This window comes from Trinickia soli, from assembly GCF_002879855.1.
GTDB lineage: Bacteria > Pseudomonadota > Gammaproteobacteria > Burkholderiales > Burkholderiaceae > Trinickia > Trinickia soli.
This window is the reverse complement of sequence record NZ_PNYB01000004.1, coordinates 1-112625: the sequence shown is the minus strand read 5'-3', so window position 1 is coordinate 112625 and position 112625 is coordinate 1. Positions and strand designations below refer to the sequence as shown.

Genomic DNA, 112625 nt, shown 5'->3' with positions numbered 1-112625 from the left:
CGCGGCCATCGAAGGCCCGAACGCGCTATCGATCCGGCCCAAACGTCACACGAAGCCTCAAACGAAGCGTCAAACGAACCGAAAGAGCCGCGCAGGCGTGTCGACGAGCACGGCGCGTCGTTCGCGCTCGGTCGGCAGCTGCTTGAGCATCAGCGCATAGACGGCGTCGTAGCTTTCGACATGTTCAAACTGCGTGTGCGGCCAATCGCTGCCCCAGACCAGCCGATCGAGGCCGAAGGCGTCTTGCAAGAGCGGCATCGCAGCCAGCGCCGTCGCGCTGCCGTCCGCTCCCGTCTTGCGCGCGGCATTGCGGTAAGCGCCTGACACCTTGACCCACACGCGCCGCGTCGTGCCGAGCGTCAGCAGATAACGGAAGCCCGGATCGTCGACGCCAAGCGCCGGCTTCGGCCGGCCGAAATGATCCACGACGACGTTGATTCCGCCGCCTTTTCGCTCGACGAGCGGGCCGACCACTTGCGGCAGCCGCTGCGCCTCGCAATGGACTTCGACCTGCCAGCCGAGCGAGGCGATCTGATCGAGCGTCGCCTGCCAGGCGGCGCTCGAATAGTCCGGGTCGGGCAGGCTGAACAGATTGAGCCGGATGCCGACGACGCCCGCGCGCGCGAGCGCATCGAGCTGGCCCGGATCGGCTGCGACTGCGGCTGGGTCGATGACGGCAATGCCGCGCAGACGCGCAGGCGCCCGCGCGATCGATTGCACGAGATAGCGATTGTCGGTGCCGAGAAAGCTCGGCTGGATCAGCACGCCGTGCGATACGCCATGTGCGTCGAGCTGCGCGAGGTAGCGCGAAAGCGGCGCGTCGTAGGACGGCGCATAGCGTCGCCGCTGCGCGAGCGGCAGGTCGTGAGAAAACACATGCGCATGCGTGTCGATCGCGGTGATCTTGCCGGCGCTCTCGGGCTTGGGCGTAGCCGCGCAGGCGCCCAGCGCGGTCGTCGTCAACATGGCCAATAGTCCTTGGTTGAAAGTTCGGCGGGTGAGCTTACCGTTCGCCATTCGGTTGTCTCCGATCGTCAATCGTTATGAAGCGGGGCGCGAGAAGGCCCCACGCCCGGCGCGTGTTGCCCGTCAAGTCATCGGCGCGCGTGCGCGACCTGGGCCGGGCTGGGGTGTTCGTCGTCGGCCGGCAAGGTGTCGGCGAGCGCGCGTCCCCGTGTTTCAGGCAGCATCAGGACGGCCAACGCGACGATGGCGTAGGCGATGGCCGCATCGGTGCCGATCGCGAAGCCGAGCGTCGTCGTCTTGGCGAGATGGCCGACCATCACGGGGAAGGCCGCGGAGACGACGCGCCCGAAGTTGTAGCAAAAGCCGACGCCCGTGCCGCGCATGCCACGCGGGTACAGCTCGTTGAACAGCGCGCCCATGCTGGCCGGAATGCCGGCAGCAAAAAAACCGAGCGGAAAGCCGACGACGAGCATCGCGCCGTTCGTCAGCGGCGCGAACAGGTAGACCAGGACCGTGGCGACGCACGCAATCGAGAACAACAGGATCGTTCCGCGTCGGCCGATGCGATCAAGCAATTGGGCGCTGGCGACGCATCCGCAGAAGAACGCGAAGATGATGACGGCCAGGTAGCCGCCGGTCCCGAGGACCGACAGGTGTCGTTCGGTCTTCAGATACGTGGGCAACCACGTCATCAGCGCGTAATACCCGCCATGTGCGCCGACGCCGAGCAAGGCGCCGGTCAGCGTCATGCGCAGCACGCGCGGCGAGAAAATCGCGAAGAACGGAATGGCGGCGGCGTCACCGGAGCGGACGTTCGTTTTGCCGGAACTGCGCGTCGTCGAGTTGTCGGCCGGTACGATCGGCTCGGGCACGCCGCGTCGCACGTAGATGACGAGCAGCGCGGGCAGCAGCCCCAACGCGAACATGGCGCGCCATGCCATCGGACCCGGCAGCAGGGAGAACATGGCCGTGTACAGCAAGACGGCGGCGGCCCAGCCCACGGCCCAGGCGCTTTGCACCGTACCCATGGCCTTGCCGCGATGCTGCGCGCGAATCGACTCGGCCATCAGCACGGCCCCGGCGGCCCATTCGCCGCCGAAACCGAAGCCTTGGAGCGTCTTCAGCACGAGGAACTGGCTGAAGTTTTGCGAGAACGCGCAGGCAAAGGTGAAGACCGAGAAGAACGCGACGGTGAGTTGCAGCGTCCGCACGCGGCCGAAGCGGTCGGCGAGTGCGCCCGCAATCCAGCCGCCCAACGCGGATGCAACCAGCGTCGCGCCGCTGACCAAGCCCGCTTCGGTCTTGCTGATCGCCCATTCCGCGATCATCGCGGGAATGACGAGGCTGAACATCTGCACGTCGAGCGCGTCGAGCGCCCAGCCGCCGAAGCACGCCCAGAAGGTGCGGCGTTCGGTGGGGGAAATTTCCTTGAACCAGCTGAACATCTTTGTCTCCGATCGACGGCCCACGTCCGGCTCTACGGCGCGGGCCTATGTTGTAGGGTCGCCCGGCTCGATTACCGGATCTCGACCTGATAAAGAAACTCGCTCGCCGGCCCGCGCGAGCGTCGCCATTCGAGCGGGCGGCGGTCGTACCCGTAAGCGAGCCGTTCGATGACGACGACGGGCGTGCCGGGTTCGATCCGCAGCAACCGCCCATACATGACGTCCACCGTTTCGACGGTCAGCGTCTCGGTGGCCGATGCGACCACCTGATTGCATTGGGATTCATAGACGGGATAAAGCAGGTCGCCGATTTCATCGGCCGCCAGCGTGGCGAACGAGGCGAAGCGCTCGTAGGGCAGCCAGATTTCTTCAGCCAGAATCGGGTGCTCGTCGATCAGACGCAGCCGCGACATATGAATGACGCGCGCATCGGCGTCGATCTGCAGCGCAGCGCTGACGGCCGAAGGGGCCGCAACGACCTCGCGCATGAGAATCCGGCTGGTCGGGATGCGCCGTTCGCCGCGGCGATTCTGGAAGCGGAAGAAGCGGAACAGCGAGCCGTCGAAGCTGGCTCGGCGCACGAACGTCCCGCGTCCCTGAAACCGTTCGAGCATGCCTTCGGCAACGAGCTGATCGATGGCTTTGCGCACGGTGCCGACGGCGACCCCATGCGAGCGGGACAACTCTTGCTCAGTGGGGATGGCTTCACCGGGGCGCCATCGGTGTTGACCGATCTGCGCGGCGAGCTCGTCGCGCAGGCGTTGATAGCGGGGAAGGCGTTGGTCGGCCTGCATAGGTCATTTCCTCGGTGTGCGTAGGGTCAGCACATGTGGTCAACTAGTCATATATATGTTTGTATGAGTCGGCATCCGGCGCAATCGGGGTAGACCCTCGGACGGTTGCCGGGCTTAACAACGAAAGAGCGGGTGAATCCCGCGGGAGCGGCTAACCCGCGCGGCGCGGGGTCAGACCGAAGCGGGCGCGGCCGCAGCGGGGCTTGTGACGAAGCCGAAGCGCGTCGGCACTTGGGCGTGCTCTACAGGTTCGATCGGCAACGTTTCGCCGGCCCGCCAGTTAAACGTGCCCGCCGATCCATCGGCGTCGAGCGCGGCCAGCCGCGTGAAAAGTTCGAGGTCGTGATCGTGCAACAGTGCGACGCGGGCCGGCTGCGACGCGTCGACGAACAGCACGCCGCCTTCATCGTCGAGGAGCGCGCCGGCCGGATCGAACGGCGCGCCCGTCTGGTCCGTCAACGCGGGATCCCCGGCTACGGGCAGCGCGAGCCTGACGACCCACGGCGTGTAAGCCAACTCGACGAACACGCGCTGCGGCCCATTCTGAAAAAACCAGCGCCCTTGGTCATCGCACTCGTAGTTGCGTTCGATGAAGCCAATCAGCGCGGCATGGCGAATCGGCGTACCTGGCTCGCCGCGCGCCTGCGCGCCTTCATCGCGCATGCGCCACTGGCCGCGCCGGTCCAGCAATAGCCAGCCCTTGCAGTCGGGCACGTTGGGCCATTTGGCGAGTGCGGCCTTGACGATGTCATCCATTGCGCGCGTGCGGTTCGAGGAAGTTGAAGACGCGCCGCGGCAGCCAATCGATCCGGCCCGGAAAAGGGCCCGTCATAAAGCCTACGTGCCCGCCCGCCGCTGGTTGATCGAGTTCGATCGCGGGCGAGACCTCGGCCCGTGTCGGCAGTGCGGCGCTCGGTAGAAACGGGTCGTTGCGTGCGTTCAGCACGAGCGTGGGGACGACGACTTCGGGCAGCAGCGGGAGCGTGGTCGCACGTGTCCAATATTCTTCGGCATCGCTAAAGCCGTGCAGCGGCGCGGTGACGACGTTGTCGTACTCGTACATCGTGCGACAGGCCAGCATCGCATCGCGGTCGAACAGTCCCGGGTACTGATCGAGCTTCTGCAGCCCCTTGCGCTTGAGCGTCTTCAAAAAGCTCATGGTGTAGACGAGCGCGAACCCTTGCGAGAGCGCACGGCCCCCGGCATGGACGTCGAGCGGCGTCGAGATGGCCGCTGCCGCCGCGACGAACGACGCGTCACGGCCGCGCTCGCCGAGCCAGCGCAGCAGCACGTTCCCGCCGAGCGAGACGCCGGCGACGACGATCGGTCCGCGATGCGACGCATGTAGCCGCCGCAGCACCCAGTCGACTTCGGCGCTGTCGGCGAGGTGATAAAACCTCGGCGCGAGATTGATGGGTCCGCTGCAACTGCGAAAGTGCGGCACGACGCCGTGCCAACCGAGCGAGCGCGCCGACGCCATCAGCACGCGTGCGTAGTGCGAATCCGAACTGCCCTCGAGCCCATGGAACAACACGAACAGCGGCGCGTCGGGCGCAGGGGCCGCGGTGGCGGGATAGGCGAGCCAGTCGAGATCGATGAAGTCTTGGTCGGGCGTGTCCCAGCGCTCGCGCAGATAGTCGACGTCGGGACGGCGGGCGAACAGGGCGGGAACGATCGTCTGGGCGTGGCTGGTGGGCAACCATCGGGGTGGGTTGTAGAGCAACTCGACGAGCCTGTCGGAGGCCAACGCGGCCGCGGCCGGCGACGAAGCCGGTTTGTCATGTGTCGTGCCCATGACTATCCCCAAAGACAGGCCCGCCGCCGACGCACGAGCGCCGATACCGCGGGCCTTAATGCAATGCCCCTTGTCCGTGTCGAATCTTGGCGGCGAACTCGCTGGCCGTTTGTACCGGCATCGGGCTCGCGTGAATATGCGCGATTCGCCATTCGCCGCGCTCATGAACCATCACGTACGTTGCATAGACCATCCGCGGCGGCGCAAGCGGCTCCTCGAACCGATGTGCTTCCGCGACCGTGTAGACCACCGTGCCGAGACTGTCGTAGACGCGCACGTCGAGCGGCTCGATCGCCGTCGGCAGTGCGTGTGCATCGGACAGCGCAACGAGTCCCGCGCGGATCTGATCCACGCCGTGCCAGTGCGCCCCGCTGCCGTTGACGTAGCTCGCAAACTCTTCGTCGATCCAAAGGGCCATCAACGCATCCAGGCTGCCGTCGGCGACGGTTTGATAGAACGCGTTGAGTGTGTCGGCTGCAGCTTCGAATAAGCGGGCGAAACGTGGCATGGCTCTCTGGGCTCTGAGTTACGCGCGGAAAATCGCGCCGGGCTCGGTGCGGTCGGTCGGGCTCGGTCAGCGGCGTCCACGCTCAATGAACGCATAAAGGCGCGCGGCCTTCCGTGCGTCAGCGCTCGCCAACCAGCATGGCGCGCAAATCGGCGAACACCTGCTCCGGCGAGAGCTCGCGCAGGCAGCGCAAATGGCCGAGCGGACACTCGCGCGCAAAGCAGGGACTGCACTCGAGATGCAGCCATTGTACCTTCGCAAAGTCCGATAACGGCGGGGTGTGGCGCGGATCGCTCGATCCGTAGATGGCGACGAGCGGCCGGCGCAACGCCGCGGCGACATGCATGAGGCCCGAATCGTTGCTGACGACGGCCCCCGCGCGGGCAATCAGCGCGCAGGCTTCGCCCAGCGCCGTTTGCCCACACAGGTTGCGCACGTTCGGCGCTTGTTCGGCGATTGCCTGAGCAAGCGGCGCGTCCTTGTTGGACCCGAGCGCGACGATCTGCGTATAAGGGAACGATTGACCGACGATGCGTGCGAGCGCGGCGAAATGTTCGACGGGCCAGCGCTTGGCGCTGCCGTATTCGGCACCGGGGCAAAACACGAGCAGCGGAACGCGCGTGTCGAGGTGAAAGCGCGCCGAGACCCTCACCGATTCGTTTGGATCGGCTTCGAGGCGCGGCATCGGCAAACGCGCGGCGAGATCGTCCATGTCCGCACCGGGCGCATAGGCCAGGGCGGCGTAGTGCTGCGCCATCGGCCCGCGCTCGTCCTTTCCCGGGTTCGCGTGCCGCACGTTGAGCAGGCCGATGCGCCCTTCGCCCGTGTAGCCGATGCGCAGGCGGATGCCGGCGAGCCAGGGAATCAAGGCGGACTTCAGCGAATTGGGCAGCACGTAGGCGGCGTCGTAGCCGTTTTCGCGCAGGTCGCTGGCGAGTTGCCAACGCCTGAGTAGCTGCAGCTTGCCGTGAGCGAGATCGGTCGCGTGTACCGACCCGATTTCTGGCATACGTTCGAGCACGGGCGCGACCCAGGTCGGCGCGACGGCGTCGATGACGAGGCGGGGGTGAAGTTGCTTGAGCAGCGCAAACAGCGGCTGCGCCATCAATGCGTCACCGATCCAATTCGGTGCGATAACCAACGCGCGACGCATCAGTGTGTATGTCCGAGAGAAGGGCTGGCGCAGCGCGCGTGGCGCGCCGCATTCGGCGATAAGGTCGATCGGGCGTCGCCCCGTGGCATGGCGGCCGTCGGCTGACGTCGCTCATCACGCACCGACGCCGCACGGGCGAATCGCCACGGCGGGCGCGGCGTTCGCACCGGGCGGCGCGTCGGGGCGAGGCGAATCAGTGGTGCTTGACGATTTCGCCGTCGCGCAGCTTGTAGCGCGTGCCGCAATAGGGGCAGCGCGCTTCGCCATGCGTGACGTCGATGAATACGCGCGGATGCGCGCTCCAGCGCGGCATCGACGGATTCGGGCAGTAGGCGGGTAGATCCTTGGCCGACAGCTCGACCAGCGGCATTTCCTTCGTTTCACTCATGAGACGATTCTCGTTATAGGCGGTGTGGCGTGTGCGTTCGATTGGGTTCGGATCGTTCAGATCTTCGTGAGCCAGTGCGTGTACTTCGGATTCTTGCCCGCGATGACGTCGAAGAACGCCGACTGCAGCTTTTCGGTGATGGGCCCGCGCGAGCCCGTGCCGATCGTTCGGTTGTCGAGTTCGCGGATGGGCGTGACTTCGGCGGCCGTGCCCGTGAAGAAGGCTTCGTCGGCCGTGTAGACCTCATCGCGCGTGATGCGCTTTTCGATCACTTCGATGCCGGCGTCGTGCGCCAGCGTGATCACCGTGTCGCGCGTGATGCCGTCCAGGCACGAAGCCAGATCGGGCGTATAGAGCTTGCCGTTGTTGACGAGGAAGAAGTTCTCTCCCGAACCTTCGGAGACATAGCCGTCGACGTCGAGCAGCAGCGCTTCGTCATAGCCGTCCGCCGTGGCTTCCTGGTTCGCCAGGATCGAGTTCACGTACCAGCCCGACGCCTTGGCGCGTACCATCGATACGTTCACGTGATGGCGCGTGAACGACGACGTCTTCACGCGAATGCCCTTCGTGATGCCTTCCTCGCCAAGATAGGCGCCCCACGGCCAGGCGGCGATCGCCACGTGGATCGTGTTGCCGCGCGCCGAGACGCCGAGCTTTTCCGAGCCGACCCAGATGATGGGCCGCAGGTAGGCCGTGTCGAGCTTGTTCTCGCGCACGACTTCGCACTGCGCCGCGGCGAGCGTCTCGTGATCGAACGGCACGTTCATCTGGAAGATCTTCGCCGAGTTCAAGAGGCGCTTCGTGTGCTCTTTGAGGCGGAAAATTGCAGTGGCGCCGTCGACCGTCTTGTAAGCACGCACGCCTTCGAAGACGCCCATGCCGTAGTGCAGCGTATGCGTGAGAACGTGGATCTTGGCATCGCGCCAGTCGATCAGCTTGCCGTCCATCCAGATCTTGCCGTCACGATCGGCCATTGACATACGAATCTCCTAGGGTTGCGGCGGGCTTGCCCGTTGAGTTCGGCATTTTAGCGTCTTTTGCCACAGTGCCGATCACGGTTCTGGCTGCTTTGGGTCAATCGGCCTCTATAATCGGACACCTTCCTACTCAAACGATGAGCGACGGGCGCATGGATGGCGCGCCGGCGCCACGCGCCGCCCATGTTTGCTCGCCTCAGCCCCGCCGACCGCGCCGCCTTCAAGAGCGGTATGCGCGACTATTCGCCGACGCTGATGGCGATGTTCTCCTGGGGCCTCGTCACGGGCGTCGCGATGAGCAAGTCGGTCCTGACCGTGCCTCAGGCGCTCGGTATGTCGCTGCTCGTCTATGCGGGCTCGGCGCAGCTCGCGATCCTGCCGCTGCTCGCAGCCAAGCTACCGATCTGGACCGTCCTGCTGACGGCCGCCATGGTCAACACGCGGTTTGTCATCTTCAGCGCGGGGCTCGCGCCGCATTTCTCCTATCTGCCGTTTTGGCGACGCGCCATGCTCGGTTACTTCAACGGCGACGTGATTTACCTGCTGTTTCAGAAGAAGGCGTTCGCGAAAGGCTACGTGCCGGGCAAAGAGGCGTATTTCTGGGGGATGTCGGTCGTGAGCTGGGTGTTCTGGCAGGTGTCGTCGATCGCCGGCATCCTGCTCGCCAGCGCCATTCCCGACAATTGGGGGCTGGCGCTGGCCGGGACCCTCGCCCTCGTGCCGCTGATCGTCACCGCCGTCATGAACCGCTCGACGCTCGCGGCAGCCGCCGCAGCCGGCGTGGTCGCGCTGATCGCGATCGATCTGCCGTACCGGCTTGCGCTGCCGCTCGCCGTATTCGCCGCGATCGGGGCGGGCAGCATCGCCGATGTGGTGGCCGAGCGCGCCGACTTGCGCCGGATTCGCGCGGCGCGCCCCGTCGGCCGGCGCACCGACCTTGGCAAGGAGCCCTGAACGATGTCGGCCACGCACATCTGGCTCGCGATCGTCGGCATGATGCTCGTGACGGCCGCCACGCGCGCCTTCTTCCTGCTCGGCGGCGAGCGCGCCGTGCTGCCCGAGCGCGTGCAACGGGCGCTGCGCTATGCACCAGCCGCGGCGCTCGTCGCCGTGGTCCTGCCCGACGTGTTGCAAACGCCGCAAGGGCTGTCGTTCGCGCTCTCGAACCACGCGTTTTACGGCACCGTGGCCGGATTGGCCTGGTTTCTGTGGCGGCGCGGCATGCTCGGCACGATCGTCGTCGGCATGCTGGCCTATACGGCGTTGCGCTTTTGGGCGTAACAAGGACGCGTGCCGCGCACGGCAACGAGCGCCGCGCGATTCACGCAAATACGACATACGTTCCCCGAATACGCGACATTCGTCCGCGCATCGGCTTGGACCAGGGGCCGATCGGCTAAAATGGACGACTGCCGCCGTGCCGTGAGCCGGTTCGACCCCTGTTCGGCCCTCGTTCGACCCCGGTCCACCCGCTCTCCGCACGCGCCACCGTCCGCCAATCAACCTGCGTACATTCCCATGAGCCAAGTATTGCGTCTCTCCGATCTGATCGCAAAGGGCTTGCTATCCGGCAAGCGCGTCTTCATCCGCGCCGATCTCAACGTGCCGCAGGACGACCAGGGCAACATCACCGAGGACACGCGCGTGCGCGCCTCGGTGCCCGCCATCGAAGCGGCGCTGGCCGCCGGTGCGGCGGTCATGGTGACGTCCCACCTCGGGCGTCCGACCGAGGGCGAGTTCAAGCCTGAGGATTCGCTCGCGCCCGTGGCCAAGCGGCTCGCCGAGCTGCTGGGCCGGGACGTGCCGCTCGTCGCCAATTGGGTCGAGAACGGGGTCAACGTTGCGCCCGGGCAAGTCGTCCTGCTCGAAAACTGCCGCGTCAACAAGGGCGAGAAGAAGAACAGCGACGAGCTGGCGCAGAAGATGGCGCAGCTGTGCGACATCTACGTCAACGACGCTTTCGGCACGGCTCATCGCGCCGAAGCCACGACGCACGGGATTGCCAAATACGCGAAAGTCGCCTGCGCGGGCCCGCTGCTCGCAGCCGAACTCGACGCGCTCGGCAAGGCGCTCGGCAATCCGAAGCGCCCGCTCGTGGCGATCGTCGCCGGCTCGAAGGTTTCGACGAAGCTGACGATCCTGAAATCGCTTGCCGAAAAGGTCGATCAACTGATCGTCGGCGGCGGCATCGCCAATACGTTCATGCTGGCGGCCGGTCTGAACATCGGCAAATCGCTGGCCGAGCACGATCTCGTCAACGAAGCGAAGGCCATTATCGAAGGCGCCCGCGCACGCGGCGCTTCGGTGCCGATCCCGTCCGACGTCGTGGTCGCGAAGGAGTTCTCCGCCACGGCGGCCGCCGTCGTCAAGCCCGTCGCCGAGATCGAAGCCGACGACATGATCCTCGACATCGGCCCGCAAACGGCGAAAGCGCTTGCCTCGCAGCTATCGAGCGCCGGCACGATCGTCTGGAACGGCCCGGTCGGCGTGTTCGAATTCGATCAGTTCGGCAACGGCACGAAGACCCTCGCGCGAGCGATCGCCCAGTCGTCGGCATTCTCGATCGCCGGCGGCGGCGACACGTTGGCGGCCATCGCCAAATACGGCATCCACGACAAGGTGAGCTACATTTCGACCGGTGGCGGCGCGTTCCTCGAATTCCTGGAGGGCAAGAAGCTGCCCGCGGTCGAAGTGCTCGAATCGCGAGCCTCATCGTGAGCGCCCGCGCTCCGAAACCGACCAGGCAATCGGCGGGCCGCTCAGCCCAGGCGACCCGCCGTGTAACGAAGGCTGGCGCCGTCGACGCGCCGGCCGGCAACCCGACGCCGGCGCAGGCCGGCGCCGCGGCATTGCCGGTCGAGCCCGTCGCCGTGCCGCTGGCCGGCACAGCGGCACAGGTTCCGGTCGTTGCAGCTTCAGCCCCTGCAGCGTCCGAAGCCGTTTCAGATTCGACTTTAAAGAAAGCGACGCCGGCACGAACCGGCGCGCCACCCAGCACGAGCGCTTCGCCCCAGGCGCCCGACGCATCGTCTCGCAACGCGTTTACCAGTGACATCACTCAGACGAGGAGATACATGCATCGCGCCACCAAGATTGTCGCCACGATCGGACCGGCATCGAGTTCGCCCGAGATCCTTTTGCAGATGATGCAAGCGGGCCTCGACGTGGTACGCCTGAATTTTTCGCACGGCACGGCCGACGATCACCGCCAGCGCGCCGAGCACGTGCGCGAGGCGGCGCGTCAGACGGGGCGTGAGGTCGCCATCATGGCCGACTTGCAGGGCCCGAAGATCCGCGTCGGCCGGTTCGAGCAGGGCAAGACGATGCTGGAGCCCGGCCAGCCGTTCATCCTCGATGCGAACTGCGCGCTCGGCAACGACGAGCGCGTCGGGCTCGACTACCGCGACTTGCCGCGCGATCTGAGGCCCGGCGACGTGCTGCTGCTCAACGACGGCCTCATCGTGTTGACGGTGTCGCGCGTCATCGGTGAAGAAATTCATACGATCGTCAAAGTGGGCGGCGAGCTCTCGAACAACAAAGGCATCAACCGCCAGGGCGGCGGCCTGACGGCGCCTGCGCTGACGGCCAAGGACATGGAAGACATCCGCACGGCGATGTCGATCGGCGTCGATTACATTGCCGTGTCCTTTCCGAAAAACGCGACCGATATGGAAATGGCGCGCCAGCTCGCGAACATTGCCGGCGTGCCGTACGGCAACAAGCCGAAAATGATCGCGAAGATCGAGCGCGCGGAAGCGATCCCCGCGCTGCAGGGCATCCTGGACGCATCGGACGGCATCATGGTCGCCCGCGGCGATCTGGCCGTCGAAGTGGGCAACGCCGCCGTGCCCGCGCTGCAAAAGCGCATGATCCGCATGGCGCGCGAGTCGAACAAGCTCGTCATCACGGCCACGCAGATGATGGAGTCGATGATCCACGCGCCCGTGCCGACGCGCGCCGAAGTGTCGGACGTGGCCAATGCCGTGCTCGACGGCACCGACGCCGTGATGCTGTCGGCCGAAACGGCAGCGGGCAAGTATCCCGTGCAGACGATCGAGGCAATGGCCGCGATCTGTATCGAAGCGGAGAAATCGGAGCACGTCGAGCTCGACAAGGATTTCCTCGATCGAACCTTTACGCGCATCGACCAGTCGATCGCGATGGGTGCGTTGTTTACGGCCTACCACCTCGGTGCGAAGGCGATCGTGGCGCTGACCGAATCGGGCGCCACGGCGCTCTGGCTCTCGCGTCATTGGTCGCACGTGCCGATCTTCGCGTTGACTTCGCGCGTGGCGAGCGAGCGCGGCATGGCGCTGTACCGCAACGTCACGCCGCTGGCGGTCGAGCCCAACAGCGATCGCGATCAGGCGTTGAAGCAGGCCGTCGAAGTCGTCGTGAAGAAGGGCTTCGCTTCGCGCGGCGACATGATCGTGCTGACGGTCGGCGAGCCGATGGGCCAGGCGGGCGGCACCAACACGCTGAAGATCGTGCGCGTGGGGGATCCGTACTGATCGGGTCCGCTGCCCATGGAGCGGGGCGCAGCGGCGCATGGCCGGCGCCCCGCGCCCCCGAATGACGGAGGGGTTCGCGCTTCGCGATAAAATCGCGAATTCGCACCAGAAAGTGCCGACCGAGCACCACAGATTTCAATCCAAGGAGTACAGCATGCCTCTCGTATCAATGCGTCAACTGCTGGACCACGCCGCCGAGCACGGCTATGGCCTGCCGGCGTTCAACGTAAATAACCTCGAGCAAGTGCAAGCGATCATGGCCGCGGCGGATCAGGTCGGCGCCCCCGTTATCATGCAAGCGTCGGCAGGCGCCCGCAAATACGCGGGCGAGGCATTCCTGCGCCACTTGATCGAAGCGGCGGTCGAGTCGTACCCGCATATTCCGGTCGTCATGCATCAGGACCACGGGCAATCGCCGGCCGTCTGCATGGCTGCAATTCGCAGCGGCTTCACGAGCGTCATGATGGACGGCTCGCTCGAGGCCGACGGCAAGTCGGTTGCATCGTACGAATACAATGTCGACGTCTCGCGCAAGGTCGTCGAGATGGCGCACTCGATCGGTGTCACGGTCGAGGCGGAGCTTGGCGTGCTCGGCTCGCTCGAGACGATGAAGGGCGATAAGGAAGACGGCCACGGCGCGGAAGGGACGATGACGCGCGAGCAGTTGCTGACCGATGTCGAGCAGGCCGCCGATTTCGTGAAGAAGACGCAATGCGACGCGCTGGCCATTGCCATCGGCACCTCGCACGGCGCCTACAAGTTCACGAAGAAGCCGACGGGCGACATCCTCGCCATCGACCGCATCAAGGAAATCCACGCCCGCATCCCGAACACGCACCTCGTCATGCACGGTTCGTCGTCGGTGCCGCAGGATCTGCTGGCCGAGATTCGCGAGTTCGGCGGCGACATGAAGGAAACGTACGGCGTGCCGGTCGAGGAAATTCAGGAAGGGATCAAGCATGGCGTGCGCAAGGTGAACATCGACACCGATTTGCGTCTGGCGATCACCGGTGCGATCCGCCGCTATCTGTTCGAGAACCCGGCCAAGTTCGATCCGCGCGATTACCTGAAGCCGGCGCGCGAAGCCGCCAGGAAGATCTGCGTCGATCGCTATGTTGCGTTTGGCTGCGAAGGGCAGGCGGGCAAGATCAAGCCGATCTCGCTCGACAAGATGGCGGAGAAGTACAAGGCGGGCGAACTGGCGCAAGTGGTGCGCTGATCCGCCTGTCGCGATGCGCCGCGCGTGATGTGCGGCGAGCGTGAATCGATCGCCGTTCCGATCAATCGATGGGAACGGCGTTTGCCTTTTGTTGTTTTGCAGCGTTTGGTGTTGTGTGGTTTCCGGTGTGGGTGGGTTGCCCGTTCGGCCGCCCACCGCATGGCGTTCCGTTCGAACGCCTTTCGTTTCATTCGTTCATCACTTTGACTGACGGCTCACGACGATGTCTACCCTCTACGAATCTTCGCTCCGCTCGCTGCCGCTGCTCGGCCGCGGCAAGGTCCGCGACAACTACGCGGTCGGCAACGACAAGTTGCTGATCGTCACGACCGATCGTTTGTCGGCGTTCGACGTCATCATGGGTGAGCCGATTCCGCGCAAAGGCGAAGTGCTGAACCAGATGGCCAATTTTTGGTTCGAGCGCCTGCAGCACATCGTGCCGAACCACATGACCGGAATTGCGCCGGAAACGGTCGTCGCCGCCGACGAAGTCGAGCAGGTGAAGGGGCGCGCCGTCGTCGTCAAGCGCCTCGAGCCGATCCTCGTCGAGGCCGTCGTGCGCGGCTACCTTGCCGGCAGCGGCTGGAAAGATTACCAGGCGACGGGCGCCGTCTGCGGCGTCGCGCTGCCGCCGGGGCTCGCGAATGCGCAGAAGTTGCCCGAGCCGATTTTCACGCCGGCGGCGAAGGCCGAGATGGGCCATCACGACGAGAACATCACGTTCGAAGAGTGCGAGCGCCGCATCGGCACCGAACTGTCCGCGACGATCCGCGACATTTCGATCAGGCTTTACAAGGAAGCATCGGAGTATGCGGCCACGCGCGGCATCATCATCGCCGATACGAAGTTCGAATTCGGCCTCGACAGCCACGGTCAGCCGTTCCTCATGGACGAGGCGCTGACGGCCGATTCGTCGCGGTTCTGGCCGGCCGACCAGTACCAGGTCGGCACGAACCCGCCGTCGTTCGACAAGCAGTTCGTGCGCGATTGGCTCGAAGCCCAGGACTGGGGCAAGACGGCGCCCGCGCCGACGCTGCCTGCGGACGTCATTGCCAAGACGAGCGAGAAGTATCAGGAAGCGCTCGAACGATTGACGGGACAGAAGCTCGCGTAAGCGCGCCGGCTTGGAAAGGAAATCTGCACGATGAGCGAAGTAGTCCAATCCGCCCACACGCATAGCGCGCCGCTCGTCGGCGTGCTGATGGGCTCGAGTTCCGATTGGGACGTCATGAAGCACGCGGTGGCGATTCTGCAGGACTTCGGCGTACCGTACGAAGCCCGGGTCGTATCGGCGCACCGCATGCCCGACGAGATGTTCGATTACGCCGAGCACGCGCGCGAGCGCGGCCTGCGCGCGATCATCGCAGGCGCGGGCGGGGCGGCGCATCTGCCCGGCATGCTGGCAGCGAAGACCACCGTGCCGGTGCTGGGCGTGCCGGTGGCCAGCAAGTATCTGAAGGGCGTCGATTCGTTGCATTCGATCGTGCAGATGCCCAAGGGCGTGCCGGTGGCGACATTCGCAATCGGCGAGGCGGGTGCGGCGAATGCGGCGTTGTTCGCCGTGTCGCTGCTCGCCGGTACGTCGAGCGAGTATGCCGAGCGTCTTGCGGCGTTCCGCGTCAGGCAAAATCAGGCCGCCCACGCGATGGTGCTGCCGGCGCTGTGAGCGCGAGGGCCGCACGCGATGCGCGGCCCGTTTCAAGGTTCTGCGAGGTTTCTTTTTCGTGACCGCTGCTTTCCGTCCCGCTGCCGATCGTTGACCGCACGGGCGTGACCGACCACTACGATGATGCAAGAGAACACCCCCGTTTCACCGATCATGCCCGGCGCCTGGCTCGGGATGGTTGGCGGCGGCCAGCTCGGCCGCATGTTCTGTTTCGCGGCGCAGGCGATGGGCTACCGCGTAGCCGTGCTCGATCCCGACGAAGCCAGCCCCGCGGGCAGCGTCGCCGATCGGCATCTGCGCGCGTCCTACACCGACGAGGCTGCGCTGACCGAGCTCGCACGGTTGTGCGCGGCCGTATCGACGGAATTCGAGAACGTCCCCGCAGCGAGCCTCGACTTTTTGGCGCGCTCGACGTTCGTGAGCCCCGCTGGACGCTGTGTCGCGATCGCGCAGGACCGCATCGCCGAAAAGCGCTTTATCGCCGAGGCCGGTGCGCCCGTGGCGCCCCATGTCGTGATCGAGTCGTCCGACGCGTTGGCGGCCATCGACGATGCGGCGCTCGGGGCCGTGCTGCCCGGCATCTTGAAGACCGCGCGGCTCGGCTACGACGGCAAAGGGCAGGTGCGCGTCGCGAGCCCCGATGAGGTGCGCGACGCCTACAGCGCGCTCGGTGGCGTGCCGTGCGTGCTCGAAAAGCGGCTCGCACTGAAGTACGAGGTGTCCGCGCTGATCGCGCGCGGCACCAGCGGCGCGACGGCCGTTTATCCGCTAGCGCAGAACCTTCACCGCGGCGGCGTGCTGGCGCTCACGGTCGTGCCCGCGCCCGACGCATCGCCGGCCATCGTCGACCAGGCCCAACGGGCGGCGGTCAGCATCGCCGAGAAGCTCGACTATGTCGGCGTGCTCTGCGTCGAGTTTTTCGTACTCGAAGATGGTTCGCTCGTCGCCAACGAAATGGCGCCGCGGCCGCACAATTCGGGGCATTACACGGTCGATGCCTGCGCGGCGAGCCAGTTCGAACAGCAGGTGCGCGCGATGACGGGCATGCCGCTTGGCGACACGCGCCAACACTCGCCAGCCGTCATGCTCAATATCCTCGGCGATGTCTGGTTCCCCGTCAGCCCGAACGGCGCGCTCGCCACGACGCCCGTCACGCCGCCCTGGCACGAGGTGGCTGCGATGCCGGCCGCGCGCCTGCACCTGTACGGCAAGGAAGATGCGCGCGCCGGGCGTAAGATGGGCCACGTGAATTTCACCGCTGCCACGCTCGACGAAGCGCGGACGGCCGCGCGCGATTGCGCGCGCCTGCTGCACATTGCGCTCGCCTGAGCGGCCGGCGTTACCTGGCCAAGGTTCTGCGACGATGTCCGACCGTTCGACTTTCCCCGCCGCGCCCGCGGTTTCCGATGCGCAAATCGGCGCAGCCGCGGCGCTGCTCGACGCGGGCGAGATCGTCGCGTTTCCGACCGAAACCGTCTATGGGCTCGGCGGCGACGCCGAGAACCCGGCCGCGGTCGCTCGCATTTACGCGGCGAAGGGGCGGCCGGCCAATCACCCTGTCATCGTCCATCTGGCTCCGCACGGCGATCCGCAGTATTGGGTCGCGCATTTGCCCATCGAAGCGCAAAAGCTCATCGATGCGTTTTGGCCGGGGCCGCTCACGCTGATTCTCGAGCGCGCGGCACGCATTCCCGACGCCGTCAGCGGCGGCCAGACCTCCGTGGGTTTGCGCTGCCCGTCGCATCCGGTTGCACAACGGTTGCTCGAAGCATTCAGTCGCTGTCGTGGCGGGCACGGCGGTGTCGCGGCGCCTTCTGCGAATCGGTTCGGGCACGTCAGCCCGACCACGGCGCAGCATGTACGGGACGAATTCGGCGAGGCGATTCACGTGCTGGACGGCGGTGCCTGCGAGGTCGGGATCGAATCGACGATCCTCGATCTTTCTCGCGGTTTTCCGGCGCTGTTACGCCCGGGGCGGGTGACGCCGGTTGAGATCGCGGATGTGCTCGGTGTTGCGCCGCGTCTGCCGGACGGCAGCGATGCCACCGCACCGCGTGCATCGGGCACGCTCAAGGCGCACTACGCGCCGCGTACGCCGCTGGCGCTGTTGCCGTTCGCGGCGCTCGAGCCGATGCTGGCCGAGGCGGCTTCGGCGGGTGCGCGCGTCGCGTTGGTTGCGCGCGTGTCGCGCGCCGGCGCTTGGGCCGACGCATCCAACGTGCATTTCACTGCCGCGCCCGAAGATCCGCATCTCTACGCGCGAGAGCTCTACGGTCTCCTGCGCGCGCTCGATCGGGCCGACGTGGCTCGCATCTTCGTCGAAAAATTGCCCGACACGGCCGAATGGAGCGCGGTCAACGACCGGCTGGGCCGGGCGGCAGCTGCGTTCGAGGCCAGCGCTTAGCGCCCGACACCTGAGGGTGCATCGCAGCGTTGCATGACGGCGCTTGCGGCGCGCCACGCAACGCGCGTGCGGGAGATTACTTCCCGATGCCGGCTGCAGCGATCTGCTTCTCGACCTGCTGCGCGAACAGGGCGTGCAGTTTCGTGGTCGGGTGAACGCCATCGGCGAACATGTAGGTCTGATCGGCGCCTGCCGTCGTGTACATCTGCGGCGAGCAGAACAACGACGACGCCAGCGATTGGCCGAACTGCGCGGGCGTCGCCCCGTTCAAGATCGACGGATTGGCTTGGCCGTACGCGGTGGCGGACGCTTGCATCTGCTGCAGGTTACAAGCCGTCGCCGTATTCGTGACGGCGAAGCCTGCCGTCGCGGCGTTGGTGCCGACGAGCAGGTTGTCGATGAACGAGTAAGCGTCGACGAGGATCACCTTGTTCGTGAGCCCTGCCTGCTGCAGCGCGCCCGTCAGCGTCAGGTTGAACGCCTGGCTCAGTTGTGTCAGCAGTGCGCCGCCATCGGCCGACGCCAGACCCTGCGGCGTCTTGCCGATATCGGGCACGTTCACCAGCACGATCTTGGTCGCACCGTTCTGCAACAGCGTGCCGACGGCGCCGACGAGCGTGATTGCCGCGTTCTGGATGGCGGCCACCTGTTGGCCGACGACCGTCGCATTGCCGCCCGATGCCGCGATCGTGGCGGCTGCGATGAAGATATCGTTCGGACCGCCTTGGATCAGCACGAGGTTATTCGAGTTGAAGCTCTTGTATTCGGCGAGATAATTCGCGATCTGCGTCGTGATCGGCGTTGCGCTCAGCGTCGGAGCGCCCACGCCGGGAGTCAACGCCACGCGCGCGCCGCCTTCCGCAAAGCCGAGGCCGCCGGCGTCGGTTTCAGCCGTCAGGCTGAAGCCGCCGTTGCGCGCGGGCGTCAACGTGTCGCCGTAATAGGCTGCGACGTCCTGCGTCCAGACGGCGCTGCCATTGCCGTTGGTCGTGAACTGGCCGCCGCCGAAGTTCGCGCGGGCGTACCACGCGTAGGTGCCGGCGTCCGACAGACTGTCGCCGAACGAGACCGTCTTCAGCGACACGCCGCCCGTCGGGGTCGAGCTGCTCGGCGTCGAACTGCCGCCCCCGCCGCCGCACGCTGCGAGCAGCGCAAGCGCCGCGCATGCGATCGACCCGCGCGCCACGCGCAACCAGGCTGGGTTCGCTGTTTTCTTATCGTGTTCCATCGACTTCATCTCCTCGTGTATGCGGCATGGCCGTGATGTGATGTGTATTGCGCTGCGCGTGCCGCGTGATACGCCGTCGCCCATTCGGGCGGTCCGAAAATCGCGCGCAGTTTAGCGACAACTCCCGGGGCGTGCATCGCGTCGGCGAGCATCGAACGCCATTCGTGAAAAGTTGCCGTCACAGGGTTGTAGGTATGAAGCGGCTCGACGATGCCGTACTGCGGTGCATCGTTCGCGTCCTCGGCCACATAAGTGCCGAACATGCGATCCCAGATCACGAGCACGCCCGCGAAGTTGCAATCGATATAGCGGGGGTTGCGCGCGTGATGGCAGCGGTGAATCGACGGCGTGTTGAAGACGTATTCGAGCCAGCCGAGACGCCCGATCGCCTGCGTGTGGACGAAAAACTGAAACGCCAGATTGATGAGGACGATCGCGATGATCTGCGTGGGCGGGAAGCCGAGCAGCGCGAGCGGCGTCCAGAACGCCCACATGCCGGCGATCGGGTACATCAGGCTTTGACGGAACGCCGTCGACAGGTTGAGCCGCTCGGAAGAATGGTGCACGACGTGGGCCGCCCAGAACCAGCGGATGCGGTGGCTGCAGCGGTGAAACACGTAGTAGAGCAGGTCTTGCGCCAGAAACAAGACGACGAACGACAACCATCCGGCATGCCAGGTCACGAGCCGAAAATGCGCGTAGACGTAGGCGTACACGGGCACGACCGCGAGCCAGGCGAGCTTGTCGGCGCCTTGATGCATCAGCGCGAGCGCCGCGTTGCACAGGGTGTCGGGCCAGCTATAGAGACGATCGGCCTTGCGCGTGCGTGCGAAGTGCCATGCCTCCCAACCGATGCATGCGAGAAAGAGCGGCGCCATGGCGAGCAGAAGCAATTCGGCGTCGAATTGCATGACGTCTTCCTCCTTCGTGTCTCGTAGTTATGGGTGCTCGGGATCCTCGCGGCAGGCCCGGTGACCGCGCCGCGCGCGGCGAACGGGGGCGGGCGGTGAACGGGGCGGGGGAAAGTGGGACCAAGCGCCTCCATCCGTTCACGTGCCGGTCGTTGCCCGACAGCGTACACGCTCGCGCCACGGCCGGCGTCATTTGATCGTAGAAGAAATCTTCGGTGGCGGGCCGCCCCGTAAGGCAGGCGCCCGATGCGCGGCCGCTAGCGCAATCCCCGATAGACCCACTCGAGCAATGCGTCGTGTGCGGCGCGCGCGGCCGCGGCGTGCCGGTCGTTGATGAAGCTGACGACGACGTAGCTCTGGCCGTTGTCCGCGGCGACGTACCCCGCGATCGCGCGGACATCGTTCAGCGTCCCGGTCTTGATATGCGCGTTGCCGAACACGGGTTCGGACCTCAGCCGATTGCGCATCGTACCGTCCACGCCGGCGACGGGCAGCGAGGCGACGAACGCCTGGGCGACGGGGCTCGCGTTCGCGTGTTGCAGCAGATCGGCCAGCGATTTCGCGCTGATGTGCTCTTCGCGCGACAGGCCCGAGCCGTTCTCGAGCGCGAGTTCGGGCATATCGAGCGCCTGCGTGTGCAGGAAGCGTTCGATGACGGCGCGTGACTTGGCCGGTGTGGCCGGCGGCTTGTTGACGACGGCTCCGATCGTCAGGAACAGATTGCGCGCCATCACGTTGTTGCTGAACTTGTTGATGTCGCGAACGATGTCGGTCAGCACGGGGCCGCGATGGACGGCGAGAAGGCGTGCGCCGACCGGCACGGGGCCTTCGTGGGTGGTGCCGTTGAAGGTGCCCCCCGCCGAGCGCCACAATGCGAGAAAGCCGCCCGCGAAGAATGCCGTGTGATCGAGCACGGCGAGGTTGATCGTGCGCGGCCCGCAGCGTAGCGGGTAATCTCCTGAAAACAGTGCGTCCACGGTGCCGTTCCGATGGGGCGTGACGCTCGGCGTCAGTGCCGCATCGACGCCCACGCAGGGTCCGGCGCTGGCACGCAGGGAATTGTCGATCTGCAGTTGCGCGAGGGCCGGGATGACGTCGATCGCGACATTGCCGTCCGGCGAGGGCGTGAGCGTGAACGACAGCGATTTGAACGCGTAGAGCAGCGGATCGGGGCCGACGTTGTACGGCGCTTCGGCGTCGTCGTCGAACGGCGGCAAATCGCGCGTCGACGGATCGAAAAAGCGCTTGTCGAGCACGAGTTCCCCATCGATCGCCGTGATGCCCGCGCGCCGGATTTTATCGACGAGATCGATGAGTTCCTCGGGCACGAGCTTCGGATCGCCGGTTCCCTGGATGTAGAGGTTCCCGTGCAGCGTACCGTCCGGATCCAGGTTGCCGTCGGCATAGGCGCTCGTGCGCCAACGGTAGTCGGGCCCGAGCACGGACAGGCCGGCGTAGGTCGTGACGAGCTTCATCGTGGACGCCGGCAGCATTGGCGTTTGCGCGTTGAGCGCGACGAGCGGCGTAGGATCGCCGATGCGCTCGACCACGACGCTGATCGACGACAGCGGCACGTCGGCGCGCTTGAGCGCCCTCGTGACCGAAGCAGGCAACTGCAGTGCGACGGGCGTGTGCGCATGGCGGCGCAGCTTGCGGGCGTCGGCGGGCGCGGCGAAGGCCAGCGCGGCCGCCGCGACGAGCACGCATGCCGCCTGCCACCGGGCGCGGCCGCCGCGCGCAGGCGGACGGCGCCAGCCCGATCGGGCAGACGCAGTGGACGGGTTGGACGAGGCGGACGGGCCGGACCGGTCCGAGCCGGAGCGATGACCGAACAAGCGAAACGAGGAAAGAGCAAATACGGTGCGGCGGCGAGGGGACGTGGAAGGCGATACGATCGTCATGAAGAATTGCGCAGAAAGCCGATGGCGGAAGGCGGTGCGTGCGGAGCGCGACGCGACGAGCGCACATTGTAGGACGAGCGTGGCGGGAACTGCGCGCGAACATTCGCGATCGGACCCGCTAGAATGCGCGTGTGACCGAAAACGAAGCCGTGCTGGAAATGAGCGTGAGGCGATGCGAATACTGCTAGTCGAAGATGATCGGATGATCGCGGAAGGCGTGCGCAAAGCGTTGCGCGGCGAAGGTTTCGCGGTCGATTGGGTGCAGGACGGCGAGGCCGCGCTGACGGCGCTCGGCGCCGAGACCTACGATCTGATGCTGCTCGATCTCGGGTTGCCCAGGCGCGACGGACTCGACGTGTTGCGGACATTGCGGGCGCGCGGCAATGCGCTGCCGGTGCTGATCGTGACGGCGCGCGACGCCGTGGCGGATCGGGTCAAGGGGCTCGACGCCGGCGCCGACGACTACCTCGTCAAGCCGTTCGACCTCGACGAGCTCGGCGCGCGTATGCGCGCGTTGATTCGGCGCCAGGCCGGCCGCTGCGAGTCGGTGATACGGCATGGCCCGCTCACGCTCGATCCGGCCGCGCATCAGGTGACGCTCGAAGGCGCACCCGTTGCGCTCTCGGCCCGCGAATTCGCGCTGCTCGAAGCGCTGCTCGCGCGCCCGGGCGCCGTGTTGTCGAAGAGCCAGCTCGAGGAGAAGATGTACGGCTGGGGCGAGGAGATCGGCAGCAACACGGTCGAAGTCTATATCCACGCGCTGCGTAAGAAGCTCGGCGCCGATCTGATTCGCAATGTGCGCGGCCTCGGCTACATGATCGCGAAGGAATAACGCGCATATCGCTGCACGAACAGCTCCAGAAGGAAAGGGATCGAAGCATCGATGCAATCCATTCGTCGTCAATTGCTGTTCTGGCTGCTCGGAATCGTTGTCGCGGGCGTGGGCCTCGCGGGGTGGCTGATATACCGGCAGGCGCTCGCCGAAGCCAACGAGCTGTTCGACTACCAACTGCAGGAAATCGCCGCGGCGCTGCCGTCCGAGCCGTTCTCGCAGATACTCGGCGCGCACAACGATGCGGACGAGGGCATCGTCATTCAGATATGGAGCCGCACGGGCTCGTTGATGTACTACTCGCATCCGCGGGCGCCGCTCGCGCCGCGTGCCGAGCTCGGCTTTTCAACCGAGCGGACCGATCGCGGCGATTGGCGCGTGTACGGGGCCATCGTCGGCGACAACGTCGTGCAGCTCGCCCAGCCGTTGTCCGTGCGCAACCGGCTGGCCGCGAATGTCGCACTGCGAACCTTGTGGCCGCTTATCGTGTTGCTGCCGTTTCTGGGCGTGGCCGTGTGGGGCATCGTCGGACGCGGGCTCGCGCCGCTGGCCCGCGTGACGCGCGCGCTCGATGCGCGCCGCCCCGATGCGCTCGATCCGCTGCCCGATGCGCGGCTGCCGCTGGAAGTGCGGCCGCTGGTGCGGGCGCTCAACGGGTTGCTCGCGCGCTTGTCGGCGGCGCTCGACACGCAGCGTGCGTTTGTCGCCGACGCCGCTCACGAGCTGCGCACGCCGCTCGCGGCCGTGCAGATTCAGTCGCAGCTCGTTGCCCGGGCGCAGGACGCCGATGCGCGCCGCGAGGCGCTGGCGGACCTGCAGGCAGGGATCACGCGCGCGACGCGGCTCGCCGAGCAACTGCTCGCGTTGGCGCGGGCCGAGCCCGATGCGAACGCCGCCAAAGAGGAGGTCGACCTGCGTGCGCTGCTGGCCGATTGCGTCGCCGCCCATGCGCCGCTCGCCGAGCGCGGCGGCATCGATCTCGGTTTCGAGCACGCGCAGCCGGCCACCGTGACGGCCGACGCCGACTCGCTGCGCGTCATGTTCGGCAATCTGCTCGACAACGCCATCAAGTACACGCCGGCCGGAGGCCGTGTCGATGTAACGCTCTCGGCCGGGCCCGACGGGCGCGGGGCATGCGTGCAGATCGCCGACAGCGGCCCCGGCATTCCGGCCGAGGAACGTGCCCGCGTGTTCGACCGCTTCTACCGCGACGCTCAGGCGCGCGTGCGCACCGACGTCTCCGGTAGCGGCCTCGGGCTGGCCATCGTCAAGCGCGTTGCGGCGCAGCATGGGGCGGAGGTCGAACTCGGCGACGCGCCGCTCGGCGGCCTGCTCGTCACCGTGAGACTTTGAGGGCTGACGCCTGCTTCGGACCGTTTCACCGTTAAGTCTCCTTTAAGTCAGCCCTTTTACTCTGCCTCACACCATGCAAGGAGGCCTTTTCCTATGAACGCAAGAACGCTGTCTCGTGGCGCCGTGGCGGTTGCCGTCGCCGCTGCGCTTTCGGCTGGCTACGTCGCCGGTACGCGTCACGCCGATCCTCAGATCATTACGGCCGCCCAGGCCGCCGCGCTGATGCCGGCGGAGGCGGCGGCGAAGACGGGGATCCCCGACTTCTCCGGGCTCGTGGAAACCTACGGGCCGGCCGTGGTCAATATCAGCGCGAAGCATGTCGTGAAGCAGACGACGCACCGGTCGATGCAGCAATTGCCCGTCGATCCGAACGATCCGTTCTATCAGTTCTTCAAACGCTTTTACGGCCAATTCCCCGGCTTCAACGGCGGAGGCGGCGACGAGGGCGGCGGGCAGGACGACACGCCCAGCGCGAGTCTCGGCTCCGGCTTCATCATCAGCAACGACGGCTATATTCTGACCAATGCGCACGTCGTCGACGGCGCCAACGTGGTAACGGTCAAGCTCACCGACAAGCGCGAATTCCGCGCGAAGGTGGTCGGCGCCGACAAGCAGTCGGACGTGGCGGTGCTCAAGATCAGCGCGTCGAACCTGCCGACCGTCAAGATCGGGGACCCGAGCCAGAGCAAGGTCGGCCAATGGGTCGTTGCGATCGGTTCGCCGTACGGGTTCGACAACACCGTCACCTCGGGCATCATCAGCGCGAAGGCGCGTTCGCTGCCGAACGAGAACTACACGCCGTTCATCCAGACTGACGTGCCGGTCAACCCCGGCAATTCGGGCGGCCCGCTGTTCAACCTGCAGGGGCAGGTGATCGGCATCAACTCGATGATCTATTCGCAGACGGGCGGCTTCCAGGGGCTTTCGTTCGCGATCCCGATCGACGAAGCGATGCGCGTGAAGGATGAACTCGTGAAGACGGGCCATGTGAGCCGCGGCCGGCTGGGCGTTGCGGTGCAAGGCGTGAATCAGACATTGGCCGATTCGTTCGGTCTGCAAAAGCCCGTCGGCGCGCTGGTCAGCTCCGTCGATCCGGGCGGCCCGGCCGCGAAGGCGGGCTTGCAGGCGGGCGACGTCATTCTGGCCGTCAACGGCACGGCTGTGAACGACTCGACCGATCTGCCGTCGCAAATCGCCAGCATGAAGCCGGGCACGAAGGCGACGCTCGACGTCTGGCGCGACAAGAGCAAGAAGCAGATCACCGTGACGCTCGCTTCGCTCGGCGATACGAAGGTGGCCGATAGTGGCGCCAAAGCGACCGAACAAGGGCGCCTGGGCGTGGCGGTCCGGCCGCTCACGCCGCAAGAGCGCAACGGCACGTCGCTCACGCACGGGCTGCTCGTGCAGCAATCGAGCGGCCCGGCCGCCAGCGCGGGCATCCAGCCCGGCGACGTCATTCTTGCCGTCAACGGCCGGCCCGTGACGTCCGTCGACCAACTGCGGCAAGTGATTTCGAAGGCCGGCAACAGCGTCGCGCTGTTGATCCAACGCGACAACGCGCAAATCTTCGTCCCTGTCGATCTCGGCTGACGATTTGTGGGTTGTGACGCCGGCGTGCGTCGGCTTGGCGCCCGCCCGCCCCGTTCGGGCGGGCGCCAAGCGGGAACGGCAATTGCTTGTCTGTTCCCTGTGAGCGCCGCGGTTGTCGAACCGTATGCATGGGTCAGGCAACGGGCGCGCAACTTGAAGGAGCGAAGCTATGAACACGCGAACCAGCAAGAAAACCGTGCTCGCCGCAGCGTTGGCGGCGATGTCGCTCGGCTTGACGGCCGGTGCATTCGCGCAGGCCTCGGACACCGTCGGCGGGACGACGACCGATATGACGAGTGCGGGAAACCAGAACGGCGGCGGCATGCCGCAAATTCAACACCAAGGCGACATTGCCTATGTGTCGGGTGGCGTCGGCAGCGACGAATCGACCGCGCTCAAACAGGCCGAACATCAATGGCCGCTCGCCATGCGCTTTACGGGCCCCGGCGCGGACTACCTCGCGGACGTCCACGTGCGCATCGTCGGCCCGCATGACGCGGACGTCCTCAAGGCCGATGCGCTCGGTCCGTACATGCTCGTCAAGCTGCCACCGGGCCGGTACACCGTCCATGCGCAGTACAAGGACCAGGCGCAGACGCGCCAGGTGCAGGTCACGAAATCGCCGGGCGCGCGCGCGGATTTTCACTGGAACACGGAGTAACGAGACGGGGCCGCGCACACGGCCCCGGTTTCGTTGATAATGCAGCCACGGGCGCCCGCTCGTGGCTTTTTTTGTGCGTTGCACACGGGCACCCGGCATGCGCCTTGCGAAAGGAACTGCCATGACCAATGCCGATGTGGCACATCGAATCGAGATCGAGCCGAACCGTCATCGCCTGCGGGTTATCCACTGCGGCATCACGATTGCCGATACGAGCCGTGGCCTGACGTTGCGGGAATCGGGTTTGCCCGACGTCTTTTACTTCCCGCGCGAAGACGTCAATATGTCGCGCCTGCAGCGGTCGGAAAGCGCCTCGCACTGTCCGTATAAGGGCGATGCGTGCTACTTCCACTTGCTGACCGAAGAGGATGGTCCCGTGGTAGACGCCGCCTGGAGCTACGAAGCTCCGTTGCCGGGCGCGGAAGCGATCAAGGGTTGCCTCGCGTTTTATTCGTCGCGCGTCGATCGGATCGACCAGACGTCTTAGTCGACGTGAGGGGCACGGAGGAGCCGCCATGGAATTGACCGATGCGCTGCGTATCCCGCTCGCCCCGTCAGCGGTCCGGGAGGCTTTGCAAGACATCGCGCTGTTGCGCGCGAGCCTCGAAAACTGCGAGGCGTTCACGCGGCTGCCGAGCGGCGAGTATGCGCTGACGCTGACGGTGCCGCTCGGGCCGCTTCGCGCCCACTACGAAGTGCGCGCACATCTGGCGAGCGTCGATACGCACCCGGCCCCGGCCGCCGTCGCGGGGCAGGAGGGTGCCGAATCGTTGCATCGCACGTTGAACTTCAAGGCGTGCGCAACGGGCGTCGGTTCGCTGCGCGGCCAGATCGATATCGTCCTGCGCGAGGACGGCACAGCGGGCGAAGAGCGCAGCGAAGCGAGCGGCACGCGCATCGATTATTCCGTGTGGGCGACGCTGACCGGCCCGCTTGCCGGCTTGCCGCCACGCCAGATCGAAAACGCACTGCACGATCTCGCCGACGATTTCTTTGCCGAGTTTTGTGCGGTCGTGGAGGCCAAGCACGGCAAGCGCGCGAATCGGACGGCGAGCGGCGCGCGTCGCCAACACGTGTTTCTGCGGCCGATCAATGTCGCCGGCCTTGGGCGCAAGTCGTGGGACCATCACGCGACGACTTCGATCGGCGGTCGAGCGGCCGGCACGCTGGCATCGCCGCGCCACGCGCATGGACTCGAGCGTGCATCGGCTCCGCAGGTTATGCCCGCTTGGGCCTGGGTCGCCGCTATCGTGCTCGTCGCCGCGCTGCTCTATGCGTCGCATTGGCTTGCCTGAGCCGGACGCAGCATCGTGAAGGCGCGCCTAAAGTGTGCGCAAACTGATCGCGGCGGTGGGGCGGCATGGCTCGCCGATGCGCCACCATCGGGATCGTCATCTTCGGCATCTCGTCACGCCGCCCGAAATTCCCTTCGATAACTCGACGGCGACGTCTTGAATGCGTCGGCGAAATGCTGACGCAGCGAGACGGCCGAGCCGAAACCCGCCGCTGCCGCGATGCTGTCGACGCTTTCGCCGGTCGTTTCGAGCAACTGCTGCGCGTGCGATAGACGCGCCCCGAGGAGCCAAGCCCCGACTGTCGTGCCCGTCGCCTGCTTGAAGCGTCGCGTGAACGTGCGCCGGCTCATCAAAACGCGCTGCGCGAGCGAATCGAGCGAATGCGGTTCGCGCAGGTTCAGTTGCACCCATTCCAGCAAGGCCGATAGACGCTCGTCACGTGCGTTGACACTCACGGGTTGCTCGACGAATTGCGCTTGATTGCCCTGCCGATGCGGAGGCACGACGAGGCGCCGCGCGACATAGTTGGCCGCGCGCGCCCCGCAGCGACGGCGCAGCAGATGCAGGCAGCAATCGAGGCTGGCAGCCGTGCCGGCCGACGTGAGCACGTCGCCGTCGTCGACATAAAGCACCGCGGCGTCGACCCGAATGGCAGGGAAGCGGCGAGCGAAAGTCTGCGCCCAGGCCCAATGGGTCGTCGCCGGGCGACCATCGAGGATCCCCGCGGCAGCCAGCACGAATGCACCGAGGCACAGCCCGACCATCTGTGCGCCGCGCGCGTGAGCCGCGCGCAGCGCGCCCACGAGCGCGTCGCCGGGGGGCTGGAACGGGTCTCGCCAACTGGGCACGATCACGATATCGGCTGCTTCGATCGCTTCCAGTCCGTGCTGCGCCTCGATCGTGAATCCGGCCGTCGTACGCAATGTGCAGGGCTCCGCGGCGCACACGCGCAGGTCGAAACGCGGCACGCCGCCGACGCCGTAATCCTCGCCGAAGACGATGCAAGGGACGGACAAATGAAACGGGCTGATGCCGTCGAACGCGACGGCGGCGACGACAGGCGGGCGATCGGGTGAGCTTGCCACGGGCGTCAAGGCGACCTCCGAACTCAATCAGGACGAGAAGGGCTAAATGATGGGCGAAAGATGGGCGAAATGGCCAGGTTCGCGCATTGGCCCGATTGTATCGATATCTGGCTTCAGGGCCACTGTCGTGGCCCCCGCGATCCGGGAACAATGGCACTCATCCCGACGCCACGCGGATAAGCCGACAAGCGGCAGCGAGGCGGCGGCACCTCAACCTTGAAGCGAAGATCAAAAAGGAATCGAGCCATGACCACGTCCCCGCGCCGCGCACTGATCGTCATCGACGTGCAAAACGAATACGTCACCGGCGATCTGCCGATCGAATACCCGCCTGTGCAAGACTCGCTCGCCGCCGTCGGTCGCGCGATCGATGCGGCACGGGCGAATTCGGTGCCCGTGATCGTCGTTCAGCATGTGTCGCCGGCCACGTCGCCGCTGTTTGCGCGCGGGTCCGATGGCGCTGCACTGCATCCGGTCGTGGCAAGCCGTCCCTACGACCATCTCATCGAGAAGACTTTGCCGAGCGCGTTCGCCGGCACGGACCTCGCCGATTGGCTCGCCGCGCACCAGATCGATACGTTGTCCGTTACCGGGTACATGACGCAGAACTGCAACATCTCCACGGTGCTGCATGCGTCGCATGCCGGGCTGAAGGTCGAGTATCTGAACGACGCGACGGGCGCCGTGCCCTATGAAAACGACGCGGGTTATGCCAGTGCCGAAGAGATCTATCGCGCCTTTACGGTGGTGATGCAAGCGCGCTTTGCGGCGGTCGTCAGCACGGACGATTGGATCGCGGCGGTCAAGGCCGGCGAGCCGCTGGCGGGCGGATCGATTGCGGCGTCGAACAAGAAGGCGCGCTCGCGCCCGGCTGTTGCCGCCTGAGGTCGCATTCGAGGCCCGGATGTTCGCTGGCGGACGATAAAGCGACGGAGCGGTCAAGCGGCAGCTTCGATCTTTGACCGCGCCTTCCTATACTCCGAGACACCGAACCCGCATTTCGCGATGTCCGGTTACAGGGGGGGCCAAATGAGAAAGCGTCATCGCCTTGATTCCCGCGTTGTGCTTACAACCGTTATCGCCGGGCTGTCCGCCATGGCGAACTTCAACGTCGCGCGCGCCGACGACAGCGCGAGCGCCTTGCCGGTATCGTTCAAACCGGCGCAACGAACGATCAATGCGTACGCGGTATATGGCGACGGAAGCGCGAGCCGGGGCGGCGACATGCGTTGGCGTGCCTATGAGCTCGGGTTCGGCGACGTTCTGACGGACTATTTCTCTGCGTACGTGGTCTATCTGAACGAGGGGCACCCGACGGACCACCACCGCGATGGTTTCGCGGCGCTCGGCTCCTTTCGTTGGCCGCTTGGCGATCGCGTCGCGTTCGAGTTGTCCGCGGGACCCTACTTCGGCATGGACACGACGCATGTCGACGGCGCTCCCCGCAATGAAAAGCGATGGGGCCTGCGCGCCTCCGCGGCCGTGCGCTACTACCTCGTGCCGAACGGCTTCTTCGTGAAGCTGCAGTACAACCACGTCCAGATGATCCGCGGCTTCAATTCCGACGCCGTGCTGTTCGGCATCGGCTCGGACTTCGGCGGCGATCCGAGCCCGGCGGTGTCGGACGGCCGGACGCAGGTCAGCATCTGGGCCGGGACCTCGCAGACGAACCATCCCCAAGTGCCGATGGAAAAAGGCTACATGGTCGAAGTGAAGCGGCCGATCGACAACGCGTGGGCGTATTCGGCCAGCTTCGTCTACGAGGGTAACAACGGCGTGGCGGGAAGACGCGGCGGCGCCGCTCAACTCTGGTATGTCGCGCCGATCAAGGGCGGCTGGACATTATCGGCAGGCGCCGGCCCCTATGTCTCGTACGACCGGGACGAAGTGTCGGGCAAGACGCGGGTCAATGCATTGCTGAGCGCTCAGCTGACCTATCAGGTCACGAAGGATTGGGCCGCCGCGGTGCGCTTCAATCGGGTCGCGACGGGCAACGACAAAGACCAGGACATGTTCATGGTCGGCCTCGCCCGCAATTTCTAGCGCGGCCGCGGTTCGCTGCTCACGCCTGCGGGCGCTTTGCGCAACGCCGGGCTTGCACGAAGGGCATCGATGCAGGCGTCGATGATTGCGTCGGTGTGCGAAGCGAATCCGACCGGTGCCGGCAGCAGCAAGGTATCGCGCAGACACCCGCCGACGACGGCGTGCAAATAAAGCGCGCTGCGATGCGTATCGAGATCGGCCGGCAACTGCGCCTTCTCGACCGCGAGCATCAGATCCTGCTCGATCTTGCCGACCCCTTCGCGCATGCTCGTCTGATGCCGCTCTTTCACAGGCCCCATCTCTTCGACGAACTCGCATTTGAGAAACAGGATGTCGAATACGCGTCGCCGTCGCGCGTCGTTCGATGCGGCATGCAAGCACCATTTCAACACTGCGGTGAGGCGCGCGAGCGGATCGTCGTCGTTGACGTCGGCTGGCCGGGCGCCTAGCTCGTCCAGCGGCAGCAGCACGCGATCGAACATCGCCGTGAACACATCCCCCTTGTTCGCGAAGTGCCAATAGATTGCGCCACGCGTCACCCCCGCCTGCGCGGCGATGTCCGCCAGCGACGTGCGCGATACGCCCTTGTCGTAAAAAGCCTGCTCGGCCGCATCGAGAATGCGGTCGCGCGTCTGCAGGGCTTCTTCCTTCGTTCGTCTGACCATTTGGCGAGGCCCGCGGGCGGGCGTTGAAGCGGGTCTCCGGCCGCTACCGGTGCCGCCGCCGCGGCTTTGCCTGAAACACAGCAAGGGCGGAGCGGGCCTGGAATCTTGTGTAACAGACGCTATTTTACATACAGTCAAGTATGTATATACAATACGCGGCAGCGTTTGAAGCGCCGCAAATCAAATCGCGGGTAATATCGTCAGTCGTTTGCGTGCGAGCGGGCCGTTCATGCCGTTGCGCCCACAACCAGCGGGCGCTTGCGCGGCGCCCGCCACGCGGCTGCCCGAGTCGGCGCCCATCGGCCTACATCAAGCGTCAAGTGTTTCGCGACGAACGTCGCGCCGCGCGCCTCGCGGGGGAAGAGGCGCGGCAGGATCATTTCGTTCCCAGTCAAATAGACCAGAGGTTGCTCCATGCGTGTCCAACCGGTTCCATTTCGCTTAATCTGCGTCGCGACGGCGGCTGTGGCGCTTGCAGCGTGCGGACAGAAGCCTTCGGCACCGCCGCAACAAACGCCTGAAGTGGGCGTCGTGACCGTGCAGCCGAGTGCCGTGCCGGTCGTCACCGAACTGCCGGGCCGTACCAGCGCGTTCCTCGTCGCCCAGGTGCGCGCACGCGTGGACGGCATCGTGCAGCGCCGCGAGTTCACCGAAGGCAGTGAAGTGAAGGCGGGCCAGCGGCTCTACAAGATCGATCCCGCGCCTTACCAGGCGGCGCTGAACAGCGCAAAGGCGACACTGGCGAAGGCGCAGGCCAATCTCGCCACGACCACCGCGCAGGCCAACCGCTATAAGGTGCTCGTGGCCGCCAATGCCGTCAGCAAGCAGGATTACGACAACGCCGTGGCCGCGCAAGGGCAGGCCGAAGCCGATGTCGCCGCGGGCAAGGCCGCCGTGGAAACGGCACAGATCAATCTCGGCTACACCGATGTCGTCGCGCCGATCTCGGGGCGCACGGGCCTGTCCCAGGTGACGCCGGGCGCCTATGTGCAGGCCAGCCAGGCGACGCTGATGGACACGATCCAGCAGCTCGACCCGGTCTACGTCGATTTGACGCAATCGAGCCTCGATGGACTGAAGCTGCGTCGTGACATGCAGGAAGGCCGGTTGAAGACGACGGGCCCGGGCGCCGCGACGGTCACGTTGATCCTCGAAGACGGCCGCCCCTACCCGCTGCCGGGCAAGCTGCAGTTTTCCGATGTGACCGTTGACCAGTCGACGGGCTCGGTCACGATCCGTGCGTTGTTCCCGAACCCGAACCGCGTGCTGCTGCCTGGCATGTTCGTGCGCGCGCGTATCGAGGAAGGCGTGAACGAACGCGCGATGCTGGTGCCGCAAATTGGCGTGACGCACGATCAGAAGGGCGCCGCGATCGCGCTCGTCGTCGGCGCCGGCGACAAGGTCGAGTCGCGCACGCTCGTCACCTCGGGCATGAAAGGCCCCGATTGGATTGTCGATAGCGGCTTGCAAAGCGGCGATCGCGTGATCGTGCAAGGCACGGAAAAAGTCCATCCCGGCATGCAGGTCAAGCCCGTACCGGCGCAACTGCCGCCGGTGGCGCTCGGTGCCTCGGCCGCCTCGGCCGCTCCGGCGGTTTCGGCCTCGGCCCCGGCTTCGCGCGGCAGCGCAGCGGCGCCGGCCACGAGCTCCGCTGCGCCGGCGTCAGGCGCCGCGGCAGGTTGATCACGGAGAGCCCGCTACATGGCCAAATTCTTTATCGATCGGCCGATCTTCGCCTGGGTGATTGCCATCATCCTGATGCTGGCGGGGATCGCGTCGATCTTCAATCTCCCGATCGCGCAGTACCCCACGATCGCGCCGCCGTCGATCCAGATTTCGGCGAACTACCCCGGCGCATCTGCGAAGACGGTCGAAAATACGGTCACGCAGGTCATCGAGCAGCAGATGAGTGGCCTGGACCACCTGCTGTATTTGTCGTCGACGAGCGATGACTCGGGTACGGCCACGATCACGTTGACGTTCGCGGCCGGCACGAATCCCGATATCGCGCAGGTGCAGGTGCAGAACAAGCTGTCGCTCGCGACGCCGCTGCTGCCGACGGTCGTGCAGCAACTCGGCACGAAGGTGACGAAGTCGAGCAGCAGCTTCCTGCTCGTGCTTGCGTTCGTCTCCGAAGACGGCAGTATGAGCAAGTACGACCTCGCGAACTACGTCGCGTCGCACATCCAGGATCCGATCAGCCGCCAGGACGGCGTCGGCACCGTGACGCTGTTCGGCACGCAGTACGCCATGCGGATCTGGCTCGATCCGCACAAGCTGACCAATTACAGCCTGACGCCGGGTGACGTCGTCACGGCGTTGCAGCAGCAGAACGTGCAGATCGCCGGCGGCCAGCTCGGCGGCACGCCGGCCGTTCCAGGCCAGATGCTGCAGGCGACGATCACCGAGCAGACGCTGCTGCGTACGCCGGAGGATTTCGGCAACATCCAGCTGAAGGTGAACGCGGACGGCTCGCAGGTGCGGCTGAAGGACGTCGCGCGCGTCGAGCTCGGCGGCGAAACGTACAACTTCGATACGAAGTACAACGGCCAGCCGACGGCCGGCATGGGCATTCAGCTCGCGACGGGCGCCAATGCGCTGCAAACGGCCAAGGAAGTGCGCGCGAAGATCGCCGAACTGTCGAAGTACTTCCCGCACGGGCTCGTCGTGAAGTACCCGTACGACACGACGCCGTTCGTGCGCCTGTCCATCGAGGAAGTGATCAAGACGCTGCTCGAAGGCATCGTCCTCGTGTTCCTCGTGATGTACCTGTTCCTGCAGAACCTGCGCGCGACGTTGATTCCGACGATCGCCGTGCCCGTCGTGCTGCTCGGTACGTTCGCGATCATGAACGTGGTGGGTTTCTCGATCAACGTGCTGTCGATGTTCGGACTGGTGCTCGCAATCGGCCTGCTCGTGGACGACGCGATCGTCGTGGTCGAGAACGTCGAGCGCGTCATGAGCGAGGAGGGCTTGTCGCCACGTGAGGCGACGCGCAAAGCGATGGGGCAGATCACGGGCGCACTGGTTGGGGTGGCGCTCGTGCTGTCGGCCGTGTTCGTGCCCGTGGCGCTCTCGGGTGGTTCGGTCGGCGCCATTTACCGCCAGTTCTCGCTGACGATCGTCTCGGCGATGGTGCTGTCGGTGCTCGTGGCGCTGATTCTGACGCCGGCGCTGTGCGCGACGATTCTCAAACCGATCCCCGCCGGGCAGCATGCGGCGACGACGGGCTTCTTCGGCTGGTTCAACCGCACCTTCGACAAGAGTCGTGAGAAATATCACCGCGGCGTGCATCACATCATCCGCCGCTCGGGCCGGTGGCTCGTGATCTACCTCGCCGTGATCGTCGCTGTCGGGCTGTTGTTCGTCCGACTGCCCAAGTCGTTCCTGCCCGACGAAGACCAGGGGCTCATGTTCGTCATCGTGCAGACGCCGACGGGCTCGACGCAGGAAACGACGGCGCGCACGCTTGCGAATATCTCCGACTACCTGCTGACGAAGGAGAAGTCGCTCGTCGAATCGGTCTTTACGGTGAACGGCTTCAGTTTCGCGGGCCGCGGGCAGAACTCGGGTCTCGTGTTCGTGCGACTGAAGGATTACGGCTTGCGGCAGGGCTCCGATCAGAAAGTGCAGGCGATCATCCAGCGGATGTTCATGCACTACTCGCGTTACAAGGACGCGATGGTCATCCCGTTCAATCCGCCGTCAATTCCCGAACTGGGCACCGCATCGGGCTTCGACTTCGAGCTGACCGATAACGCGGGCCTCGGCCACGACGCGTTGATGGCCGCGCGCAACCAGTTGCTCGGCATGGCCGCCAAGGATCCGACGCTCGCGCTCGTGCGACCGAACGGGCTCAACGATACGCCGCAGTTCAAGGTCGACATCGATCGCGAAAAGGCGCAGGCGCTCGGCGTGTCGCCGCAAGCGATCGACCAGACGTTCTCCGTGGCGTGGGCATCGCAATACGTGAACAACTTCCTCGATACCGACAACCGGATCAAGAAGGTTTACGTCATGGCCGATGCGCCGTTTCGCATGACGCCCGACGACATGGGGCATTGGTACGTGCGCAACACGTCGGGCACGATGGTGCCGTTCACCTCGTTCGCGACCGGGCATTGGACGTTCGGCTCACCCAAGCTCGAACGTTACAACGGCATTTCGTCGATGGAAATCCAAGGTGCGGCAGCACCCGGTAAGAGTACGGGCCAGGCCATGCAGGCGATGCAGAAGATCGCGGCGAAGTTGCCGGCCGGTATCGGTTATTCGTGGACGGGCTTGTCGTTCCAGGAAATTCAGTCGGGCTCGCAGGCGCCGATTCTGTACGGCCTGTCGATTCTCGTTGTGTTCCTTTGCCTCGCCGCGCTGTACGAGAGCTGGTCGATTCCGTTCTCGGTCATCATGGTCGTGCCGCTCGGCGTCATCGGCGCATTGTTGGCCGCGACGCTGCGCGGGCTCGAGAACGACGTGTTCTTCCAGGTCGGCCTGCTGACGACGGTGGGCTTGTCCGCGAAGAACGCGATTCTGATCGTCGAGTTTGCGCGCGAGCTTCAGCGTAACGAAGGCATGGGGCCTGTCGAGGCGGCGATGGAAGCGGCCCGGTTGCGGTTGCGCCCGATTCTGATGACGTCGCTCGCGTTCATTCTCGGTGTGCTGCCACTCGCGATCAGCAACGGTGCGGGCTCCGCGAGCCAGCATGCGATCGGCACAGGCGTGATCGGCGGCATGTTGACGGCCACGTTCCTCGCGATCTTCTTCATCCCGATGTTCTTCGTCGTGATCCGCGCGAAGTTCGCGGGCGAGGCCGAGGACGCGGACGAAGCGGAACGCCGCGCGCAGGCGCATCATTCGGCGTCGCATCTGCCCGGCGAAGGCGAGAACAAGAACGGCGACGAGGGACACTGAGATGCATATCCGACACCCTTCCTTGATTGCGATCGCGCTCGCATGCGTCGCAACCGGCTGCACGTTCGAGCCGAAATACGAGCGCCCTGCCGCGCCGGTGGCCGCGACGTTTCCGGCTTCCGGCGTCTATGCGACGCAGCCGGCCACGAACGCGGGTGACACCGCAAGCGGGCGCGCGGCCGTCGACATCGGCTGGCGCGAGTTCTTCTCCGATCCGCGCTTGAAGCGGCTCATCGACATCGCACTCGCGAACAACCGCGATTTGCGCGTTGCCGTGTTGAATATCGATGCCGCACGCGCGCAGTACCGCATCACGCGGGCGCAACTGTTCCCGGCCATCAACGCGCAAGCGGCCAAGTCGGTGCAGCGCACGCCGCTGGATTTGTCGCCGAGCGGACAAACGATCTCGGGGGACTACACCGCGGGGCTCAACGCCTCGTGGGAGATCGATTTCTGGGGGCGCGTGCGCAGCCTGAAGGAGCAGGCGCTCGAGCAATACCTTTCGACGGCCCAGGCGCGCAAGGCGGCCGAGATCTCGCTCGTCGCGCAAGTGGCCAATCAGTACCTGCAGATGCTCGCCGTCGACGATCTGCTCAGGATTACCGACGACACGCTCAAGACGGCCGAGTCCTCGTACTCGCTGACCAAGCTGCAGTTCGACAACGGCACGGGGTCGGAACTGGACCTGCGTCAGGCGGAAACGATCGTCGAGCAGGCACGCGCCAATCGTGAAGCGCAGGCACGCGCGCGCGCACAAGCCGAGAATGCGCTCGTCTTGTTGATCGGTGAGCCGCTGCCGCCGGATTTGCCGCCGGGCCATGGGTTGGACGATCAGAAGTTGTTGACCGACATCCCGGCCGGCTTGCCGTCGGAACTGCTGACGCGCAGGCCCGACATCATGCAGGCCGAAGCAACGCTGCGTGCCGCGAATGCGAATATCGGCGCGGCGCGGGCGGCGTTCTTCCCGTCGATCTCGTTGACGAGTTCGTTCGGCACGGCCAGTCCGACGCTTGGCGGACTGTTCAAGCCAGGCTCGGCCGCGTGGGCGTTTGCGCCGCAAATCAAGCTGCCGATCTTCGCGGGCGGGCAAAACCTCGCGAACCTCGATCTGGCCAATGTGCAGAAGCGGATCGAGGTGGCGCGGTACGAGAAGACGATTCAATCGGCGTTTCGCGAGGTGGCCGACGAGCTCGCCGCCCGCAGTACCTATGACGGGCAGATCGGCGCGCTCGAACGCACGACGTTTGCGCAATCGCGCACGCTCGAGTTGTCGCAACTGCGGTACAAGAACGGCGTCGATAGCTACCTGCAGGTGCTGACCGCGCAGACGAATCTTTATACGGTCCAGCAATCGCTCGTCAACGCGCGCGCGGCCCGGCTCGAGAATCTCGTCAATCTGTATGTGGCGCTGGGCGGCGGTTGGATCGCGAATACCGGCGACGCGCCGCGGGCGGCCGACGCGCCTGCGACGGTAGGGGCGGCTTCGGCGCCTGTGGCGGCTTCGGCGAAATCAACGGATTGACGAAGGCGGCACGCGACCCAGGCAGGAACGGACGGCGAGCGCAGGGGCTCGCCGTTTTTTATGGCAGGGCTCCGCTCAAAGCGCCAACCGCGGCGCCACATAGGCGCCATACTGAGGCCCCACGCCCCATGACTGCACGGGAATCCGGTAGCCGCTGACGAAATGCCCTTCGATGTATTTCTGACTGCCGCCGTACGAACCATCGACATGAAACGCCGCGAACGCGACGATCGGCACATAGCTGTGCGTATCGATCTGCGCCGCGACCGGCACGACGATCGTCACGCCGACCGGCACATCGCTGTAGATTGTCGTCTTCACGCCCGGCTCGATCCAGATGCTGTCGCCGATCGATACCGGTGAAGGATTGCCCGATGCGATGAGGCCGCGCACGGTCGGCACATCGTTCGCGTTGGTCAGAAACGTCGTCCACTGCCCGGCCTCGCACGTACCGCCGTAAAGCTGGCCGTTGCCCACCTGGAACTCGTACGGTTGTCCCGTCGTCGGGTCAATCATCGGCTCATTCGTTGTCGCATCCCAATACTGACTCAAGACGCACTGATCGACGACCATCGGAAACAACCCTCCCGCGCCGACCGTAGACGGCGCGGCGGCGACGGCAACGGCCGTGGCGCTCGTCGGCGTGCTCAGCAGATCGAGAAACCCGCCGAGCAGCAACGATACGGCGCCCCCGTTCTCGCTCGCGCTGCGCGTCACGGTGACCTGCACGGCGGGCACATCGTAGGGGCCGGGCGGAATTGTCTGCGCCTCGAGTGTCGACGGCGCACCCGTCAAATTCCAGAATCCCGTTTGCACGCTCGCGGCGCTGAGCTTTGCGCCGTCCGATGTGTTCAGCGAAACGGCCGCATTCGTCGCACTGGCCGCGTCAGGCCAGTCGGGGCCGTTGCTGCCCGAGAGCAGCTTCGATGCGCCGGCGAGCGCCGCGGCATCGGCCGCATTTTGCAACTCGTTGCGCACCGTCGCGACACGCGGCAGGTCGATGGCGAACGCGCCGAACGTCAACAAGACCGGCACCGTCAACACGAACCAAAGCTGGACCGAGCCGCGCTGTCGACGCAGCGACGCATCGCCACGATCGCGGCCGCGCGACGGACGGCGCCACGCTCGCTTATTCATAGTTCATGACCGTCGTCGCGCTGACGGTAACCGGCCCCGTCAAGGAACTGAGCGCCGAGCCCAGCACGAGTCCTTCGTAGGTATAGCTGACCGTCACGCTGAGCGGGCTGCCCGGCGAGGTGCCGGCCGATTGATCCACGTTGACGGTAGGCGTCGTCGCCGTGCCGCCCGTGACGAGATTGCTTTGCGCGTACGAGAGCGCGACGCCGGCCACATCGCTGGCGCCCATCTGCGGCACGCGCACCACGACGCCTGCACGCGCGGCTTCGCGGCTCGCATTCGTGATCACCGCCTTGTCGCACAGGAGCAAGCTGGTATCGACGATGCCGAACAGCACCGTCATCAGGAACGGAAACACGAGCACGAACTCGAGCGCCGCGACTCCGCGCTCGTTCGCGGCGAAGCGCGCCAGTCGATTCACTCGATAGTCTCCGTCGTCACGGCTTGCGTAGCGGGAACCGCCTTAACCCGCGCGGCCTCGCCTGTGCCTGCCTGCACGGACCAGCGCTCGCGAAGCGTGCGGTAGAACTGCAGGTTGTCCTCGGCCGACGCTGCAGGCATGTCGGCCGTGAGGATGCGTTTGGCTGCTTCCGCGTTGCCTAACACGCCGTATGCGAGCGCGAGGTTCTCACGCGCTTGCGCGGGCGCATCGGGCAGCGCCGCGATATCGAGCAGCACGTTCGCACCTTCTCGTGCGCGCCGAGCGAGAATCAGCGAAAGCCCCAGGTTGGCCCGCAACCCTTGCGCTTCAGGATGTCGTGCCAACGCCGCGCGGTAGATCGCCTGCGCTTGGCCGTGATGGCCTTGCAGGTCGAGCGCGGCGCCCAATCCTTCGGACGCGACAGCGTTGTCGGGGTACTTCGCGACGAGCGCACGATAGCGCGCGACGGCTTCGTCCAGGCGCCGTTCGCGCAGCGCGACGCGTGCCAGGCCGAGTTGGGCGCGCGGATCGTCAGGCGCGTTGGCGGCTGCCTGCCGATAGAGCACGCCCGCCCGCGCGAGGTCGCCCGTTTGATAAATCGCGTCGGCAAGGCCGAGCTGCGCCGGCAGCGAGCGCGGGTCGGCCTTGAGCGTGCGCTCGAACAGCGACAGCGCGAGCTGCACGTCGCCGCTTTCAAGCGCGCTCTCGGCGATGCGCAGGTCGGTGCTCTTGTCTGCGCCGCGCTCGGCCACGACGGGCCGTGTTTCTACGCGCGGACCGCTCGCGCAGCCGGTCAGCAGGCCAAGCGAAAGCGAAGCAAGCGCCAACGCGGTGGCCAGCTGGCGCCGCGTTGGCAGTGGGATCGAACGCATGAAACCTCCCATGGTCATGTCCGTGGATTGACCACGACTTCAATGATGAAACACCGCGATGAGGCGGATAACGGCGGGGCCGGCCGCGATCAACGCGACGGTCGGCATGATGAAAAGCATCATCGGCAGCGTCATCTTCGGCGCGAGCTTCGCGGCTTTTTCTTCGAGCGCGATGATCTGCATCGAGCGCTCCGTGCGCGAGAGCATGCGCAGCGAATGCGTGATCGGGGTGCCGTATTGTTGCGATTGAACGAGTGTCGTCACGAGCGCGCGCATCGAGGTCAGGCCGATGCGCGCGGCCATCGCGTTCAAGGCACCGGCACTGTCGCCGCCGATTTGCAGTTCGTCGGCCGTGACGGAAAACTCGTCGGCGAGCGCGGGGCAGATCGTGCGCAACTCGGCCGCCACACGCTTGATGGCGACGACGAGGCTGTTGCCGGCGTTCGTGCAGATGACGAGCAGGTCGAGCGCATCGGGCAACGCTAGCGAGATTGCGCGTTGACGCCGTTTGATGGCGAAACCGAGCGCAATTTCCGGCAGCATCATGCCGACGACGAACGCGCCGGCCATGGCAAGCGCACGCATGACGAAGTAGCCGCCGATGCGCGGAATATGCGGCACCACGACGATTGCGCTGAGCGCGAAGCAGGCACCGCAGACGATTTTGAGGCCCGCGAGGATGGACACGGCGCGCTTCTCGCGAAAGCCGGCATTCGCGAGCCGCGAGGCGAGTTTGCCGCGTTCGGCCGCGTCGATGATCGGCATGCGCTCGCCGATCGTCGCCACTTTATGCGCGAGTTGCTTGGGCACGTTATGCCCTTGATTCGGCGCGCTTGTTTGCGCGATCGCGTGCCGGACCCGCTGCGCAATGCGCGAGCGCGCGCTGGCGCCGCGCAGGATCAGCCAGAGCGTCACCGCCGCGAGCAGTGCGACGAGAACGAGATTGAACCAAACGTCGGACATATTCATCGCGAGGTATCCAGATTGGCGATCTTGCGGATCAACGAAAGCCCGATCACGAGCAACACGGCCGCGAGCACGAGCATCTTGTGGCCGGCGCGCGTGTTGAACAGCAGCGACACATACGGGCGATTGACGACATAGAGAAAGCCCATGATAAAAAACGGCACACCCGAAATGATCTTGCTGGCGATGCGCCCCTCGGCCGTGAGCGCCTTCGTTTTCGCGCGAATGTCGCGCCGCGTGCGCACGATCGCGGCCAGATTCTCGAGCGTTTCCGCGAGATTGCCGCCTGTCTCGCGTTGCAGGACGAGGCAGACGGCGAAGAACGAGAAGTCGGCGAGCTGCAGGCGCTCGGCGGCTTGTTCGAGCACGTCCTTCACTTCGGCGCCGACGAGCAGCGCATCGCCCATCGTGCGAAACGTCGAACGCACGGGCTCCTCGCTTTCGACGCCGGCCGTGCAGATCGCCTGGACTGCGGGAATACCGGCCCGCACTGCGCGGATGATCAGATCGAGCGTGTCGGGAAACACGGCGAGAAAGCGCTGCTTGAAGCGGGCGATGATGAACAGATAGGCAGCGCGCATGGCGATCAGCGCGTCGACGACGGCGCCGAGCGCGCGCGTCCAAAACGGCAGCCCGGCCAGCGTCGCGGCGACAAACGAAGCGAGGCCGACGACGACGGCCGCCGCGACGATCTTGCGCACGCCGGCCCGCCCCGCAATCGCTTCGATGCGTTGCTGCTTCGCATGCAGCCACGCCTGCCAGGCCGGCTCATCGTCGTGGCGGCGATCGAGGCTCACGAGCTGATGGGCCGGCTTGTCGCCGCGCGTCTGCCGGTTCGATGCCAACGGATCGCGCAGGGCGGCGACACGCGACGCGATGCGTTGCGTGGGTTGCCGCCGCGCCATCTCGCGCAACGAGCGCACCATCAGCCCCGCGACGACGATCGCAAAGAACGCGGCGGCTGCGACGACGTCGGCGGGCGTCATGATTGCATCGCTCCAATCAGTTGCTCTTCGAGCCCGTAGTAGGCCGCGCGCTGTGCGAAGGCCGGGCGCAGCGACGACGACTCGAATACGCCGCGAACCTGGTCTTCGTGGCTGCTGGCGTTGAATCGAAACGCGAACAGGTCCTGCGTGATGACGACATCGCCCTCCATACCGGAGATTTCCGTGACGCGCGTGACGCGGCGCATGCCGTCGCGCATGCGCTCGACCTGCAAGATCATGTGAACGGCGCTGGCGATCTGGCGGCGAATCGACACAAGCGGGAGATTGCCGTTGGCCATCATCACCATGCTTTCCAGCCGGGTAATCGCATCGCGCGGCGTGTTCGCGTGGACGGTCGTCATCGAGCCGTCATGGCCCGTGTTCATCGCTTGCAGCACATCGAACGCTTCGGTTCCCCGCGTTTCGCCGAGGATGATGCGATCGGGCCGCATCCGCAGCGCATTGCGCACGAGATCGCGTTGCGAAATGCCGCCGAGCCCCTCGCTGTTCTCGGGCCGCGTCTCGAGACTGACGACGTGCGGCTGCTGCAGCTGCAGCTCGGCCGCATCTTCGATCGTGACAATGCGCTCGGTCGGATCGATGAAGTTGGACATCGCGTTGAGCAGCGTCGTCTTGCCCGAGCCGGTGCCGCCCGAGATGACGATGTTCAGGCGGCAGGCGCTCGCGATGCGCAGCACCTCGACCATCGCCGGCGAGATGTTGCCTTGTTGCGCCATGCGCGCGAGCGTGATGTTGCGCTTGGAGAATTTGCGAATCGAGATCGACGCGCCGCGCAACGCGATCGGCGGCAGCACGACGTTGACGCGGCTGCCGTCGGCCAGCCGTGCATCGACGAGCGGGCTGCTTTCGTCGACACGACGGCCGACCGCGGCGGCGATTCGCTGCGCGACGTTGATCACATGCGCGTTGTCGCGGAACTTCAACGGCGTCAGTTCGAGGCGGCCGGCACGCTCGACATAGACCTGGTCCGGCCCGTTCACGAGAATGTCGGTGACTTTCTCGTCGGCGAGCAGCGGCTCGATCGGACCGACGCCGAACATGTCGTTGAGCATCTCGTCGACGATCAGCGCCTGCTCCGCGAGCGTGATCGTCAAGCGCTCGCGCGTGATCGCCTCGGCGGCGATTTGCTCGATGCCTTCACGTACCTGCGCACGCGACATCATCAATGCCGCCGACATGTTCATCGACGAAAACACGGCCGAGCGGATCGTTTTGAATGTATCGGAGCGGATCAGCGCTTCATGTCGATCGACGGGTACCGTCGAGGACGATGCATGAGCGCGCGGCTCGGGCTCATGTGTCGGGGCAACGTCCGCGGCTGGTGGCGAGCCGGCTCCGGCTCCGGCCCGGGCCGAGGCTGCGGCTGCCTCACCCGCGACGGCGTGCGGGCTGTCCGCCGCGGCATCGCCGCGGGGCTGCGTGCGCGCACGCCTGTCGACGTGCTCGGCCTCGGTCACCGCGCTCACCTGCGGCGCGAAGGACGGTGCGTTGCTGCGGCGCCCGAACATCATGCGGTGCTCCGTTTCGGCAGCAGACGCGCGTACCAACGTGAACGGGCGGCGGCAACAGGCGGTGCATCCGATCCGGTGATCGCGTCGGCGAGCCCGACGACGGCGCGTGCGAATGCCGAGTGTTTGCTCTCGGCGATCGCCTCGCCCAGATTCTCGGCGACAGCCAGCGTTTGCGGTTCGTATGGGAATTCGAGCACCGACGCGCGCCCGAGCGCATTCACGAAGTCGGCTTGCGCCACGCGTCCACGCACGGGGTGATGCGCATTGTTGAGCAGCACCGAGACGGCGGCATCGGCGGGGCGGCCCTCGGCGAAACGACACAGCCGCGCGGTCTCGCGCGCCCCATGCACCGATCGATCCGAGACGACGTGAATGGTTTCGCACGCATCGAGCGTTTCGTCGACGAAACTTCCTGCCCGCTGCGGCAAGTCGAGCACGACATAGTGGAAGTGCCGCTTGAGCGCCGCCACCAGTTCGCCGACGGTGCCGGGGCGCAACGCGAGCGGTTGATCGTAGGGCAGTTCGGCGGTGAGCACGAACAACCGGTCGCTTTGTGCGACGGCGGTTTGATGGATGAGTTGATGATCGAGGCGCTGGGTGTTTTGCAGCAACTCCGCAAGGCCGTTGTTCGAGACGACGCCGAGCATCGACGAGGCCGCACCGCCGTGCCAATCGAGATCGACATAGGCGATGCGCCGGCGCGTCTTGTCGGCGAGATGTCGTGCGAGCGCCGTGGCGATCGTCGTCACGCCCACGCCGCCGCGCGCGCCGATGAAGCCGATCGCCTTGCCGGCGCGCACCGAAGCGCTTGGATCGCTGGCCGTCAGTGCGCGCTGGACGAGTTCGACCGTGAGCGGCTTGACGAGGTAGTCCTGCACGCCCATGCGCAGCAACGAGCGAAACAAGCCCACGTCGTTGCGATCGCCGACCACGACGACGCTGACCGACGGATCGACGACTTCCGCGAGGCGCATCAGATCGGAGACGGGCATCGATGAAGACGAGACATCGACAAGCAAATGCCGCGGCGAATGCCCGAGACCGCGCATCAGCTCGATCGCGTCGTCGATCTGGCCGCGCGTTACGTAGCCGTTCGAGATGCCTTGATCGAGCATCAGGTTCTTGACGACTTCCTCGCTGCTCGCGTCCATGACGACGGCGATGATGCGGTCGGTCGCGAGCGGCTGCGCGCGGCGGTTGGAGGAACGCAACTCGAATGCACCCATGGTGTCGGTCCTCAATGCTCAGTGCGAAACCGACGTCGTAGTCGACGTCGATCGAAGCGGTTGCGTGCGTCCTTCTTCATAGGCACGCACGGCGCTCGCGCCGAGCGCCGCGTCGGCGCCGGCATAGGGGAGCGGCGCGACGAGGTCGGCGGGACGCACGAGCATGGCCGCGAGGTTCGAGTAGGTGGCGCAGCCGAATGCGACGCCCGGGCGGCCCCGGCCTGCATCGACCATATGCGACGGTTGGTTCAGTTGATCGCACGATGGCGGCACGGCGCGACCGCCGTTTTCGGAACTGAAGCCGATCACGGAGTCGCCCGGCATGCCGAGCGGCGGGTGCTCGGACATGCAACCGGTCAGCGCCGACGCCATGGCGAGCATCGCGAACCAGGAGATAGTCAGGACTACGAATCGATTGCGCATGGCGCTTCCTTTCTCTGGCTCAATAGACGAAACCGGCCGCGCCGACCAGCCGCGGCCCGCTCCCGGCGAGCGGATCGAGACCGAGCGCACGCTGCAGCGCATATTCGACGTCGCTGCTCGGGCGCGTGACGCTGTCGAGCGCATCATGCGTTTGCCCGGGGCCGACCGGTTGCACGATATAGGGCGTTACGATCACGACGACTTCCGATTTGTCGTTCAGGTAGTTCTTCGATGAAAACAGCTTGCCTAGCACGGGCAGGCGGCCGAGGCCCGGCAATTGCGAGAGCACGTCGCTGCTTTTGCTTTGCAAGAGGCCGCCGATCGCAAAGCTTTGTCCGCTCGCGAGTTCGACCGTCGTTTCCACGCGCCGAACCGTCAATGCCGGCACTTTGATCGAGCCCGTCGTGACGCTGTTGGTCGGATCGATTTCGCTGACCTCCGGCCGCACTTTGAGGCTGATGCGATTGTTCGCGAGCACAGTCGGTGTGAAGTCGAGCGAGACGCCGTACGGTTTGAATTCGATCGTGATCGCGCCGGTCGTATCTTGCGCAACGGGGATCGGAAACTCGCCGCCCGCAAGGAAGCTCGCCGTCTGGCCGGACATGGCCGTCAGATTCGGCTCGGCGAGCATCGTGATCAAGCCTTCCTGGTCGAGTGCGTCGAGCACGCCGTCGATCGAATAGCGCGACGTATGAAAGCCGCCCAGCACCGAAAACGCGCCTGTCGGCGAGAGGTTGAACAGGTTGGCCGTCGTATCGACGATCGCGCGGCCGTTGAACAAGCCGCCGACGAAGTTGCCGTTCGCACCGAGTGCGCTCCAGTTGATCCCCAGCTGTTGCGTGATGTTGCGATCGACCTCGGTGATGCGCACGCGCAGGTGGACCTGGATCGGCTGCGCCAACGTCAGTCGATTGACGAGCGCCTCCTGGTCATGCAGATAGGGTTTCAACGTTTGCGCGACCGCGTCGGCGTCCGCTGCGCTTGGCACATGTCCGCTCACCATGAGCGAGCCTGGGGCGCTCGTGACCGTCAACCGCCATTGCGGGAAGCGCGCATCGAGCAACCGTTGGATCGATGCGGTATCCATCGCGACGTTGATCGTCTTGCGCAGGATGGGGCGATTGTTGGCGCCCAGTGCGAACAGCGTGGTCGTACCGGCCTTCTTGCCGAGCACGAACACCGTTTGCGGTGTCGGGACGTGAACGTCGGCGACATCGGGATCGGCGACGAACACGGCGACGGCCGCTTGCGGCAATTGCACCATTTCACCGCCGCCGGCAGGCACCGACAACACGGAGTCGCTATCGGCGGCGTGAGCCGGCTGCGCGATCAGGTAGAAGCAGGCGGCGACATAGATCAGGCCCGCGAAGATCGCGAACAAGCGCGAGCGAGGGTGGGGGTGCGCGCGTCGCGGAAAGGTACGAATCGAGCGAAGCATCATTTAGGAATCCTAAGCAGCAGGATGAGCGCCGGCCGCGGCGGTCGGCGACGCGCCGGGCGTCGATCCAGGCGCCGTGGGCGGCGTGGCGGGCGGCGTGCCGGAGGGCAGCGGCGGGAGCAGGCCGGCGCTCGCGTTCGGCAGCCCTGAAGCATTGGCGCCGAGAGAATCGGTCTGCTTCGAACCGCGATAAATGACGACGGGCCGTGCGGCGGCTGCCAATCGCGGCGCAGCGGCATGCGTGGCGCTCTGCGGGGCAGGCGTCATCGCACGCAAGCCGCGCGACACATCGCGCGCCCACATGGGCGGCGTTTGGGGTTCGATCACGTCCTCGGCTTGCGAGGCTTGCCGATCGCGCGTTGCAAAGCTGCGCAACGCGAGGGAAAGCGAGCCCAGATGAGCGGCCACCGTCACGACTTCGGCACTGCGCGGCGTCACTTCGAACGTGACTGTGCGGGCGCGGGCGTTGGCGGTGCTCGGCTTGGTGTCGTCGTCCTTGGGCCGCTTGAATGCGGTGCCGACCGCCAGCACGCGCACGCGCTCGGCGATCGTTTCGGTCTCGACCGTTCGATCCGCGGTACCGGACGCATTGGGCGTCGTCGCAATCTGCTGGGTGAGCAAGACGTCGACATAGTCGCCCGGTTCGATGAGGCCGGCATTGCCCGAGACATCGTCGATGGCGACCGAGATCGCGCGCATGCCGGGCTTGAGCGCGGCGGCGAGAAATCCGGGCGCACTCGGCGAAATGACGTCGGATGCGCCGAGCGGGGCGCCGGCATGGACGGCATGACGAAGCAGGTCGCCCTTGAGGTCGGTCGTATCCGGCGCGCCTTCGACGAGCGCGCCGGTCGGTGCGTCGCCGCGCGGCATGCTCTTCCACATCAGATCGCTGTCGCGCAGCAGCAGGCCATCGGGCAGATCGGCCGCGGCGGCCCGAATGCGCACCATGGGCGGCGGTTTGACGGGGCCGGGACGAGAGGCAGCGACATAGAGCGCGCGCAGGACGAAGGCGCCGATAGCGGCGACGACGATCAAGCCCGCGAGTTTGAGAAAGTTTTGCATGGCAACGCCGGTCCGTTATGTAAGCCGTGCGTGAGACAGGAGCGGCCAGGCTGCGTGCTGCAGCCGCAGGGCATGGGGGGCGACGCGCGGCAGCCAGACGGCGGCGATGCCGCCTGCCGCGAGCGCGACGCCGTACGGCACGCCGCGCGCGGGCGAGAGCCAACCTTGGTCGGATACCGCGGCCCGTGCGCGCTCCACGAGTCGCCACGCGAACTGCGCGACGGCCAGCATCAGGCCGATGAACGAAACGATGAAAAAGACCGTTGTCGCGTGCGGGAGATCGGTCCACAGGAACACGGCGGCAAACAGCTTGGCGTCGCCGCCGGCCAGCCATCCGAAGCGAAACATCAGGGCCGCGAGCACGAGTGCCGCCGCGCCCGTCGCCAGATGCGTCTCGATCTCCACACGGCTGGCGCCGCCCGACCACGCATGCGCGAAGTAAAGGGCCGCAAAGCCGGCCACCATCGCATTTGGCAGGCGCCGCTGGCGCAGATCCGAGAGCGCCAGCATCGCAAGCAGTGCGCTGGCCAACGCGTTGATCAGAAACATGGTGTGCCTATCGATCGACGTGAGCCGGCGCCGGTAACCGCGAGCCGTTCGGCGTGATGGCCGAACGGGCTCATTGTCATCAATGCCCGTTGGTTTGGACGCTCGTGACGTGCGTGATCATGTTTTGGAACAGAGCGGGTAGACCGTCGGTGCCACCGAAGATCGCACCGGCCGCGGCAACGGCCACGACGACGATGCCGGCCAAAACCGAGTATTCAAGTGCGCTGACGCCGCGCTCGTCGCGCGAAAGGAACCGTAGGAAACGCAGCATATTTAGGACTCCTTAGTAATGGACGAAACGGGCCTGGGGACCACATTCGCAACAGGGGACGGAAGACGTTGGCTTCCAACTTTGTTTACGGCAATCGTTTGCGCGACTTTAGGAAGGTTCGTAGTTTTGCCGTACCTCGACGCGATCTGATATTTGTATGAATAAATGTCGCGGGACGGTCGACGGCCCGTAGAGGCCCGTGGGGCGCGGATCAGAGCAGAGTCGAGCCGGTCACGCGCCTATTCATATGACTTTAGCGCGTTGGTGTAAACGATAGGTCAGTTGTCCTAACTATCGTCGCTTTGTGGATCGATGGGGCGAAGCGGAGGATGCAGAAGCGGAGGCGGTCGAAGCGCGGACTATGGCTGAAGAACCAGAGGGCGGCGTGCGCCGAGCTTGCAACAACCGGCGCACATATCTTTCAATAGCCTTGCCAATTCTTTCAATGCATATCGACGGCGCGCCGTGTCAACGGCGCCGGTTCCGTGACGTCGGCCTCGGTCGTTTCGGCGGTGCGCGACACGCCGTTGAAGATGACATTGAGGACGACGGCGGACGCCGACGCCAGCAGGATGCCGCTGTGAAGCAGCGGCGAAAGCGCGTGCGGCAGTTGGGCGAAGAACTTCGGCGAGACGACGGGCACAAGGCCGAGCCCCACGCTGACCGCGACGATGAACAGATTGTGCGGATTCGTCGTGAAGTCCACGCGCGACAGCGATTTGATGCCGCTCGCCGCGACCATGCCGAACATCACAATGCCGGCGCCGCCGAGCACGAACGGCGGGACCGAAGCGACGACCTGCGCCATCTTCGGAAACAGCCCGAGCGTGACGAGGATCAGGCCGCCCGTCGCGCAGACGAAGCGACTCTTGACGCCGGTCACGCCGATCAGCCCGACGTTCTGCGAAAACGACGTATGTGGAAACGAGTTGAAGATGCCGCCGATCAGCGTGCCGAGCCCATCGACGCGCAAGCCGCGCACGAGCGTGGCTCGATCGACGGGGCGGCCGACCATGTCGCCAACGGCGAGGAACATCCCCGTCGATTCGATGAAAGTGACGAACATGACGGTGACCATCGTTGCGATGGCGAGCGGGTCGAAGTGGGGCAGGCCGAAACGAAACGGCGCGACGATGCCGACCCACGGCGCGTGACGTACGCCGTCGAACGACACATGCCCCGTGACGGCGGCGATGACGAACCCGACGACGATCCCCACCAGCACCGAAATATTGGCGAGAAAGCCGCGGCAAAACCTGTTGATGAGCAGGATCAGTGCAAGCACGAACATCGACAAGCCGAGGTAGAGCGGCGCGCCGTAGTCGGGATTGCCGACGCCGCCCGCAGCCCAATTGATGCCGACTTCCATCAGCGACAGCCCGATGACCGAAATAACGGTGCCGACCACGACAGGCGGGAAGAAGCGCAACAACCGGCCGATCGCGGGCGCGAGGACGATGCCGATCGCGCCTGCCGCAATCGTCGAGCCGAAGATGTCGAGCAGACCCAATTGGGGGTTCGTCCCGATTGCAACCATGGGCCCGACGGCTGCGAACGTGCAGCCCATGATGACGGGCAGCCGGATGCCGAAGATCCACAATCCGAGCGTTTGAATCAGCGTCGCGATGCCGCACGAGAAGAGGTCGGCGCTGATGAGGAAGGCGACCTGGTCTTTGGGCAGCCCGAGTGCGCCGCCGACGATGAGCGGCACGGCCACCGCGCCGGCGTACATGACCAGGACGTGCTGTATGCCGAGCGTAAGCAGCCGACCAAGCGGCAGCTGCTCGTCGCACGGGTGAACCGTGTTCGAACGCATGTGTCTCGCTCCATTCTGTCTTTTATATAGGGGTGGCTCCACGGTAGGCGCCAGCTTGATGGCGCACAAGACGCTGTGGCCTATTCCGTCCTTTACGACTCCGATATGGACGCGCGCGCGAAGGCGGCGTGGCTGCACCGACCGCACCGCCGGTGGGTGTGTGGCAGACATCTCCCGGGTGGAAGCGGGAGCGCGTTCGGTTAGCCGTTATGATGCGTATCTCGCCGGGCGTATGTGGCCCGGGTTGCCCGCGTTGCCCGTGATGCCCGCGAACTTCGCCGCGCCGATCCCGGCTACTGACGCGCATGGACAACGCAACGGCCGACCGAGACGGGTCGGCCGCACCGAATTCGGCGAAGATCGACGGCTCGCCGCCGACACAACAGGTCAAGCGCCACCAGCACTCGTTCTCTATTGAACCGCAGCGAGGACCCGGAGAAACAAATGCTCGAACTCATCGAAAGTCACCTGTCTCATGGCGGAAAGCAGGCGCTCTATCGGCACGACGCGAAAACGATCGGCCTGCCGATGCGGTTCTCCGTCTATCTGCCGCCGCAGGCTGAACACGGGCGCGTGCCGGCGCTCTTTTTTCTGGCCGGGCTGACTGCGAACGAAGAAACGTTCCCGATCAAAGCCGGCGCCCAGCGTTTCGCTGCCGAACAGGGCATCGCGCTCGTCGCGCCCGATACAAGCCCGCGTGGCGCCGGCATTGAAGGGGAAACCGACGCATGGGATTTTGGCGTCGCGGCCGGTTTTTACGTCGACGCTACGCGCGAGCCGTGGTCGCGCCATTACCGCATGTATTCCTACGTGCGCGACGAACTGCGCGAGACGGTGTGTGCCGAACTGCCGATCGACGGTGCGCGGCTGGGCATTTTCGGTCATTCGATGGGCGGCCACGGCGCGTTGGTGCTCGCGTTGCGCAACCCCGACATCTACCGCTCGGTCTCGGCGTTCGCGCCGATCGCGGCGCCGATGCATTGCCCGTGGGGCAGGAAGGCGTTCTCCGGCTACCTCGGCGATGATGTCGAAGCGTGGCGGCAATACGATGCGAGCGAGCTGGTCGCGCGCCCGGATGCGGGCCGCTTCGAGGCAGGCATCCTCATCGATCAGGGGCTGGCCGACAAATTCCGCATCGAGCAACTGCATCCCGATCTGTTCGAACAAGCGTGCCTGAAAGCGGGGCAGCCTTTGACGCTGCGCCGCCACGAGGGCTACGACCATGGCTATTACTTCATCGAAACCTTTATCGAAGATCACATCGCGCATCATGCACGCGCTTTGACCTGACTTAAAGCGGCAGCGGGCGGCCGTGCTACGCTCTGGTGCATGTGCGCGAGCGGCCGTCCAGCCTTGGAATGCGATGGCCGGGCCTGTCATGGTCACCCCAAGCGCCTGTAGCCAGCGAGTCAGCATGCCCATTCATTACCTTCGCGCCTTCACCACGCCTGAGCGTACCGACGAAGCCAATCGTCGTCTCGGCCGTTCGCTTGCCTTCGTCGCCGGTGCGACCAACGCGGGCGGGTTGCTGGCGGTCGGACAATATACGTCGCACATGACGGGCATCGTTTCGTCGACCGCCGACGATCTGGCGCTCGGCAACCTTGGCCTCGCCGGAGCGGGCTTCGCCTCGCTGCTCTCGTTCCTGTTCGGGGCGGCCGTGTCTGCGGTCCTGATCAACTGGGGACGGCGGCGCGAATTGCGCAGCCTCTATGCGATGCCGCTGATGTTGGAGGCGGTGCTGCTGCTCGTCTTCGGTTTCCTGGGCGCGAATCTCGAAGCGCATCGGCTGCTGTTCGTGCCGGCCACGGTGGCGCTGCTCTGCTTCGTGATGGGCCTGCAAAACGCGATGATCACGAAGATCTCCAAAGCCGAGATTCGTACGACCCACGTGACGGGGCTCGTCACTGACATCGGCATCGAACTGGGCAAGTTTTTCTATTGGAACGGCCCGCTTGCGGGCCCGATGCGGCGGGATACTCCGGTGATGGCGGACCGCCGGCGACTCGCGCTGCTTGTGTCGCTGCTGGCTGCTTTCTTTTGCGGTGGCCTGGCGGGCGCGCTCGGGTTCAAGCATATGGGCTTCGTGTCCACCGTACCGCTGGCGACCGTGCTTGTCGTGCTTGCCGCCGTGCCTTTGATGGACGACATGCTCGGCCAGCGCGTCTGAGCCTCTGACACACCCCATCCCGACGTACGGCGCTGCAACACAGCGCGCTCCCGCGTCGCTCCGGCTGGGCTGCGGCCCACAACAGCAAACGCATACCGAGCAATAACTTCATGTATCCGGCCGCAATCGGCCGGAGGACCTGACACGCTCTTGCGCACTGCATCATCGAAAATCCCGCCCTCGCCTTGACAGGCTCCCCTCTCTATCCGATCATTCGATCACTCGTCGAGCAATTGCTCTCTCAATGAGCGATCGCTCGGCGGCCCCGACGCGTCAGGCAAAAAAGCACGAGCACCAACACCAGTGGATGCCTATCCACCCGGGCTGAGTACGAACCGCGCTCTTCCGTGAGAGCGCAACTGCAGTTCCATCACAACGTACAAGACTTAAGGAGACAAGCGATGCAACGCAATTCCGCCTCTGCCGTTCGACTCACGCGGCGCGCGATCGCCGCCGGCGCCCTTGCGGCGATGGCGATGGCCGCGCTGCCGGCGTCGGCTGCGACGATCACGATCGCCGTGGTGAACAATCCCGACATGATCGAGATGAAGAAGCTCGCCGCCGATTTCGAGAAGAGCAATCCGAACATCAAGCTGAACTGGGTCGTGCTCGAGGAGAACGTCTTGCGTCAGCGCGCGACGACCGACATCACGACGGGCAGCGGCCAGTTCGACGTCATGATGATCGGCGCGTACGAGGCGCCGCAGTGGGGCAAGCGCGGCTGGCTTTCGCCGATGACGAACCTGCCGGCCGACTATGACGTCAACGACGTCATGAAGCCGGTGCGCGACAGCCTGTCGTACAACGGCACGCTCTACGCGCTGCCGTTCTACGCGGAAAGCTCGATGACGTTCTATCGCAAGGACCTGTTCGCGGCCAAAGGGCTCACGATGCCGGCCAAGCCCACGTACGACCAGATCTCGGCGTTTGCCGACAAGCTGACCGACAAGGCGGCCGGCGTCTACGGCATCTGTTTGCGCGGCAAAGCCGGCTGGGGTGAGAACATGGCGTATCTGACGACGCGTGTGAACACCTACGGCGGCCGTTGGTTCGACGAGAAATGGAACGCGCAGTTGACCTCGCCCGAATGGAAGAAGGCGGTCACGAGCTATGTCGACCTGATGAAGAAGGACGGCCCTCCGGGAGCGAGCTCGAACGGCTTCAACGAGAACCTGACGCTGATGTCCTCAGGCAAATGCGCGATGTGGATCGACGCGACGGTGGCGGCCGGCATGCTCTACAACAAGAGCCAATCGCAGGTGGCCGACAAGATCGGCTTTGCGGCTGCGCCTACGGAAGTCACGCCCAACGGTTCGCATTGGCTGTGGGCATGGGCGCTCGCCGTGCCGAAGACATCGAAGAAGCAGGACGACGCCAGGAAGTTCATCGAATGGGCGACGGGCAAGCCCTACATCGAACTCGTGGCGAAGGACGAAGGCTGGGCGTCGGTGCCGCCGGGTACGCGCGAGTCGACTTATAACCGCCCCGAGTACAAGCAGGCCGCGCCGTTCTCCGAATTCGTCGAGAACGCGATCAAGACGGCGGACCCGAATCACCCGACGGCCAAGCCGGTGCCTTACACGGGCGTGCAATTCGTCGGTATCCCGGAGTTCCAATCGTTCGGGACGGTGGTCGGACAGAGCATCTCGGGTGCGCTCGCAGGTCAGATGAGCGTCGATCAGGCGCTCGAGGCCGGTAACGCCGCGGCCAATCGCGCCGTACGTCAGGCCGGCTACCAGAAGTAGGGTCAGCCGGCGGGCGATGCGCTGCCGTGCGTGCGCATCGCCCCCGCGCGGGACGACGCCGGCCCTTCAGGCCGCGCTCGTCCCGCTCACGCAGTCATCCGGCGCGATCACTGCGATTGTTCAGGAGTCCGAAACGATGGGACATCTTCATATGCCGCTCTCGCCCGCCGCAGAGCAAGATACATTGCCGACCCCGGAGCGGCGCGCCGGGTCGACGCGTTGGCTCGCCGCGCCGTCGGTTGCCGTGCTCGTCCTCTGGATGACGATACCGCTCGCCATGACGATCTGGTATTCGTTCACGCGTTACAACCTGTTGAACCCCGACGAAAAAGGTTTTGCGGGCTTCGACAACTATCGCTACCTGATCACCGACCCTTCGTTCGTGCCGTCGATCGTCCACACGCTCGAGTTGATCGGCGCGGTGCTCGTCATCACGGTCGTAGGCGGGATCCTGATGGCGATCCTGTTCGACCGGAAGTTCGTCGGCCAGGGTGTCGCGCGCTTACTTGCAATCGCCCCGTTCTTCGTCATGCCGACGGTCAGCGCGCTGATCTGGAAGAACATGATGCTGCATCCGGTCTACGGCGTCGCCGCCGCTGCGATGCGCGCGGTCGGCATGCAACCGGTCGACTGGTTCGCGACGTACCCGCTATCGGCCATCATCGTGATCGTTGCGTGGCAATGGCTGCCGTTCGCGTTCCTGATCCTGTTCACGGCGATCCAATCGCTCGACGAAGAGCAAAAGGAAGCGGCGCGGATCGACGGCGCCGGCCCGATCGCCATGTTCTTCTACATTACGTTGCCGCACTTGCGGCGCGCGATCGCCGTTGTCGTGATGATGGAGACGATCTTCCTGCTGTCGATCTTCGCTGAAATCTATACGACGACCTCGGGCGGTCCCGGCAACGCCACGACGATCCTTTCGTATTTGATCTATGCGCTCGGGTTGCAGCAGTTCGATGTGGGTCTCGCCTCGGCGGGCGGCATTCTCGCCGTCGTGCTGGCGAACGTCGTCGCCTTCTTCCTCGTGCGCATGCTCGCGAAGAACCTCAAAGGGGAGTACGAAACATGAGCCAGCCGACCCTACCGGCCGCGAGCCCGCTGCCATCGCAAGCGAACGCCTTCGATGCGATCAAACGCGCCCTGCCTGGCCTCTTGGCCTGGATCATTGCGCTCGCATTGTTCTTCCCGATCTTCTGGATGACGATCACGGCGTTCAAAACCGAACGCGACGCGTATTCGATGTCGCTGATTTTCTCGCCGACGCTCGATAGCTTCAGGGAAGTGTTCGCGCGCAGCGACTACTTCCTGTTCGCCCGCAATTCGATCCTGATTTCGGCGGGCGTGACGGTGCTGTGCCTGTTGCTCGCCGTGCCCGCCGCATACACGATGGCGTTCTTCCCGACGCGCCGCACGCAGCAGCTGCTGCTGTGGATGCTGTCGACGAAGATGATGCCGTCGGTCGGCGTGCTTGTGCCGATCTATCTGCTGTGGAAGAACATGGGGCTGCTCGACACCGTGTCGGGGCTCGTCATCGTCTATGCGCTGATGAACCTGCCGATTGCCGTCTGGATGGCCTATACCTACTTCAACGAGATACCGCGCGACATTCTCGAGGCGGGCCGCATCGACGGCGCAGCGACATGGCAGGAGATCGTCTACCTGTTGATGCCGATGGCGCTGCCGGGGCTTGCATCCACTGCGCTGCTGCTCGTGATCCTGTCGTGGAACGAGGCGTTCTGGAGCATCAATCTCTCGAGCTCGGGCGCCGCGCCGCTCACGGTGTTCATCGCTTCGTATTCGAGCCCTGAAGGGCTGTTCTGGGCGAAGCTGTCCGCGGCTTCGCTGCTCGCGGTCGCCCCGATTCTGCTGGTGGGCTGGGTCTCGCAGAAGCAGCTTGTGCGCGGGCTCACGTTCGGAGCCGTCAAATGACGACATCGACGACATCGACGACATCGACGACATCGACGACGGCGACGAGGGCGATGACAGCGGCTGGCCCGGACGGATTGCGACGCGACCGCGTGCTGATTTGCGACTGCGATGGCGTGCTGATCGACAGCGAAGCCGTCGCTGCGAAGATGCTCGTGCGAGAGTTGCAGACGCGTTGGCCGGAGCGCGACATCGAACCCGTGGTGCTGCCGCTGCTGGGCCTGCGCATCGAGCGCGTGCTCGAAGAGAGTGCGGCGGCGTTCGGCGAAACGCTCGCGCCATTCGAAATGGATGCGATACGGCGCAGCGTGGAGGCCGCGGCGCAGCAGGCGCCCATCGTTGCGGGCGTGGAGGCGGCGCTTGCGCAGATCGCGCTGCTCAAGGCCTGCGCGAGCAACAGCTACACGGCATATGTCGACGCTGTGCTCGCCCGCACGGGACTCGCGCGTTTCTTCGGCTCGCGCGTGTTCTGTGCGGACCGAGTGCCGCGACCGAAGCCGGCGCCCGACATCTACGTGGCGGCGGCCGACGCGCTCGGCGTATCGAGCGCGGCTTGCCTCGTCGTCGAAGACAGTGTCGCGGGCGTGGCGGCGGCGAGCGGGGCCGGGATGATCGTGCTCGGGTTCGCGGGCGGCACGCATGCCGGACACGGCGGTCGCGCTCACGTCGATGCACTCATGCAAGCGGGCGCGCAACAGGTATTCGACGATATGTGCGCATTGCCTGCGCTCGTCGAGCAATGGATGGCCGGCACCGTCGACAAGGCGGGCACGGCGGCGAATGAGAAAGGAGACGCATCATGGCAAGCTTGACGTTGCGAGGCATCGCCAAACGTTATGAGGAACACGAGGTCCTGCGCAACGTAAACCTCGATATCGCCGACGGCGAGTTCGTCGTCTTCGTCGGGCCGAGCGGATGCGGGAAGTCGACGCTGCTGCGCATGATTGCCGGCCTGGAAGCAATCAGCGGCGGCGAGCTGATGATCGATGCGGCGCGCGTGAACGATGTGCCGCCGGCCAAGCGCGGGATCGCGATGGTGTTCCAGTCGTACGCGCTTTATCCGCATATGTCGCTGTACGACAATATGGCGTTCGGCCTCAAGCTCGCGGGCGCAAAGAAGGCGGAGATCGACGAGGCCGTGCGCAACGCGGCAAAGATTCTGCATATCGACCATCTGCTCGACCGCAAGCCCAAGCAGCTCTCGGGCGGCCAGCGCCAGCGGGTTGCGATCGGGCGGGCGATCACGCGCAAGCCGAAAGTGTTCCTGTTCGACGAGCCGCTCTCCAATCTCGACGCCGCGTTGCGTGTGAAGATGCGGTTGGAGTTCGCGCGGCTGCATGACGAACTGAAGACGACGATGATCTACGTCACGCACGACCAGGTCGAGGCGATGACGCTGGCCGACAAGATCGTCGTGATGTCCGCTGGGAACGTCGAACAGGTCGGCAGTCCTAATCGTCTCTATCATGCGCCGGCGAATCGGTTCGTCGCGGGGTTCATCGGATCGCCGAAGATGAATTTCCTCGAGGGCGTCGTCGAGCAGGTTGCCGGCGACGGGGTACTCGTGCGTTACGCGACGGGGGAGAGCCAGCGCGTGGCCGTCGAAACACGCGGCACATCATCGTCGAGTGCGCGGGCGCTGCAATTGGGCGCGCGCGTGACGGTAGGCATCCGGCCTGAGCATTTGCATCCGCGGCAGGCCGAGCCGGCGAGCGGGACGGCGGTCGATGGTGTCGCCGCGGGTACGACGACGGTCGAATCGCTCGGCGACGCGGCGTATCTGTACGCGGAGAGTTCGGTCGCGCCGGATGGGCTGATCGCGCGCATCCCGCCGCTCGAGCGGCACGTGCGCGGCGAGAAGATCGTGCTCGGCGCCGACCCCGATCATTGTCATTTGTTCGACGAAGACGGGCAGGCTTACGAGCGCAAGATCATCGAAGTGTTGTCGGCGGCTTGATGCGGTGGTGACGAGCGGGCGCGCTGGTGCGTCCGCCGCCCGGACGCGTCATGCAGCATAGGACGTCGCGCCGCGTAAGCGCGGAATCGTTTGACCCGAAGGCTCCGTCGATCGATTGCGCTGCGGGCTGCGCCGAAGGGACGGGACCCTCAGGCGTGGCGGCGCTGATGGGCCAGCATATAGGCGCGCAGCAACTTGTTGATGCGTGTTTGATAGCCCTGCCCTTGCGCTTTGAACCAGTTCAGCACGTCGGCATCGAGCCGCATCGTCACCGCCTGTTTGGGGGGCACATGAAGCTCCGCACGGGCGAAGAACTCATCGCCCAGTTCCGGTATATCGCTGAAGTCGATCTGATCGTCCTTCAGCTTCTCCAGCCGTTTCCAGTCAGTTTTTGACGTTTTGCTCATAACGTTTCGCCTCTTGCTTCGTTGCTTTGCGGGCGGAGACGATCCGTATGGTTGGCCCGCAGCGTTCGACATAAATCACCACTGCCATCGTCCCCTTCATCCATCCGAGGGCGATCCAGCGCTCCTCTCCGTAATCTTCTCGCCCATCCAGCGCGGTTAGGACGGGATGGTTGAACACGTCGATCGCATCGACGAAATCAATCCCGTGCTTGAGAACATTGATTCGGTTCTTCGCGTCGTCCCATTCGAACTGCACTACATTCACCCCGTCATTGTATTGACATTTGTATTGACGCGCTACAACCACGCGCGCTCCCGTCGATCACAACCCAAGGGAGTTTTGTGTCCGACCTTGGAAACGGGTGGGAATATGCGGTGTGAGAGTGGGGGATTGCGCAGTTCGGCAATTTAACCGGACGCAATGAAAGGGTTCGATCAGGGTGGGGACAACCTTGTGGCTGCGTTGTCGATTTCGCGCCCCATCAGGCCGCTCAGGGGAGCCAAACCTGAGCCCGGTACGTGCCGTGACCAGAGGCCTCATCGGCCGCTCACGCCGACGGCGCCCCCGCCGATATCACGCGCTTGCTTGTGCGGCGCGCCCTTTCGTGCGCTTTGGCGCCGGCTCGGCGTCATCGAGCGCGGCGCGTGCGCACGCTTCGTCGGTGACGAGTCCGGATAGCCAGCCGCCTTTGAGCACGGCATGGACGGCGCCGTGCTTGCGCGCGCCGCCGGCGAAGCCGATCGTCGGGCGCTTCGGGGGAGAGTCGAGCGGCACGCTCGTCACGCGGCGCCCTGTCGTCGATTCGACGTGCCTGCCGTTCGCATCGATTGGTAGTCCTAACATTTCAGCGACAGCGCCTCGCTGGACCAGCTCGGCCACTTCGGTTTCGGTGATGAACCCGTCCACATGCAGCGGGCACTCGGGTCCGATATCGCCGATGCCGACGAACGACACGTCGGCCTGCGCCGTCAGCGATTCGACGATGCGGTAGAGCCGGTGATTGACCCACTGCGCGCGCTCGGCTTCGCTGTCGGCGATGAGCGGCGCGGGCAACAAAAAGTGCTTGCCGCCGGTCTTTTCGGAGATGTGCAACGCGACATCGTAGCGGTTCGACGAACCGTCTTGCGCGATGGCGCCGACCATCGAGACGAGCCGATGCTGCGGCCGGTCGATCTGCCCGAGCTGATCGACGGCTGCCTTTAGCGTGCGTCCGCTGCTCACCGAAATGACCATCGGCTTCTCTTCGCTCAGATAGCGCTCCATCACCTGCGCGCCGGCCACGGCGAGCTTGCGATCGATGGCTTCGGGCGTGTCGTCGTCGACGGGCACGACCTCGCACATCGACAGGCCGTAGCGCGCCTTCAACTGCTCGGCAAGCGTGAGGCAATCGGCGAGCCGATGTTCGATGCGCACGCGCACCAGGTTCTTTTCAACGGCAAATGCAACGAGGCGCTGGGCGACAGGGCGCGACACCTGCAACTTTTCTGCGATCTCGTTTTGCGTATTCCCCGCGACGTAGTACAGCCAGGCCGCGCGTGTGGCCAGGTCGAGTTTTTCGTTGGATTTGGACACGGTCGTAGACTCAATGCTGATGATGCGGCGGGACAAGGATATCAGGCGAGTCGCGTGCGCGAGGGTTCGAATAGCGGCCGCACGTGGCGGTAGAGTTCGCGGTAGGCGCTCAGCCGGGCCCGCAATTGTGCATGGCGTTCGGGGTTCGGCGTGAATTGCGCGACGATCGGAGGCTTCGCGAGCACCTGCTGCGGGTCGCCGCCGGCCGCGAGCCAGCCCAGACGCGCCGCACCCAGTGCAGCGCCCGTCTCGCCGCCGCCGTGCTGGCGCGTGGTCGTCGACAGTGCGTCGGCCAGCAACTGCGCCCAAAAAGCGCTGCGCGCGCCGCCGCCCAGCAACGAGAACGCGCTTGGGGCGGTGCCGGCCGCGGCCAGCGCATCGAGCCCGTCAGTCAGCGCGAGCGTGACGCCTTCGAGCACGGCATAACCCAGCAGCGCGCGATCCGTTGCGTGCGTCATGCCGAAGAAGACGCCCTGTGCATAAGGGTCGTTGTGCGGCGTGCGCTCGCCCGATAGATACGGTAAAAAGAGCGGCGCCGATTGGAGCGCGTCGGGTGGGAGCGCGGCGGCTTCGCCGACGAGCGTCGGCTCGTCGGTGCCGGTCAGCTTGCAGACCCAGCGCAGGCAACTCGCGGCCGAGAGCACGACGCTCATCTGATGCCAGCGATCGGGAATGGCATGGCAGAAGGCGTGGACGGCCGAGGACGGATTCGGCGAAAAACGATCGCCGACGACGCACAGCACGCCCGACGTGCCGAGCGAGACGAACCCGTCGCCCGGTTCGGTTGCGCCGATGCCGATCGCGCTGGTGGCGTTGTCGCCGCCGCCGGCCGCGACGACGACGTCGCCGGGCAGCCCCCATTCGCGCGCAATTTCAGGGCGCAGGACGCCCGACGGCGCGCTGCCTTCAGCGAGCGCGGGCATCTGCGCGCGGCTCATGTTGCACGCGTCGAGCAGCGCGTCGGACCAATCGCGCCGCGCGACGTCGAGCCAGAGCGTGCCGGCCGCGTCCGAAGGATCGGACACTTTGTCCCCCGTCATCCGCAGCCGCAGATAGTCTTTGGGCAGCAGCACGTATGCCGTGCGCCGGAAGGTGTCGGGCTCGTGCCGTGCGACCCATAGCAGCTTCGGCGCGGTGAACCCGGGCATCGCCAGATTGCCGGCCACGGCGTGCAGTTGGGGCGCGCGCTGCGTGAGTTCGTTGCATTCTTCGACGCTGCGCATGTCGTTCCAGAGGATGGCCGGACGCAAAATGCGATCGGCAGCATCGAGCAGCACGGCGCCGTGCATCTGGCCGGACAGGCCGATGCCTCGCACCTGCGCGAACGCGTCCGGGCAGACGGCGCGCAGCTTCGCAATGGCCTCGCAGGTGCCGCGCCACCAGTCGGCCGGATCCTGCTCGGCCCAGCGCGGGTGCGGGCGCGAGACGTGGAACGGCGAGCCGGCTGTGGCGAGTACGCGTGCGTCGGCCGAGAGCAACAAGACTTTGACTTCGGACGTGCCTAGGTCGATGCCGAGATACATGGCGGGCGGCCCTTTGGTCGATGCGATCCGTGATGAAGACGAATACGGGTTCGAGTACGAAAGCGGCAATGCAGTACTTTAGCCGCGCTGTGCAATGCACGCCAATGCACTGGCGCGCGCGAGTCTAGCGCGACGCGAGCCACGCGTCGACGCGTTCGAGCGCGGCTTCGATGACGCGCAAAAGCCGGGTGTCCTCTGCCATGCCGCCCCAAAGCGCGCGCGAAGCGCAGAACTGCGCGAGCGGGTTCGAAGCCGCGAACCACGCGCGTACGGCCGCTTCGTCGAGCAACCCGTCCTGGTAAGCGTACGGCAACGCCCCTTGCCGCCAGCGATCGAGGAAGCGGAAGAACAGTGCGGGCAGGATCGCCGTGGCGTTGGGCTGCGCGTTGCGTGCGAAGCATTCGGCGAGTGTCGGCGCGATAAACCCGGGGATTTTCGAGAAACCGTCGGCGGCGACGCGCTGATTCGTATCCTGAATGTACGGGTTGCCGAAGCGATCGAGCACGACGTCGCGGTACCGGGCCAGATCGAGCGGGCTTGGCGTCAGGCACGGGATGACGTCCTGCGTCACGTATTCGAAGGCGAAGCGGCGTACGTCGGGGGCCAGCGTGCCTTCGTGGATATAACTGTGGCCGACGAGCGTGCCGGCCCATGCGATGCAGCTATGGCTCGCATTGAGGATGCGGATCTTGGCTTCTTCGTAGGGCAGGACCGATTCGACGAGCTCCGCGCCGACGCGCTCCCAGGCGGGGCGGCCGGCCTTGAAGCGATCTTCGATGACCCATTGAATGAAGGCCTCGCCCATGACGGGACAGTCGTCGACCACGCCGGTGGCTTCGAGGACGCGTGCACGCACATCGTCGGTCGGACGCGGCGTGATGCGGTCGACCATTGAATTCGGGCACGTGGTGTGGTGTTCGAACCACTCGCCAAGCTCGGTTTCGCCGCGTGCGGCGAGAAAGGCGCGCATGCCGGCCTCGAAGCGCTCGCCGTTGCTGCGCAGGTTATCGCAGCTTTGCAGTGTCACGGGGCCGGAGCCTTGCGTGCGCCGCGCGTCGAGAATGGCGGCCAGTGCGCCGTAGATCGTCGTGCGCCCGCCGGCCAGATCGGCGGCGAGGTCGGGGTTCGCCGTGTCGAGTCGATCATGTTCGTCCAGGTAATAGCCGCCCTCGGTCACCGTGAACGAAATGATTTTGCAGGCCGGATCGGCGCCCGCTTCGACTAATGGGGCGAGCGTTGGCGACCAGGGCAGCACGCGCTCGATCGAACGAATCGTTTCATAAGCGCGTTCGCCCTGCGGCGTCACCGTTTCGAGCGTATAGACGCCCTTTTGCCTGGCGAGCGCATCGAGCGTGGCGTTCATGTCGCCGCGAATATTGCCCACTGTCAGCGACCAGTGCGGTTCGCCCGGCGTTGCCGCCGCTGTCAGGCGGTGCAGATACCACGCCTGATGGGCGCGGTGAAAGGAGCCGGCGCCCAAATGCAAAATGAAGTTCGAACCGGTGCTGCGCGTGCTCGCCATCGCTTGTCTCCTGCTCCAAAACAGAGCTTTTGTTCTGCAGATGAGCGAATGATCGTGTCGAGGCGGGCGAAAGTCAAGGTGCGTTGCAGCGAAGCGGCGGTGCGCAAGGTTTGGTCGGGACGGCGTGCGGTGCGAATATCGGGTCTTATCTGCCCTCAGCGGCGTCGCAGCAGGCTGACGCCGTAGACAAGCGCCGACAAGGCAGTAATCCAAAAGCTCGTCGGCCAGTCGGTGTAGAACGCTAGCGTGACGCCAAGCCAGGCTTGCGCAAGTGCGAACACGGCGGCGAGGCCGATGCCCGTCGCCAGTCGCGTCGACATATTCTGCGCGGCGGCGGCCGGCCCCACCATCAGCGTGAAAACGAGGAGCACACCGACGATCTGCGTGCAGGCGGCCACGGCGAGCGCGGCGATCGCAAGGAACAGCACGGAGACGAGGCGCAGTGAAACGCCCTTGGCTTCGGCCAGTTCGGGCTGCAGCGTGGCGAACAGCAATGGCCGCATGATCGCGCTCAGGGCGATGAGGCTCGCGGCGCCGATGCCTGCAAGCACGAACAGCGTCGAGGTCGTCACGCCAAGCACATTGCCGAACAGCAGTGCGGTGACCTGCGTGGCGTAAGCGGTGAAGAAATGCAGAAACAGCAGGCCGCAGCCGAGCGCGAGCGAGAGCACGACGCCGATCGCGACGTCGCGGCCGGCCAGGCGCTCGCCCAGCGCGCCCATCGACACGCCGGCTGCGAGCGTGAAGCCGATCATGCCCCAGAGCGGCGAGATGCCGAGGAGCACCGCGCCCGTCGCCCCCGTGAAGCCGACGTGCGAGAGCGCGTGTCCGGCGAACGTCTGTTGGCGCAATACGAGAAAGTAGCCGACGATCCCTGCGAGCACGGCGACAATTCCCGACGCCGCGAACGCGTTCACCATAAAGTCGTATTCAAACATCGTGCGTGTGTCCGTGTCCGTGTGAGTGCCCGTGGCCCTGGCCGTCCGTCTCGCCATGACGGTGATCGGCATGCCTGTGCCCATGTGGGCGAGCGGGGCTGAGCGCGCCGTCATCGTGCTCATGCTCGTGATCATGCTTTTCCACTTCGACGTCGCCCGACATGACGAAGATGCGCCCATTCACGCGCATGACGTCGATCGGCGCGCCGTACAGCCGTGATAGCACGGGGCGGGTGATGACCTCATCGACGGTACCGAGCGCCGCGGCGCCGTTGCCGAGGTAAAGCACACGATCGATCGCATTGAGCAGCGGATTGAGCTCGTGCGCCGAGAACAGCACGGTGATGCCGAGCTCGCGCTGCACGCGCCGCACGAGTTCGACGACGATGCGTTGGCGGTGCGGATCGAGGCTGATCAGCGGCTCGTCGAGCAGCAAGAGACGCGGCTTGCCGAGCAAACATTGCGCAAGCAGCAAACGCTGGCGCTCGCCGCCGGAAAGCTCTGAGAGCGGCCGCGCGGCCAGTGTTTGCGCGCCCACGAGATCGAGCACGCGCTCCAAGTCCGCGCGCGTGGCAGCATCGGCGATCGGCAGGCCCCAGCGGTGCCCGTCGGCGGCCATCGCGACGAAATCCCGCCCGAGCACGCGCCGGCTCGCGAGTGCGCTACGCGTTTGCGGCATATAGCCGATTGCAGGATTGCCGCGCGCGATGTCGTCGCCGCCGATCCGAATCGCGCCGTGAGCCACGGGTACGAGGCCGAGCAGCGCGCGCATCAAGGTCGTCTTGCCGGCTCCGTTAGGGCCGAGCACGCCGATGAATTCGCCTTCGCCGATCGTCAGGCTCGCATCGTTCAAGATCTTGCGCCCGCCCAATTCCAACGAAACGTGGTCGAGCTCGAGCGCGGGGCGGCGCGCAGGAAGCGCGGCGGCCGACGAAGGCATGCGTTGCCCGCTTTCCTCATTCATGGTCCACGATCCCCCAATGCCCGTGCAAGCGCATCGATTTGCCCGCTCATCCATTGCTGATAGGTTTTGCCGACCGGTTGCGTCTCCGTCACGCTGACCGTCGGCACCTTCGCTTGCTGGGCCAGCGCGAGCATCCGCGCCGTGAGCTTGCTAACGGCTTGCGCGTTGTAGATCAATACGCGTACGCGCCTGCCGCGCAGGTCCTGCTCAAAGCCGACCATGTCCGACGGCGCGGGCTCGGTTTCGTTCATCACCGAAAGCTGAAAGCGCGCGTTGCGCATGACGAGCCCGAGCGCATCGCAGAGATAACCGGCGACGGGCTCCGTCGCCGTCACGGGTGTGCCGGCATATGACTTGTGCAACTGCCCGATGCGCGCTTCCATCGGGGCCAAGGATTGGATGAAGCGCGCGAGGTTCGCTTCATATTGCGGCTTGTGCGCCGGATCGGCCGCGCTGAGCGCGCTGCTCACGGCGCGTGCGACAGCCGGCATCGTCTGCGGCTTGTACCACAGGTGCGGATTGTCGCCGGATTTTGCGCCGACGAGGCTCGCGGCCGCGATGACGGTGCGCTTCGCATTGGGCGAGGCCGCGAGGAGCTTGTCCATCCACGGATCGTAATCGGCGCCGTTATAAACGACGAGCGCGGCGTGTTGGAGTGCGCGCGCCGTTTTCGGGCTGGCCTCGAACAGATGCGGGTCTTGATCAGGATTGCTGAGGATGCTCGTGACTTCGACGTAGTCGCCGCCCACCTGTTTGGCGACGTCCCCGTAAAAATTCTCGGCCGCGACGACGTTGAGTCGCGCTTCCTGCGCAAAAGCGGTGCCGCAGGTGGCCAATGCGACGAAGGCCGGCAAGCCGACCGCTAACGTGAGCCGTGCGGCGGCGCGAGCGATTCCGTGAACCAATTTCATTCGTTCTCCTAAACGTACGTATGACCGGACTCAGCCACGCGGAGCCGGCGGGCATTTGCCTTTGCATTCGCTGCACAGCCCGCTTAGCTCGACCACTTGCTTATGCACTTCGAAGCCATGTGCGGGCGGCGAGGACGAGAGTCGTTCGGCCAGTTCTTCACCGGGAATTTCGAGCGTATCGCCGCAGCGTTCGCAGATGAGGAACTGGCTTTGATGCGGTTTGCCGATTTCGCAGCAGGCGACGAAGGCATTGCGCGACTCGATGCGATGCACGAACCCGTGCTCCACGAGAAAATCGAGCGCGCGGTAGACGGTCGTAGGCGGCACGCGACCGCGCTCGGGCTCGAGCGCGGAGAGCAGGTCGTAAGCGCCGATCGGTGTCCTTGCGGCCGCCACGAGCGCGTAGACCTGGCGCCGCAACTGTGTGAGGGCCAACCGGTGTTCGGCGGCGTAGGCGTCAGCGCAGGCAAGGCGCTCTCTCAGAGAGTGAGGATCGGCAGGCATGGAATCGTCCGCGGCGAAAGGGGTTCGTACGTAATGATATAACGTATCGGGTTGGTTTGTCGCCACGTCCTCTCGCGGCGGGGGTTTTTGTCGTGGTTCGTTTAAACCGTGGAATACGCAAACGGACCGGCAATGTGTCGCGCTGTCCAATATTTGAATGCGGCGCCAGGTTCGCACGACCCCTGCAACGACGCGCCTCACATTCATCTCCGAAGGCTTCTACCATGCTTTTTCAGCGGCGGGCCAGCGAGGCCCTTCTGGCCTCGACTGCATCCTGATCGAACGTGCAGGGCCGCACTTCTCGTTGCGCGCCGGGTGTTTGGCCGAACTGCTTATAGAGATGGCGATATGAAGAACCCATATGCACACGCCGTAATCAACCATAAGAATAGCAAGCGCGCCAGCGCGCCCGTTGTTGGCAATGCGAACCCGGAACAGCTTAATTTTCAACGGATGACTATTGATAAAAACAACGCATGGAATCAGGCGCATGAGAGGGAGGAAAAGCGCAGAAAACCGCTAATCATGCCGAAAATAACAACGTTTCAACAACTTTTCGCCTTTGCTGCCGCATGTGCGATTCTTGGCGAATATGTGGTCGATGCTCAAGAGAGAATCGGTGCCCAAAGCAATTCAGGGCTTCCGCCACCCAACGGCACGTTTCAGTCCGATCCAGAACCTGACGGCAACACGCAGACAGAGGACCAAGGCTCCGCGAATCAGAATTCAGACGATGCGTCGACTTTCAATTCGGAGGGCGCCAGCCGCTCGCTATACACCGGAACGGCCGACGATTTGCTCGCAATACTGGGCGTACACACTGGGCAAAGCGAATTACAGGCCGAAAACATCGCGGCAAATCTGGCCATCGAGCGCGCAAAACGTAGCAACCAACATAGCCGCCGCAAACAGAAGCACGCGAAATATGTCGTTGGACGGGCCACTTCGACCATCACCCCATCTCTCGAATCGACGTGTATGTCCATCGCCCAGAATATATTCGAGAGGCTCATCACGAGAGTCGACCTTGGCAAATTTTGGATGCAAATGGCCGGCCAGGACCCCATGAAGATTCACACAATCCGATCCATAGGAGGGATCAGCGATCAAGGCTCGGAAAACCTCACCGGAATTGAGGTGTACATAATGCTGCAAAAGACGGCCTGGGGCCTCACCCACAACGCGTCAGCGGAGATTCGAGCATTACCCGATCTGGACGAAACCTTTCACGATATGACCGATTCAATAGAAGAGCAGGCGTACGTCACCATGCGTGAAAAAATCAACAGTACATTAATGGAAAAATACGGTTGGCATTCGGTTTTGGGAGTGGGCGACCACTCGGTGCGTGACATCACCCTCAATGAACCCACCTCTTTCCTCGGAATACCTACGGGGTGGTCCAGCGTCGCAACGTCACCCGTTGGATATGTGCTCGAATACGAAGGATTCTTAAGAAAAAAGTTTGCCTTCGTTATAGCCCCGGGCCATTGCGATCTACTCATCCCCATTCCGTTGGATCGGCCCGGTCAGATCGAGTTTATTCGGAAGAATTCGCATCTATTCTTCAGCCCGGATCTCAAACTCAATGGAGAGGACTACGGCACCAAGTACACCATCAGCATAGACGAAGACAGGAGATATACCTACATAGAGGGCGCCATCGAGGCAATGACCAAGACCTTGGCCAATCGCATGGTGAAAGCCATCAAGGACGACGCGTTCGGCGAAACCAGGCGGGAAAAATTGATCAACCTGTTGCAGTGGCATTTTCCTTTCTACAGTGCATGGATTGCATATAAAAAGCGCGAATACACGGAGGCGGGTGTCCGTGCTGCGCTGGACGCGGTTGCGCTGGCAGGCGGCCCTTTTGCCAGCGGCCTCAAAAAAGTCGGGATCATTCTTAAAAGCGGAACACTGCAAAAAATGGGTAATACCTTGACAAAACTGTCATGGCTGGATGTGCCGGGGAAGGTGGATGCGGCCAAGGTGTTCGTCCCAGTGAAAATCGCGACCAAGCTAGGGGGGCCAAGCGGCAACTTCATGGCAAAACAAATTGCCCGCGAGTACAACCAGGGCCCGAAGACCAACACGATGAACCAAATCATGGACGAGGCCTACAGCGGCCGACAAAGGGATCAAAAGAACATGGAGGGCGTTCGGCCACAGGGGAATGGCTAAGAAGTGCTCCTGCGTTCGAGAGGAGTTCAGCCGCATATCGCCGTCGCCGACGGCGAATACAAGGGCGTCGCCATTGCGCCAACGGCGCAGGCCACAACCTGCCTGGCGCTGGTCGCTGGCGGTCAGGCATCTCACGCGCGCCGTCGCCGCTGCGATTCCATATCGTCCACCCGCCGCCGTGACACGCCGCGCGATGGCTGGCGGCGTTGGTGCGACCATGCCCGGGTCAACGATCTCGACGTTCGCGCCGGCCTCGCATTCGACGACGCGGCGCTCGTTCTGCCGGCGGCACAAGGACAAGGTGTCGCGCCAGGCAGATTGACCCTCGCCGAGCGCGATTTGCGAGCGGGACGGCTCGTTCAGCCGTTCGAGATTTGCGTCCCGAACGATTACAGCTACTGGCTCGTTTATCCGCCTGTCAAAGCGGAACGCCCCGATGTCGCTGCGTTTCGTGCGTGGCTGCTTGCGCAAGCCGGGCAGCATGCGACCGATCGTCGACGAGAGGCCGGCACTCCCGAAGCCGGCACCGACACGAACGAATTCGAGCCCGATGCAATCTAAACGCGATCAAACGCCGGCCGGCGCTCTACGGGGCAGGCCACTGCGCTGGCCTCACAACACCGTCCGCACGTGCCACAGCTCCGGAAACAGCACAACATCGAGCATCTTGCGAAGATAAGGCGCGCCGCTCGTGCCGCCGGTGCCTTGCTTGTAGCCGATGATGCGCTCGACCGTCGTCACATGCCGGAAGCGCCATTGACGGAAGGCGTCTTCGAGATCGACGAGTTCCTCCGCCATCTCGTAGAGCTCCCAATGCTGCGACGGATTGCGATACACCTCCAACCACGCTGCTTCGACCGATGCGTCGTAGGTCGTCGGTTGCGTCCAGTCGCGTTCGAGCCGCTCCTGCGCGATCGAAAAGCCGCGTCGCGCGAGCAGCCGGACGACTTCGTCGTAGAACGACGGTGCCTCGAGCGTCGCTTTGACTTCGGCGAGAACATCGGGGCGATGCGCATGCGGCTTGAGCATCAACGCGTTCTTATTGCCGAGGACGAATTCGATCTGCCGATACTGATACGACTGAAAGCCTGACGAGGACCCAAGGTAGGGGCGCATCGCTGTATATTCGGACGGCGTCATCGTCGCAAGCACATTCCACGCTTGCACGAGCTGCTCCATGATGCGCGAGACACGTGCGAGCATCTTGAACGCAGGGGGTAATTCGTCGCGTTGCACGCAGCCCAGCGCCGCGCGCAACTCGTAGAGCGCGAGCTTCATCCATAGCTCGCTTGTTTGATGCTGGATGATGAACAGCATCTCGTTGTGATCGGGCGAGTGCGGATGCTGCGCGTGCAGGATCGAATCGAGCGAGAGGTAGTCGCCGTAGCTCATCGATCTCGAGAAATCGAGCTGCGCGTCGTGCCAGCCCGCATCGCCCTGCGGCACATGCGGCGCGGCCTTGCCCGGCAGATCGGGCGGCGCGTCGTCGCTGCCGTGGCTGCCGTGGCCGAACGGGCAGCCTTGCTTGGCCTGCGAGGCAGGTGCGGGCGCCTCGGGCATCTCGGGTAAGCGCATATGTCCGCTCATTTAGGACTCCTTGGCATCATCAGGTAACGGAATGACGGGCCGCAAACCCGGGCGCACGCCAGGCATCGGTTTCGAGTACGTCACGCAGCGTTTCCACGGCGTCCCAGACGTCGACGAAGCGCGTATAGAGCGGTGTGAACCCAAAGCGCAGCACGTACGGTTCGCGGTAGTCGCCGATCACGCCGCGCGCGATGAGCGCCTGCATGACCTCGTAACCGTGCGGATGCTCGAAGCTCACATGCGAGCCGCGCTGCGCATGCGCGCGCGGCGTGACGAGCGTCAGCGGCTGGCCCGCGCAGCGCGTCTGGACGAGTTCGATGAAAGCGTCGGTCAGCGCCAGCGACTTTCTCCGAATCGTCTGCATATCGGTTTCGAGGAATACGTCGAGCCCCGCTTCGACGAGCGACATCGAGACGATCGGTTGCGTGCCGCACAGGAAACGGCCGATGCCCTGGCCCGGCGTGTAGACCGGGTTCATCTCGAACGGCGCGCGGTGTCCCCACCAGCCCGACAGCGGTTGAGCGAGCGCGTCCTGATGCCGTTTGGCCACCCAGGCGAAGGCCGGCGAGCCGGGGCCGCCGTTCAGATACTTGTACGTGCAGCCGACGGCGAAGTCGGCATGCACGCCGTTCAGGTCGACAGGCACGGCGCCGGCCGAATGCGCGAGATCCCACAGCGCGAGCGCGCCGGCGCGCTGGATGACCTGCGTCAGCGTGGCCATGTCGTGCATATAGCCCGTTCGATAGTTGACGTGCGTGATCATGGCCACGGCCGTCTCGTCGTCGATTGCATCAGGCAACTGCGCGGGATCGTCGACGAGGCGCAGCGAGTAGCCGCGGTCGAGTTGCGCGATCAGCCCTTGGGCGATGTAAAGATCGGTCGGAAAGTTGGCGCGCTCCGACACGATGACGCGTCTTTTCGGATCGCGATCGTTCGCCATCTTCAGCGCGGCCGACAGCAGCTTGAACAGATTGACGGAGATCGTATCGGTGACGACGAGTTCATCGGGCGCCGCGCCGACGAGCGGCGCGAGCTTATCGCCGAGCCGGCGCGGCAGGGCGAACCAGCCGGCCGCATTCCAGCTGCGGATGAGCCCGCCGGCCCATTCATCCGCGATGACGGCTTGCGCCCGCGCGGCCGCGGCCGCGGGCGGTACGCCAAGCGAATTGCCGTCGAGATAGATGTCGTCGGTCGTGAGCGCAAAACGTTCGCGCAACGGGGCCAGCGGATCGTCGCGATCGAGCGCGATCGCATCGTTACGGGTTTTCATAAAATCGATCGAAGATAGGTGAAAGCAGCGGAAAGCCGAATCGGGCGGGTTTTCTTTGGCGCGAAGGTGGTAAATGCGCGGAGGTCAGTTTGCCACGGCATCTGTTCCAGTTCGACGGAGTACCGCACGCACGGGACTTGCGTCGAGCGTAGTGAACTTCAGCGGCAACGCAATGAGTTCGTAATCGCCGGGTTCGACGGCATCGAGCACAAGCCCCTCGAGTATCGCCATTCCCTGCGCCCGCACGCGACCGTGAGCGTCCATCGTTTTGGAGTCCTGAGGATCGAGAGAAGGGGTGTCGATCCCGATCAACATGACGCCGCGTTCGGTCAGGAAGTCGATCGTCTGCGGGGCCACGGCGCAAAACGTGCTGTCCCATCGCGTCACGGGCGCGCGTTCGTAAGTGCGTAGCAGGACGCGGGGAGGCAAAGCATCGGCGAAAGGCGCGATATGTTCGGGCAACACCAGCGGCTCGGCGCCGATGCAATGGATCACGCGGCATCGGCCGAGATAAGGCGTCAGCGGCACGCGCCCGATCGCCGCGCCTTGCGCGTCGTAATGGAGCGGTGCGTCGGCATGCGCGCCCGTGTGCGGCGAGCACGTCAGTCGGGCGACGTTGACGGGCGAACCCGCCTCCATTCGCCAGACGCGTTCGATGCCGACGGGCGTATCGCCGGGCCATACCGGCGTGTCCGTGTCGATCGGCGGCGAGATGTCCCAGATCGTTTCCTGCATGTGTCCTCTCACTGATCGGCAAGCTTGCGTCGATGATAGGCAACTTCGCACGCAAAGTGCTTGCGAAATTCTCGCCACTAACAGGCCAGACTAGAACATAATTCGAGATAAACCGGAAAAGGGGGCCAAAAATGAACGCTATTTCGCTCGACGCCACCGATTGCCGCATCCTGAGCGTCCTGCAGAACGAAGGCCGGATCAGCAACCTCGATCTGGCCGACCGTATTTCGCTGTCGCCGTCGGCCTGTCTGCGCCGGTTGCGGCTGCTCGAAGAGCAGGGCGTCATCGAGCGCTACCGGGCGTGCCTGAACCGAGAAGCGCTCGGCTTCGAACTCGAAGCTTTCGTTCAGGTTTCAATGCGCAACGATCAGGAAAACTGGCACGAACGTTTCGCCGATGCGGTGCGTGCATGGCCCGAAGTCGTCGGTGCGTTCGTGATCACGGGGGAAAGCCACTACCTGTTGCATGTGCTTGCGCACAACCTGAAGCACTACTCCGAGTTCGTGCTGAACAAGCTTTATAAGGCGCCCGGCGTCATGGACATTCGCTCGAACATCGTACTGCAGACGCTGAAAGAGGACTCGGGCGTGCCGGTCGAGGCAGACGGCGCGCAACGGTAGCGCTGTGCATGCGGCGCAGCCGTGCGGCTGGCGCGGTTAAGAAAAATCGAAAACCGCGCCAGCCAACGGTGATTTCGTCCGAGATGGCCCCGCGGATGGTTCCGGCGGATGGATCCGGCCTAGTTTGGTCGTTCTTTTCGACACAACACCGGAGGCCACCATTGAAGTGGAAAGAAGCGGCCATCATTCTTCTGGACCCCGCAGACCGGGTCATCCGAAACGCCGCCTATGCCTGGCGGGAGCGTTATCAGATTCCCCTTGAGCGAAGTTTTTCGTTGCGATACCCCGACGCGCGTCCTCTGGCGGGGCACCTGCCGTTGGGCTTCCAGGCATTGACTCCGGGCTCGCTTTCGTTCAGCGGCCTCGGCACCAAACTGATCATCGTCAGTCATGGCCTGCCCGAGGGGCTCGCGCTGCACCGCACGCTGCTCGACAGCGGTGGCGTCGCCAAGCTGCTGGCCGTTTGTGGTCTCAAGGAAGTCGGCCTGTTGGCGTTCAAAGGATGCTTGCTGGGAAAGGGGGCGTTCCTCGATCGGCTGGTCGCGCATCTGTCGAGCCGGAACATCGGGGTGGGCTGGCTCGTCGGCTATAAAGACGAGTCTCGCACCCGTACGCTCATTTTGGATTCACCGGAGACAGGGCCGCGCACTTACGGTTACGAGGCGATCGGCCTGCAGGATCTGGTGGTGCGCGACGCCGTCCATAAGCTGCCCGACGACAAGCGCGTGAAGATCGTGAAAGGCAATCGATTCGTCGTGCCGCCGCGAGGACCGGGGCGCAGGTACGGCGCAGGAGCCACCTGGGTCTGATCGCCGACGGTCGAAAGCGGGAGTGGGTCAGAAGGCGGAGCGGGTCCGAAAGCAGCACCCCCGCCGCGATGGCCTAGAGCGGCTTGACCCCATGAAACGCGCCGCCATGAAAAATGAGCGGCGCGATGTCGTCGGCATCCGGGTGGACGCCGCAGCGCTCGACCTCGCCCACGAAGATCACATGATCGCCTTCCTCGTAGCGGCTCCGGTTGTGGCACTCGAACCACGCGAGCGCCCCGTCCAGCACCGGCATGCCTGTATCGCCGGCCGCATGCGAGACGCCCGCGAAGCGGTCGCCTTTAACCGTCGCGAAGCGCTGGCACAGGTCAAGTTGCGAGGCGGCCAGCACGTTGACGACATAGTGACTGTTAGCCTGAAACACGGGCATCGAGGCCGACTTCGTTGCAAGGCTCCACAGCACGAGCGGCGGATGCAGCGACACCGAGTTGAAGGAACTGGCTGTAATGCCGATCAATTGTCCGGACGGCGCACGCGTCGTGATGACCGTCACGCCTGTGGCGAATTGACCGAGTGCGCGTCGGAAGGCCGCGCCGTCGAAGTTGGGAGGGCTCGCGCGCTTCATCGTGGGCGGATTCCGGCGGGCGGCACGGCGGCCGCTTGCGCCGCATGGGAGGCAGCGGGCGAAGAGAAGAAGTCCAAAGTCGAAATTTCGTTGCGTGAGTCGGCGGGTAAATCGCGATTTTAATGGAATTGTCTGAACCTGCCTTGGAGCGTCGTGCGCGGGACGCAGGGTACACGCCGATGATCGCCCTGCGTCATGGCTCACATGTTGCCGCAAAACGCACTAAGCTTGTTTCTCTGTGTGTCGCGTGCGACTCTCGCGCACCGCACGCGCACGGCACCCTATCGAGCTTGAAACGGGAGAATGAAAGCCATGAGTCAGACGACGAGCGAAATCGCCACGCTGGGCGGCGGATGCTTCTGGTGCCTGGAAGCCGTCTATGCCGACGTCGAAGGCGTGAAGAGCGTCGAGTCCGGTTACGCGGGCGGCGCAGTCGCGCACCCGACGTACGAGCAGGTGTGCGACGGCGGGACCGGGCACGCGGAAGTGGTCAAGGTCGAATTCGATCCGACGCGCATCAGCTATCACGAGATTCTGCAGATCTTTTTTTCGATCCACGATCCGACGCAGCTGAACCGTCAGGGAAACGACGTCGGCGAGCAGTACCGGTCCGTCGTCTTTACGCACGACGAACGCCAGCGCGACATCGCGCTCGAGGCGATTAGCGCGCTCGCTCGCGACAATGTCTACGATGCGCCGATCGTCACCGAAGTCATGCCGCTGAACGATAACTACTGGCCGGCCGAGGCCTATCATCAGCGGTATTTCGCGCAGCACCCCGAACAGGGTTATTGCGCGTTCGTCGTCGCGCCGAAAGTGGCGAAGTTCCGCGCCAAATTCGCAAGCTGGATGCGTCCGGGCGCGTAAGGCTTACCCCGCAGGCGCCGCCGCCGCCTCGTCGCGCAGACGTGCGCAGGCCTGCGCGATTTCGCGCGCGAGCGCCACGCATGTCAACGGCGCCGATCCTTCCGCTTTGTTGTTCGTGACGATCAGCACCGGCTGCCCGGCAATCGCATATCGGGCGGCCAGTTCGGCGAGCGCCGCGCGCGTCGCCGGGTCTTCGTCGACGAGCCGGTTGAACGGTTCGTACTTCGCCTTCGCTTGTTCATACTTGAAACCGCCGTGCAGGCTCCAGCGCACGATGAGCGGGCCGCACGGGGCATCACCGTCGAGCAGCGCGAGCGCCGCCGCCTGGCGCAGCGGGTCGGGCATGCGTGCGTGCAGGCCTACGCAGTAGCGCACGCCGCGCTCGCGCAGCATGCGGATCAGCCGCGGCGTGAGCAGACAGGCGTCACGGATCTCCAGCGCGTAGCAAGGGGTAGCGGTGCCGGGCGCGCTCGCGGCGATCGACGACAACTTCGGCAGGGCGTCGAAGAACGCAGCGAGTCGTTCGACGAAACCGGCAGGATCGGCCAGCGTGCGTTCGGGCAGCGGCGGAAACTGGAAAACGAGCGCGCCGGCTTTTGCCCCGAGCCCTTCGAGACACGGCGCCACGAATTCATTCGTGGCCAGCGTGGCATCGAGGAAGCAGAGATTGTCGGCGATCGGTTCGCCGCGCTCGGCGCGCACGGTTGCATCGGTTACCGAGGCCGGCGCTTTGACGATAAAGCGAAAGTCGTCGGGCACCTGCTGCGCGTAGCGCAGGTAGTCGGCTACCGAAAGCGGCGCATAGAACGAGCGGTCGATGCTGACCGTGCGCAGCAGCGGGTGCGCGCCGTAAGCGCCAAGGCCGTCGCGCGCCAACTTCGCGTCACTGTAAGCGCCCCCGTAGACAATGCCTTCCCAGCCGGGAAATGACCACGACGACGTACCCAGATGCACATGCCGTGGCAGCGCCCCACTCGCATCGAGCACTTCAGGGGCCGGCGTGGCGGCCAGAACGGGGCGTGCGCGGCCCGATCGCTTCCCGGGTGTGGCGTCTGCGCCTCGTGCCTGGCCGGCGCCGTCGTCAGGTTCGCGCCCGGGCAGCGCAGGTTGCGTACAGGCATACACCGGCTCCCGGGAGCCGGCGTCCAGATTGCCGAACAGATCGAATTGCGGGTCGTCGTTGCGTGCTGGCATCGATTGCCGGGCCGCGAGGCGGGCCCATATCCGCGCTAGGCGCCAAGCGGGCGATCGTACATGTAGCGGCGCGACCAAGGCAATGTTTGCGCACTGCGGCCCGCCTTGCGGCAGACGATTTGAAACAGCGAAACGTCGTCATTCTCGAAGGCATAGGCGCAACCGGCCAGATAGACGCGCCAGATACGGAACTTTTCGTCATCGACAAGCGATTTGAGCGTGTCGGCCTTCGATTCGAAGTTCTCGGTCCAGATCTCGAGCGTGCGCGCGTAATGGCGCCGCAAGCTTTCGGCGTCGACGGCCTCGAGCCCGCCCCGCTGCATCGCCTCGAGCGCCAGGCTGATATGCGGGAGCTCGCCGTCCGGGAAAACGTATCGATCGATGAATTCGCCGCCGCCCAGCGCCGTTTCGCCGCTGTCGTAGTCGGTCGAGGTGATGCCGTGATTCATCGCGATGCCGTCATCGACGAGCAGGTCGCGAATCTTGCTGAAATAGACGGGCAGATTCTTGCGCCCGACATGCTCGAACATGCCGACGCTCGTGATGCGGTCGAACTGGCCCTCGACGTCGCGATAGTCTTGCAGCCGGATTTCGATCTTGTCGGTGAGGCCCGCGGCTTTGACGCGCTCGGTGGCCAGGTCGAACTGGTTCTGCGAAAGCGTCACGCCTACGCACTGTGCGCCGAATTTACCGGCCGCGCGCAGCACCAGGGCGCCCCAGCCGCAGCCGATATCGAGCAGCCGGTGCCCGGGCCGGACCTGAATCTTCGTCAGAATGTGATCGATCTTTTTGATCTGCGCCGTGGCCAGATCTTCATCGCCGTTTTCGAAGTAGGCGCACGAATACACCATGTTCTCGTCGAGCCAAAGCTTGTAAAACTCGTTCGAGACGTCGTAGTGGTATTGGATCGCTTTCTTGTCGGACGCTTTCGAATGACTGAAATAGCGCCGCACGCGCGCGAGCTTGCCGGCGCTCGTGACCGTGCTCCTGGCGAGCGAATAGCCGACCGAGATGATGTCCGAGAGCTTGCCCTCGATGTCGATCTTGCCCTTCACGTAGGCTTCGCCGAGGTTGTCCAGACTCGGCTCGAGCAAGAGCGGTAGTGCCGAGGCCGAATTCACCTTCAGCGTGACCTGCGGCGCCGAGAAACTGCCGAAGTCCAGTTGCTGGCCATTCCACAAGACGAGCCGGGCCGGAATATTCGTTGTGTTGCGTACTTCGTCGACCCACTGCGCTAGCTTTTTCTCCCAGAACATGCTTTTTCTCCGTATTCGTTGAAAATGCGAAGCCAAGCTAACCAGCCGTCCGCAGGTCGCGAGCGAACGCGGGCGGCGTTTTCCTGCATTGACGAGCGGGCGACGCAGCATGTCGCACCACGATCACGGCGAGCGGGCCCCGCCGATCGTGGTGCAGCGCGTCGACTCCGCCGTCAGGGCGACAGTCGCGAGAGGCGCCAACCGCCGGCGCTCTGGCGGCTGTAAAGGATCCGGTCGTGCAAGCGCGACGGGCGCCCCTGCCAAAATTCGATCGTCTCGGGCACGAGCCGATAACCGCCCCAGTGAGGCGGGCGCGGCGGATTTTCGCCGAAGCGCTCCGAGAACGACTTCTCGCGCGCTTCGAGCAGCGCACGGCTTTCGATCGGGCGGCTCTGATCCGACGCCCATGCACCGATACGCGAGCCGAGCGGGCGCGAATTGAAATACGCGTCGCTTTCGTCTGCGCCGGTTTTCACGACCGTCCCTTCCACCCGCACCTGGCGCTCGAGTTCGATCCAATAGAACAGCAGGCTCGCATGCGGGTTCGCCGCCAGGTCGAGTCCTTTCCGGCTTTCGTAGTTGGTGAAAAACACGAAGCCGCGCTCGTCCACCCCCTTGATTAGCACAATGCGGGCCGACGGATAGCCGCGCGCGTCGACGGTGGCAAGCGTCATCGTATTGGGCTCGGGCAGCCGCGCGTCGAGGGCCTGTTTGAACCAGGTCTCGAATTGCCGGATCGGGTCGGCATCGACGCTCGTTTCGTCGAGGGAGCCGCGGGCATAGTCTTTACGGAGATCGGCTAGGGTGGTCATGTTTTTATGCGGCCGCTACAGGGTCGGAGTCAGTATAGCCAACCCGGGAAAAGTCTGCCTTGTGTCTGCCCTGCGTCGGCAGGCCGCAGCGCGGGCGGGCCGCACCGCGAAAAGCCGGCACACGGGCGGCGCCCCGCGGCGGCCGGCCACCGGCTTTGCACGAGCCGATGAGGCACAATACAGGCTTCGCTCGCACGATTGTCAACCCCATGTCCAGCCTTCGCGACACCGCGTCAACTTCCGATCTTACTCCCGCGCCGGCCACGCTCGACGCCGCCGACGAGGCAGATCGCGAGCGCCGCTTCGGAGGCATCGCGCGGCTTTACGGCCGCCCTGCGCTCGTTGCGTTCGAGCGCTCGCACGTGGCCGTCATCGGGATCGGCGGGGTGGGCTCGTGGGTCGCGGAAGCGCTGGCCCGGAGCGCCGTCGGCAAGCTCACGCTGATCGACCTCGATAATGTCGCCGAAAGCAACACGAACCGGCAGATACACGCACTCGACGGCAATTACGGCAAACCGAAAGTCGATGCGATGGCCGAGCGGATCGCCCTGATCGATCGCCAGTGCGAAGTCCGCCGGGTGGAGGATTTCGTCGATCCCGACAACTTCGAGGCCCTGCTTGGCGGCGGTTTCGACTATGTCGTCGACGCAATCGACAGCGTCCGGACGAAGACGGCGTTGATCGCCTGGTGCGTCGAACGCGGGCAGCCGCTCGTCACGGTCGGGGGGGCCGGCGGACAGCTCGATCCGACGCGCATTCGCATCGACGATCTGGCGCTGACGATTCAGGATCCGCTGCTCTCGAAGGTGCGCGCGCAGCTGCGCAAGCAGCACGGCTTCCCGCGCGGGCCGAAGGCGAAGTTCAAGGTGAGCGCCGTCTACTCCGACGAACCGCTCATTTATCCCGAAGCGGCCGTCTGCGATATGGACGACGTTGCCCAGCATCTCGTCACGGCGCCTGGTCATGCGGGGCCGGTCGGCCTGAACTGCGCGGGATTCGGTTCGAGCATCTGCGTGACGGCGAGCTTCGGCTTCGCCGCCGCGGCCCATGTGCTGCGCGCGTTGGCCCGCGCCGCGAACGAGGCCGGCGCGGCGGCCTGAAAGCCCGTCAGGGCCGGTACTGCGCCCGGCGCGACCCAAAGCGGCGCCGGCCCGGCCGCATCAGTTCAGGGTGGTGCTGAGCTTGCGACGCCACGCCGAGACGAGTTCCGGCTCATGCGAGGCCAGATCGAACACCGACAGCATCGTTTTGCGGCCGATGTCGTCGCGGAACGAGCGGTCGCGCTGGACGATTTCGAGCAGATGGCCAAGTGCCTGATCGTAGGCGCGCCGTGCGATCAGCGCGCTGGCCAGGTCGAAGCGGGCGTCCAGGTTGGCCGGGTCGGCTTCGACGGCGCGCTCCAGCGCGTCGGTCGGCGGCAGCTCCGCGGCCGCGTCGAGCGCGTCCAGCCGCGTCTTCAGCGAGTTGTAGCGGCCGTCGATACCTTGCCTGGTTTTCGGGGAAAGCAGCTCGGCCTCGCGGCGTGCCTCCTCGGTCTTGTTTTCGTCGAGCAACAACTCGATCAGGTCGAGCCGCGCGTCGTCAAAGCCCGGGTCCAGCGCGAGCGCCGCCTGCAGATGATCGAGCGCCACCTCGCGTTGGCCATCTTCGAGTGCCTGGCGGGCGCTACGCTGTTCGGTCTGCGCCGGGTTCGGCACGATGCGTTCGATAAAGCCGCGCAACTGGCTTTCCGGCAGCACGCCCGTGAATTGATCGACCGGGCGCCCGCCCGCGAACGCCACGACGTGCGGAATGCTGCGCACCTGAAAATGCGCGGCCAACTGCGGATTCTCGTCGACGTTGACTTTGACGAGGCGCCAGCGGCCTGCGTAGTCGCGCTCGAGTTTCTCCAGTAGCGGGCCGAGCGATTTGCACGGGCCGCACCACGGCGCCCAGAAATCGACGAGAACGGGGCAGAGCTCCGACGCGTCGATCACGTCTTTTTCGAAAGTGGCCATGGTGGTGTTCATCGATGTTCCTCGTATGGCGTTGACCGATGATGCAGGTGGGGACAGTGCGCGCCGTTTCAACCGGCCGACGGCTCGGATAGTGGGACATGCAACGCCACGGGCGGGCACCGTGGCGGTCATCGCCGGACCAATGAGTCGATCAAACGGGCCGGTTTGGCGGGTCGGCCGGATCAGGCCGTCCAGCCGAGCGCGCTGATGAGTGGCCTGATGAGCGGTTTAGTGAGCCGGGCGCTCGGGCAGCGGGATCCATTCGGTTTCGCCCGGAACGTGGCCCATCGTCTGCGCCGCCCATGCCGCTTTCGCCCGCGCAATTTTCTCGCGCGAACTTGCGACGAAGTTCCATTCGATGAAGCGCTCGCCGTCCAGTTTCGCCCCGCCGAGCAGCATCACCGTCGCGCCCGTGCGGCTTGCCAGCGTGACCGTTTCACCGGGCGCGAGCAGCGCCATGTGCGTCGCGGCAAGCGGCTCGCCGTCGATGGCGAGGTCGCCGTCGACAAGATAGACGCCGCGCTCTTCGTGCTCGGCGTCGAGCGCGAGCGCGCCGTCGGGCGCGAAACGCGCGGCGACATAAAGCGTGGGCGAGAACGTCACGGTCGGCGCCTGCGCCCCGAAAGCACTGCCGGCGATGACGGTCAGCGTGACGCCGTTGCGTTCGATCTGCGGCAGCGTGGCGGCCGCGTGGTGCTCGAACGACGGCTCCGCTTCTTCATGGGCGAGCGGCAGTGCGACCCAGGTCTGAATGCCGTGCATGACCTGCCCGCGCTGGCGTTCCTCGTCGGGCGTGCGTTCGGAATGAACGATGCCGCGGCCGGCTGTCATCCAGTTGACATCACCGGGGGTGATTTTTTGCACCGAACCGAGGCTGTCGCGATGGAGCATCGCACCTTCGAACAAATAGGTGACGGTGGCAAGTCCGATGTGGGGGTGTGGTCGAACGTCGACGCCGGTGCCGGGCGCATAGCTCGCGGGGCCCATGTGGTCGAAGAAGATGAAGGGGCCGACGAGACGGGCCGCCAGCGCCGGCAGCACGCGGCGAACCGTGAGACTGCCGATGTCGCGCAGCGACGGCTTGAGGATGGCTTTGACCGATGACGACAAGGCGCGCTCCATGGGGTCCAGGGCGCACCATTGTACTTCGCCCGGGCCGACCCGCCCGCGCGTGAGCGCCGCCGCCGCCGGCGCTACGTCATGCGGTTTTTGGCGAGCGGCGGATTGGCCGCGAAGTAGCGTTTGATCCCCTTCAGGATGGCGCTCGCCATCTCGGTGCGATAGCCGTCGTCGTTCAGGCGCGTCTCTTCTTCCGGATTGCTGATGAAGGCGGTTTCGACGAGGATCGACGGGATATCGGGCGCTTTGAGCACGGCGAAGCCGGCTTGTTCGACCGACCCCTTGTGCAGCTTGTTGATCTCCCCGACCTCCTTCAGCACGAACGAGCCATAACGCAGCGAGTCGCGGATCTGGGCCGTCGTCGACATGTCGAACAGCGCCCGGTTCACCGATTCGTCTGCCGTCTTGACGTTGATGCCGCCAATGAGATCGGACGAGTTCTCCTTATTCGCCATCCAGCGCGCCGCGGCGCTCGACGCGCCGTGCTCGGACAGCGCGAATACCGAGGAGCCGCGCGCCAGCGGCGTGGTGAAGGCGTCTGCATGGATCGAGACGAACAGATCGGCGCCGACACGCCTCGCTTTCTGGACGCGGACGTTGAGCGGCACGAAGAAGTCGGCGTCGCGCGTCATCATCGCCCGCATGTTCGGCTGCGCGTCGATCATCGCGCGCAATTTCTTCGCGATGTCGAGTGCGACATGCTTCTCGTAGGTGCCGGCGCTGCCGATTGCGCCGGGATCTTCGCCGCCGTGCCCCGGATCGACGGCGACGGTCAGCAGGCGGACCGTCTTGCCGGTCTTGGGCGCCGTGAACGCATAGGTGTCGCCGTCCTCCAGCCCATCGTCACCGCCGCGGCTGTCGGGCGCGGCCTTGCGCTGAGCGAGCGTCGGCGGCGCCGATGACGGCTTCCGGGGCTTGCGCGCGCCACTGTTGCCCGGGCTCGCGTTCGGTGCGCCGGGCGGCGTGTTTTGCGCATAGCGCTCGAAGAATGCATCGCTGTTGTCGGCCGGCGGGGGCGGCGGGGCGGCAGGCCCCGCGAGCGGCGCCGGTGCAGGCTGCATGGCATCCTCGCTATGCTGGCTCTCGTTCAGGCGCTTTTCTTTGCGCTCCGTTTGCGCCAGCAGTTCCATCAGCGGATCGGGGGCGACGGTCGGGTACAGATCGAGCACGAGCCGATAGCGGTAGGCGCCCACTGGCGGCAGCGAGAATACCTGCGGCTTCACCGACCCCTTCAGGTCGAACACGAGCCGCACGACGTGCTGCTGAAACTGGCCGACGCGTACCGCGCGGATTTGCGGATCGTTCGGCGTGATTTTCGAGACAAGATCGCGCAGCGCCTGGTCGAGATCGAGTCCGTCCAGGTCGACGACGAGGCGATCGGGCCCTTGCAGCAACTGCTGCGTTGTTTGCAACGGTTGATCCGATTCGATCGTCACGCGCGTGTAATCGCGCGCGGGCCAGACGCGCACGCCGAGCACCGAACTCGCGAACGCTGCGCGCGGCAGCCCCAGCGAAGCGGCGAGCCCGACCACGAGCGTCGAGGCGCCGGCTCGCAACATCTGACGACGGCGCCAGTTGTGCGTGGCCGTCGCCGCCGATTCGATCGATTGGAACGGCTTGATCAACATCTTTCGAGACATGCTTTTCCTGATTCGCTGTAGGCGTGAGCATCGAGCCGGCGCCGCTCGCCATCGACCGTATCGAGTGCGAAGACGAGATCGGGTTTGCCCAGCAATGTGCCGGCCTTTTGCGGCCATTCGACGAGGCAGATCGCACCGGAATCGAAGTATTCGCGAAACCCTGCGTCGGCCCATTCGGCCGGGTCGACAAAACGATAGAGATCGAAGTGGAAGACTTCGAGCGGGCCGCCTTCGCGTGCGAGCGCGTACGGCTCGACGAGCGTATACGTTGGGCTGCGCACGCGCCCGCTATGACCGAGCCCCGCCAACGTCGCGCGCACCAGCGTCGTTTTGCCGGCGCCGAGATCGCCAAGCAGCTGCACGTGCAGACCGGTAAAGCCCGGCTTCGCGCGCACGTAATCGATGGCGTGGGCGAACCGCTCGCCGAGCGCGTCGGTGGCCGCGAGATCATCGAGCGTGAAGCGGCGCTCGAGAAGGACGTTCGCGTGCGGAAAAGACGACGGATCGGGCACGACGGGCATTCTCGTAAAATAGCGGGATGAAACGAAGTCCACAACAGGCCGCCACGGATTCTCGCGTGCCGGACGAAGTCGGTCCGTCACATGCGGCCGCCGACGTTGCCGGCAAGCTCGACGCCGCCGCATTGGCGGCGCTTGCGCAGCGCATCAAGACCTGGGGCCGCGAACTCGGTTTCGGCGCAGTCGGGATCAGCGATACCGACCTCAGTGATGCCGAAGCGGCGCTCACGGCGTGGCTCGAGGCGGGCTGCCACGGCGAAATGGATTATATGGCCAAACATGGCGCCAAACGCGCGCGGCCGGCGGAGCTTGTGGCCGGCACGCGACGGGTGATCAGTGCCCGCATGGCCTACATGCCCGCCTCGGTGCTCGCAAGGAACGAAGCTGAAAGCACACCGTCAGCCGCGGCGCACGGCGAGGGGAAGGAGGCGGGCGATTGGCGTGCGCGCGAGTGGGAGCGCCTTGCCGATCCATCGGCGGCGGTCGTCTCGATCTACGCGCGCGGCCGCGACTATCACAAGGTCATGCGTCAACGCCTGCAGCAACTGGCCGAGCGCATCGAGCGCGAGGTCGGTGCTTACGGCTATCGCGTGTTCACCGATTCGGCCCCCGTGCTCGAAGTCGCGCTCGCGCAAAAGGCCGGGATCGGCTGGCGCGGAAAGCACACGTTGCTGCTCGAACGCGACGCCGGTTCGCTGTTCTTCCTCGGCGAAATCTATGTCGACATCCCATTGCCGACCGATGCGCGAAGTGCGCCGGGGCCAGCGACACGTGCGCAGGGCGCACACTGCGGGCACTGCACGCGCTGTATCGACGTCTGCCCGACGGGCGCGATCGTCGGCCCCTATCGTGTCGATGCGCGCCGCTGCATTTCCTATCTGACGATCGAGTTGAAGGGCAGCATTCCCGAGTCGCTGCGTCCCCTGATCGGCAACCGCGTGTACGGTTGCGACGACTGTCAGCTCGTCTGCCCGTGGAACAAGTTCGCGCAAGCGGCGCCCGTCGATGATTTCGACGTACGGCATGGGCTCGATCGGGCGCGGCTCGTCGATCTGTTCGCCTGGAGCGCCGAAGAATTCGACGTACGCCTGCAAGGCAGTGCGATTCGACGCATCGGCCATGAGCGCTGGCTGCGCAATCTGGCGGTGGCGATGGGCAATGCGCTGCGCAATTCCGAGACGCTGGCCGCCGATGAAAGAGCGCGGATCGTCGCGGCGCTGCGGGCGCGGGCCGACGATGCTTCGTCGTTAGTGCGCGAGCACGTGCAGTGGGCGTTGCAGGCTGCGTAGGCTATGCTCGCAACATGATTGCCCGCCACCGGAGAGAACCGATGTACAACGCCGTCGTGAGCGCGCCGTTCGGCAAAGTCGGGATTGGCGTCGACGCCGCTGCCGGCTGCGTGCGCGCCATTGTCTATCTCGAAGATTCGGTCGGCGTCATGGCGCCCGATTCGGCACTCGCCGAGCGCGCGGCGCGCCAGATCGAGCGCTATCTCGCCAACGCCGCCGCGCCATTCGAGTTGCCGCTTGCCGATGTCGGCACGCCGTTTCAGCGGCGCGTCTGGCAGGCGATGTGCGAGATCCCGCGCGGCAGCGTGCTGACCTACGGCGCGCTCGCGCAGCAGGTGGGCGGCGTGCCGCGCGCAGTCGGACAGGCATGCGGCGACAATCCGTTTCCGCTCGTGATCCCCTGCCATCGCGTGGTGGCGGCAAACGGGCTCGGCGGTTTCTCGCATCACGCGGGAGACGGCTTCTACCCGCGCGTCAAGCGCTGGCTGCTCGCGCACGAAAGCAATCAACTCGCGCTTGCACTATGAGCGACGCGAACGAGCCCATGTCCGCGCCCGTCGAGGCGGTGTCGGGCGGTGTGCCCGAGGCGCCCTCGCCATTGGCGTCGCGGCCGCCGCTCGAGCCGCCGGCCGACGCGGCCACCCTGGCGCTGCAGGCCGCCAATGCGGGCGCGATCGACGCCTTCGGCGATGCGCTCTGGCTCGAGCATGGTCTCGCGCGCAATACGCTGGACGCGTACGGACGCGATTTGCGGTTGTTCGCCGATTGGCTCGTGGGCGCGCACGGCGTCGGCATCGATGCGGCCGCCGAGGAGCATATCAACGGCTATCTCGCGGCGCGCAGCGATGGCAAGAGCACGTCGGCAAACCGCCGGCTGTCCGTTTTTCGCCGCTACTACGCCTGGGCGCTGCGCGAACACCGGGTCAGCGCCGATCCGACGCTGCGCATTCGCTCGGCCAAGCAGGCGCCGCGGTTTCCTTCGACCCTGAGCGAGGCGCAGGTGGAAGCGTTGCTGGCCGCACCCGATGTCGATACCGCGCTCGGGCTGCGCGATCGCACCATGCTCGAACTGATGTATGCGAGCGGCCTGCGCGTGAGCGAACTCGTCCTGCTCAAGACGGTGGAAGTCGGTTTGAACGATGGCGTCGTGCGCGTCATGGGCAAAGGCTCGAAAGAGCGCCTCGTGCCGTTCGGCGAAGAGGCTCACGGCTGGATCGCGCGTTACCTGCGGGAGGCGCGGCCGGCACTGATGGGGGCGCGATCCGCCGACGCGCTATTCGTCACGACCCGTGGCGAGGGCATGACGCGCCAGCAGTTCTGGAACATCATCAAGCGACATGCGCGCGCGGCGGATGTCCAAACGCCGCTTTCGCCGCACACACTGCGTCATGCGTTCGCGACGCACCTCATCAATCACGGCGCGGATTTGCGCGTCGTGCAATTGCTGCTGGGCCATGCCGACATTTCGACGACGCAGATTTACACCCACGTCGCGCGCGAGCGCCTGAAGACCTTGCATGCGATTCATCACCCGCGCGGATGATGACGCCTGGCCCGATGACTGCGCCGCGGGCATGAGCCGCGAGGTGAAATGACGGGGCCGTTGCGCTTACAATGCGCCGATGAGCAAAACCAAACATGTCTCGGAGACCCCGGCCACGCAGTTCTTGCGGCGCCACAACGTGAGTTTCGGTGAACACCCGTACGACTATGTCGAGCACGGCGGCACGACCGAATCGGCACGCCAACTCGGCGTCGACGAGCACCGGGTCGTCAAGACGCTCGTCATGGAGGACGAGCACGCCAAACCGCTGATCGTTCTCATGCATGGCGACCGGACCGTCTCGACGAAGAACCTCGCCCGCCAGATCGGCGCGAAGCGCGTGGAGCCGTGCAAGCCCGAAGTCGCCAATCGCCATTCCGGGTACCTCGTCGGCGGTACTTCGCCGTTCGGCACGAAGAAGCCGATGCCCATCTACGTCGAATCGACCATCCTCGAGCTCGATTCGATCTACCTGAACGGTGGGCGGCGCGGCTACCTGGTCAGCCTGGCGCCCTCAGTGCTGACGGCATTGCTCGATGCGAAGCCTGTGCAATGCGCGAGCGTAGACTGAGCCTTGAACCCTGAGCCGCGCGAGCCGCGTAAAATGAGCCGCCCTGCGCGTTTCGCAGGTTATGCCCGCCAAGTTGAAAGAGTGCCTTTATGCAAATGCTGATCGCCACCGTCGCCGCTTATCTGATCGGATCGATCTCGTTCGCCGTGATCGTCAGCGCCGCCATGGGCTTGGCCGATCCACGTTCGTACGGATCGAAGAACCCCGGCGCGACCAATGTTCTGCGCAGCGGCAACAAGATCGCCGCCATCCTCACGCTGTTGGGCGATGCGTTCAAGGGATGGCTGGCCGTATGGCTCGTCGCGCGCTTCGGCGCGCGTTATGGCTTGGACGACACGGCCGTGGCGCTGGCGGCGATCGCCGTGTTTCTCGGGCATCTGTACCCGATTTTCTTCAAGTTCAAGGGCGGCAAGGGCGTGGCGACGGCGGCCGGCGTGCTGCTCGCGATTCACCCCGTGCTGGGTCTCGCAACGGCGCTCACTTGGCTCATCATCGCGTTTTTCTTTCGGTATTCTTCGTTCGCGGCGATCGTCGCGGCCGTTTTTGCACCGCTGTTCGACGTATTCCTGTTCGGCGCCAATCGGATTGCCTGGGCGGTGTTTGCCATGAGCGCGCTGCTGGTCTGGCGCCACCGCGGCAACATCACCAAGCTCATCGCCGGTACCGAAAGCCGGATTGGCGAGAAGAAGGCGGCTGCGCAGCCGGGCGCCAAACACGACGGCGGCGCGGCGCCGATGCGCAAGCATTGACGATTGCCGGCTGCCGGGGCGATCAGGTCGAGGGCGTCAAATCGCGTCAATCGCGGAAATTGTTGAAATCGAGCGGCGTGTCGGTCACCTCTTTGCGCAGCATCGCGATGACGCTTTGCAGATCGTCGCGCTTGGCGCCCGTCACGCGCACGGCGTCGCCTTGAATGCTCGCCTGCACCTTGATCTTGCTGTCCTTCACGAGCTTGACGATCTTCTTGGCCAGATCGCCCGATACGCCCTTCTTGATGGTGACGATCTGCTTGACCTTGTCGCCGCCGATTTTCTCGATCTTGCCGTAATCGAGAAAGCGCACGTCGACGCCGCGCTTGGCCATCTTCGAGAGCAGGACATCCTTCACCTGGCCCAGCTTGAATTCGTCATCGGCGAACATCGTCAGTTCGCGTTCCTTCTGTTCGACGCGCGCATCCGATCCCTTGAAATCGAAGCGCGTGGAGATTTCCTTGTTGGATTGCTCGATCGTATTCTTGACTTCGACCATGTTGGCTTCGCAAACGACATCGAACGACGGCATATTCATTTCTCCAGACTGTGTACGGGGCGGCGGCCGGCGCTCGAGCGCCGACGGCCGCAGCAATGGCTTCTCGCGAGCGCTGAGCTGTCGTGGCCGGTGGCGCTCAAAGCACTCGCTATAATCACGACCGACCGCTATTTTACCGACGCCTTTCTCCCGAGAAAACGTCGGACGAACGCCGCAGCGCATGATGCATCGCATTGTGCGACGTCTGCTCCGGGTCTGCTCCGGTACTCCATGCAAGTGCTCAATTCGCCGATGTCCGTTTCCGCCGCTACACCGCTTCTCCTGTCCGACTATTCGCTGCGTGCCTGCAACACGTTCGGTTTCGACGCGCGTGCGCGTTGGTTTTGCCGAATCGAGTCGCCTGAGCAGTTCGCCGCCGTATTGCGCGACCCGCGCGTCGCGGGGCTGCCGCATCTCGTGCTCGGCGGCGGCAGCAATATCGTCCTCACGCGCGACTTCGAGGGCGTCGTGATGCACGTCGCGCTCGCGGGCAAGCGTCTCGTACGCGAAGACAGCGAAGCCTGGTACGTCGAAGCGGCGGCCGGAGAGAACTGGCATGAATTCGTTGCATGGACGCTCGGGCAGGGGCTGCCGGGACTCGAGAACCTGGCGCTGATCCCCGGCACGGTCGGCGCGGCCCCCGTGCAGAACATCGGCGCATACGGGCTCGAATTGGCCGAGCGCTTCGGCTCGCTGCGCGCGGTTGAATTGGCGACGGGCGACATGCATGAATTCGATGCGGCGCAATGCGGCTTCGGCTACCGCGACAGCTTTTTCAAGCGTGAAGGGCGCGGGCGGTTTGCGATCACGTCAGTGACGTTCCGTCTGGCAAAGGCATGGACGCCGCACGCGGAGTATGCGGACGTTGCGCGCGCGCTCGCAACGAGCGGGGCGGGACCGTCGCCACGGGCGATCTTCGATGCCGTGGTTGCCGTGCGGCGCGCCAAACTGCCCGATCCGGCCGTCGTCGGCAATGCCGGCAGCTTTTTCAAGAATCCCGTCGTCGATGCACAGACGTTCGACGCATTGCACGCGCGCGAGCCCCAGATCGTCTCGTATCGACAGCCGGACGGTCGCGTCAAACTGGCGGCCGGCTGGCTCATCGATCGATGCGGCTGGAAGGGCAGAGTGATGGGTGGAGCAGGTGTCCATGAGCGGCAGGCGCTCGTGCTCGTGAACCACGGTGGCGCGACGGGGGCGCAAGTGCTGGCGCTCGCCCAGGCAATCCAGGAGGATGTGCGCGCGCGCTTTGGCGTCGAACTCGAGCCGGAACCCGTGGTGATTTAACGGGGGCTGAGGAACTGGCGCAGACCCCGGACAGACATCGTCGTGGGTACGCCTGCTTGCCGGCGGCCGCCCCCTTTCGACGAAGATGCGCCGATCGGGGCGTGGGCCGCCTGGTCCGTCAATGATTGAGCTTGCCGAGCAGCAGGTATTCCATCAGCGCCTTCTGAACATGCAGCCGGTTCTCGGCTTCGTCCCAAACGACGCTTTGCGGCCCATCGATCACTTCGGCGGTGACTTCCTCGCCGCGATGCGCGGGCAGGCAGTGCATGAAAAGCGCGTCCGGCTGAGCGCGCGCCATCATTTCGGCATCGACGCACCAATCGGCGAACGCGGCTTTGCGCGCCTCGTTTTCGTCTTCGAAGCCCATGCTGGTCCAGACGTCGGTCGTGACCAGATCGGCGCCGACGCAGGCTTCGTTCGGATCTTCGAATTCCTCGAAGAACGGCCTGCTCTCTTGAGCGACAAGCGCCGGGTCGAGCTTGTAACCGGCCGGCGTGGAAATGCGCAGCTTGAAACCCAGAATCTGGGCTGCTTCGATCCACGTGTAGAGCATATTGTTGGCGTCGCCAACCCAAGCGACCGTCTTGCCGGCGATCGGGCCCCGATGTTCGTAGAACGTGAAGATATCGGCGAGCACCTGGCACGGATGGTACTCGTTGGTGAGGCCGTTGATCACGGGCACGCGTGAGTTTTCCGCGAAGCGGCGCAAGATGTCTTGGCCGAACGTGCGGATCATGATGATGTCCGTCATGCGCGAGATCACCTGGGCGGCGTCTTCGATCGGCTCGCCGCGGCCGAGTTGGGTATCGCGCGTGCTCATGAACACGGCATGGCCCCCGAGCTGGAAGATGCCGGCTTCGAACGAAAGGCGCGTGCGCGTCGAGTTCTTCTCGAAAATCATCGCGAGCGTGCGATCGTGCAGCGGATGGTACGTCTCGTAGTTCTTGAACTTGCGTTTCAGGATGCGGGCACGCTCTAGCACGTACTCGTAGTCGTCCCGGGAGAAGTCGTTGAACTGCAGGTAGTGACGGATTTGTTTGGCGGCCATAAAACAAATACGGCGGGCTTCACCCGGTGCGCCGGCACCGGACGGCGCCGCCGTCGGATGTGGTAACTCAAGGCAGCATAAAGGATTTTCGGGCGTTTGACGAGCCGCGCGCTGCCCGGCCGGCGGGTCTGCCCCGTTTGTGTGCAGTGCGGCAAAACCGCCGCGCGGTGGTATAATCGACGAGTTTTCCCAAGCCCGGCGGGCAGGCTTCGGGCACGTTTCATGGGTTTCTTACATGGCCGAAGCACCCCACACCGAATACTTCATTCAAGGCATCACGAAGAGCGGGAAGAAATTCCGGCCCAGTGATTGGTCCGAGCGCCTCGCAGGGGTGATGTCCTGCTTCGGCCCCGGCGCTCAAGGCCCGAACGCGCGGCTGCAGTATTCGCGCTACGTCCGGCCCCTCCTCCTCGGCGATCTCAAATGTGTCATTCTCGATTCGCGGCTGCGCGACATCGAGCCGATGGCGTTCGACTTTGTCATGAACTTCGCGAAGGACAACGATCTCGTCGTCACCGAGGCGTGCGAGTTGCCCGACGATCACGGCGCATCCAAGCGGAAGTAGGGCGGTATCGGCTCGCGCTCTCGCGGCTCGCCCCACGATCAACTCGGGATAGCGCGGATCCCGCAATCGCAGTTCCGATCATAGCCTGATGAGTTCAGGCCAAAGTTCAGGCGCAAAAAAGCCCGCAAGTTCATCGCTGAATTGCGGGCTTTTTTGTTGCCGGGCAGCACGAGCCGGTGACGCGGCCGGCGAATTCGCCTATCGGCCACTCCGCTTGTGAGCGGCGAGGCGTTGCGCGCCTCGGCGGTTCGTACCTGCTGCGGTCAACCGATCAACCGGGTCAACTGAGACTTATTATGCAGCAGCGGCTTGCAGACCCTTGATGGCTGCGGCCAGGCGGCTCTTATGGCGAGCGGCCTTGTTCTTATGCACGATCTTCTTGTCGGCGATGATGTCGAGCGTCTTCGACGATGCGCGGAAAACTTCCGCTGCCTTGGCTTGGTCGCCGGCTTCGATTGCCTTGCGGACAGCCTTGACCGCCGTGCGGTACTTCGAGCGCAGTGCCGAGTTGTGCGAGTTCGCCTTCGCGGCCTGACGGGCGCGCTTGCGTGCTTGTGCGGAGTTAGCCATGAGAGTTCCTTGTCCTGTACTGTTTCGGCGCCCGGCCGGAAGGCCAATCGAGTGCCGTTTTTTGGTCCATACGTCTGGAAGCGATTGCCCAGAAGTGTAAAAACTTCGGCGAAGCGTGCTTGCGGCTTTCGCGCATTTTCGATCCCGTTTGACCCTGTTCGACCGCCACCGGGGCCGGCAGAAAACAAGAAAAAGCCGACAAGCGGCCGAGACCGAACTCGAGGTAGAGCCTCGAAACGCGCGAGTATAGCAACAAAATCAGGCACATGGCAAGTTCAACAGGAATCCGGCCGAACCGGTTCGACTGCAGCCGGTCCGGCTGCAACCTGTTGCCGCCCATGCGGTCGAAACGCCGGAATTGCCGTTCGGCCGTGCCGTCGGTGCCCGTATAATTAGCGCCCCATGAATCTATTCCGAGCCCTGCTGACGGTCAGCGGCTTCACGCTGCTGTCGCGCGTGACCGGACTGGCCCGCGAGACGCTGATCGCCCGTGCGTTCGGCGCCAGCCAATACACCGACGCTTTCTACGTCGCTTTCCGTATTCCGAACCTGCTGCGGCGTTTGTCCGCCGAAGGGGCGTTTTCGCAGGCGTTCGTGCCGATCCTTGCCGAGTTCAAGAATCAGCAGGGGCACGATGCCACCAAAGCGCTCGTCGATGCGATGTCGACCGTGCTTGCCTGGGCGCTCGCCGCCATTTCCGTGCTGGGGGCGCTTGGCGCGTCCTGGGTCGTCTACGTCGTCGCCTCGGGGTTGCGTGCCGACGGCCAGGCGTTCGCGCTCGCCGCGTCGATGACGCGGATCATGTTCCCCTACATCATTTTCATTTCGCTGACGACGCTCGCCTCGGGCGTGCTGAACACGTACGGGAGCTTTTCGCTGCCCGCGTTCGCGCCGGTCCTGCTCAATATCGTCTTCATCATTGCGGCCGCATTCGTCGCGCCGCACATGAAGGTACCCGTATTCGCGCTCGCATGGGCCGTGATCGTCGGCGGCGTGCTGCAATTCCTCGTGCAATTGCCGGCGCTGAAAAAGATCGACATGGCGCCGCACATCGGGCTGAATCCCGTCGCGGCACTTGCGCATCGCGGCGTCAAGCGCGTGCTCGTCAAGATGGTGCCCGCCACGTTCGCCGTTTCGGTGGCGCAGCTGAGCCTCATCATCAATACGAACATCGCCTCGCGTCTCGGGCCGGGCGCCGTTTCGTGGATCTATTACGCAGATCGGCTCATGGAGTTTCCGACGGCCTTGCTCGGTGTCGCGCTCGGTACGATCCTGCTGCCCAGTCTGGCCAAGGCGCACGCCGATGAAGATCCGCACGAATATTCGGCCCTGCTCGATTGGGGCCTGCGAGTCACATTCCTGCTCGCCGTGCCGAGCGCGCTCGCGCTGTTCTTTTTCGCCGTGCCGCTTACGGCCGGGCTATTCGACTACGGCCGCTTCGACGCACATTCGGTCGCCATGGTTGCGCGGGCGCTGGCGGCGTACGGCGTCGGGCTCATCGGTCTGATCCTGATCAAAATCCTGGCGCCGGGCTTCTACGCCAAACAGGACATCAAGACGCCCGTGAAGATCGGTATCGCCGTGCTCGTCGTCACGCAGTTGTCGAACTACGCCTTCGTGCCCGTATTCGCGCATGCGGGGCTGACGCTGAGCGTCGGGCTCGGCGCTTGCGTCAACGCGGCATTGTTATTCATCGGATTGCGTCGGCGAGGGATCTATACTCCGTCGAGCGGGTGGTTGCGCTTTTTCGTGCAACTGGTGGGCGCGGCATTGCTGCTTGCAGGCGCCATGCACTGGAGCTCGATCAGTTTCGACTGGGTTGGGCTTCGGGCGCGCCCCATCGCGCGCATCGCCTTGCTCGGAGCCTGTATCGTTCTGTTTGCCGCGCTATATTTCAGTATGCTTTGGCTGATGGGCTTCAAATACGCGTACTTCAGAAGGCGTGCCAAGTGACCGCCATGACATCCGTTCTCGATTATTTCGCGACCCTTGTTGCCGACGACGATAGCCTGCCTCTGACCGAGACAGCGATCTCGCTCGCCCAGGACGCTTACCCCGATCTCGACCTCGAAGCGGTGCTGGGCGAACTCGACGAACTTGCGCTGCGCTTGAAGCGTCGCTTGCCCGAGGCTGCCGATCTCACCGAAAGAATCGGCACGCTGAACCGATTTTTTTTCCGCGAGTTGGGCTTCGCCGGCAATCTGAACGATTACTACGACCCCGACAACAGCCATCTGAACGTGGTGCTCAAGCGCCGACGCGGCATTCCGATTTCGCTGGCGGTGCTGTACCTGGAGTTGGGCGAACAGATCGGCGTACCGGTCAAGGGCGTCTCGTTCCCGGGACACTTTCTGTTGCGCGTGACGCTGCCCGAAGGCGACGTCATGCTCGATCCGACGACAGGCCAGTCGCTGTCCGAAGCACAGATGGTCGACATGCTCGAGCCGTACATTTCGCATACCGAGCAGTCGATCGGCAGCGCGCTGCGCATGTTGTTGCAGCCGGCCACGCCGCGCGAGATCGTCGCGCGCATGCTGCGCAATCTGAAAGCGGTCTACCTGCAGACGGAGCGCTGGCAACGGCTGCTCGCAGTGCAGCAGCGGCTCGTCGTGCTGCTGCCGGAGAATCTGGAGGAAGTGCGCGATCGCGGATTCGCCTACGCGCGGCTCGACTACCTGCGGCCGGCGCTCGAAGATCTCGAACGTTACCTTGGCGATCGGCCCGATGCCGAAGACGCGACTGCAGTCGAGTCGCAATTGAACGAACTGCGTCAGCGTACCGATCACGGCAATTGAGGTTCGCGCCGCGTGAGGGGGCGACCACGATCAGCAGGCGGGACGAACGACGCAGGACCGTAGAAGGTGAAGAAAGCGCCCGTCCGGTGTGTTTGTATCTGCGCCGGGCGGGCGTTTGCTTCTCGAGCAACCGATCGATCGGTTGCGGCGATTACTTCGGTTGCATCCGAATCGCGCCGTCCAAGCGGATGACTTCGCCGTTGAGCATCGGATTGTCGAAGATCTGCTTGACGAGCATCGCGTACTCGTTCGGCTTGCCCAGTCGCGGCGGGAACGGCACCATTGCGCCGAGCGCATCCTGCACTTCCTTCGGCATGCCCAGCAACATTGGCGTTTCGAAGATGCCGGGGGCGATCGTCATCACGCGAATCGCATTGCGCGAAAGATCGCGCGCAACGGGCAGGGTCATACCCGCGACGCCGCTTTTCGAAGCGGCGTAAGCGGCCTGGCCGATTTGTCCGTCGAAAGCGGCGACAGAGGCCGTATTGACGATCACGCCGCGCTCGCCGTTCGCATTGGGTGCGTTCTTCGACATTTCATAGGCCGCGAGCCGCAGCATATTGAACGTGCCGATCAGGTTGATCTCGATCGTGCGCTGGAATTTGTCGAGCGGGTGCGGGCCGTCCTTGCCGACCGTCTTGATTGCCGGTGCGACGCCTGCGCAGTTGACGAGCCCGACGAGCGGGCCAAGTCGCGTTGCCGCCTCGACGGCCTGCAGTGCATCGGCCTCGCGGCTGACGTCGCATTTGACGAAGACGCCACCCAGCTCGGCGGCGAGCGCGGTGCCCGAATCTTCATTCAAATCGGCGATCACCACCTTGCCGCCATTTTCGGCGAACAGGCGCGCCGTTGCCGCGCCAAGACCGGACGCGCCGCCGGTGACCAAAAATGCGTTGCCGCGAATCTCCATGCTGCTGCTCCTTACGTGTTCAAAAGAGAATGCATCCCAGCGTCCGCGCGGCTCGTGACCGGTTGGCGCGCAGGCCGCCGCCGATTGTAATCGCTCGCGGGCCTGTGTTGCGAGGTCATCTGCCGGTCACGATGGCGAAGAAAAAGGAGCCGCGCATGAAAAACGCCGCTCGGCATGGCGCTGAACGGCGTGTGGATACGCGAGCCGCGAACGTGAGCCGCCAGGGCTCACGCGTGAGGGGCAACTGCGCTACTTCAGCGCTTCGAAGACTCGCTGACGGATTTCGTCGACGCTGCCGAGGCCCGAAATGCGGCGATATTGCGGCGCGCTGAGACCGTTTTCGACGCCGCGCTGCGCCCATTGCTGGTAGTAGTCGATGAGCGGCTTGGTCTGCGCGACATACACGTCGAGGCGCTTCTTCACGGTCTCTTCCTTGTCGTCCTCGCGCTGAACCAGCGGCTCGCCCGTGACGTCGTCCTTGCCTTCGATCTTCGGCGGATTGAACCTGACGTGATAGGTGCGCCCCGATGCCGGGTGCGTGCGGCGACCACTCATGCGAACGATGATTTCGTCGAAAGGGACGTCGATCTCGAGCACATAGTCGATCGCGACGCCGGCTTCCTTCATGGCTTCGGCCTGCGGCAGCGTGCGGGGGAAACCGTCGAACAGATAGCCGTTCCTGCAATCGGCTTCGAGCAGGCGTTCTTTGACGAGATTGATGATGAGCGCGTCGGGCACGAGCTCGCCCGCGTCCATATACCGCTTCGCTTCCACGCCGAGCGGCGAGCCTGCCTTGACCGCGGCGCGCAGCATGTCGCCGGTCGAAATCTGCGGGATTCCGAATTGTTCTTTGATGTAGTTAGCCTGGGTACCCTTGCCGGCGCCCGGCGCGCCCAACAGGATCAAACGCATGCTCTTTCTCCGAATTGTGTGTAAATGCTGCGGCGCGAAAAGCAAACGCAAGATGCCTGGCGCAATACGCTTCGACGCGTGGCGTTGCCGGCAAGGACGCAAACGTGCGTCGGCCGCACGTCGGGCTTGCCGCATCGTGCTGGACGACACGCAAGCCGCACTCGGGCGGCATGGGGGGCGAACGGGAATCGGAAGCGAATAGTGCGAATGCTGCTCGCGCAATCGGCCCTGATTATGCCACGCGTTAGGGCTTTGACAGGAAAAACAACGTCAGGGATTCGACAGGAAAAGTGCGCGCACGCGCTCGAGATCGGCAAGCGTATCGACGCCGGGCGCCGGTGCCTCATGCGTCACGCGCACGGCGATGCGCTCGCCATGCCACATCGCCCGCAGTTGCTCGAGCATCTCGGCTTGTTCGATCGGCGCCTGGGCGAGCGTCGGATAAGTACGCAGGAAGCGCGCGCGATAAGCGTACAGGCCGATGTGCCGGAACACCGTATCGGCGGGCGGCGCCGGCATGGCGGCGAGCTCGATCGTTTGCGCACCGGCGTGCGGTTGATAGGCGTCGCGCAGCCAGGGAATCGGCGCGCGAGAGAAGTACAACGCAACCCCGCGCGCATCGAGCACGACCTTGACGACGTTCGGATTGAAAACGTCGGATGGATCGACGATCGGATGCGCGGCCGTTGCGATCGCGCAGTCCGGGTTGGCTGCAAGGTGCGACGCAACGTCGCGCACGAGCGCAGGATCGATCAGCGGCTCGTCGCCTTGCACATTCACCACGATCGTATCGTCGGCCAGGTTCAGGCGCGCGGCGACTTCCGCGAGACGGTCGGTGCCCGACGGGTGATCGGCGCGCGTGAGCAGCGCCTCCACCCCGTGCGCCTGGGCCGCCTGCAGCACGCGCTCATCGTCGGTCGCAATCAGCACCCGTTGCGCCCCGGCCTGCAGCGCGCGCTGCGCCACGCGCACAACCATCGGTTTGCCGGCGATGTCGGCGAGCGGCTTCTCAGGCAGGCGGGTCGAGGCGAGACGCGCGGGAACGACGGCGACGAAAGGCGGTGCGTCTAGGCGGGCGGAGACAGTCATCGGGTAATGGGCCAGGCAGGATGAATTCGTGTTGCGCGGGGTACGTCAGTCAATTCGGGCGGGCCCAGACGCGGCACGTCGAGCGGCGTCCTGGAAGGCGCCTTCAGCGGTACCTCAGGCGCCGCCCGCTGGGTCGAGCGGCTCGACCGGTGTGCCTTCGACGGTCTGGCGCGCCTCGTCGACCAGCATGACGGGGATGCCGTCACGAATCGGATAAGCCAGCTTGTCGGCTTGGCAGATGAGTTCTTGCTGCGCGCGATCGTAGGTGAGCGGACCCTTGCAGATCGGGCAAACGAGAATTTCAAGCAGGCGAGCGTCCACGGAGTTTCTCCACAACCAAGGCGATGAGGCGAGCGGGGAGCGTGGCTTCGACCGGTACGACCCAGATCCGAGCGTCACGCCAAGCGCTCAATTTTACTGCATCCTTCTCGGTCACCAGGATTGCGTCGACCGGTTCGTTGACGAACGGGTTGTCGCGAAACGCGTAGTGGTCCGGTAGCGGACGTGTGGCGGGCGCCAGCCCGGCCGCGCGCAGCGTCGCAAAAAAGCGCTCCGGTGCCCCAATGCCGGCCGCGGCCAGCATGCGCGCTCCGATGAATTGGGCCAACGGCCGACGCAGACTCGGATCGCCCAGATGCCATGCGTCGCCCGGCGCGAGCGTCAGTGCGAACGTGTCGGGCCACGGCGGCAGCGCGCGCTCGAACGGATTGTTGATCAGCGTGGCGTCGCGATGTCGCGAGAGCGGCTCCCGCAGAGGGCCGGCGGGCAGCAGAAAACCGTTGCCGCCCAGGCGTTGATCGAAGACGACGAGCTCGACTGCGCGCGCAAGCCGGTAATGCTGCAGCCCGTCGTCGCTGACGATGACGTCGACATCGTCATGCGCCGCGCGCAGTGCCTTGGCGCACGCGACGCGATCGGCGCATACCCACACCGGCACGCTCGTGCGCCGGGCGATCAGCACCGGTTCGTCGCCGACCTGCGCCGGCGAAGAGGCCGACGTGACCGGGCGCGGTTCGCCCGCCTTCGACCCATAGCCGCGCGAAACCACGCCGGGCGTAAAGCCGGCGGCGCGCAGCGCATCCACGAGCGCGATGACGGTCGGCGTCTTGCCCGTGCCGCCTACGGTCACATTGCCGACCACGACGACTGGCACGCCCACGTCCACGCGCTCGCGCCAGCCGAGGGCGAAGGTCGCGCGCCGAAAGGCGGCGATGGCGCCGAACAGCGCGGCAGCGGGCGTCAGGGCCCAGGCGAATGCGCCGCGGCGTTGCCATTCGCGAGTCACATAGGCTTGCGCGCGGGCTTTGATGCGGTCGGCGAAGCGATCCATGGTGGTGGGGTTGGGCGGGTCGTAGGACCGTGGTGGAACAGAGCCGGCACTGTAGCGTGGCCAGCGAGCGCCCTGCAAGCTGGCAATCAGCGGGTCGTCCACCATCGAGTGGCAGATGCCCTGTGGATAACTCTGTGAAAAACTTCGACCCTGGTGGCCGGAAACGTCGATAAATCAAGCTTCCTATCGGCCGCCGCTAAAGTCCTACGAAAAAAATTTCCTTATAAATCAGTAGTTTGTAACGTCAGTTTGCCGCTTTCCGCGGTTCCATTCGTCAGTTGACGCCGCCGGTGGCAGCGCCCCCCTATGTGGGAAACCTTGCATGCTGCAGTGCGGGCACTGGACGGCGGCCGCGCGCCGGTCTATCGTCTCAGCGGCCAAAACCAAGGTTCCCCATGCAATCCCGTTCTCCATTCCCGCCCGGTGGCGCCGCAACGACATCCGGGTCCGCTTCGTTCGAGGCCGACGTGGCCGTCCCGGTGTCTGTGCTCAATCGCGCGATCGGGACGATGCTCGAGCGGTCGTTTCCGCTCGTTTGGGTCGCCGGCGAAGTCTCGAACTTCACGCGGGCCGCCAGCGGCCATTGGTACTTTTCGATCAAGGATGCGCAAGCGCAAATGCGCTGCGTCATGTTCCGCGGGCGCGCGCAGTACGCCGAATTCACGCCGCGCGAAGGCGACAAAATCGAGGTGCGCGCGCTCGTGACGATGTACGAGCCGCGCGGCGAACTGCAGTTGAACGTCGAGGCCGTGCGCCGCACCGGGACGGGCCGTCTTTACGAGATGTTCTTGCGGCTCAAAGCGCAGCTCGAGGCGGAGGGCCTGTTCGCACCGGAGCGAAAACGGCCTTTGCCGACGCATCCGCATGCCATCGGCATCGTGACGTCGTTGCAGGCGGCCGCGTTGCGCGATGTCCTGACCACGCTCTCGCGCCGCGCGCCGCATATCCCCGTGATCGTCTATCCGGCGCCCGTACAAGGTGCGGGTGCGGGCGAAAAGCTCGCGGCCATGGTCGCCACGGCGAACGCGCGCCGCGAGGTGGACGTATTGATCGTCTGCCGCGGCGGAGGCTCGATCGAAGACCTCTGGTCGTTCAACGAAGAGGGGCTCGCGCGTGCGATCGCTTCGAGTGAATTGCCGATCGTGAGCGGTGTTGGCCACGAAACCGACTTTACGATTGCCGATTTCGCGGCCGACGTGCGCGCACCTACGCCGACGGGCGCTGCCGAGCTTGTGAGCCCGCAGCGCACGATGCTGCTGCGCGAACTCGATCACCGCACGGCCGCGCTCGCGCGCGGATTCGGCCGGCACATGGAGCGGCGGGCGCAGCAGCTCGACTGGCTGGCGCGTCGGCTCGTGAGTCCCGCCGAGCGCTTGCGCAGACAGCGTGTGCATTTGCAGCAGTTGCAGGCGAGGCTCGCATCGGCGGGGGCGCGCCCGTTGCGCGATGCGCAGGCGCGCTTCGCGCTCGTGCGCTTGCGCTGGCAACGTTGGCGTCCCGATCTGACGGCGGCGCGCTCGTCGGTGGTCGGGCTCGGGCGGCGGCTCGACGCTGCGTTCGAGCGGCAGGAGGAGCGCCGCGCTTCGAAGGTTGCGGCGCTGGCGGCGCGGCTCGACGTGTTGAGCCCGCAGCGGACGCTCGAACGCGGCTACGCGGCGCTCATCGACGCGCAAACGGGCCGGGCCGTGCGCTCGCCGGCAACGCTCAAACGCGACAAGCGGCTTACAGTTCACGTGGCCGAGGGCTCGGCCGACGTGACGCTCAAGGATGTCCAGTCGCGCTTGACCGATGGGTTTTGATCGGAGGGTAGTGGCGCGAGGCCAGGGTGCACGGCAATCCGCGGCTACAGCATTTTTTACGCCAATTGCGGCGCACCGCGGTCAATGCTGCGCATAAAGGCCGCTCGTTTGCGGGGTTATTCCAAGTCGCCTACAATCCAGTGTTCTACAGCGTTAGCCGCCTACATCCCCATAACACAGAAGGATCAGCACCATGGAACATACGCTCCCGCCGCTGCCGTACGCGAAGAACGCTCTCGCTCCGCATATGTCGGAAGAAACGCTCGAGTACCACTACGGCAAGCACCATCAAGCCTACGTCACGAACCTGAACAACCTGATCAAGGGCACCGAGTTCGAAAACCTGCAGCTCGAAGAGATCGTCAAGAAGGCGTCGGGCGGCGTGTTCAACAACGCGGCGCAAATCTGGAATCACACGTTTTTCTGGAATAGCCTGAAGCCGCAAGGCGGCGGTGCGCCGAGCGGCGCGCTGGGCGACGCGATCAACGCCAAGTGGGGTTCGTACGACGCGTTCAAGGAAGCGTTCTCGAAGGCAGCGGTCGGCAACTTCGGTTCGGGCTGGACGTGGCTCGTGAAGAAGGCTGACGGTTCGCTCGACATCGTTTCGACGAGCAACGCCGCTACGCCGTTGACGACGGACGCCAAACCGCTGCTGACGATCGACGTTTGGGAACACGCGTACTACATCGACTACCGCAATGCCCGTCCGAAGTTCGTCGAAGCATTCTGGAATATCGCGAACTGGGATTTTGCAGCGAAGAATTTCGCCTGAGTCAGAGTGTGCGAAAGGTCCGGGCGCTCATACGCAGCGCCCGGCCTCCACAAAGACCCTCGCCGCGCGCGAGGGTTTTGTTTTTCAGCGGCCAAGCCTGGCTCGATTTCGAAGTGCCCGGCGAGGCGGCTGCTTTGCCCACACGGCCGAGTGCGCGGCGTCAGAGCGACGTGCGCCGTGCGACATCGGCGAGCGTAACGCGGTCGGTCAACACGTCATCGACAAGCCCATAGTCCTTCGCCGCGGCTGCAGACATAAAGTTATCGCGATCCGTATCTTTCGCGATCTGTTCGACTGATTGGCCCGTCCTTTCAGCAAGCACCTGGTTGAGCCGTTCACGCAGAAACAGCACTTCCTTGGCTTGGATCTCGATGTCGGCCGCGGTGCCCTGACTGCCGCCTGACGGCTGATGAATCATGATGCGGGCGTTCGGCAGCGCGAAGCGCTTGCCTTTGGCGCCAGCGGCCAGCAGGAACGTTCCCATGCTCGCTGCGAATCCCGTGCAGAGTGTGGAAACCTGCGGCTTGATGAATTGCATGGTGTCGTAGATCGCGAGCCCATCGTAGACCGACCCGCCCGGCGAGTTGATATAAAAGAAGATGTCCTTATCGGGGTTCTCCGATTCCAAAAACAGCATTTGGGCGACGATGAGGCTTGCCGTTTGATCGGTGACTGGGCCGACGAGAAAGACGATGCGCTCGCGCAGTAGCCGCGAGTAGATGTCGTACGCGCGCTCGCCCCGACCCGTTTGTTCGATAACGGTTGGGACGAGCTGGCTTTGGGGATGGAAAGGCATACGTGCTCCTCGCGTGGAATCGACGATGGCCGTTGTTCGAGAATACTCGCAAGCGGCCCTTGCTGTCATGACGCTTGGATCGCCGCCGATGTGACGGCAAGCGCCGTCATTGGCTGCACAAGCGCAGAAAACAAAAAATATTGCGAAGCGCGTAACATCGGCGAGTGCTCGAACGTCAACACGATGAGGCGCGTGCAGCGCCGCAAGCCCGACTGCAGGAGCCCATTCAATGACGCAAGAAGAAATACACAAGACAGCGGGTTTCGAAGCCGCCCGCGCGCGGCTCATATCGATCGCCTATCGCATGTTGGGCAGCCGGGCCGAAGCCGAGGACGTGGTGCAGGACGCATGGCTGAAATGGCATGCCGCGGCTTCGGGCGAGCTGCACACGCCGCTCGCCTGGTTGACGACCGTGACGACGCGACTGGCCATCGATCGGATTCGGCGCTTGCAATCGGAGCAAGCGGCGCGCGCAAGCGAACTGACGCAGCCTTGGCTGGACGAACAGGCTCCATCGGCCGAGGACGAGGCGCTCCATGCATCGACGGTATCGGAGGCCGTCAAGCTGTTGTTCGAGCGGCTTTCGGCCGACGAGCGTGCGGCATTCGTGCTGCATGAGGCGTTTGATTGCGACTACGCGCAGATTGCCGAGGTCGTCGGCAAGACGCCCGCGCATTGCCGGCAATTGGCGCATCGTGCGCGTCGGCGTTTGACGGACGAGCACGAAAGCGGGGCAGACCGCTCGCGGCGAGATAGGGGTGCTCAAGCGTCTCGCATGGAGGATGCCGCACGGTTGCTCGAGATCATTCATCGCGCGGATGGGGCGGGCGCCATGCGGCTTTTGACCGAGCGCGAGGTGCCGGTGGCTGCTGCGGACAGCGTCGTTTCGCGGCGCGCTTCGGTGAGCGCCGGGTCTCTTGCGGAAGATCCTATGACATGCGCCGGATTCACCGCGCTTGAGCTCCACGCGCTGCCACGCGATTGCGGAGCAGCGCTCGCGCTGGTGCAGGATTGCGAGGTGGTTGGCGTGCTGCGCTTGAAGCTGCTACGCGCAAGCTCGGGTTACGCGCTGGTCTCAGTCACGCTGAAGATGGGCGGGGCGGAGGTTGAAGCGCTCAACGGCCGCTTCGGCTCGCATGCGATCAAGCAGATGCTTAGGCGAATCGCGGGCGCGCAGTCGACGACAGTGCGGTGCGCGGCGTAAGGGCTGAAAAGCAGAGCCAGGTATGCGCCAGGCGTCAGGCGCAATCCCGCTCAGGGATGTCCGCGAAGTTGCGCCCGCTCGCAAACCCTCAGCGCCGTCGCGAATTCGCTTCCCAATCGATATCGACGCAAAGCACCTGCAGCCCCTGCGCGGTTTTAGCCGCGATTGACGCGGTCACGCACAGGTGCGCCTCGTTCAGCGACAGATACGGCGCGGTGACATGCACGGGTCCGGGCGCGCGCACGGCCTCGGTGAAGTACGGACGATGCGCCCAGCTCGCGCCTTCCGAATGCAGCAACGGGCTGAACCGCTTGGCACGCCGGGAGACGACGCGCCCCGGTGGCACGATGTTGTCGCCAATTTGCCTGCCGTCGGCATCGAGCAAGAAACAGCGCGCTGTGTCATGCAGCGCGAGCAGCGCCTCGCACGCAGTGTCGACAGGCGTGCCCTTCACGAAACGCGCGCACGCCTGCTCGAGCGATTGAACATACGGTGCGAGACGTTCGGCTTGAGCACGTTCGCGGGCCGCCACGCGTTTGCGCAGCGCGGCCGAAAGCGCGTCCATGAGCCCCGCAGCCGCACGCGGTTGGACCGGCTCGACACTCGGCTCGGCGAAATAACTGCCTTGCACGAAGTCCACATTGCACTCGAGCGCGATCAACGCGTCGCGCTCGGTGGTGAGGCCGCCCATCAGCACGAGCTGTCCCGATTCATGCAGCAGCGAGACGAGTTGCGGCAGGACGCGTTCGAAATGTGAGTGCTCACTGGCCTGCGCGAGAATGCCGCGATCGAGCGAGACGATGTCCGGATGCAGATGCCAGACGCGGTCGATATTCGAATGTTTGGCGCCGAAGCCGCCGAGCGCGATCAGAAAGCCCGACTTGCGCAGACTGTCGACGATCTCGGCGAAGCGGCTCGTTTCGCCACCGGCTTGCTCCGGCACTTCCAATACGACGCGCTGCGGCGGCAAGCCCAGCGTCTTGAGATTCGCGAGCAAGGCATCGCCGTAGCTCGTATCCATCAGCGCGGCGGGATGCAGGCTCAGGAACAGCCATTCGTCATGACCGTCGATTGCACTGAAATTGCCTAGATGTAGCGATTCGGCCAGCCGCCCGAGCTCGAGCAGATCGCCGCGTCGCGCCGCCTGCGCGAAGACGTCGCGCGAGGGCGCCTGTGCGCCGTGTTCGTCGTGCGCGCGCAGCGAGGCGTGATAGCCGATCGCGCGACGGTGCGATACCGAGAACACCGGCTGAAAGACGCTGAACACGGTATAGCCGCCGTAGACGACGGTGCGGCGGCTACCCGCGTCGTCCGCAACGGGACGCGGCGGCTGAAAGCCGGGGGGATCGAGATCGACCATGCTCATTGGAAATCCGACAGGAATAAAAACGGCGCCGTGAGGCGCCTTCGTCGGTGCGCCGCTCGGTACTTATTACGAACTGTACAGCATACGACAGCAAGATTTATGCGAGATGTCAAACCTTCACGCGAGTGCGCTGTGATGCGGATGACGGCGCGAATACGCGGCAGGGCCGCTGCACAATGCTGGTGCTGCCGCCCCGTTGCGGCGCGCGCGCAGGCCGCACCGGGGTGCCGATGTAGGCCGGCCCCTGTGGAAGGGAACGGGCGTAAGCCGCTCGAGATCAACCGATGGACGACAACGCGTCCTCGCGCATGTCCGCCGTATTGCCGATCGATTCGATTCGCGGTGCCCGCTCGAAGAACGCTTGTGCGCGGCGGTCCTGCGCGTAGGCCGCATTGATTCGAATCCAGGGGCTCGGCTCGCCATGCGGACGGAAGTAGCTGCCCGGTGCAATCGTCACTTCGCATGTGGCTGCGCAATCGATCAGTTGCTGCGGATCGTCGATATGCGGCACGCGCGCCCATATGAACTTGCCGCCGACAGGCGGTGCAAAGAGTTGCCAGCCGTGTGCTTCGAGCGAGCGCGTCGTCGCGCCGAGCGCGTCGGATACGCGTCGGCGCAGCCGCTCGAGGAACTTGCGGTAGGCCCCGCGCTCGAGCATCGCGAGTGCGACCGCTTCGGCGAAAGGCGACCCGCTGATGCTCGTCAGCAACTTGATGTCGCCGAGATCCTTGATGATCTGGCGGCTCGCAGCGACGAAGCCGATCCGCAGCGAAGATGACAGCGTCTTCGACAACCCGCCGATATAGACGACGCGCTCGAGCTGATCGAGCGTAGCGAGGCGATCGGTGGTGTCGTCCTGATAATCGGCGTAGATGTCGTCCTCGACGATCGTGAAGTCGTATTCGTGAGCAAGCTGCAGCAGACGGAACGCCACCGACGGCGCCACGACGGTGCCCGTCGGGTTGTGAAACACCGTGTTGACGAACACCGCGCGCGGCCGATGGCGCTTGAGCTCGGCTTGCAGCACGTCGATGTCGGGACCGGACGCCGTGCGTGGAATACCGACGACGTTGATGCCGTGCAACTTCAACAACCCGAACAGGTTGTAGTAGCCGGGGTCTTCGACAAACATCGTATCGCCGGCGCGCAGCATGTAACGGACGATCAGGTCGATGGCCTGGCTCGCGCCGCACGTGATCAATATCTGCGAGGCGTCGGCACGGATACCGAGCGGCGCGATACGCGCCTGCAAGTGTTCGCGCAGTGCGGCGTTGCCGAGCGGCGTCGCATAGTCGGTCAGCGATCCGGGATCGGTACGCGCGACGTGGCGTGCCGCCTGCGCGATGCCGTCCATGTCGCGCCACGCTTCGGGAATGAAGCCGCTGCCGAGTTTGAGCGTGTCGCCGGGGTGATTGAACTGCTGCATGATGTAGTTCGATTCGTCCTCGGCACGTCGCGGATCCGACGCGCCGCAGCGATCGAGGGCCGCATGGACGCGCCCGCTGACGTAAAACCCCGACCCATGCCGCGATTCCACATAGCCGAGCGAGACGAGCCGATCGTATGCCTCGATGACGGGAAAGCGGCTGATGTTGCAGTCGAGCGCAAGCTGTCGAATCGACGGCAACTTTGCGCCGGCGTGCGCCTCGCGTGAGCGAATCCATTGCTCCATGGCGGAAACAATCTGCTCGGTCAGCGGTACGCCATTCTCACGGTCGATCTCGATCTTCATCGTTCGCACCTTCGTCACACGTGACTGTTCGGTTTTTTGACTGAACAGTTTCGACGAAACTGTTCACCACTGTGCATGTGATTGTAGGCCCGCAATCGCAATAATGCCTAGACGAAATGTTTTTGAAGGGGTACGGCGATGCGAGAAATCAGGACGTTTGAAATGCAAAGCGACGAACCGGCGACGCTATGGCGCGTCGCGCATCCGCTGATCGTCGAGGTGGCGCAAGGCACGCTCTGGCTGACGGTGGAGGGCGATGCCGAGGACTATTGGCTCGAGCCGGGTTTTTCGTTCCTTTTGCCGGCGGGTGTCAGGGCGTGGATCGGCTCGGGTCGCGGCGACGTGCGCATGACTGCGACGGACGCGGGGCCGCTGAGCGACGTCGACAGCCAAGCTGCGCCCGCGTGCACGGGCCTCGATCCGAGTGCGAGACCTGCCCGCCACACCGGGGCGCCGCGCTGGCGCGTGGCAGCGGCTTGATGCGATGTGCGACGGGCGGGGAAGACGATGGCTTACGCCGCGGGTTCGTCAACGCCGACATAACGCGCACGCGGACGAATCAGCCGGCCGTCGTCGTATTGCTCCATGGCATGGGCGATCCACCCTGCCGCGCGGCCGAGCGCAAATAGCGAAAAGGCCGCGCCAGGAGGCAGGCCGAGCACACGTTCGAGCGCCGACAGCGCGAAATCGACAGTGGGTGCGAGGCCCGTGGCGTCGCGCGCCGCGCGGACGATCGCGTCGATGTCGGCCATCGCACGATGTTCGGCGCGCGTCGTGGCGCACTGGGCCAGCAACTCGAGCAGCAGTGCGCCGCGCGGATCGCCGTTTGGATAGAGCAGGTGGCCGAAGCCAGGCAGAATCGTGCGTTGCTGCTGATCGCCGCGAGCGAGCCGGGCGGCCACATAACGATCGACGTCGCCGGCCTCGCAGGCTTCATGAAACAACGCCGTGACGAGCATCGTTTCGCCGCAATGACGTGGCCCCGCCAATGCGGCGAGACCGCCCGTGACCGCGCCGAACAAATGCATGCCGGTCGAGGCGATGCAGCGTACCGTGAACGTCGATGCGTTCAGTTCGTGGTCGGCGCACACCACGAGCGCCGCGCGCAGCAATTCCAGATGACGGCGCTTGCGCACACCCCAGGCCGTCGCCAGTTGCCGATGCAATGGCACGCGTGACGGTGCGGCCGCGACGAGTGCGGCGGCGAGCACGCGCAGCAGCATGACGGCGGTCTCGAGGCGCGCCTGCCTGCCCGATGTGAAAAGCCGGGGCATGTGCGCCGCCGCTGCAGGAAGCAACGCGAGCGCGCGTTCGTGCGGCGCACTGGCATGCGCCTGCCTGAGCCATGCGCGCCATGAGCCGGCGGCGACCGGGGCATCGGGTGCTTCCTCGAAACAGGTGCCGCTGCATTCCCACAATAACGAGGCCGCCTCTTCGAGCGTGGCTGTGCGCGCCAATTCGATAGCATCGCGCCCGCGATAAACGAGGCGGCCGTCGCTGATCAATGTGATGCGCGATTCAAGGACAGGCACGCCCCAATCGAGCACTTCCTGTGCGACCTTGCCGGCGCGCTTGCCGTCGGCCTTGCGGCGCGCGAGCCGCCGCACCTCGTCGGCCGCATAGAGCCTGCGCTTGCCGACCGACTCGGGCGCCGATTTGAGCACGCCTCGGCTCACATACGAATAAAGCGTGGGCAGACTGACGCCGAGCGTGGCGGCCGCCTCGGCCGCGGTCAGGTAGGTGGACATGAACGGAAGATCGTCGATAAAAAACCAAACTAATCGATATATGTTGATTATTTGAATCAAGATTGATCGACATTGGACCCGATTCTAGACTCGGCGACATCTTCACTTCGCTTTTTTCGGACCATGACTGCCTTTCGTGCGCTCGAGCATCTGTGGTCGTTGGCGGGTTGTCCCGCGACGGCGCTTGATGACATCCGTCTGACCGGGGACGACCCGGGGTTGCCCTCCGTCTATCGCGTTGGCGCGCTTGCGAACGCGACGATCGGCGCAGCCGCGCTTGCTGCGGCCGAGTGTCATCGGTTGCGCACGGGGCGTCGCCAGCGTGTCGAGGTTGAGCAGCGCCGCGCGCTCGCGGTGTTCCGCAGCGAACGCTATCTGCGCATCGACGATGGGGCCGCGCCCGAATTGCGCGATCCGTTGATGGGGTTCTACGCAACGCGCGACGGGCGCTGGATCCAGCTGCATACCAATTTCCCCCACCATCGGCGCGGCGTCGTGAAGCTGCTCGGCTGTGCCGACGATCATGCTGCCGTGAGCGCGGCGATTCGCGAGCGCGATGGCGCCGCACTCGATCAGGCGCTTGCCGACGCGGGACTTTGCGCCGCATTGATCAGGAGTCCGAACGAATGGGCAGCGCTCGAGCAAGCCCGCGCGCTCGCGTTGCTACCGCTGTTCGAAATCGAGCGGATCGACGGGGTGGCTGAAGGCGACGCTGCACCCATGCCGATCGGTGCGCACGCGGGTGCTTCCGGTGAGTTCAACGACGGTCGCGCAACGTTCGACGTTGCTTCGCGCGTGCGACCCGGTTCGCTCGGTACACGGCCGCTTGCGGGCGTGCGCGTGCTCGATCTGAGTCGCATCATTGCGGGTCCCGTTGCCGGGCGCACGTTGGCTCAGCACGGCGCCGACGTCATGCTCGTAAACGGCCCGCATTTGCCGAACATCGCGCCGCTCGTAATAGACAACGGCCGCGGCAAGCGTTCTGCGTTTCTCGATGTGCGGCGCGCGGACGAGCGCGCCACGTTGTTTGCGCTCGCGCAAGAGGCCGACGTCTTTCTTCAGGCCTACCGTCCAGGCGCGCTGGCAGCGCATGGATTTTCACCTGAGGCGCTCGCGCGTGCGAGGCCTGGCATCGTCTATGTATCGATTTGCGCCTACGGGCCGACAGGCCCTTGGGCGCAGCGGCGCGGCTTCGACAGTCTCGTGCAGTCGGCGAGTGGTATCGCCTGGACCGAGACCGAGGCGGCTGGCGCAGCTTCGCCGAAACATCTGCCATGCCAGGCGCTCGATCATGCGACGGGCTATCTCGCCGCATTCGGCGCGATGGTCGCGTTGATGCGACGCGCGGCCGAAGGCGGGAGCTGGCATGTGCGCGTTTCGCTTGCGCAGACAGGCCGGTGGTTGCAATCGCTGGGAACGATCGCGGACGGATGGCGCGCGCCCGATCCGGGCCTCGACGACGTGCGCGACCTGATGCAAACGATGGAGACGCCGTTCGGCAAAGTGCTGGCAACTGCGCCGGCCGAATGCATGTCGGCCACGCCGCCCGGATTCGACCGGCCGCCCGTGCCGCTTGGCACGGATGTCGCGCGCTGGGACGCGTGATAGTCGCTGCGGCGCGGGTGGCGTTCGCGCGCTACTTGCGCAGTTCTGCGACGAAGTCGTAGTAGTCGTTGCGGCAATAGGTGTCGGTCAATTCGATCGCACGTTGATCGGCCGTGTAGCCGATACGCGTAATGAGCAGCAGAGCGTCGTGCGGGGCGATGCCCATTTGCTGCGCTATTTCGTCGCTCGCATTGACGGCACGAAAGTGTTGCAGCGCGCGCACGATGCCCTGGCCGCGTTGCTCGAGGTAACTGTAGAGCGAATCGCCGATCGCGTTCGGATCGGGTATCACCGATGCGGGCAGTGTCGAATTCTCGACAGCCATGACGATGCCGTTGGCAAGTCGCAACCGCTTTAGACGCGTGACCGCGGCGGCCGGCGACAACCCGAGCTGAATCACTTCGTCGCGACTCGCCGGTTGAATCTCGCGCGAGATCCAGGTCGAACTCGGCGTGAACCCGCGCCGGCGCAGCATCTCGCTGAAACTCGACAGGCGCGAGAGCGGATCGTCGTAGCGCGGCGTGATGAAGCTGCCCGCACCCTGTGTGCGGCGGATCAACCCTTGTTCGACGAGCAGTGCGATCGCCTTGCGCGCCGTGATGCGGGATACGCCGAGCGCATCCGATAGCACGCGCTCGGAAGGCAGCGCTTCGCCGGCGTTCCAACGGTTTTCGTGGATCGCCTGGCCGAGTTTACGCGCAAGTTGCAGATACAGCGGTGTGTCGTTGTCGGGATCGGGGCGCAGATCGCGCCAGCGGTCTTCCGAGGAAGCGTTGTTCATGGAGTTCGCGCGGCGAGGGGCAAGCGGCAATTCTATGTCATCGCGCCCTCGTGTGACGACATCCGCGTAGGCGCGTGTCTCACGTGCCGTCGTGCTGCAGTGCGCGAGATCATCGCAGACCCTGCGTGTCCCGGTGCTGCCACGCTGGACTTGTCTGTTCTTTCTGATCCCGGCGATTTGGCGTTCGGGGGCGCAGACGGCGGCGCGCACGACTAAACTGCACGGATTGCCAATCGTTGAGAGGGGGCGAGCATGACGCGCGACGACGGATTCGTCACGCTGCCGGACGGCGAGCGCATCGCACGACTGGGGCAGGGCACGTGGCAAATGGGCGAGCGTCCGGAGCACCGCAACGCGGAGATCGACGCACTGCGCATCGGCATCGAACTGGGCATGACGTTGATCGATACGGCCGAGATGTACGGCGAGGGTGCGACCGAAACGCTGCTTGGGGAGGCGCTCGCGGGATTGCGCGAGCAGGTGTTTCTCGTCAGCAAGGTTTATCCGCACAACGCGAGCCGGGATGGTGTCGTCGCCTCGTGCGAGGCGAGCCTGAAGCGCTTGAAGACCGATCGGCTGGATCTGTACTTATTGCATTGGCGTGGAGGTATTCCGCTCGAGGAGACGGTCGAGGCGTTCGAGTCGTTGCGTCGAGACGGGAAGATCCGACATTGGGGTGTGAGCAACTTCGACGTCGACGATATGGAGGAGTTGATCGAAGCGGGCGGTCAGGCGTGCGCGACGAATCAGATCCTCTACAACGTTGCGCGACGCGGCTGCGAATTCGATCTGCTGCCTTGGATGAAGGCACGCAGGATGCCTGCGATGGCATACAGCCCGATCGATCACATGCGCTTGCCGAAACGATCGGTGCTCGACGAGATCGCGCGTGCTCGCGGGCTGTCGGTCGTCCAGGTCGCGCTCGCGTGGGTGCTCGCGCGAGACGAGGTTTGCGCGATTCCGAAGGCGGGCAGCGTGGAGCACGTGCGCGCGAATCGTCGGTCGCTCGACGTCGTGCTGACCGGCCAGGAGCTTGCGGCGATCGACAGTGCGTTCAAACCGCCGCGAAGGAAGGTGTCGCTCGAGATGTTGTGACGTCGAGCGGGCGCGTTGGACCGGAACTGGTTTCGCGAAAGGCGACGCTCGTCTGTGCGGTCGCAAACGCGCATGAGATTCACCGTTGATGGCCGAAGCGGTCGGCAATGATGCAACGTTGAGACGGGCCGTTGAGACGCGCGATGAACGGCGTGTGCCTGGGTGCGTGACAGGGCGGTGATCGCGATCGATGACCGCCCGTTGATGCTGTGTGTGCTAGTGGCCGTGCCCGCCGCCACCGCTGGAGCCGTGTCCACCGCCGGAGTTGCCGCCGTTCGCACCGCCAGAGTTGCCACCAGCGCTGCCGCCGGAGCCGCCGCCGTCCGCGCCGCCGGAACCGTGGCCGCCGCCAGCACCGCCACCAGCACCGCCACCAGCACCGCCACCAGCACCGCCACCAGCACCGCCACCGGCGCCGCCGGAACCGTGGCCGCCACCAGCACCGCCACCGGCGCCACCGGCGCCGCCGGAACCGTGGCCGCCACCAGCGCCGCCGCCAGCGCCGCCACCAGCGCCGCCACCAGCGCCGCCGCCAGCGCCGCCACCAGCGCCGCCGCCAGCGCCGCCGCCAGCGCCGCCGCCAGCGCCGCCACCAGCGCCGCCACCAGCGCCGCCGCCAGCCCCGCCACCAGCGCCGCCGCCAGCGCCGCCACCAGCGCCGCCACCCGCGCCCGTCCC

Annotated in this window: 109 protein-coding genes; 49 read left to right on the top strand and 60 right to left on the bottom strand. The window is 64.9% G+C overall.

Features of this window, described 5'->3' with window-relative positions; genetic code table 11:
• Positions 1 to 69 precede the first annotated feature (69 nt).
• From C0Z19_RS06380 to C0Z19_RS06340, 9 genes are all read right to left on the bottom strand, one after another.
• Positions 70 to 966, bottom strand: coding sequence for an amidohydrolase family protein (locus C0Z19_RS06380; protein WP_175084036.1), 897 nt, complete (start codon positions 964 to 966; stop codon positions 70 to 72).
• Positions 967 to 1094: 128 nt separating this feature from the next.
• Positions 1095 to 2411: an MFS transporter gene (locus C0Z19_RS06375; protein ID WP_102608958.1), complete on the bottom strand. Its 1317-nt coding sequence runs from the start codon at positions 2409 to 2411 to the stop codon at positions 1095 to 1097.
• A 71-nt stretch (positions 2412 to 2482) separates the two neighbouring features.
• Positions 2483 to 3205, bottom strand: a complete 723-nt coding sequence (locus tag C0Z19_RS06370) for a GntR family transcriptional regulator (protein ID WP_102608957.1) — start codon at positions 3203 to 3205, stop codon at positions 2483 to 2485.
• Between the two features lie 171 nt (positions 3206 to 3376).
• Positions 3377 to 3961 carry a DUF2946 family protein gene (locus C0Z19_RS06365; RefSeq protein ID WP_102608956.1) on the bottom strand — a complete coding sequence of 195 codons (585 nt, stop codon included), beginning with the start codon at positions 3959 to 3961 and terminating at the stop codon, positions 3377 to 3379.
• Complete coding sequence (locus C0Z19_RS06360) at positions 3954 to 5000, bottom strand: YheT family hydrolase (RefSeq protein ID WP_102608955.1); 1047 nt, start codon at positions 4998 to 5000, stop codon at positions 3954 to 3956. Before C0Z19_RS06360 ends, C0Z19_RS06365 begins: the two co-directional genes overlap by 8 nt.
• 55 nt (positions 5001 to 5055) lie before the next feature.
• Positions 5056 to 5508, bottom strand: a complete 453-nt coding sequence (locus tag C0Z19_RS06355) for a nuclear transport factor 2 family protein (RefSeq protein WP_102608954.1) — start codon at positions 5506 to 5508, stop codon at positions 5056 to 5058.
• A 118-nt stretch (positions 5509 to 5626) separates the two neighbouring features.
• Complete coding sequence (gene waaF / locus C0Z19_RS06350; protein ID WP_102608953.1) at positions 5627 to 6661, bottom strand: lipopolysaccharide heptosyltransferase II; 1035 nt, start codon at positions 6659 to 6661, stop codon at positions 5627 to 5629.
• 193 nt (positions 6662 to 6854) lie between these two features.
• Positions 6855 to 7049, bottom strand: a complete 195-nt coding sequence (locus C0Z19_RS06345) for a zinc-finger domain-containing protein (protein ID WP_102608952.1) — start codon at positions 7047 to 7049, stop codon at positions 6855 to 6857.
• Positions 7050 to 7105: 56 nt separating this feature from the next.
• On the bottom strand, positions 7106 to 8029 hold the full coding sequence (locus tag C0Z19_RS06340; protein WP_102608951.1) for a branched-chain amino acid transaminase: 924 nt from the start codon (positions 8027 to 8029) through the stop codon (positions 7106 to 7108).
• A 180-nt stretch (positions 8030 to 8209) separates the two neighbouring features.
• Here C0Z19_RS06340 and C0Z19_RS06335 point away from each other — a divergent pair, with 180 nt between their 5' ends.
• The 9 genes from C0Z19_RS06335 (at position 8210) to C0Z19_RS06295 (ending at position 17826) form a co-directional block, all read left to right on the top strand.
• Positions 8210 to 8980 (top strand): AzlC family ABC transporter permease, encoded by a 771-nt coding sequence (locus C0Z19_RS06335; protein WP_102609131.1) that lies wholly within the window; start codon positions 8210 to 8212, stop codon positions 8978 to 8980.
• Positions 8981 to 8983: 3 nt separating this feature from the next.
• Positions 8984 to 9307: an AzlD domain-containing protein gene (locus C0Z19_RS06330; RefSeq protein WP_102608950.1), complete on the top strand. Its 324-nt coding sequence runs from the start codon at positions 8984 to 8986 to the stop codon at positions 9305 to 9307.
• Positions 9308 to 9544: 237 nt separating this feature from the next.
• On the top strand, positions 9545 to 10744 hold the full coding sequence (locus C0Z19_RS06325; protein ID WP_102608949.1) for a phosphoglycerate kinase: 1200 nt from the start codon (positions 9545 to 9547) through the stop codon (positions 10742 to 10744).
• A 356-nt stretch (positions 10745 to 11100) separates the two neighbouring features.
• Positions 11101 to 12537: a pyruvate kinase gene (gene pyk / locus C0Z19_RS06320; RefSeq protein WP_102609130.1), complete on the top strand. Its 1437-nt coding sequence runs from the start codon at positions 11101 to 11103 to the stop codon at positions 12535 to 12537.
• 154 nt (positions 12538 to 12691) lie between these two features.
• Entirely contained in the window at positions 12692 to 13756 is a 1065-nt protein-coding gene (gene fba / locus C0Z19_RS06315) for a class II fructose-bisphosphate aldolase (protein ID WP_102609129.1), read from the top strand.
• A 223-nt stretch (positions 13757 to 13979) separates the two neighbouring features.
• A complete protein-coding gene (locus C0Z19_RS06310) occupies positions 13980 to 14870 on the top strand; it encodes a phosphoribosylaminoimidazolesuccinocarboxamide synthase (RefSeq protein WP_102608948.1) in 891 nt (296 codons plus the stop codon).
• Positions 14871 to 14900: 30 nt separating this feature from the next.
• A complete protein-coding gene (purE, locus tag C0Z19_RS06305) occupies positions 14901 to 15422 on the top strand; it encodes a 5-(carboxyamino)imidazole ribonucleotide mutase (RefSeq protein WP_102608947.1) in 522 nt (173 codons plus the stop codon).
• 120 nt (positions 15423 to 15542) lie between these two features.
• Positions 15543 to 16751, top strand: coding sequence for a 5-(carboxyamino)imidazole ribonucleotide synthase (locus C0Z19_RS06300; RefSeq protein WP_102608946.1), 1209 nt, complete (start codon positions 15543 to 15545; stop codon positions 16749 to 16751).
• Between the two features lie 34 nt (positions 16752 to 16785).
• Entirely contained in the window at positions 16786 to 17826 is a 1041-nt protein-coding gene (locus tag C0Z19_RS06295; protein WP_102608945.1) for an L-threonylcarbamoyladenylate synthase, read from the top strand.
• 76 nt (positions 17827 to 17902) lie between these two features.
• Here the strand turns inward: C0Z19_RS06295 and C0Z19_RS06290 are convergent, their stop codons facing one another.
• From C0Z19_RS06290 to dacB, 3 genes are all read right to left on the bottom strand, one after another.
• Entirely contained in the window at positions 17903 to 19054 is a 1152-nt protein-coding gene (locus C0Z19_RS06290) for an SGNH/GDSL hydrolase family protein (protein WP_233196025.1), read from the bottom strand.
• A gap of 5 nt (positions 19055 to 19059) precedes the next feature.
• Positions 19060 to 19965, bottom strand: a complete 906-nt coding sequence (locus tag C0Z19_RS06285; protein ID WP_102608943.1) for a sterol desaturase family protein — start codon at positions 19963 to 19965, stop codon at positions 19060 to 19062.
• Positions 19966 to 20222: 257 nt separating this feature from the next.
• The gene (gene dacB, locus C0Z19_RS06280) at positions 20223 to 21866 is read right to left on the bottom strand and encodes a D-alanyl-D-alanine carboxypeptidase/D-alanyl-D-alanine endopeptidase (protein WP_102608942.1); all 1644 of its coding nucleotides are present in this window, start codon (positions 21864 to 21866) and stop codon (positions 20223 to 20225) included.
• A gap of 172 nt (positions 21867 to 22038) precedes the next feature.
• On the opposite strand from dacB, the gene C0Z19_RS06275 reads away from it, so the two are divergent.
• From C0Z19_RS06275 to C0Z19_RS06250, 6 genes are all read left to right on the top strand, one after another.
• Positions 22039 to 22698, top strand: coding sequence for a response regulator (locus C0Z19_RS06275; RefSeq protein ID WP_102608941.1), 660 nt, complete (start codon positions 22039 to 22041; stop codon positions 22696 to 22698).
• A gap of 51 nt (positions 22699 to 22749) precedes the next feature.
• Entirely contained in the window at positions 22750 to 24051 is a 1302-nt protein-coding gene (locus C0Z19_RS06270; protein WP_102608940.1) for an ATP-binding protein, read from the top strand.
• A gap of 93 nt (positions 24052 to 24144) precedes the next feature.
• Positions 24145 to 25641, top strand: a complete 1497-nt coding sequence (locus tag C0Z19_RS06265) for a DegQ family serine endoprotease (protein ID WP_102608939.1) — start codon at positions 24145 to 24147, stop codon at positions 25639 to 25641.
• A 169-nt stretch (positions 25642 to 25810) separates the two neighbouring features.
• A complete protein-coding gene (locus C0Z19_RS06260; RefSeq protein ID WP_102608938.1) occupies positions 25811 to 26302 on the top strand; it encodes a carboxypeptidase regulatory-like domain-containing protein in 492 nt (163 codons plus the stop codon).
• A gap of 121 nt (positions 26303 to 26423) precedes the next feature.
• Positions 26424 to 26789, top strand: a complete 366-nt coding sequence (locus C0Z19_RS06255) for a DUF427 domain-containing protein (RefSeq protein ID WP_102608937.1) — start codon at positions 26424 to 26426, stop codon at positions 26787 to 26789.
• Between the two features lie 28 nt (positions 26790 to 26817).
• On the top strand, positions 26818 to 27597 hold the full coding sequence (locus C0Z19_RS06250) for an SRPBCC family protein (RefSeq protein WP_102608936.1): 780 nt from the start codon (positions 26818 to 26820) through the stop codon (positions 27595 to 27597).
• 113 nt (positions 27598 to 27710) lie between these two features.
• On the opposite strand, the gene C0Z19_RS06245 is transcribed toward C0Z19_RS06250, so the two are convergent.
• A complete protein-coding gene (locus C0Z19_RS06245) occupies positions 27711 to 28691 on the bottom strand; it encodes a GlxA family transcriptional regulator (RefSeq protein WP_102609128.1) in 981 nt (326 codons plus the stop codon).
• Between the two features lie 237 nt (positions 28692 to 28928).
• On the opposite strand from C0Z19_RS06245, the gene C0Z19_RS06240 reads away from it, so the two are divergent.
• Both C0Z19_RS06240 and C0Z19_RS06235 read left to right on the top strand, forming a co-directional pair.
• Positions 28929 to 29567: a cysteine hydrolase family protein gene (locus tag C0Z19_RS06240; protein ID WP_102608935.1), complete on the top strand. Its 639-nt coding sequence runs from the start codon at positions 28929 to 28931 to the stop codon at positions 29565 to 29567.
• Positions 29568 to 29711: 144 nt separating this feature from the next.
• Positions 29712 to 30725 (top strand): hypothetical protein, encoded by a 1014-nt coding sequence (locus C0Z19_RS06235; RefSeq protein WP_102608934.1) that lies wholly within the window; start codon positions 29712 to 29714, stop codon positions 30723 to 30725.
• Here C0Z19_RS06235 and C0Z19_RS06230 read toward each other — a convergent pair.
• Positions 30722 to 31390 (bottom strand): TetR family transcriptional regulator, encoded by a 669-nt coding sequence (locus tag C0Z19_RS06230; RefSeq protein ID WP_102608933.1) that lies wholly within the window; start codon positions 31388 to 31390, stop codon positions 30722 to 30724. The genes C0Z19_RS06235 and C0Z19_RS06230 overlap by 4 nt on opposite strands.
• Before the next feature lie 414 nt (positions 31391 to 31804).
• Between C0Z19_RS06230 and C0Z19_RS06225 the strand changes: the two genes are divergently transcribed.
• From C0Z19_RS06225 to C0Z19_RS06215, 3 genes are read left to right on the top strand one after another with little or no spacing between them, the layout of a single operon-like run.
• Positions 31805 to 33073 (top strand): efflux RND transporter periplasmic adaptor subunit, encoded by a 1269-nt coding sequence (locus C0Z19_RS06225; RefSeq protein ID WP_102608932.1) that lies wholly within the window; start codon positions 31805 to 31807, stop codon positions 33071 to 33073.
• 18 nt (positions 33074 to 33091) lie between these two features.
• The gene (locus C0Z19_RS06220; RefSeq protein ID WP_102608931.1) at positions 33092 to 36298 is read left to right on the top strand and encodes an efflux RND transporter permease subunit; all 3207 of its coding nucleotides are present in this window, start codon (positions 33092 to 33094) and stop codon (positions 36296 to 36298) included.
• A gap of 7 nt (positions 36299 to 36305) precedes the next feature.
• Complete coding sequence (locus C0Z19_RS06215) at positions 36306 to 37820, top strand: efflux transporter outer membrane subunit (RefSeq protein WP_102609127.1); 1515 nt, start codon at positions 36306 to 36308, stop codon at positions 37818 to 37820.
• 75 nt (positions 37821 to 37895) lie between these two features.
• Here the strand turns inward: C0Z19_RS06215 and C0Z19_RS06210 are convergent, their stop codons facing one another.
• The 13 genes from C0Z19_RS06210 to C0Z19_RS06150 all read right to left on the bottom strand — a co-directional run bounded on the left by C0Z19_RS06210 (position 37896) and on the right by C0Z19_RS06150 (position 50519).
• Entirely contained in the window at positions 37896 to 38957 is a 1062-nt protein-coding gene (locus C0Z19_RS06210) for a TadG family pilus assembly protein (protein ID WP_102608930.1), read from the bottom strand.
• Complete coding sequence (locus C0Z19_RS06205) at positions 38950 to 39378, bottom strand: TadE/TadG family type IV pilus assembly protein (RefSeq protein ID WP_102608929.1); 429 nt, start codon at positions 39376 to 39378, stop codon at positions 38950 to 38952. Before C0Z19_RS06205 ends, C0Z19_RS06210 begins: the two co-directional genes overlap by 8 nt.
• Positions 39375 to 40250, bottom strand: a complete 876-nt coding sequence (locus C0Z19_RS06200) for a tetratricopeptide repeat protein (protein WP_102609126.1) — start codon at positions 40248 to 40250, stop codon at positions 39375 to 39377. The genes C0Z19_RS06205 and C0Z19_RS06200 overlap by 4 nt, the downstream gene beginning before the upstream one ends.
• Before the next feature lie 39 nt (positions 40251 to 40289).
• The gene (locus C0Z19_RS06195) at positions 40290 to 41219 is read right to left on the bottom strand and encodes a type II secretion system F family protein (RefSeq protein WP_425330303.1); all 930 of its coding nucleotides are present in this window, start codon (positions 41217 to 41219) and stop codon (positions 40290 to 40292) included.
• Positions 41216 to 42202: a type II secretion system F family protein gene (locus C0Z19_RS06190; RefSeq protein ID WP_102608927.1), complete on the bottom strand. Its 987-nt coding sequence runs from the start codon at positions 42200 to 42202 to the stop codon at positions 41216 to 41218. The genes C0Z19_RS06195 and C0Z19_RS06190 overlap by 4 nt, the downstream gene beginning before the upstream one ends.
• The gene (locus C0Z19_RS06185) at positions 42199 to 43734 is read right to left on the bottom strand and encodes a TadA family conjugal transfer-associated ATPase (RefSeq protein WP_102608926.1); all 1536 of its coding nucleotides are present in this window, start codon (positions 43732 to 43734) and stop codon (positions 42199 to 42201) included. The genes C0Z19_RS06190 and C0Z19_RS06185 overlap by 4 nt, the downstream gene beginning before the upstream one ends.
• Complete coding sequence (locus C0Z19_RS06180; RefSeq protein ID WP_102608925.1) at positions 43731 to 44960, bottom strand: CpaE/TadZ family protein; 1230 nt, start codon at positions 44958 to 44960, stop codon at positions 43731 to 43733. The genes C0Z19_RS06185 and C0Z19_RS06180 overlap by 4 nt, the downstream gene beginning before the upstream one ends.
• A gap of 18 nt (positions 44961 to 44978) precedes the next feature.
• Positions 44979 to 45383 (bottom strand): CpaD family pilus assembly lipoprotein, encoded by a 405-nt coding sequence (locus C0Z19_RS06175; RefSeq protein WP_146012009.1) that lies wholly within the window; start codon positions 45381 to 45383, stop codon positions 44979 to 44981.
• A gap of 19 nt (positions 45384 to 45402) precedes the next feature.
• A complete protein-coding gene (locus tag C0Z19_RS06170) occupies positions 45403 to 46824 on the bottom strand; it encodes a type II and III secretion system protein family protein (protein WP_175084083.1) in 1422 nt (473 codons plus the stop codon).
• Between the two features lie 9 nt (positions 46825 to 46833).
• Positions 46834 to 47883: a Flp pilus assembly protein CpaB gene (gene cpaB, locus C0Z19_RS06165; protein WP_102608924.1), complete on the bottom strand. Its 1050-nt coding sequence runs from the start codon at positions 47881 to 47883 to the stop codon at positions 46834 to 46836.
• 15 nt (positions 47884 to 47898) lie between these two features.
• A complete protein-coding gene (locus C0Z19_RS06160; protein ID WP_102608923.1) occupies positions 47899 to 48432 on the bottom strand; it encodes an A24 family peptidase in 534 nt (177 codons plus the stop codon).
• A gap of 79 nt (positions 48433 to 48511) precedes the next feature.
• A complete protein-coding gene (locus C0Z19_RS06155; RefSeq protein ID WP_102608922.1) occupies positions 48512 to 48703 on the bottom strand; it encodes a Flp family type IVb pilin in 192 nt (63 codons plus the stop codon).
• A gap of 442 nt (positions 48704 to 49145) precedes the next feature.
• On the bottom strand, positions 49146 to 50519 hold the full coding sequence (locus C0Z19_RS06150; RefSeq protein ID WP_102608921.1) for a nucleobase:cation symporter-2 family protein: 1374 nt from the start codon (positions 50517 to 50519) through the stop codon (positions 49146 to 49148).
• 444 nt (positions 50520 to 50963) lie between these two features.
• Here C0Z19_RS06150 and fghA point away from each other — a divergent pair, with 444 nt between their 5' ends.
• From fghA to C0Z19_RS06110, 7 genes are all read left to right on the top strand, one after another.
• Entirely contained in the window at positions 50964 to 51809 is an 846-nt protein-coding gene (fghA, locus tag C0Z19_RS06140; RefSeq protein WP_102608919.1) for an S-formylglutathione hydrolase, read from the top strand.
• 124 nt (positions 51810 to 51933) lie between these two features.
• The gene (locus tag C0Z19_RS06135) at positions 51934 to 52689 is read left to right on the top strand and encodes a YoaK family protein (protein WP_102608918.1); all 756 of its coding nucleotides are present in this window, start codon (positions 51934 to 51936) and stop codon (positions 52687 to 52689) included.
• A gap of 470 nt (positions 52690 to 53159) precedes the next feature.
• Complete coding sequence (locus tag C0Z19_RS06130) at positions 53160 to 54434, top strand: ABC transporter substrate-binding protein (RefSeq protein WP_425330304.1); 1275 nt, start codon at positions 53160 to 53162, stop codon at positions 54432 to 54434.
• 136 nt (positions 54435 to 54570) lie between these two features.
• Positions 54571 to 55506 (top strand): carbohydrate ABC transporter permease, encoded by a 936-nt coding sequence (locus C0Z19_RS06125; protein WP_102609123.1) that lies wholly within the window; start codon positions 54571 to 54573, stop codon positions 55504 to 55506.
• A complete protein-coding gene (locus C0Z19_RS06120) occupies positions 55503 to 56366 on the top strand; it encodes a carbohydrate ABC transporter permease (protein ID WP_102608916.1) in 864 nt (287 codons plus the stop codon). Before C0Z19_RS06125 ends, C0Z19_RS06120 begins: the two co-directional genes overlap by 4 nt.
• 53 nt (positions 56367 to 56419) lie before the next feature.
• Positions 56420 to 57178, top strand: a complete 759-nt coding sequence (locus C0Z19_RS06115; RefSeq protein ID WP_102609122.1) for an HAD family hydrolase — start codon at positions 56420 to 56422, stop codon at positions 57176 to 57178.
• Positions 57166 to 58323 (top strand): ABC transporter ATP-binding protein, encoded by a 1158-nt coding sequence (locus tag C0Z19_RS06110; protein ID WP_102608915.1) that lies wholly within the window; start codon positions 57166 to 57168, stop codon positions 58321 to 58323. Before C0Z19_RS06115 ends, C0Z19_RS06110 begins: the two co-directional genes overlap by 13 nt.
• 149 nt (positions 58324 to 58472) lie before the next feature.
• Here C0Z19_RS06110 and C0Z19_RS06105 read toward each other — a convergent pair whose 3' ends face one another.
• From C0Z19_RS06105 to C0Z19_RS06065, 9 genes are all read right to left on the bottom strand, one after another.
• Positions 58473 to 58730, bottom strand: coding sequence for a BrnA antitoxin family protein (locus C0Z19_RS06105; protein ID WP_102608914.1), 258 nt, complete (start codon positions 58728 to 58730; stop codon positions 58473 to 58475).
• The gene (locus C0Z19_RS06100) at positions 58708 to 58986 is read right to left on the bottom strand and encodes a BrnT family toxin (protein ID WP_102608913.1); all 279 of its coding nucleotides are present in this window, start codon (positions 58984 to 58986) and stop codon (positions 58708 to 58710) included. Before C0Z19_RS06100 ends, C0Z19_RS06105 begins: the two co-directional genes overlap by 23 nt.
• Positions 58987 to 59304: 318 nt before the next feature.
• On the bottom strand, positions 59305 to 60303 hold the full coding sequence (locus tag C0Z19_RS06095) for a sugar-binding transcriptional regulator (protein ID WP_102609121.1): 999 nt from the start codon (positions 60301 to 60303) through the stop codon (positions 59305 to 59307).
• A gap of 41 nt (positions 60304 to 60344) precedes the next feature.
• Entirely contained in the window at positions 60345 to 61826 is a 1482-nt protein-coding gene (xylB, locus tag C0Z19_RS06090; RefSeq protein WP_102608912.1) for a xylulokinase, read from the bottom strand.
• Between the two features lie 124 nt (positions 61827 to 61950).
• Positions 61951 to 63348, bottom strand: coding sequence for a D-arabinitol 4-dehydrogenase (dalD, locus tag C0Z19_RS06085; RefSeq protein WP_102608911.1), 1398 nt, complete (start codon positions 63346 to 63348; stop codon positions 61951 to 61953).
• A 155-nt stretch (positions 63349 to 63503) separates the two neighbouring features.
• Entirely contained in the window at positions 63504 to 64286 is a 783-nt protein-coding gene (locus C0Z19_RS06080) for a metal ABC transporter permease (protein ID WP_102608910.1), read from the bottom strand.
• Positions 64279 to 65226, bottom strand: coding sequence for an ATP-binding cassette domain-containing protein (locus tag C0Z19_RS06075; RefSeq protein ID WP_233196036.1), 948 nt, complete (start codon positions 65224 to 65226; stop codon positions 64279 to 64281). The genes C0Z19_RS06080 and C0Z19_RS06075 overlap by 8 nt, the downstream gene beginning before the upstream one ends.
• A gap of 20 nt (positions 65227 to 65246) precedes the next feature.
• Complete coding sequence (locus tag C0Z19_RS06070; protein WP_102608908.1) at positions 65247 to 66161, bottom strand: metal ABC transporter solute-binding protein; 915 nt, start codon at positions 66159 to 66161, stop codon at positions 65247 to 65249.
• Positions 66162 to 66191: 30 nt separating this feature from the next.
• Positions 66192 to 66665: a Fur family transcriptional regulator gene (locus C0Z19_RS06065; protein WP_102608907.1), complete on the bottom strand. Its 474-nt coding sequence runs from the start codon at positions 66663 to 66665 to the stop codon at positions 66192 to 66194.
• A gap of 348 nt (positions 66666 to 67013) precedes the next feature.
• Between C0Z19_RS06065 and C0Z19_RS06060 the strand changes: the two genes are divergently transcribed.
• Positions 67014 to 68846 (top strand): hypothetical protein, encoded by a 1833-nt coding sequence (locus tag C0Z19_RS06060; protein ID WP_146012008.1) that lies wholly within the window; start codon positions 67014 to 67016, stop codon positions 68844 to 68846.
• Between the two features lie 3 nt (positions 68847 to 68849).
• Entirely contained in the window at positions 68850 to 69407 is a 558-nt protein-coding gene (locus C0Z19_RS06055; RefSeq protein ID WP_102608905.1) for a LysR substrate-binding domain-containing protein, read from the top strand.
• A 51-nt stretch (positions 69408 to 69458) separates the two neighbouring features.
• On the opposite strand, the gene kynA is transcribed toward C0Z19_RS06055, so the two are convergent.
• From kynA to kynB, 3 genes are all read right to left on the bottom strand, one after another.
• Positions 69459 to 70433: a tryptophan 2,3-dioxygenase gene (gene kynA, locus C0Z19_RS06050; RefSeq protein WP_102608904.1), complete on the bottom strand. Its 975-nt coding sequence runs from the start codon at positions 70431 to 70433 to the stop codon at positions 69459 to 69461.
• A gap of 19 nt (positions 70434 to 70452) precedes the next feature.
• A complete protein-coding gene (kynU, locus tag C0Z19_RS06045) occupies positions 70453 to 71703 on the bottom strand; it encodes a kynureninase (protein ID WP_102608903.1) in 1251 nt (416 codons plus the stop codon).
• Between the two features lie 84 nt (positions 71704 to 71787).
• Entirely contained in the window at positions 71788 to 72438 is a 651-nt protein-coding gene (kynB, locus tag C0Z19_RS06040; protein WP_102608902.1) for an arylformamidase, read from the bottom strand.
• A gap of 131 nt (positions 72439 to 72569) precedes the next feature.
• On the opposite strand from kynB, the gene C0Z19_RS06035 reads away from it, so the two are divergent.
• Both C0Z19_RS06035 and C0Z19_RS06030 read left to right on the top strand, forming a co-directional pair.
• Positions 72570 to 73058 carry an Lrp/AsnC family transcriptional regulator gene (locus C0Z19_RS06035; RefSeq protein WP_102608901.1) on the top strand — a complete coding sequence of 163 codons (489 nt, stop codon included), beginning with the start codon at positions 72570 to 72572 and terminating at the stop codon, positions 73056 to 73058.
• Between the two features lie 8 nt (positions 73059 to 73066).
• Positions 73067 to 73867, top strand: a complete 801-nt coding sequence (locus C0Z19_RS06030; protein WP_146012007.1) for a hypothetical protein — start codon at positions 73067 to 73069, stop codon at positions 73865 to 73867.
• 73 nt (positions 73868 to 73940) lie between these two features.
• Here the strand turns inward: C0Z19_RS06030 and C0Z19_RS06025 are convergent, their stop codons facing one another.
• Complete coding sequence (locus C0Z19_RS06025) at positions 73941 to 74450, bottom strand: flavin reductase family protein (protein WP_102608899.1); 510 nt, start codon at positions 74448 to 74450, stop codon at positions 73941 to 73943.
• A 312-nt stretch (positions 74451 to 74762) separates the two neighbouring features.
• On the opposite strand from C0Z19_RS06025, the gene msrA reads away from it, so the two are divergent.
• On the top strand, positions 74763 to 75317 hold the full coding sequence (gene msrA, locus C0Z19_RS06020) for a peptide-methionine (S)-S-oxide reductase MsrA (protein WP_102609120.1): 555 nt from the start codon (positions 74763 to 74765) through the stop codon (positions 75315 to 75317).
• Positions 75318 to 75320: 3 nt separating this feature from the next.
• On the opposite strand, the gene C0Z19_RS06015 is transcribed toward msrA, so the two are convergent.
• From C0Z19_RS06015 to pdxH, 3 genes are all read right to left on the bottom strand, one after another.
• Positions 75321 to 76511 carry a DUF72 domain-containing protein gene (locus C0Z19_RS06015; protein ID WP_102608898.1) on the bottom strand — a complete coding sequence of 397 codons (1191 nt, stop codon included), beginning with the start codon at positions 76509 to 76511 and terminating at the stop codon, positions 75321 to 75323.
• A gap of 35 nt (positions 76512 to 76546) precedes the next feature.
• On the bottom strand, positions 76547 to 77767 hold the full coding sequence (locus C0Z19_RS06010; protein WP_102608897.1) for a class I SAM-dependent methyltransferase: 1221 nt from the start codon (positions 77765 to 77767) through the stop codon (positions 76547 to 76549).
• A gap of 173 nt (positions 77768 to 77940) precedes the next feature.
• Positions 77941 to 78579 carry a pyridoxamine 5'-phosphate oxidase gene (gene pdxH / locus C0Z19_RS06005; protein ID WP_102608896.1) on the bottom strand — a complete coding sequence of 213 codons (639 nt, stop codon included), beginning with the start codon at positions 78577 to 78579 and terminating at the stop codon, positions 77941 to 77943.
• Between the two features lie 209 nt (positions 78580 to 78788).
• Here pdxH and C0Z19_RS06000 point away from each other — a divergent pair, with 209 nt between their 5' ends.
• Positions 78789 to 79679 (top strand): tRNA threonylcarbamoyladenosine dehydratase, encoded by an 891-nt coding sequence (locus tag C0Z19_RS06000; protein ID WP_102608895.1) that lies wholly within the window; start codon positions 78789 to 78791, stop codon positions 79677 to 79679.
• A gap of 60 nt (positions 79680 to 79739) precedes the next feature.
• Here C0Z19_RS06000 and trxA read toward each other — a convergent pair whose 3' ends face one another.
• The 4 genes from trxA to tsaE all read right to left on the bottom strand — a co-directional run bounded on the left by trxA (position 79740) and on the right by tsaE (position 83856).
• Complete coding sequence (gene trxA, locus C0Z19_RS05995; protein ID WP_102608894.1) at positions 79740 to 80588, bottom strand: thioredoxin; 849 nt, start codon at positions 80586 to 80588, stop codon at positions 79740 to 79742.
• A 216-nt stretch (positions 80589 to 80804) separates the two neighbouring features.
• Complete coding sequence (locus C0Z19_RS05990; protein ID WP_102609119.1) at positions 80805 to 81686, bottom strand: pirin family protein; 882 nt, start codon at positions 81684 to 81686, stop codon at positions 80805 to 80807.
• A gap of 83 nt (positions 81687 to 81769) precedes the next feature.
• Complete coding sequence (locus C0Z19_RS05985; RefSeq protein ID WP_102608893.1) at positions 81770 to 83335, bottom strand: N-acetylmuramoyl-L-alanine amidase; 1566 nt, start codon at positions 83333 to 83335, stop codon at positions 81770 to 81772.
• A complete protein-coding gene (tsaE, locus tag C0Z19_RS05980) occupies positions 83317 to 83856 on the bottom strand; it encodes a tRNA (adenosine(37)-N6)-threonylcarbamoyltransferase complex ATPase subunit type 1 TsaE (RefSeq protein ID WP_102608892.1) in 540 nt (179 codons plus the stop codon). Before tsaE ends, C0Z19_RS05985 begins: the two co-directional genes overlap by 19 nt.
• A 17-nt stretch (positions 83857 to 83873) precedes the next feature.
• Between tsaE and queG the strand changes: the two genes are divergently transcribed.
• The 5 genes from queG to plsY all read left to right on the top strand — a co-directional run bounded on the left by queG (position 83874) and on the right by plsY (position 88005).
• Positions 83874 to 85142: a tRNA epoxyqueuosine(34) reductase QueG gene (queG, locus tag C0Z19_RS05975; RefSeq protein WP_102608891.1), complete on the top strand. Its 1269-nt coding sequence runs from the start codon at positions 83874 to 83876 to the stop codon at positions 85140 to 85142.
• Between the two features lie 41 nt (positions 85143 to 85183).
• Positions 85184 to 85669, top strand: a complete 486-nt coding sequence (locus C0Z19_RS05970) for a methylated-DNA--[protein]-cysteine S-methyltransferase (protein ID WP_102608890.1) — start codon at positions 85184 to 85186, stop codon at positions 85667 to 85669.
• Between the two features lie 17 nt (positions 85670 to 85686).
• Complete coding sequence (gene xerD / locus C0Z19_RS05965; RefSeq protein WP_102609118.1) at positions 85687 to 86685, top strand: site-specific tyrosine recombinase XerD; 999 nt, start codon at positions 85687 to 85689, stop codon at positions 86683 to 86685.
• A gap of 79 nt (positions 86686 to 86764) precedes the next feature.
• On the top strand, positions 86765 to 87256 hold the full coding sequence (gene ybaK, locus C0Z19_RS05960) for a Cys-tRNA(Pro) deacylase (RefSeq protein WP_102608889.1): 492 nt from the start codon (positions 86765 to 86767) through the stop codon (positions 87254 to 87256).
• An 89-nt stretch (positions 87257 to 87345) separates the two neighbouring features.
• Positions 87346 to 88005, top strand: coding sequence for a glycerol-3-phosphate 1-O-acyltransferase PlsY (plsY, locus tag C0Z19_RS05955; protein WP_102608888.1), 660 nt, complete (start codon positions 87346 to 87348; stop codon positions 88003 to 88005).
• Positions 88006 to 88051: 46 nt separating this feature from the next.
• Here plsY and C0Z19_RS05950 read toward each other — a convergent pair whose 3' ends face one another.
• Positions 88052 to 88537 carry a YajQ family cyclic di-GMP-binding protein gene (locus C0Z19_RS05950; RefSeq protein WP_102609117.1) on the bottom strand — a complete coding sequence of 162 codons (486 nt, stop codon included), beginning with the start codon at positions 88535 to 88537 and terminating at the stop codon, positions 88052 to 88054.
• Between the two features lie 258 nt (positions 88538 to 88795).
• Here C0Z19_RS05950 and murB point away from each other — a divergent pair, with 258 nt between their 5' ends.
• Positions 88796 to 89830: a UDP-N-acetylmuramate dehydrogenase gene (murB, locus tag C0Z19_RS05945; RefSeq protein WP_102609116.1), complete on the top strand. Its 1035-nt coding sequence runs from the start codon at positions 88796 to 88798 to the stop codon at positions 89828 to 89830.
• A gap of 118 nt (positions 89831 to 89948) precedes the next feature.
• On the opposite strand, the gene argF is transcribed toward murB, so the two are convergent.
• Positions 89949 to 90878: an ornithine carbamoyltransferase gene (gene argF / locus C0Z19_RS05940; RefSeq protein WP_102608887.1), complete on the bottom strand. Its 930-nt coding sequence runs from the start codon at positions 90876 to 90878 to the stop codon at positions 89949 to 89951.
• Between the two features lie 235 nt (positions 90879 to 91113).
• On the opposite strand from argF, the gene C0Z19_RS05935 reads away from it, so the two are divergent.
• Positions 91114 to 91443, top strand: a complete 330-nt coding sequence (locus C0Z19_RS05935) for a DUF3579 domain-containing protein (RefSeq protein WP_102608886.1) — start codon at positions 91114 to 91116, stop codon at positions 91441 to 91443.
• Positions 91444 to 91737: 294 nt separating this feature from the next.
• Here the strand turns inward: C0Z19_RS05935 and rpsT are convergent, their stop codons facing one another.
• Positions 91738 to 92013: a 30S ribosomal protein S20 gene (rpsT, locus tag C0Z19_RS05930; protein ID WP_102608885.1), complete on the bottom strand. Its 276-nt coding sequence runs from the start codon at positions 92011 to 92013 to the stop codon at positions 91738 to 91740.
• Between the two features lie 402 nt (positions 92014 to 92415).
• On the opposite strand from rpsT, the gene murJ reads away from it, so the two are divergent.
• On the top strand, positions 92416 to 93966 hold the full coding sequence (gene murJ, locus C0Z19_RS05920) for a murein biosynthesis integral membrane protein MurJ (RefSeq protein WP_102608883.1): 1551 nt from the start codon (positions 92416 to 92418) through the stop codon (positions 93964 to 93966).
• Between the two features lie 5 nt (positions 93967 to 93971).
• Positions 93972 to 94808, top strand: a complete 837-nt coding sequence (locus tag C0Z19_RS05915) for a SirB1 family protein (RefSeq protein ID WP_102609115.1) — start codon at positions 93972 to 93974, stop codon at positions 94806 to 94808.
• A gap of 151 nt (positions 94809 to 94959) precedes the next feature.
• Here the strand turns inward: C0Z19_RS05915 and C0Z19_RS05910 are convergent, their stop codons facing one another.
• The 5 genes from C0Z19_RS05910 to lpxK form a co-directional block, all read right to left on the bottom strand.
• The gene (locus C0Z19_RS05910; protein ID WP_102608882.1) at positions 94960 to 95718 is read right to left on the bottom strand and encodes a 3-hydroxyacyl-CoA dehydrogenase; all 759 of its coding nucleotides are present in this window, start codon (positions 95716 to 95718) and stop codon (positions 94960 to 94962) included.
• A gap of 249 nt (positions 95719 to 95967) precedes the next feature.
• Positions 95968 to 96630 (bottom strand): adenylate kinase, encoded by a 663-nt coding sequence (adk, locus tag C0Z19_RS05905; RefSeq protein ID WP_102608881.1) that lies wholly within the window; start codon positions 96628 to 96630, stop codon positions 95968 to 95970.
• Between the two features lie 270 nt (positions 96631 to 96900).
• Complete coding sequence (kdsB, locus tag C0Z19_RS05900; protein ID WP_102608880.1) at positions 96901 to 97719, bottom strand: 3-deoxy-manno-octulosonate cytidylyltransferase; 819 nt, start codon at positions 97717 to 97719, stop codon at positions 96901 to 96903.
• Positions 97720 to 97833: 114 nt separating this feature from the next.
• Positions 97834 to 98040: a Trm112 family protein gene (locus C0Z19_RS05895; RefSeq protein ID WP_102608879.1), complete on the bottom strand. Its 207-nt coding sequence runs from the start codon at positions 98038 to 98040 to the stop codon at positions 97834 to 97836.
• On the bottom strand, positions 98021 to 99049 hold the full coding sequence (gene lpxK / locus C0Z19_RS05890) for a tetraacyldisaccharide 4'-kinase (RefSeq protein ID WP_102608878.1): 1029 nt from the start codon (positions 99047 to 99049) through the stop codon (positions 98021 to 98023). Before lpxK ends, C0Z19_RS05895 begins: the two co-directional genes overlap by 20 nt.
• A 395-nt stretch (positions 99050 to 99444) precedes the next feature.
• On the opposite strand from lpxK, the gene xseA reads away from it, so the two are divergent.
• Both xseA and sodB read left to right on the top strand, forming a co-directional pair.
• Complete coding sequence (xseA, locus tag C0Z19_RS05885) at positions 99445 to 100848, top strand: exodeoxyribonuclease VII large subunit (protein WP_102608877.1); 1404 nt, start codon at positions 99445 to 99447, stop codon at positions 100846 to 100848.
• Between the two features lie 193 nt (positions 100849 to 101041).
• Positions 101042 to 101620 (top strand): superoxide dismutase [Fe], encoded by a 579-nt coding sequence (gene sodB, locus C0Z19_RS05880; RefSeq protein WP_102608876.1) that lies wholly within the window; start codon positions 101042 to 101044, stop codon positions 101618 to 101620.
• Between the two features lie 160 nt (positions 101621 to 101780).
• On the opposite strand, the gene clpP is transcribed toward sodB, so the two are convergent.
• Complete coding sequence (gene clpP / locus C0Z19_RS05875) at positions 101781 to 102416, bottom strand: ATP-dependent Clp endopeptidase proteolytic subunit ClpP (protein WP_102608875.1); 636 nt, start codon at positions 102414 to 102416, stop codon at positions 101781 to 101783.
• 229 nt (positions 102417 to 102645) lie between these two features.
• Between clpP and C0Z19_RS05870 the strand changes: the two genes are divergently transcribed.
• Positions 102646 to 103620: a sigma-70 family RNA polymerase sigma factor gene (locus C0Z19_RS05870; RefSeq protein WP_102608874.1), complete on the top strand. Its 975-nt coding sequence runs from the start codon at positions 102646 to 102648 to the stop codon at positions 103618 to 103620.
• Between the two features lie 88 nt (positions 103621 to 103708).
• On the opposite strand, the gene C0Z19_RS05865 is transcribed toward C0Z19_RS05870, so the two are convergent.
• Positions 103709 to 104986: a sensor domain-containing phosphodiesterase gene (locus C0Z19_RS05865; protein WP_102608873.1), complete on the bottom strand. Its 1278-nt coding sequence runs from the start codon at positions 104984 to 104986 to the stop codon at positions 103709 to 103711.
• Between the two features lie 277 nt (positions 104987 to 105263).
• Positions 105264 to 106718: an aminotransferase-like domain-containing protein gene (locus C0Z19_RS05860; RefSeq protein WP_102609114.1), complete on the bottom strand. Its 1455-nt coding sequence runs from the start codon at positions 106716 to 106718 to the stop codon at positions 105264 to 105266.
• A gap of 162 nt (positions 106719 to 106880) precedes the next feature.
• On the opposite strand from C0Z19_RS05860, the gene C0Z19_RS05855 reads away from it, so the two are divergent.
• Positions 106881 to 107198 carry a DUF2917 domain-containing protein gene (locus tag C0Z19_RS05855; protein WP_233196023.1) on the top strand — a complete coding sequence of 106 codons (318 nt, stop codon included), beginning with the start codon at positions 106881 to 106883 and terminating at the stop codon, positions 107196 to 107198.
• A gap of 32 nt (positions 107199 to 107230) precedes the next feature.
• Here C0Z19_RS05855 and C0Z19_RS05850 read toward each other — a convergent pair whose 3' ends face one another.
• Positions 107231 to 108466: a citrate/2-methylcitrate synthase gene (locus C0Z19_RS05850; RefSeq protein ID WP_102608871.1), complete on the bottom strand. Its 1236-nt coding sequence runs from the start codon at positions 108464 to 108466 to the stop codon at positions 107231 to 107233.
• 123 nt (positions 108467 to 108589) lie between these two features.
• Here C0Z19_RS05850 and C0Z19_RS05845 point away from each other — a divergent pair, with 123 nt between their 5' ends.
• Positions 108590 to 110071: a CoA transferase gene (locus C0Z19_RS05845; protein ID WP_102608870.1), complete on the top strand. Its 1482-nt coding sequence runs from the start codon at positions 108590 to 108592 to the stop codon at positions 110069 to 110071.
• 31 nt (positions 110072 to 110102) lie between these two features.
• On the opposite strand, the gene C0Z19_RS05840 is transcribed toward C0Z19_RS05845, so the two are convergent.
• Positions 110103 to 110852, bottom strand: a complete 750-nt coding sequence (locus C0Z19_RS05840; protein ID WP_102608869.1) for a GntR family transcriptional regulator — start codon at positions 110850 to 110852, stop codon at positions 110103 to 110105.
• A 252-nt stretch (positions 110853 to 111104) separates the two neighbouring features.
• Between C0Z19_RS05840 and C0Z19_RS05835 the strand changes: the two genes are divergently transcribed.
• Both C0Z19_RS05835 and C0Z19_RS28440 read left to right on the top strand, forming a co-directional pair.
• The gene (locus C0Z19_RS05835) at positions 111105 to 111947 is read left to right on the top strand and encodes an aldo/keto reductase (protein WP_102608868.1); all 843 of its coding nucleotides are present in this window, start codon (positions 111105 to 111107) and stop codon (positions 111945 to 111947) included.
• A 177-nt stretch (positions 111948 to 112124) separates the two neighbouring features.
• Positions 112125 to 112625: hypothetical protein (locus C0Z19_RS28440; RefSeq protein ID WP_199180761.1), on the top strand; the 501-nt coding region annotated here is incomplete at its 3' end.

Bases quoted from the DNA above. Each gene is read 5' to 3' on its own strand.
- C0Z19_RS06380 (WP_175084036.1), bottom strand. From the start codon at position 966: ATGTTGACGACGACCGCGCTGGGCGCCTGCGCGGCTACGCCCAAGCCC.
- C0Z19_RS06375 (WP_102608958.1), bottom strand. From the start codon at position 2,411: ATGTTCAGCTGGTTCAAGGAAATTTCCCCCACCGAACGCCGCACCTTC.
- C0Z19_RS06370 (WP_102608957.1), bottom strand. From the start codon at position 3,205: ATGCAGGCCGACCAACGCCTTCCCCGCTATCAACGCCTGCGCGACGAG.
- C0Z19_RS06365 (WP_102608956.1), bottom strand. From the start codon at position 3,961: ATGGATGACATCGTCAAGGCCGCACTCGCCAAATGGCCCAACGTGCCC.
- C0Z19_RS06360 (WP_102608955.1), bottom strand. From the start codon at position 5,000: ATGGGCACGACACATGACAAACCGGCTTCGTCGCCGGCCGCGGCCGCG.
- C0Z19_RS06355 (WP_102608954.1), bottom strand. From the start codon at position 5,508: ATGCCACGTTTCGCCCGCTTATTCGAAGCTGCAGCCGACACACTCAAC.
- waaF (WP_102608953.1), bottom strand. From the start codon at position 6,661: ATGCGTCGCGCGTTGGTTATCGCACCGAATTGGATCGGTGACGCATTG.
- C0Z19_RS06345 (WP_102608952.1), bottom strand. From the start codon at position 7,049: ATGAGTGAAACGAAGGAAATGCCGCTGGTCGAGCTGTCGGCCAAGGAT.
- C0Z19_RS06340 (WP_102608951.1), bottom strand. From the start codon at position 8,029: ATGTCAATGGCCGATCGTGACGGCAAGATCTGGATGGACGGCAAGCTG.
- C0Z19_RS06335 (WP_102609131.1), top strand. From the start codon at position 8,210: ATGTTTGCTCGCCTCAGCCCCGCCGACCGCGCCGCCTTCAAGAGCGGT.
- C0Z19_RS06330 (WP_102608950.1), top strand. From the start codon at position 8,984: ATGTCGGCCACGCACATCTGGCTCGCGATCGTCGGCATGATGCTCGTG.
- C0Z19_RS06325 (WP_102608949.1), top strand. From the start codon at position 9,545: ATGAGCCAAGTATTGCGTCTCTCCGATCTGATCGCAAAGGGCTTGCTA.
- pyk (WP_102609130.1), top strand. From the start codon at position 11,101: ATGCATCGCGCCACCAAGATTGTCGCCACGATCGGACCGGCATCGAGT.
- fba (WP_102609129.1), top strand. From the start codon at position 12,692: ATGCCTCTCGTATCAATGCGTCAACTGCTGGACCACGCCGCCGAGCAC.
- C0Z19_RS06310 (WP_102608948.1), top strand. From the start codon at position 13,980: ATGTCTACCCTCTACGAATCTTCGCTCCGCTCGCTGCCGCTGCTCGGC.
- purE (WP_102608947.1), top strand. From the start codon at position 14,901: ATGAGCGAAGTAGTCCAATCCGCCCACACGCATAGCGCGCCGCTCGTC.
- C0Z19_RS06300 (WP_102608946.1), top strand. From the start codon at position 15,543: ATGATGCAAGAGAACACCCCCGTTTCACCGATCATGCCCGGCGCCTGG.
- C0Z19_RS06295 (WP_102608945.1), top strand. From the start codon at position 16,786: ATGTCCGACCGTTCGACTTTCCCCGCCGCGCCCGCGGTTTCCGATGCG.
- C0Z19_RS06290 (WP_233196025.1), bottom strand. From the start codon at position 19,054: ATGGAACACGATAAGAAAACAGCGAACCCAGCCTGGTTGCGCGTGGCG.
- C0Z19_RS06285 (WP_102608943.1), bottom strand. From the start codon at position 19,965: ATGCAATTCGACGCCGAATTGCTTCTGCTCGCCATGGCGCCGCTCTTT.
- dacB (WP_102608942.1), bottom strand. From the start codon at position 21,866: ATGACGATCGTATCGCCTTCCACGTCCCCTCGCCGCCGCACCGTATTT.
- C0Z19_RS06275 (WP_102608941.1), top strand. From the start codon at position 22,039: ATGCGAATACTGCTAGTCGAAGATGATCGGATGATCGCGGAAGGCGTG.
- C0Z19_RS06270 (WP_102608940.1), top strand. From the start codon at position 22,750: ATGCAATCCATTCGTCGTCAATTGCTGTTCTGGCTGCTCGGAATCGTT.
- C0Z19_RS06265 (WP_102608939.1), top strand. From the start codon at position 24,145: ATGAACGCAAGAACGCTGTCTCGTGGCGCCGTGGCGGTTGCCGTCGCC.
- C0Z19_RS06260 (WP_102608938.1), top strand. From the start codon at position 25,811: ATGAACACGCGAACCAGCAAGAAAACCGTGCTCGCCGCAGCGTTGGCG.
- C0Z19_RS06255 (WP_102608937.1), top strand. From the start codon at position 26,424: ATGACCAATGCCGATGTGGCACATCGAATCGAGATCGAGCCGAACCGT.
- C0Z19_RS06250 (WP_102608936.1), top strand. From the start codon at position 26,818: ATGGAATTGACCGATGCGCTGCGTATCCCGCTCGCCCCGTCAGCGGTC.
- C0Z19_RS06240 (WP_102608935.1), top strand. From the start codon at position 28,929: ATGACCACGTCCCCGCGCCGCGCACTGATCGTCATCGACGTGCAAAAC.
- C0Z19_RS06235 (WP_102608934.1), top strand. From the start codon at position 29,712: ATGAGAAAGCGTCATCGCCTTGATTCCCGCGTTGTGCTTACAACCGTT.
- C0Z19_RS06230 (WP_102608933.1), bottom strand. From the start codon at position 31,390: ATGGTCAGACGAACGAAGGAAGAAGCCCTGCAGACGCGCGACCGCATT.
- C0Z19_RS06225 (WP_102608932.1), top strand. From the start codon at position 31,805: ATGCGTGTCCAACCGGTTCCATTTCGCTTAATCTGCGTCGCGACGGCG.
- C0Z19_RS06220 (WP_102608931.1), top strand. From the start codon at position 33,092: ATGGCCAAATTCTTTATCGATCGGCCGATCTTCGCCTGGGTGATTGCC.
- C0Z19_RS06210 (WP_102608930.1), bottom strand. From the start codon at position 38,957: ATGAATAAGCGAGCGTGGCGCCGTCCGTCGCGCGGCCGCGATCGTGGC.
- C0Z19_RS06200 (WP_102609126.1), bottom strand. From the start codon at position 40,250: ATGCGTTCGATCCCACTGCCAACGCGGCGCCAGCTGGCCACCGCGTTG.
- C0Z19_RS06195 (WP_425330303.1), bottom strand. From the start codon at position 41,219: ATGAATATGTCCGACGTTTGGTTCAATCTCGTTCTCGTCGCACTGCTC.
- C0Z19_RS06190 (WP_102608927.1), bottom strand. From the start codon at position 42,202: ATGACGCCCGCCGACGTCGTCGCAGCCGCCGCGTTCTTTGCGATCGTC.
- C0Z19_RS06185 (WP_102608926.1), bottom strand. From the start codon at position 43,734: ATGATGTTCGGGCGCCGCAGCAACGCACCGTCCTTCGCGCCGCAGGTG.
- C0Z19_RS06180 (WP_102608925.1), bottom strand. From the start codon at position 44,960: ATGGGTGCATTCGAGTTGCGTTCCTCCAACCGCCGCGCGCAGCCGCTC.
- C0Z19_RS06175 (WP_146012009.1), bottom strand. From the start codon at position 45,383: ATGCGCAATCGATTCGTAGTCCTGACTATCTCCTGGTTCGCGATGCTC.
- C0Z19_RS06170 (WP_175084083.1), bottom strand. From the start codon at position 46,824: ATGATGCTTCGCTCGATTCGTACCTTTCCGCGACGCGCGCACCCCCAC.
- cpaB (WP_102608924.1), bottom strand. From the start codon at position 47,883: ATGCAAAACTTTCTCAAACTCGCGGGCTTGATCGTCGTCGCCGCTATC.
- C0Z19_RS06160 (WP_102608923.1), bottom strand. From the start codon at position 48,432: ATGTTTCTGATCAACGCGTTGGCCAGCGCACTGCTTGCGATGCTGGCG.
- C0Z19_RS06155 (WP_102608922.1), bottom strand. From the start codon at position 48,703: ATGCTGCGTTTCCTACGGTTCCTTTCGCGCGACGAGCGCGGCGTCAGC.
- C0Z19_RS06150 (WP_102608921.1), bottom strand. From the start codon at position 50,519: ATGCGTTCGAACACGGTTCACCCGTGCGACGAGCAGCTGCCGCTTGGT.
- fghA (WP_102608919.1), top strand. From the start codon at position 50,964: ATGCTCGAACTCATCGAAAGTCACCTGTCTCATGGCGGAAAGCAGGCG.
- C0Z19_RS06135 (WP_102608918.1), top strand. From the start codon at position 51,934: ATGCCCATTCATTACCTTCGCGCCTTCACCACGCCTGAGCGTACCGAC.
- C0Z19_RS06130 (WP_425330304.1), top strand. From the start codon at position 53,160: ATGGCGATGGCCGCGCTGCCGGCGTCGGCTGCGACGATCACGATCGCC.
- C0Z19_RS06125 (WP_102609123.1), top strand. From the start codon at position 54,571: ATGGGACATCTTCATATGCCGCTCTCGCCCGCCGCAGAGCAAGATACA.
- C0Z19_RS06120 (WP_102608916.1), top strand. From the start codon at position 55,503: ATGAGCCAGCCGACCCTACCGGCCGCGAGCCCGCTGCCATCGCAAGCG.
- C0Z19_RS06115 (WP_102609122.1), top strand. From the start codon at position 56,420: ATGACAGCGGCTGGCCCGGACGGATTGCGACGCGACCGCGTGCTGATT.
- C0Z19_RS06110 (WP_102608915.1), top strand. From the start codon at position 57,166: ATGGCAAGCTTGACGTTGCGAGGCATCGCCAAACGTTATGAGGAACAC.
- C0Z19_RS06105 (WP_102608914.1), bottom strand. From the start codon at position 58,730: ATGAGCAAAACGTCAAAAACTGACTGGAAACGGCTGGAGAAGCTGAAG.
- xylB (WP_102608912.1), bottom strand. From the start codon at position 61,826: ATGTATCTCGGCATCGACCTAGGCACGTCCGAAGTCAAAGTCTTGTTG.
- dalD (WP_102608911.1), bottom strand. From the start codon at position 63,348: ATGGCGAGCACGCGCAGCACCGGTTCGAACTTCATTTTGCATTTGGGC.
- C0Z19_RS06080 (WP_102608910.1), bottom strand. From the start codon at position 64,286: ATGTTTGAATACGACTTTATGGTGAACGCGTTCGCGGCGTCGGGAATT.
- C0Z19_RS06075 (WP_233196036.1), bottom strand. From the start codon at position 65,226: ATGCCTTCGTCGGCCGCCGCGCTTCCTGCGCGCCGCCCCGCGCTCGAG.
- C0Z19_RS06070 (WP_102608908.1), bottom strand. From the start codon at position 66,161: ATGAAATTGGTTCACGGAATCGCTCGCGCCGCCGCACGGCTCACGTTA.
- C0Z19_RS06065 (WP_102608907.1), bottom strand. From the start codon at position 66,665: ATGCCTGCCGATCCTCACTCTCTGAGAGAGCGCCTTGCCTGCGCTGAC.
- C0Z19_RS06060 (WP_146012008.1), top strand. From the start codon at position 67,014: ATGAAGAACCCATATGCACACGCCGTAATCAACCATAAGAATAGCAAG.
- kynA (WP_102608904.1), bottom strand. From the start codon at position 70,433: ATGAGCGGACATATGCGCTTACCCGAGATGCCCGAGGCGCCCGCACCT.
- kynU (WP_102608903.1), bottom strand. From the start codon at position 71,703: ATGAAAACCCGTAACGATGCGATCGCGCTCGATCGCGACGATCCGCTG.
- kynB (WP_102608902.1), bottom strand. From the start codon at position 72,438: ATGCAGGAAACGATCTGGGACATCTCGCCGCCGATCGACACGGACACG.
- C0Z19_RS06035 (WP_102608901.1), top strand. From the start codon at position 72,570: ATGAACGCTATTTCGCTCGACGCCACCGATTGCCGCATCCTGAGCGTC.
- C0Z19_RS06030 (WP_146012007.1), top strand. From the start codon at position 73,067: ATGCGGCGCAGCCGTGCGGCTGGCGCGGTTAAGAAAAATCGAAAACCG.
- C0Z19_RS06025 (WP_102608899.1), bottom strand. From the start codon at position 74,450: ATGAAGCGCGCGAGCCCTCCCAACTTCGACGGCGCGGCCTTCCGACGC.
- msrA (WP_102609120.1), top strand. From the start codon at position 74,763: ATGAGTCAGACGACGAGCGAAATCGCCACGCTGGGCGGCGGATGCTTC.
- C0Z19_RS06015 (WP_102608898.1), bottom strand. From the start codon at position 76,511: ATGCCAGCACGCAACGACGACCCGCAATTCGATCTGTTCGGCAATCTG.
- C0Z19_RS06010 (WP_102608897.1), bottom strand. From the start codon at position 77,767: ATGTTCTGGGAGAAAAAGCTAGCGCAGTGGGTCGACGAAGTACGCAAC.
- pdxH (WP_102608896.1), bottom strand. From the start codon at position 78,579: ATGACCACCCTAGCCGATCTCCGTAAAGACTATGCCCGCGGCTCCCTC.
- C0Z19_RS06000 (WP_102608895.1), top strand. From the start codon at position 78,789: ATGTCCAGCCTTCGCGACACCGCGTCAACTTCCGATCTTACTCCCGCG.
- trxA (WP_102608894.1), bottom strand. From the start codon at position 80,588: ATGAACACCACCATGGCCACTTTCGAAAAAGACGTGATCGACGCGTCG.
- C0Z19_RS05985 (WP_102608893.1), bottom strand. From the start codon at position 83,335: ATGTCTCGAAAGATGTTGATCAAGCCGTTCCAATCGATCGAATCGGCG.
- tsaE (WP_102608892.1), bottom strand. From the start codon at position 83,856: ATGCCCGTCGTGCCCGATCCGTCGTCTTTTCCGCACGCGAACGTCCTT.
- queG (WP_102608891.1), top strand. From the start codon at position 83,874: ATGAAACGAAGTCCACAACAGGCCGCCACGGATTCTCGCGTGCCGGAC.
- C0Z19_RS05970 (WP_102608890.1), top strand. From the start codon at position 85,184: ATGTACAACGCCGTCGTGAGCGCGCCGTTCGGCAAAGTCGGGATTGGC.
- xerD (WP_102609118.1), top strand. From the start codon at position 85,687: ATGTCCGCGCCCGTCGAGGCGGTGTCGGGCGGTGTGCCCGAGGCGCCC.
- ybaK (WP_102608889.1), top strand. From the start codon at position 86,765: ATGAGCAAAACCAAACATGTCTCGGAGACCCCGGCCACGCAGTTCTTG.
- plsY (WP_102608888.1), top strand. From the start codon at position 87,346: ATGCAAATGCTGATCGCCACCGTCGCCGCTTATCTGATCGGATCGATC.
- C0Z19_RS05950 (WP_102609117.1), bottom strand. From the start codon at position 88,537: ATGCCGTCGTTCGATGTCGTTTGCGAAGCCAACATGGTCGAAGTCAAG.
- murB (WP_102609116.1), top strand. From the start codon at position 88,796: ATGTCCGTTTCCGCCGCTACACCGCTTCTCCTGTCCGACTATTCGCTG.
- argF (WP_102608887.1), bottom strand. From the start codon at position 90,878: ATGGCCGCCAAACAAATCCGTCACTACCTGCAGTTCAACGACTTCTCC.
- C0Z19_RS05935 (WP_102608886.1), top strand. From the start codon at position 91,114: ATGGCCGAAGCACCCCACACCGAATACTTCATTCAAGGCATCACGAAG.
- rpsT (WP_102608885.1), bottom strand. From the start codon at position 92,013: ATGGCTAACTCCGCACAAGCACGCAAGCGCGCCCGTCAGGCCGCGAAG.
- murJ (WP_102608883.1), top strand. From the start codon at position 92,416: ATGAATCTATTCCGAGCCCTGCTGACGGTCAGCGGCTTCACGCTGCTG.
- C0Z19_RS05915 (WP_102609115.1), top strand. From the start codon at position 93,972: ATGACATCCGTTCTCGATTATTTCGCGACCCTTGTTGCCGACGACGAT.
- C0Z19_RS05910 (WP_102608882.1), bottom strand. From the start codon at position 95,718: ATGGAGATTCGCGGCAACGCATTTTTGGTCACCGGCGGCGCGTCCGGT.
- adk (WP_102608881.1), bottom strand. From the start codon at position 96,630: ATGCGTTTGATCCTGTTGGGCGCGCCGGGCGCCGGCAAGGGTACCCAG.
- kdsB (WP_102608880.1), bottom strand. From the start codon at position 97,719: ATGACTGTCTCCGCCCGCCTAGACGCACCGCCTTTCGTCGCCGTCGTT.
- lpxK (WP_102608878.1), bottom strand. From the start codon at position 99,049: ATGGATCGCTTCGCCGACCGCATCAAAGCCCGCGCGCAAGCCTATGTG.
- xseA (WP_102608877.1), top strand. From the start codon at position 99,445: ATGCAATCCCGTTCTCCATTCCCGCCCGGTGGCGCCGCAACGACATCC.
- sodB (WP_102608876.1), top strand. From the start codon at position 101,042: ATGGAACATACGCTCCCGCCGCTGCCGTACGCGAAGAACGCTCTCGCT.
- clpP (WP_102608875.1), bottom strand. From the start codon at position 102,416: ATGCCTTTCCATCCCCAAAGCCAGCTCGTCCCAACCGTTATCGAACAA.
- C0Z19_RS05870 (WP_102608874.1), top strand. From the start codon at position 102,646: ATGACGCAAGAAGAAATACACAAGACAGCGGGTTTCGAAGCCGCCCGC.
- C0Z19_RS05865 (WP_102608873.1), bottom strand. From the start codon at position 104,986: ATGAGCATGGTCGATCTCGATCCCCCCGGCTTTCAGCCGCCGCGTCCC.
- C0Z19_RS05860 (WP_102609114.1), bottom strand. From the start codon at position 106,718: ATGAAGATCGAGATCGACCGTGAGAATGGCGTACCGCTGACCGAGCAG.
- C0Z19_RS05855 (WP_233196023.1), top strand. From the start codon at position 106,881: ATGCAAAGCGACGAACCGGCGACGCTATGGCGCGTCGCGCATCCGCTG.
- C0Z19_RS05850 (WP_102608871.1), bottom strand. From the start codon at position 108,466: ATGTCCACCTACCTGACCGCGGCCGAGGCGGCCGCCACGCTCGGCGTC.
- C0Z19_RS05845 (WP_102608870.1), top strand. From the start codon at position 108,590: ATGACTGCCTTTCGTGCGCTCGAGCATCTGTGGTCGTTGGCGGGTTGT.
- C0Z19_RS05840 (WP_102608869.1), bottom strand. From the start codon at position 110,852: ATGAACAACGCTTCCTCGGAAGACCGCTGGCGCGATCTGCGCCCCGAT.
- C0Z19_RS05835 (WP_102608868.1), top strand. From the start codon at position 111,105: ATGACGCGCGACGACGGATTCGTCACGCTGCCGGACGGCGAGCGCATC.